This window comes from Paenibacillus sp. G2S3, assembly GCF_030123105.1.
GTDB lineage: Bacteria > Bacillota > Bacilli > Paenibacillales > Paenibacillaceae > Paenibacillus_AQ.
Window position 1 is genome coordinate 634,385 of record NZ_CP126095.1, and the last position, 115,343, is coordinate 749,727.

Annotated in this window: 93 protein-coding genes, 3 rRNA genes, 2 pseudogenes and 4 riboswitches; of the genes and pseudogenes, 81 read left to right on the forward strand and 17 right to left on the reverse strand. The window is 46.0% G+C overall.

The genetic code is table 11. From position 1 onward, the window contains the following. The first annotated feature begins 41 nt into the window (after window positions 1-41). From QNH28_RS02895 to QNH28_RS02905, 3 genes are all read left to right on the forward strand, one after another. Window positions 42-1,385: an MFS transporter gene (locus QNH28_RS02895; RefSeq protein ID WP_283910086.1), complete on the forward strand. Its 1,344-nt coding sequence runs from the start codon at window positions 42-44 to the stop codon at window positions 1,383-1,385. Window positions 1,386-1,587: 202 nt separating this feature from the next. Further along, window positions 1,588-2,328 (forward strand): ABC transporter ATP-binding protein, encoded by a 741-nt coding sequence (locus tag QNH28_RS02900; protein ID WP_283910087.1) that lies wholly within the window; start codon window positions 1,588-1,590, stop codon window positions 2,326-2,328. Beyond that, window positions 2,325-3,587: an ABC transporter permease gene (locus tag QNH28_RS02905; RefSeq protein ID WP_283910088.1), complete on the forward strand. Its 1,263-nt coding sequence runs from the start codon at window positions 2,325-2,327 to the stop codon at window positions 3,585-3,587. The genes QNH28_RS02900 and QNH28_RS02905 overlap by 4 nt, the downstream gene beginning before the upstream one ends. A gap of 81 nt (window positions 3,588-3,668) precedes the next feature. Here the strand turns inward: QNH28_RS02905 and QNH28_RS02910 are convergent, their stop codons facing one another. Then, a complete protein-coding gene (locus QNH28_RS02910) occupies window positions 3,669-4,937 on the reverse strand; it encodes a BaiN/RdsA family NAD(P)/FAD-dependent oxidoreductase (RefSeq protein WP_283910089.1) in 1,269 nt (422 codons plus the stop codon). A 179-nt stretch (window positions 4,938-5,116) separates the two neighbouring features. On the opposite strand from QNH28_RS02910, the gene QNH28_RS02915 reads away from it, so the two are divergent. From QNH28_RS02915 to nadE, 3 genes are all read left to right on the forward strand, one after another. Continuing rightward, the gene (locus QNH28_RS02915; protein ID WP_283910090.1) at window positions 5,117-6,838 is read left to right on the forward strand and encodes a two-component system sensor histidine kinase NtrB; all 1,722 of its coding nucleotides are present in this window, start codon (window positions 5,117-5,119) and stop codon (window positions 6,836-6,838) included. Between the two features lie 116 nt (window positions 6,839-6,954). After that, window positions 6,955-7,389, forward strand: a complete 435-nt coding sequence (locus tag QNH28_RS02920; protein WP_283910091.1) for a BrxA/BrxB family bacilliredoxin — start codon at window positions 6,955-6,957, stop codon at window positions 7,387-7,389. 169 nt (window positions 7,390-7,558) lie between these two features. Further along, complete coding sequence (gene nadE / locus QNH28_RS02925) at window positions 7,559-8,368, forward strand: NAD(+) synthase (RefSeq protein WP_283910092.1); 810 nt, start codon at window positions 7,559-7,561, stop codon at window positions 8,366-8,368. Window positions 8,369-8,527: 159 nt separating this feature from the next. Here the strand turns inward: nadE and QNH28_RS02930 are convergent, their stop codons facing one another. Then, window positions 8,528-9,361, reverse strand: a complete 834-nt coding sequence (locus QNH28_RS02930) for an alpha/beta hydrolase (RefSeq protein ID WP_283910093.1) — start codon at window positions 9,359-9,361, stop codon at window positions 8,528-8,530. Between the two features lie 207 nt (window positions 9,362-9,568). On the opposite strand from QNH28_RS02930, the gene acpS reads away from it, so the two are divergent. Continuing rightward, entirely contained in the window at window positions 9,569-9,967 is a 399-nt protein-coding gene (gene acpS, locus QNH28_RS02935; protein WP_283910094.1) for a holo-ACP synthase, read from the forward strand. A 38-nt stretch (window positions 9,968-10,005) separates the two neighbouring features. Then, window positions 10,006-11,316, forward strand: a complete 1,311-nt coding sequence (gene mutY, locus QNH28_RS02940) for an A/G-specific adenine glycosylase (protein WP_283910095.1) — start codon at window positions 10,006-10,008, stop codon at window positions 11,314-11,316. Window positions 11,317-12,336: 1,020 nt separating this feature from the next. Here mutY and QNH28_RS02945 read toward each other — a convergent pair. Next, window positions 12,337-12,945, reverse strand: coding sequence for a superoxide dismutase (locus QNH28_RS02945; RefSeq protein WP_042184652.1), 609 nt, complete (start codon window positions 12,943-12,945; stop codon window positions 12,337-12,339). A gap of 479 nt (window positions 12,946-13,424) precedes the next feature. Between QNH28_RS02945 and QNH28_RS02950 the strand changes: the two genes are divergently transcribed. The 5 genes and pseudogenes from QNH28_RS02950 to folE all read left to right on the forward strand — a co-directional run bounded on the left by QNH28_RS02950 (window position 13,425) and on the right by folE (window position 16,896). Then, a complete protein-coding gene (locus tag QNH28_RS02950) occupies window positions 13,425-13,844 on the forward strand; it encodes a GNAT family N-acetyltransferase (RefSeq protein WP_283910096.1) in 420 nt (139 codons plus the stop codon). 190 nt (window positions 13,845-14,034) lie between these two features. Next, window positions 14,035-14,643 carry a signal peptidase I gene (gene lepB, locus QNH28_RS02955; RefSeq protein ID WP_283910097.1) on the forward strand — a complete coding sequence of 203 codons (609 nt, stop codon included), beginning with the start codon at window positions 14,035-14,037 and terminating at the stop codon, window positions 14,641-14,643. A 36-nt stretch (window positions 14,644-14,679) separates the two neighbouring features. Beyond that, a pseudogene (queG, locus tag QNH28_RS02960) lies at window positions 14,680-15,870 on the forward strand (tRNA epoxyqueuosine(34) reductase QueG); the annotation flags it as partial. A gap of 135 nt (window positions 15,871-16,005) precedes the next feature. After that, window positions 16,006-16,257 carry a YneF family protein gene (locus QNH28_RS02965; protein WP_042123938.1) on the forward strand — a complete coding sequence of 84 codons (252 nt, stop codon included), beginning with the start codon at window positions 16,006-16,008 and terminating at the stop codon, window positions 16,255-16,257. Between the two features lie 45 nt (window positions 16,258-16,302). Continuing rightward, a complete protein-coding gene (folE, locus tag QNH28_RS02970; protein ID WP_283910098.1) occupies window positions 16,303-16,896 on the forward strand; it encodes a GTP cyclohydrolase I FolE in 594 nt (197 codons plus the stop codon). Between the two features lie 121 nt (window positions 16,897-17,017). Here folE and QNH28_RS02975 read toward each other — a convergent pair whose 3' ends face one another. Next, complete coding sequence (locus QNH28_RS02975) at window positions 17,018-18,196, reverse strand: Fe-Mn family superoxide dismutase (protein ID WP_283910099.1); 1,179 nt, start codon at window positions 18,194-18,196, stop codon at window positions 17,018-17,020. Window positions 18,197-18,437: 241 nt separating this feature from the next. Between QNH28_RS02975 and QNH28_RS02980 the strand changes: the two genes are divergently transcribed. Then, the gene (locus tag QNH28_RS02980) at window positions 18,438-19,814 is read left to right on the forward strand and encodes an MATE family efflux transporter (protein ID WP_283910100.1); all 1,377 of its coding nucleotides are present in this window, start codon (window positions 18,438-18,440) and stop codon (window positions 19,812-19,814) included. Here the strand turns inward: QNH28_RS02980 and QNH28_RS02985 are convergent, their stop codons facing one another. Beyond that, complete coding sequence (locus tag QNH28_RS02985; RefSeq protein WP_283910101.1) at window positions 19,815-20,855, reverse strand: alpha/beta hydrolase; 1,041 nt, start codon at window positions 20,853-20,855, stop codon at window positions 19,815-19,817. A 271-nt stretch (window positions 20,856-21,126) separates the two neighbouring features. Here QNH28_RS02985 and QNH28_RS02990 point away from each other — a divergent pair, with 271 nt between their 5' ends. Then, on the forward strand, window positions 21,127-21,870 hold the full coding sequence (locus QNH28_RS02990) for an IclR family transcriptional regulator (RefSeq protein WP_042184662.1): 744 nt from the start codon (window positions 21,127-21,129) through the stop codon (window positions 21,868-21,870). 1,541 nt (window positions 21,871-23,411) lie between these two features. On the opposite strand, the gene acnA is transcribed toward QNH28_RS02990, so the two are convergent. After that, a complete protein-coding gene (gene acnA, locus QNH28_RS02995; RefSeq protein WP_283910102.1) occupies window positions 23,412-26,153 on the reverse strand; it encodes an aconitate hydratase AcnA in 2,742 nt (913 codons plus the stop codon). A 270-nt stretch (window positions 26,154-26,423) separates the two neighbouring features. Between acnA and QNH28_RS03000 the strand changes: the two genes are divergently transcribed. From QNH28_RS03000 to QNH28_RS03040, 9 genes are all read left to right on the forward strand, one after another. After that, window positions 26,424-27,455: an amidase domain-containing protein gene (locus QNH28_RS03000; RefSeq protein ID WP_481858350.1), complete on the forward strand. Its 1,032-nt coding sequence runs from the start codon at window positions 26,424-26,426 to the stop codon at window positions 27,453-27,455. 22 nt (window positions 27,456-27,477) lie between these two features. Further along, window positions 27,478-28,569, forward strand: coding sequence for a D-alanine--D-alanine ligase (locus tag QNH28_RS03005; RefSeq protein WP_283910103.1), 1,092 nt, complete (start codon window positions 27,478-27,480; stop codon window positions 28,567-28,569). Between the two features lie 47 nt (window positions 28,570-28,616). After that, complete coding sequence (locus QNH28_RS03010) at window positions 28,617-28,934, forward strand: hypothetical protein (protein ID WP_283910104.1); 318 nt, start codon at window positions 28,617-28,619, stop codon at window positions 28,932-28,934. After that, the gene (uvsE, locus tag QNH28_RS03015; RefSeq protein ID WP_283910105.1) at window positions 28,931-29,938 is read left to right on the forward strand and encodes a UV DNA damage repair endonuclease UvsE; all 1,008 of its coding nucleotides are present in this window, start codon (window positions 28,931-28,933) and stop codon (window positions 29,936-29,938) included. The genes QNH28_RS03010 and uvsE overlap by 4 nt, the downstream gene beginning before the upstream one ends. 240 nt (window positions 29,939-30,178) lie before the next feature. After that, entirely contained in the window at window positions 30,179-31,063 is an 885-nt protein-coding gene (locus QNH28_RS03020; RefSeq protein WP_283910106.1) for an inositol monophosphatase family protein, read from the forward strand. A 15-nt stretch (window positions 31,064-31,078) separates the two neighbouring features. Next, complete coding sequence (locus QNH28_RS03025; RefSeq protein WP_283910107.1) at window positions 31,079-31,339, forward strand: hypothetical protein; 261 nt, start codon at window positions 31,079-31,081, stop codon at window positions 31,337-31,339. Between the two features lie 127 nt (window positions 31,340-31,466). After that, window positions 31,467-32,759: a stalk domain-containing protein gene (locus tag QNH28_RS03030; protein ID WP_283910108.1), complete on the forward strand. Its 1,293-nt coding sequence runs from the start codon at window positions 31,467-31,469 to the stop codon at window positions 32,757-32,759. 100 nt (window positions 32,760-32,859) lie between these two features. Beyond that, the gene (gene def / locus QNH28_RS03035) at window positions 32,860-33,411 is read left to right on the forward strand and encodes a peptide deformylase (RefSeq protein WP_283912037.1); all 552 of its coding nucleotides are present in this window, start codon (window positions 32,860-32,862) and stop codon (window positions 33,409-33,411) included. A gap of 181 nt (window positions 33,412-33,592) precedes the next feature. Beyond that, entirely contained in the window at window positions 33,593-34,213 is a 621-nt protein-coding gene (locus tag QNH28_RS03040; protein WP_283910109.1) for a hypothetical protein, read from the forward strand. Between the two features lie 75 nt (window positions 34,214-34,288). Here the strand turns inward: QNH28_RS03040 and QNH28_RS03045 are convergent, their stop codons facing one another. Then, window positions 34,289-35,605, reverse strand: coding sequence for a glutamate-1-semialdehyde 2,1-aminomutase (locus QNH28_RS03045; RefSeq protein ID WP_283910110.1), 1,317 nt, complete (start codon window positions 35,603-35,605; stop codon window positions 34,289-34,291). Between the two features lie 122 nt (window positions 35,606-35,727). Further along, the gene (locus QNH28_RS03050; protein WP_283910111.1) at window positions 35,728-36,786 is read right to left on the reverse strand and encodes an LCP family protein; all 1,059 of its coding nucleotides are present in this window, start codon (window positions 36,784-36,786) and stop codon (window positions 35,728-35,730) included. 105 nt (window positions 36,787-36,891) lie between these two features. Here QNH28_RS03050 and bcp point away from each other — a divergent pair, with 105 nt between their 5' ends. Both bcp and QNH28_RS03060 read left to right on the forward strand, forming a co-directional pair. Then, window positions 36,892-37,359, forward strand: a complete 468-nt coding sequence (gene bcp, locus QNH28_RS03055) for a thioredoxin-dependent thiol peroxidase (protein WP_481858351.1) — start codon at window positions 36,892-36,894, stop codon at window positions 37,357-37,359. Between the two features lie 123 nt (window positions 37,360-37,482). Then, window positions 37,483-41,769 carry a 2-hydroxyacyl-CoA dehydratase gene (locus QNH28_RS03060; RefSeq protein ID WP_283910113.1) on the forward strand — a complete coding sequence of 1,429 codons (4,287 nt, stop codon included), beginning with the start codon at window positions 37,483-37,485 and terminating at the stop codon, window positions 41,767-41,769. An 82-nt stretch (window positions 41,770-41,851) separates the two neighbouring features. Here the strand turns inward: QNH28_RS03060 and QNH28_RS03065 are convergent, their stop codons facing one another. After that, window positions 41,852-42,163 (reverse strand): zinc ribbon domain-containing protein, encoded by a 312-nt coding sequence (locus QNH28_RS03065; RefSeq protein ID WP_283910114.1) that lies wholly within the window; start codon window positions 42,161-42,163, stop codon window positions 41,852-41,854. A 99-nt stretch (window positions 42,164-42,262) separates the two neighbouring features. After that, window positions 42,263-43,207, reverse strand: a complete 945-nt coding sequence (locus QNH28_RS03070; RefSeq protein ID WP_283910115.1) for a helix-turn-helix transcriptional regulator — start codon at window positions 43,205-43,207, stop codon at window positions 42,263-42,265. A gap of 151 nt (window positions 43,208-43,358) precedes the next feature. Between QNH28_RS03070 and QNH28_RS03075 the strand changes: the two genes are divergently transcribed. Then, window positions 43,359-44,645 (forward strand): MFS transporter, encoded by a 1,287-nt coding sequence (locus QNH28_RS03075; protein WP_283910116.1) that lies wholly within the window; start codon window positions 43,359-43,361, stop codon window positions 44,643-44,645. Here the strand turns inward: QNH28_RS03075 and QNH28_RS03080 are convergent. After that, on the reverse strand, window positions 44,620-45,288 hold the full coding sequence (locus tag QNH28_RS03080) for a DedA family protein (RefSeq protein ID WP_283910117.1): 669 nt from the start codon (window positions 45,286-45,288) through the stop codon (window positions 44,620-44,622). The two genes, QNH28_RS03075 and QNH28_RS03080, sit on opposite strands and share 26 nt — an antisense overlap. A gap of 107 nt (window positions 45,289-45,395) precedes the next feature. Here QNH28_RS03080 and QNH28_RS03085 point away from each other — a divergent pair, with 107 nt between their 5' ends. The 3 genes from QNH28_RS03085 to QNH28_RS03095 are packed head-to-tail and all read left to right on the forward strand — an operon-like array spanning window position 45,396 to window position 50,395. Then, entirely contained in the window at window positions 45,396-46,808 is a 1,413-nt protein-coding gene (locus QNH28_RS03085) for a polysaccharide deacetylase (RefSeq protein ID WP_283910118.1), read from the forward strand. 58 nt (window positions 46,809-46,866) lie between these two features. Beyond that, on the forward strand, window positions 46,867-48,282 hold the full coding sequence (locus QNH28_RS03090; protein ID WP_283910119.1) for a DUF58 domain-containing protein: 1,416 nt from the start codon (window positions 46,867-46,869) through the stop codon (window positions 48,280-48,282). Continuing rightward, window positions 48,251-50,395 (forward strand): transglutaminase TgpA family protein, encoded by a 2,145-nt coding sequence (locus QNH28_RS03095; protein WP_283910120.1) that lies wholly within the window; start codon window positions 48,251-48,253, stop codon window positions 50,393-50,395. Before QNH28_RS03090 ends, QNH28_RS03095 begins: the two co-directional genes overlap by 32 nt. Here the strand turns inward: QNH28_RS03095 and QNH28_RS03100 are convergent. After that, a complete protein-coding gene (locus QNH28_RS03100; RefSeq protein ID WP_283910121.1) occupies window positions 50,379-50,555 on the reverse strand; it encodes a hypothetical protein in 177 nt (58 codons plus the stop codon). The genes QNH28_RS03095 and QNH28_RS03100 overlap by 17 nt on opposite strands. A 233-nt stretch (window positions 50,556-50,788) precedes the next feature. Between QNH28_RS03100 and guaA the strand changes: the two genes are divergently transcribed. Continuing rightward, window positions 50,789-52,327: a glutamine-hydrolyzing GMP synthase gene (guaA, locus tag QNH28_RS03105; protein WP_283910122.1), complete on the forward strand. Its 1,539-nt coding sequence runs from the start codon at window positions 50,789-50,791 to the stop codon at window positions 52,325-52,327. A 97-nt stretch (window positions 52,328-52,424) separates the two neighbouring features. On the opposite strand, the gene QNH28_RS03110 is transcribed toward guaA, so the two are convergent. Beyond that, a complete protein-coding gene (locus tag QNH28_RS03110) occupies window positions 52,425-54,002 on the reverse strand; it encodes a carboxylesterase/lipase family protein (RefSeq protein WP_283910123.1) in 1,578 nt (525 codons plus the stop codon). 234 nt (window positions 54,003-54,236) lie between these two features. Between QNH28_RS03110 and QNH28_RS03115 the strand changes: the two genes are divergently transcribed. From QNH28_RS03115 to pgmB, 4 genes are all read left to right on the forward strand, one after another. Beyond that, complete coding sequence (locus tag QNH28_RS03115; protein WP_283910124.1) at window positions 54,237-56,771, forward strand: GH39 family glycosyl hydrolase; 2,535 nt, start codon at window positions 54,237-54,239, stop codon at window positions 56,769-56,771. Window positions 56,772-56,977: 206 nt separating this feature from the next. Continuing rightward, complete coding sequence (locus QNH28_RS03120; RefSeq protein WP_283910125.1) at window positions 56,978-58,327, forward strand: glycoside-pentoside-hexuronide (GPH):cation symporter; 1,350 nt, start codon at window positions 56,978-56,980, stop codon at window positions 58,325-58,327. A 29-nt stretch (window positions 58,328-58,356) separates the two neighbouring features. After that, window positions 58,357-60,057 (forward strand): glycoside hydrolase family 3 protein, encoded by a 1,701-nt coding sequence (locus QNH28_RS03125; protein ID WP_283910126.1) that lies wholly within the window; start codon window positions 58,357-58,359, stop codon window positions 60,055-60,057. Beyond that, on the forward strand, window positions 60,054-60,689 hold the full coding sequence (pgmB, locus tag QNH28_RS03130) for a beta-phosphoglucomutase (RefSeq protein WP_283910127.1): 636 nt from the start codon (window positions 60,054-60,056) through the stop codon (window positions 60,687-60,689). The genes QNH28_RS03125 and pgmB overlap by 4 nt, the downstream gene beginning before the upstream one ends. A 158-nt stretch (window positions 60,690-60,847) precedes the next feature. Here the strand turns inward: pgmB and QNH28_RS03135 are convergent, their stop codons facing one another. Beyond that, the gene (locus QNH28_RS03135) at window positions 60,848-61,717 is read right to left on the reverse strand and encodes a helix-turn-helix domain-containing protein (protein WP_283910128.1); all 870 of its coding nucleotides are present in this window, start codon (window positions 61,715-61,717) and stop codon (window positions 60,848-60,850) included. 358 nt (window positions 61,718-62,075) lie between these two features. On the opposite strand from QNH28_RS03135, the gene QNH28_RS03140 reads away from it, so the two are divergent. The 38 genes and pseudogenes from QNH28_RS03140 (at window position 62,076) to ilvA (ending at window position 105,213) form a co-directional block, all read left to right on the forward strand. Then, entirely contained in the window at window positions 62,076-62,810 is a 735-nt protein-coding gene (locus tag QNH28_RS03140) for a CPBP family intramembrane glutamic endopeptidase (RefSeq protein WP_283910129.1), read from the forward strand. A 167-nt stretch (window positions 62,811-62,977) separates the two neighbouring features. Then, on the forward strand, window positions 62,978-63,442 hold the full coding sequence (locus QNH28_RS03145; protein ID WP_283910130.1) for a hypothetical protein: 465 nt from the start codon (window positions 62,978-62,980) through the stop codon (window positions 63,440-63,442). A gap of 187 nt (window positions 63,443-63,629) precedes the next feature. Next, window positions 63,630-63,729, forward strand: a riboswitch (purine riboswitch). 124 nt (window positions 63,730-63,853) lie between these two features. Next, window positions 63,854-65,254, forward strand: coding sequence for an NCS2 family permease (locus QNH28_RS03150; RefSeq protein ID WP_283910131.1), 1,401 nt, complete (start codon window positions 63,854-63,856; stop codon window positions 65,252-65,254). A gap of 155 nt (window positions 65,255-65,409) precedes the next feature. Continuing rightward, a complete protein-coding gene (locus QNH28_RS03155; RefSeq protein ID WP_283910132.1) occupies window positions 65,410-67,389 on the forward strand; it encodes a glycosyltransferase family 39 protein in 1,980 nt (659 codons plus the stop codon). After that, entirely contained in the window at window positions 67,386-69,440 is a 2,055-nt protein-coding gene (locus QNH28_RS03160) for a glycosyltransferase 87 family protein (protein WP_283910133.1), read from the forward strand. The genes QNH28_RS03155 and QNH28_RS03160 overlap by 4 nt, the downstream gene beginning before the upstream one ends. Further along, window positions 69,430-71,208: a phospholipid carrier-dependent glycosyltransferase gene (locus QNH28_RS03165; RefSeq protein WP_283910134.1), complete on the forward strand. Its 1,779-nt coding sequence runs from the start codon at window positions 69,430-69,432 to the stop codon at window positions 71,206-71,208. The genes QNH28_RS03160 and QNH28_RS03165 overlap by 11 nt, the downstream gene beginning before the upstream one ends. Window positions 71,209-71,308: 100 nt before the next feature. Continuing rightward, the gene (locus QNH28_RS03170) at window positions 71,309-72,289 is read left to right on the forward strand and encodes a glycosyltransferase family 2 protein (protein ID WP_349655032.1); all 981 of its coding nucleotides are present in this window, start codon (window positions 71,309-71,311) and stop codon (window positions 72,287-72,289) included. Next, window positions 72,279-72,683, forward strand: coding sequence for a GtrA family protein (locus tag QNH28_RS03175; RefSeq protein ID WP_042184722.1), 405 nt, complete (start codon window positions 72,279-72,281; stop codon window positions 72,681-72,683). The genes QNH28_RS03170 and QNH28_RS03175 overlap by 11 nt, the downstream gene beginning before the upstream one ends. Before the next feature lie 34 nt (window positions 72,684-72,717). After that, entirely contained in the window at window positions 72,718-73,368 is a 651-nt protein-coding gene (locus QNH28_RS03180) for a class D sortase (RefSeq protein WP_283910135.1), read from the forward strand. Between the two features lie 124 nt (window positions 73,369-73,492). After that, window positions 73,493-73,573, forward strand: a riboswitch (cyclic di-GMP riboswitch). Between the two features lie 73 nt (window positions 73,574-73,646). Next, window positions 73,647-73,727: riboswitch (cyclic di-GMP riboswitch) on the forward strand. Between the two features lie 13 nt (window positions 73,728-73,740). After that, window positions 73,741-74,550: a transglutaminase-like domain-containing protein gene (locus QNH28_RS03185; protein ID WP_283910136.1), complete on the forward strand. Its 810-nt coding sequence runs from the start codon at window positions 73,741-73,743 to the stop codon at window positions 74,548-74,550. A 371-nt stretch (window positions 74,551-74,921) separates the two neighbouring features. Then, window positions 74,922-76,478, forward strand: a 16S ribosomal RNA gene (locus QNH28_RS03190). 234 nt (window positions 76,479-76,712) lie between these two features. Further along, a 23S ribosomal RNA gene (locus tag QNH28_RS03195) occupies window positions 76,713-79,640 on the forward strand. A 74-nt stretch (window positions 79,641-79,714) separates the two neighbouring features. Further along, a 5S ribosomal RNA gene (gene rrf / locus QNH28_RS03200) occupies window positions 79,715-79,831 on the forward strand. Together the 16S, 23S and 5S rRNA genes form the textbook arrangement of a ribosomal RNA operon. A gap of 238 nt (window positions 79,832-80,069) precedes the next feature. Next, the gene (locus QNH28_RS03205) at window positions 80,070-80,825 is read left to right on the forward strand and encodes an acyl-[acyl-carrier-protein] thioesterase (RefSeq protein ID WP_283910137.1); all 756 of its coding nucleotides are present in this window, start codon (window positions 80,070-80,072) and stop codon (window positions 80,823-80,825) included. A gap of 213 nt (window positions 80,826-81,038) precedes the next feature. After that, window positions 81,039-81,410 carry an RNA polymerase sigma factor gene (locus tag QNH28_RS03210; protein ID WP_283910138.1) on the forward strand — a complete coding sequence of 124 codons (372 nt, stop codon included), beginning with the start codon at window positions 81,039-81,041 and terminating at the stop codon, window positions 81,408-81,410. After that, window positions 81,398-81,598, forward strand: a complete 201-nt coding sequence (locus tag QNH28_RS03215; RefSeq protein WP_283910139.1) for a sigma factor-like helix-turn-helix DNA-binding protein — start codon at window positions 81,398-81,400, stop codon at window positions 81,596-81,598. The genes QNH28_RS03210 and QNH28_RS03215 overlap by 13 nt, the downstream gene beginning before the upstream one ends. Continuing rightward, window positions 81,573-81,740 carry a hypothetical protein gene (locus QNH28_RS03220; protein ID WP_283910140.1) on the forward strand — a complete coding sequence of 56 codons (168 nt, stop codon included), beginning with the start codon at window positions 81,573-81,575 and terminating at the stop codon, window positions 81,738-81,740. The genes QNH28_RS03215 and QNH28_RS03220 overlap by 26 nt, the downstream gene beginning before the upstream one ends. Continuing rightward, window positions 81,737-81,949: a DUF4179 domain-containing protein gene (locus QNH28_RS03225; protein ID WP_283910141.1), complete on the forward strand. Its 213-nt coding sequence runs from the start codon at window positions 81,737-81,739 to the stop codon at window positions 81,947-81,949. The genes QNH28_RS03220 and QNH28_RS03225 overlap by 4 nt, the downstream gene beginning before the upstream one ends. A 38-nt stretch (window positions 81,950-81,987) precedes the next feature. Continuing rightward, on the forward strand, window positions 81,988-82,227 hold the full coding sequence (locus QNH28_RS03230) for a hypothetical protein (protein WP_283910142.1): 240 nt from the start codon (window positions 81,988-81,990) through the stop codon (window positions 82,225-82,227). Next, on the forward strand, window positions 82,196-82,759 hold the full coding sequence (locus tag QNH28_RS03235; protein WP_283910143.1) for a DUF5643 domain-containing protein: 564 nt from the start codon (window positions 82,196-82,198) through the stop codon (window positions 82,757-82,759). Before QNH28_RS03230 ends, QNH28_RS03235 begins: the two co-directional genes overlap by 32 nt. 198 nt (window positions 82,760-82,957) lie before the next feature. After that, window positions 82,958-85,132 (forward strand): annotated as a pseudogene (locus QNH28_RS03240) (DNA topoisomerase III). 117 nt (window positions 85,133-85,249) lie between these two features. Continuing rightward, window positions 85,250-86,455: an MFS transporter gene (locus QNH28_RS03245; protein ID WP_283910144.1), complete on the forward strand. Its 1,206-nt coding sequence runs from the start codon at window positions 85,250-85,252 to the stop codon at window positions 86,453-86,455. Between the two features lie 111 nt (window positions 86,456-86,566). Then, window positions 86,567-86,830 (forward strand): DUF1294 domain-containing protein, encoded by a 264-nt coding sequence (locus QNH28_RS03250; protein WP_042193264.1) that lies wholly within the window; start codon window positions 86,567-86,569, stop codon window positions 86,828-86,830. Window positions 86,831-86,870: 40 nt separating this feature from the next. Next, window positions 86,871-87,305, forward strand: coding sequence for a universal stress protein (locus tag QNH28_RS03255; protein WP_283910145.1), 435 nt, complete (start codon window positions 86,871-86,873; stop codon window positions 87,303-87,305). Between the two features lie 276 nt (window positions 87,306-87,581). Further along, window positions 87,582-87,682, forward strand: a riboswitch (purine riboswitch). Between the two features lie 209 nt (window positions 87,683-87,891). After that, the gene (gene purE / locus QNH28_RS03260; RefSeq protein ID WP_060626906.1) at window positions 87,892-88,377 is read left to right on the forward strand and encodes a 5-(carboxyamino)imidazole ribonucleotide mutase; all 486 of its coding nucleotides are present in this window, start codon (window positions 87,892-87,894) and stop codon (window positions 88,375-88,377) included. Window positions 88,378-88,430: 53 nt separating this feature from the next. Then, window positions 88,431-89,609 carry a 5-(carboxyamino)imidazole ribonucleotide synthase gene (gene purK / locus QNH28_RS03265; RefSeq protein WP_283912039.1) on the forward strand — a complete coding sequence of 393 codons (1,179 nt, stop codon included), beginning with the start codon at window positions 88,431-88,433 and terminating at the stop codon, window positions 89,607-89,609. A 5-nt stretch (window positions 89,610-89,614) separates the two neighbouring features. Next, window positions 89,615-90,910 (forward strand): adenylosuccinate lyase, encoded by a 1,296-nt coding sequence (purB, locus tag QNH28_RS03270; RefSeq protein ID WP_283910146.1) that lies wholly within the window; start codon window positions 89,615-89,617, stop codon window positions 90,908-90,910. 311 nt (window positions 90,911-91,221) lie between these two features. Further along, entirely contained in the window at window positions 91,222-92,112 is an 891-nt protein-coding gene (locus tag QNH28_RS03275; RefSeq protein WP_076286947.1) for a phosphoribosylaminoimidazolesuccinocarboxamide synthase, read from the forward strand. Between the two features lie 127 nt (window positions 92,113-92,239). After that, window positions 92,240-92,485, forward strand: coding sequence for a phosphoribosylformylglycinamidine synthase subunit PurS (purS, locus tag QNH28_RS03280; RefSeq protein ID WP_036680912.1), 246 nt, complete (start codon window positions 92,240-92,242; stop codon window positions 92,483-92,485). Between the two features lie 5 nt (window positions 92,486-92,490). Beyond that, a complete protein-coding gene (gene purQ / locus QNH28_RS03285) occupies window positions 92,491-93,180 on the forward strand; it encodes a phosphoribosylformylglycinamidine synthase subunit PurQ (RefSeq protein WP_283910147.1) in 690 nt (229 codons plus the stop codon). Then, entirely contained in the window at window positions 93,158-95,404 is a 2,247-nt protein-coding gene (purL, locus tag QNH28_RS03290; RefSeq protein ID WP_076286946.1) for a phosphoribosylformylglycinamidine synthase subunit PurL, read from the forward strand. Before purQ ends, purL begins: the two co-directional genes overlap by 23 nt. Then, a complete protein-coding gene (gene purF / locus QNH28_RS03295; protein ID WP_283910148.1) occupies window positions 95,389-96,885 on the forward strand; it encodes an amidophosphoribosyltransferase in 1,497 nt (498 codons plus the stop codon). The genes purL and purF overlap by 16 nt, the downstream gene beginning before the upstream one ends. 632 nt (window positions 96,886-97,517) lie before the next feature. Continuing rightward, window positions 97,518-98,558, forward strand: coding sequence for a phosphoribosylformylglycinamidine cyclo-ligase (gene purM / locus QNH28_RS03300; RefSeq protein WP_283910149.1), 1,041 nt, complete (start codon window positions 97,518-97,520; stop codon window positions 98,556-98,558). Then, a complete protein-coding gene (purN, locus tag QNH28_RS03305) occupies window positions 98,558-99,175 on the forward strand; it encodes a phosphoribosylglycinamide formyltransferase (RefSeq protein WP_283910150.1) in 618 nt (205 codons plus the stop codon). The genes purM and purN overlap by 1 nt, the downstream gene beginning before the upstream one ends. A gap of 161 nt (window positions 99,176-99,336) precedes the next feature. Then, window positions 99,337-100,884 carry a bifunctional phosphoribosylaminoimidazolecarboxamide formyltransferase/IMP cyclohydrolase gene (gene purH, locus QNH28_RS03310; RefSeq protein ID WP_283910151.1) on the forward strand — a complete coding sequence of 516 codons (1,548 nt, stop codon included), beginning with the start codon at window positions 99,337-99,339 and terminating at the stop codon, window positions 100,882-100,884. Between the two features lie 23 nt (window positions 100,885-100,907). After that, complete coding sequence (purD, locus tag QNH28_RS03315) at window positions 100,908-102,173, forward strand: phosphoribosylamine--glycine ligase (protein ID WP_283910152.1); 1,266 nt, start codon at window positions 100,908-100,910, stop codon at window positions 102,171-102,173. A gap of 286 nt (window positions 102,174-102,459) precedes the next feature. Next, a complete protein-coding gene (locus QNH28_RS03320) occupies window positions 102,460-103,755 on the forward strand; it encodes an SEC-C metal-binding domain-containing protein (protein ID WP_283910153.1) in 1,296 nt (431 codons plus the stop codon). A 195-nt stretch (window positions 103,756-103,950) separates the two neighbouring features. Next, window positions 103,951-105,213, forward strand: a complete 1,263-nt coding sequence (ilvA, locus tag QNH28_RS03325; RefSeq protein WP_042184762.1) for a threonine ammonia-lyase IlvA — start codon at window positions 103,951-103,953, stop codon at window positions 105,211-105,213. A gap of 97 nt (window positions 105,214-105,310) precedes the next feature. On the opposite strand, the gene QNH28_RS03330 is transcribed toward ilvA, so the two are convergent. Next, window positions 105,311-106,252: a hypothetical protein gene (locus QNH28_RS03330; RefSeq protein ID WP_283910154.1), complete on the reverse strand. Its 942-nt coding sequence runs from the start codon at window positions 106,250-106,252 to the stop codon at window positions 105,311-105,313. Between the two features lie 47 nt (window positions 106,253-106,299). Beyond that, on the reverse strand, window positions 106,300-107,070 hold the full coding sequence (locus QNH28_RS03335) for a DUF1129 family protein (protein WP_283910155.1): 771 nt from the start codon (window positions 107,068-107,070) through the stop codon (window positions 106,300-106,302). Between the two features lie 74 nt (window positions 107,071-107,144). Here QNH28_RS03335 and QNH28_RS03340 point away from each other — a divergent pair, with 74 nt between their 5' ends. From QNH28_RS03340 to corA, 8 genes are all read left to right on the forward strand, one after another. Beyond that, window positions 107,145-107,348, forward strand: coding sequence for a hypothetical protein (locus QNH28_RS03340; protein WP_283910156.1), 204 nt, complete (start codon window positions 107,145-107,147; stop codon window positions 107,346-107,348). A 126-nt stretch (window positions 107,349-107,474) separates the two neighbouring features. After that, a complete protein-coding gene (locus tag QNH28_RS03345; RefSeq protein ID WP_283910157.1) occupies window positions 107,475-107,618 on the forward strand; it encodes a hypothetical protein in 144 nt (47 codons plus the stop codon). A gap of 666 nt (window positions 107,619-108,284) precedes the next feature. After that, on the forward strand, window positions 108,285-109,115 hold the full coding sequence (locus QNH28_RS03350) for an alpha/beta hydrolase family protein (protein WP_283910158.1): 831 nt from the start codon (window positions 108,285-108,287) through the stop codon (window positions 109,113-109,115). An 85-nt stretch (window positions 109,116-109,200) separates the two neighbouring features. Further along, window positions 109,201-109,977 (forward strand): DODA-type extradiol aromatic ring-opening family dioxygenase, encoded by a 777-nt coding sequence (locus QNH28_RS03355; RefSeq protein WP_283910159.1) that lies wholly within the window; start codon window positions 109,201-109,203, stop codon window positions 109,975-109,977. A 243-nt stretch (window positions 109,978-110,220) separates the two neighbouring features. Continuing rightward, window positions 110,221-111,318: a DUF3048 domain-containing protein gene (locus tag QNH28_RS03360; RefSeq protein WP_283910160.1), complete on the forward strand. Its 1,098-nt coding sequence runs from the start codon at window positions 110,221-110,223 to the stop codon at window positions 111,316-111,318. Between the two features lie 202 nt (window positions 111,319-111,520). Further along, complete coding sequence (locus tag QNH28_RS03365; RefSeq protein ID WP_149647570.1) at window positions 111,521-112,138, forward strand: DUF47 domain-containing protein; 618 nt, start codon at window positions 111,521-111,523, stop codon at window positions 112,136-112,138. Between the two features lie 13 nt (window positions 112,139-112,151). Then, window positions 112,152-113,144 (forward strand): inorganic phosphate transporter, encoded by a 993-nt coding sequence (locus tag QNH28_RS03370; protein WP_076300202.1) that lies wholly within the window; start codon window positions 112,152-112,154, stop codon window positions 113,142-113,144. A 587-nt stretch (window positions 113,145-113,731) separates the two neighbouring features. Beyond that, entirely contained in the window at window positions 113,732-114,691 is a 960-nt protein-coding gene (gene corA, locus QNH28_RS03375; protein ID WP_283910161.1) for a magnesium/cobalt transporter CorA, read from the forward strand. Window positions 114,692-114,710: 19 nt separating this feature from the next. Here corA and QNH28_RS03380 read toward each other — a convergent pair whose 3' ends face one another. After that, on the reverse strand, window positions 114,711-115,277 hold the full coding sequence (locus QNH28_RS03380; RefSeq protein WP_283910162.1) for a tyrosine protein kinase: 567 nt from the start codon (window positions 115,275-115,277) through the stop codon (window positions 114,711-114,713). Between the last annotated feature and the right edge of the window lie 66 nt (window positions 115,278-115,343).

The window sequence follows — 115,343 nt, forward strand, 5'->3', positions numbered from 1 at the left end:
TATTATTTCATCGAGAAATAGTAACGGGGAGTGAAGTGAGGGTGGAAGAACAGCTTATTCATGATTCAAAAGAAAATAAGCTAACCGCGAATAAGCCATTCATGTTGCTTATCGCGGCACAGCTTGTATCGAATGTAGGAGACTGGTTGCATATACTAGCACTGCTGACGATGGTAGGATTCAAATGGAATGCTACACCGTGGGAAATTACGGCTATATCTTTATGTATGGCAGTGCCTTTGCTGTTAGGAGGTCCGTTTGCCGGCTATTTAAGCGACCGTTTTAACCGCAAGGCACTAATGATTGGTTCGGATATAGCCCGTGCAGGGGTTGTTATTGGTTTGGTATTTGCAGGCTCGCTGTGGCAGGTTTATGTGCTGCTGCTGGCTAAGGGATGTATGGATGTGCTGTTCTCTCCGGCCAAAAGCGGAAAGATTAAGGAGCTTGTTCCTGCAGCTCAGATGGATAAAGCAATGGCGCTTAGCTCATCGATAGAACAGATAACCAAAATTGTAGGTCCAGCCCTCGGCGGACTTCTGGTTGCAGCCTTTGGTATAGCTGCTTGTTACATGATTGATTCTGCTACGTTCCTCTTATCAGCGATTATTTTGCTTGGGTTACCGCGCATAGCTGCGACAAAAAGGGAAGACGCGGAAGCAAGTACGGGTGAGACGGAGGTACGTAAATCCTTCCGCCAAGAAATGTCGGCGGGTCTGCATGTGATTGCGGGAATGCCTGTAGTGCTATGTGGCATTGTCATGTTGGTACTGGTGCTGCTTATGCTGCAAATTGGTGACTCTCAGATTGTAACGTTATTCCGGGAGATTCCAGGTGTGAACGGAGATTTGCTGGGTTGGTGTGTAGCAGCCAGTGGCTTTGGAACCTTGCTATCTGCACTACTTGTAAGCCGATTAGGCAGTGGTAAGCATCCGCTCATTTTTATGGGATTAGGGGCTGTAATCATGGGTATTGTCTTCTCGAGTGCAGGGATCGTAACTGCTCATGGTCAAGCCGGAATCTGGATGAACATTGCTTTGTTTGGGTCCTTCATGTTTGCTGGTGTGGGTGCAGGACTAGCGTTTATCCCCTTCAATTCAATGCTCCAGCAACGGACACCTGCTGAATACACGGGTCGTGTATTTGGAACCATAGGCAGCCTGACAAGCGCAGCTGTTATTCTAGGACCTGTAGCCGGTGGAGCCTTAGTGACAGCATCGGGCCCGGTGTCTGCTTTTATTCTATCTGGTTTGCTTACAGGATTGCTGGGGCTGGGGCTGTTAATGCTGCGTGGCAAAATTGAGCGCAGGGATGAAGCGGCGATCAAGAAGCAGGAAGAAATAGTAGCAATGAATAACATCGACCTTGTAGGACAGACCTCCCTTTAATGGGAGGTTTCTTTTGTTCGCTATTGCGCAGGGCTTAAGTTATTATTGTAAAAAAAGCAGCTTGATTATTTTCAGGAAAAATATATAGTACGATTAGATAAGTTGCGATAGCCTCTGTTGATCATTTGAATATCATTCATATACGTAATAGAGAATGCAATTTATAATAGTACCTATTAGAAGTATTTAGGAGATGGAGAGTATGGAGAAGGTAGATACAATGGTGGATACCGAGAGCTACGACGACATTGTGCTCGATGTTGAGATCGATGAAGCTGGCTATGAAGCGGGAGATCCTTGCATATTCGATATTTCTTTTCAGGTAAAGCGAGGTCAATTGCTCGGTTTGATCGGACCTAATGGTGCTGGAAAAAGTACAACCATTAAGACCCTGCTTGGTTTGCTGAAAAACACCAAGGCTAAAGTGTCTTTTAGTGGAGTTAATAAATCTTATGCCTATGTACCGGAGCAGCCTGTGTTTTATGAGGATTTGACGTTGTGGGAGCATTTGGATTTAGCGGCCGCTGCTTATGGACTGAAGTACGAACAGTTCGAAGAAACTTCAGAAAGACTGTTGAAGCAGTTTGGTATGGGCCATGTGCGCAATGATCTTCCAGCTGGATTCTCTAAGGGCATGAAACAAAAAATGATGCTAATGCTTGGATTCTTGGTACAGCCGGATGTTTATATTGTGGACGAGCCTTTTATCGGTTTAGATCCTCGCGCCACTAAAGATTTCCTGCGACTGCTGGAAGCGGAGCGGAAGCGCGGGGCTGGTGTATTAATGTCCACGCATGTGCTGGATACAGCAGAGAAGATATGCGATGATTTCGTATTGATCTCCGGGGGAAGGGTTGCCGCCTCAGGAACACTCGAAGATATACGTGATTATGCTGGACTGCCGGAGGCGTCGTTGTTTGATTGCTTCGACGAACTGACATGAGTAAGCAGGGACAGCGGGCGTTTGCTTTTTCTAACGCCAAACAACTATTCAGACGGCGGCTATTCTCTCATTGGCGTGAGCAATCCGCTATTATCCGTACGGCGGCTGATTGGACCGTTCTCTTATATATTCTTATTCCAGGGGGATTGCTCGGAGGGCGTTTGTATTATGGATTCTGGAATGAGGCGCTCCCGGCTTGGAGTATGAATTTGCCGTTTATGTTCATTCCTTCATTATTAGTGCTCCTGATCTGCAATGGGGGATTGGTGTTATTATTGCAGGAAGGGGATCTATTATTTCTTAGACAACGGCAGCGATGGATTCATACGATCGTATTTCGCGGATTAATCTACAGCCTGATTGTAACCTCGCTGAAGTTCTGTGTAGCTTTTGCACTGTTGTTGCCCTTTCTGATTAGGGGATTTGAAATGACGTCAACGGAGGTATGGGCACTGTTCGCGCTGACCTTGGCGTGCAGCTGGTGTGTGAAGCTACTGGGACATCTTGTAAAAGTACAGAAGCAAGGTTGGCGCCGCTGGTTGTGGCTCTTTCTGGCGATCTCCGTCCCGAACGCTATTTATTTCAGAGTAGCCAGCCTTTGGAATGATCGCCCGCTCATCATATTGCTGAGTGCGGTTGTATTTACAGTCGTTGCAATAATTGCTTTCCGGTGGCGCTTACTGATGCGTGGGACATTTATGAACGATGTGCGTGAGGATTACAAGCAGAGAATGAAGATTGCAGCCATATTGCTACGCAATGTTCTCGATAAACCTCGTCCAACTCGCCATAAGCCGTGGATTTTCCGGAAGTCACAGCCTTTGCTTAAATCAAAGACTGCTGAGAGTCGTTTCTCTGCGGCAGCGATTAAGGCACTCGTACGGAATCCGGCCCATTTGAAGCTTTACTTAGCTTTTACAGCTGTGTCTGCCGTAGCAATCCTTATTATTCCATCGGGATTTAAATGGCTGGGATTTGTAGTCTTAACATCGCTTATGACTTTTTGGTTGTTCTCGTTCTGGTCGTTGTTTGTTGGTGATGATTACATTGGGATACTTCCATTTACGAAAGAACAAAAGGCTGAAGCGGGTATGCATGCGGTCCCTATTTTATTGCTTCCCTTTACAATGATTACCTCCGCACTAATCTGTCTCTCTTTATATGGATGGTGGGGGATCATCCTGTTCGTTCCGGTTGGATACATGGTCGGACTCTTTATCAGCAGAATATTTGGTACGTTCCGATTAGGGAAAGATTGATTGATAGATAGATTAAAAAACAGCGTGACTTGAGAGGCCTCTCAAGTCACGCTGTTTTTAGTTGCATCGTATTAGCTAAGATTAGCTAAGGCGAAGGTCAGCAGCATGTTTACCTGCTGTATACCCAGTAGAGAACGCGGCTGTTATATTGTAGCCACCAGTGTAGCCATGGATATCGAGTACCTCTCCACAGAAGAATAGCCCTTGCATAAGCTTGGATTCCATTCTCTTGGGGTCGATCTCCTTTAGATTTACTCCGCCGCCCGTAACAAAGGCTTCGGACAGAGAACGAGTACCATGAACAAAGACGGGCATCCGTTTCAAGATACCAGCTAGCGCAAGCAATCCATTCTTGGAGACGTGATGGCCTGTTGTATCCCCATCCAGCTCAGCTTTAGCCAACAAGAGGGGGATGAGACGTTCTGGCAGCAGCCCCTTCAATGAATTGCGGATCGCTTTCTTCGGCTCCTGGTCCAGCTTGTCCTGCAGTAGTGATTCCACTTCTGGCGAGTTCAGATCAGGGAAGAGGTCGATGGACATTTCGACAGTGTCTGTGCCGGATTTACGCTGGACCTGTCTCAGAAATTGGCTGCAGCGCAGTGCAATTGGGCCGGATAGTCCAAAATGGGTGAAAATCATATCTCCACGATGAGAGATAACCTTCTTTCCTTTTGGATTCCAGACCGTAAGCGCCACATCGCGTAGCGACAATCCTTGCAGCTCACCAGACTTGATCCACTCTTCGCGTGAAAGAATCGGAACCTCAGTCGGAAACAGCTCTGTAATTGTATGGCCTGCGGCTTCTGCCCACGGGTAGCCATCTCCAGTTGAGCCGGTCTGCGGCACTGACTTCCCTCCGGTGGCGATGATGACAGCAGCAGTGGAAATCGTTTTGCCCGAGCGCAGCTGGACGCCCTTAACAGCCCCTTCTTCATATATTATATGTGACACAGGGCTGTCCGTCATAATCTGCACGCCTAGACTCCGTACTTTGTTAATTAAGGCAGAGACGACGCTGGAGGCCTTATCGGAAACGGGGAACATCCGCCCGTTGTCTTCTTCCTTTAATGCAATACCTAAGCCTTCAAAAAAGGCAATGATGTCTTGATTATTAAAATGGTCAAAGGCGCTATACAAAAAACGTCCGTTTCCCGGGATATGGGAGATTAACTCATCTCTCTCCTTGACGTTCGTTACATTACAGCGTCCGCCACCAGATATCCCGAGCTTTCTTCCTAGCTTGGCTCCCTTATCGATTAGCAGTACGGATGCCCCGTGTTCTGCTGCGGCCACGCTTGCCATCAATCCCGAAGGGCCGCCCCCTATGACGATCACATCGTAGTTGCTCATGAAATTTTACCCCTTTACATTGTTAAGACACGGGTGTTACTTCGTGTTTTCCTAACGAAATCATACCATTCTGACTGTCATGTAACCAGTCTTGTTCACTCACTTGGTTATAATCGTTGTCAGGAGAGTGATCCTGTGCTTTAATCTAGACATGTAGGGTAATTTGTCCATTTTGGGGTGTGATTGTAATTATTGGCGCAATCAAGGATATATTATTGCAAATATCGGCAGCATGCTCCTTTCTTTTTCTGATTCAATGGTGGGTGGACAGAGGGCTTGTGGCGCGAAAAAAAGGTAAGTTTCTGGATAATCAAACTTTTTTGGTTTTGGCGTGTACGTTAAGTCTGATTCTGTGCTCTATTCTTTCGACGACTTTATTTGGTATTGCTTATTTGAATTTAGGAATGATCCCTGCTTATATCGGTATTTTATATGGAACTGTACGTTCAGGCATTCTGCTGTCCATCTGTTTGCTTATCTGTAATATATTGATTGCAGAGCCAACAGGAATAAGTAATATGATATTAAATTCAGGAATATTATTATATCCGTTGCTGTTTGGGCTAGCTAAGCCTTTTAAGAAAGGCACAGTGGTAGAGAAGATAGGGATATTATGGATGGTTCTTTGTCCGAATATGTTGTTTATTGCACTTGTACCTATTATAGGTGGAAAAAATATATATGAGGCTCATTCTAGCGAGTCACTTTTAATTACTTTGTATCTATTTTTCGCCATCGCGCTGGGTGGTATTTTTGTTTATTTTGTTGAAATGGTCTGGAGTAGATGGCGGGCTAAAGTACATATGGAAAATATAAGTGATAATTTCCAGTGGGAGTCTGAGAAGCTACAGCAGATTACAAATGTAGTACCCCTCAGTATTATGTCTCTGGATGATCACGGAGTTGTGGCAGACCTTAATGATTGTATGATGGGAATGATAAGAATTCATTATCCCCATTTGCGAAGGGAAGATATTATTGGCAAGCGGGTCAGGGAATTTTTTAGCGGTTCAGCGGATGCTGATGGCTATAAGCGGGTACGAGATAACATTCAGCATAAACGGCGTTCCCATGAACGAATCATTCATGGATCGCAGATCTACCAGATTTACTCAGCACCGCTAATGTATAGGAACTCAGGATTAACGAGTGGAGTAGTGCTCATTGCACAGGATATTACGGATGAAGTGAAACTCCGCTCAGAGCTGGATCATGTGGAACGTTTGAGCTTAGTAGGACAGATGGCTGCTGGAATTACCCATGAGATTCGTAATCCTATGGCGGTAGTGCGAGGATTTTTGCAGCTGATGAGAGAAAAGAGTTCAGATGATTTGGATTCTTATTATCAGATCGTGTTAGAGGAGCTGGATCGGGCGAATAGCATTATTAATGATTTCCTATCGCTGGCGCAGAGCCGGATATCAGATAAGGAGCAGGTGCTATTACACCGAGTTATAGAAGAGGTCAGTCCGCTGCTGTGGGCTGATGCTAATCTTCGTGGTCAAAGTGTTGAGCTAAAGCTGAACGCATCCATTCATGAATTGGAGTTGAACGTTCGGGAAATAAAGCAGCTCATCCTTAATTTAGGACGTAACGCCATGGAGGCTATGGGGCCTAAGGGGGTTCTCACATTAGAAACACATAGTACTCAGGATAAAGTGGAGCTGATTGTAAGGGATAAAGGGATCGGCATGTCGCAAAGTCAACGAGAGAAGTTGTTTTCACCCTTTTTCACGACCAAAAGGGAGGGGACGGGTCTGGGGTTATCCTTGTGTCTCAGTATTGTGGAACGGCATAACGGTAAAATTAATGTAGAGTCTGTGGAAGGAGAGGGTACGGTATTTACCATCTCATTTCCTTTAGTAATTGAAGAATATAGCGGAGCCACACTTGCAGATTGAATCAGGTTACTGTAGCATCTCTTGCTTTCACAGAGTATGAATGTATAATAAAGTTAGTAAGTACTGCTGTAATGTTATCTGACAAAACAGTAATTAGTGAAGGAGAGTGCAGAGAAATGTCCATGTCTTTTAATCAATATATGAGAGATTCGATTCAGCCTATGCGTGATGACCTTACAAGCATTGGGTTTCAGGAGCTTATGACTCCAGAAGAGGTGGAAGCCACTCTTCCTACCGCAAAAGGTACGGCGCTTGTAGTCGTGAATTCGGTCTGTGGTTGTGCCGCTGGACAATGTCGTCCTGGTGTAGCTCAGGCATTGCAAAATGAGATCACTCCGGATCACTTGTTCACAGTGTTTGCAGGTCAAGAGAAAGAGGCTACTGCTAAAGCACGTGAATATTTTGCTCCTTATCCGCCATCTTCCCCTTCCATCGCATTGATGAAGGATGGAGAGCTCGTTCATTTTATTGAACGTCATAGTGTAGAGAACCGTTCGGCTGCTGAAATTGCTGCTGAATTGAAAGAAGCCTTTGATCGTTTGTGCCAGTAAAAAAAGTTATTCCATACAATCTCGCATTAGTCGGTAATTCGGCTGTTGCGGGATTTTTCAAAATATAAGAGCGATAATGGGATAGAATATACTTAGAAGCATAGAGCTTCACTTGGTATGGATATTTTGATGGATATGGAAGCATTTCTGATGGAACGGGGTGTGGTTTGTGAGTTTACAGGAAGAAATTATTGCGGATCTTGGCGTGAAGCCAACGATTGATGTAGAAGCAGAGGTACGTAAACGAGTTGATTTCCTAAAGTCGTACGTACTGCAAGCAGGTGCCAAAGGATTATTGATCGCCATTAGTGGCGGGGTAGACAGCGCGGTAGCTGCGGGTCTATGTAAGCAGGCTACGGACGAGCTGTCGGCACAGCAAGGCGCAGAGTATATTACGCTTGGCGTATACCAGCCATATGGTGTTCAAGAGGATATCCAGCACAGTTACGATGTCGCAAAAGCTTTTAATCTGACCCATACAGTGGAGACTAATATTGAGGAAGCTGTAAATGAGATTGCGCTTGAAGTTGAGCATAGCCTGAAGTCCTTGGGCCAACATCGTCATATGACCCATCAAGGCAAGGGTAATGTTAAAGCGAGAACACGTATGGTTATGCAATATGCGCTCTCTTTTGAGAACAATCTGATTGTAGTAGGAACGGATCATGCTTCTGAAGCTATTACGGGTTTCTACACCAAGTGGGGGGATGGTGCTGTAGATATTACACCTCTATCCACACTTAACAAACGTCAGGTTCGTCAATTAGCTGCTCATATTGGAGTGCCTGCGGATATTGTCACTAAAGCGCCTACAGCAGGCTTATGGCCGGGGCAGACAGATGAAATCGAGCTGGGCATTACTTATGACGATAATAGCGATTATCTGGAAGGCAAACAGATTAATCCTGAGGTAGCGGAGAAACTTGAGAATTATTACCGGAGAACGGCGCATAAGCGTAATGTCATTCCTGGAATTTAGAATAGGTTGAACTAGGAACCGCCACGGATCTGCGTTGTAGCAGAACTCGTGGCGGTTTTTAGCCTATCAGAAAGTATATATTTGGGGCCTCCGCAAAGTACTTGAGTACTTATCAAAACAAAGCCTCACTTTGTAGGGATATCTTATGAGATTGACAAGCTATAAGAATAACTCGTTGGCCAGCGTTTGATCGATAAAATCAGTGGTCGAAGCAATCGCAAGCTCCAATTGTGGGGTAGTTTCAGCAAAAGGATGGACAGTGCCGAAGGTATGATTACCCTCAGGGATCTGCACCCAGTTAATATCCGGTCGGAGTTCGGTAAGCTGCTCAGATCCTTGCCTAAGATGTGCGCCATCCTGACTGCCTTGAATAAGGACAACCGGAAAGGAAGCTGTCTTCATACGTTCAAGGATGTTATAACGTTCTTGTTGGTTCTCCATATCTTCTAAAATAACAGCATCCAGCGGCATTTGTTGGCCAGTACGTCCATTTAGGACATGGGTTCGTCCTATTTCCTTCATCTCCTGCTTTTGTTCTTCCGTCAGCAAATCGAGCTTAGTAACCCCGTTCCAGGAGATGACCCCGCAAACTTCATTGGGATGATCAAGCGTGTAAACTAGACAAATTCCCCCTCCAAGACTATGCCCGAGAAGGAATAAGGGTAAGGTGCCAAATTTCGGATGCTGGCTAAGATAAGACAACAGAATTTCCATGTCCTTCAGCTCACGACGAAAGGTGTTGCGGGCGAATTTCTCAAGCTCAGTAAAATGCAGCAGATCCTCACCGATTCCAGCATGAGAGAAGTTGAAGGTGATCACTTCATGATCTTGGCTGAGAGCAGTGGCTATGTAAGGAAACATCCCCCAATCTTTGAAGCCCTTGTAGCCGTGTGCAATAACGATAAGGCTCTTAGGCACTCCTTGGGCAGGAAAGTGCGAGCAGCGGAGAACAGCATCTTCACCGGCTGGTAATTCGAAATTACGATGCTTCATAGGGTAATTCCCTCTCTCTATATAAAAATGAAGTAAATCTGCAAGTCCATCACGAAGGCGCCTAGATAGACTTCCAAAGCATTTTCTTTTAAGATAGCAGAAAGAATCTTACAGGACTATAGTTTTAAATGGATATAAATGACCTGTATAATGATCATACCATTATTGAAGTAGTATAGGATACACGTCCATAAGGAGCGTGAAATTTTGATTTACGGAATCGGACATGATGTGTTAGAAATTGAACGAATTTCAGAGGTAATGCGTAGGGGACAGGGTAAGAAATTTAACCAGCGTATTCTAACGGAACAAGAGTATGGGCTTGCTGAGCAACGAAGCGGAAGGTTAGCTGAGTTCGTAGCAGGGCGCTTTGCTGCCAAGGAAGCCATTGTGAAGGCTTTAGGCTGTGGCATCGGTAATGTAGTTGGTTTTCAGGATATTGAGATATTACCTGACCGTAATGGTAAACCGGAAGTAACCTTATCATTCGAAGCTTGGAGCAGATTAGATCTACCTGAAGGACAGAAGTATACTATTCATCTTACGATAACACATGGCCGTGATTTGGCTTCAGCTTTTGCAGTTGTAGAGGGGCTAGGTTCATGAATTGAAACCGTGATTATAGAAGGGCAAGGAGAGTTACAATGAAACAACAAGAAAGACAGGAACAGGTGGATTTAAAAGAAGGGCAAGATCAACAAGATCGGGAGCTGCGGGAGGCCAAGCAATATTTCAGTTATCATTTGCTGGAGTGGTATCAAGGGCAGAAACGAGATTTGCCATGGCGCAGGCACCGCAATCCTTATTATATTTGGATTTCTGAAATCATGCTGCAGCAGACAAGGGTAGATACGGTGATCCCTTATTTTAATCGTTTTATTGAACGATTTCCAACGGTGGAGTCACTCGCTGACGCTCCTGAAGAAGACGTACTTAAGTGCTGGGAAGGACTAGGATATTATTCCCGTGCACGCAATATACAGCATGCAGCCAAGCAGGTAAAGGAGCTTTACGGTGGACAAGTACCGAACGACCGTGAAGCGGTGTTCAGCTTAAAGGGAGTGGGACCTTACACAGCAGGGGCCATCCTTAGTATCGCGTTTAATAGGCCGGAACCCGCGGTGGACGGTAATGTGATGCGGGTGTTGTCCCGATACTTCCTCATCGAGGATGATATCGCTAAGGGACCCACCCGCGTGAAAATGGAGCGCCTGGCGGCTGAGCTGATCCCGGAAGGGGAGGCTGCCTCCTTTAATCAGGCGCTTATGGAGCTCGGGGCGCTCGTATGCACCCCGAAATCACCGAGCTGCTTAACCTGCCCGGTGATGGAGCATTGCGCTGCGCGCCTGGCGGGCTGCGAGACTTCGCTGCCCGTCAAGACCAAGGCCAAGCCGCCGCGCCCAGAGGAGCGGCTTGCGGCCTTAATTGAGGGCCGCGGTGCCCACGCGGGCCAAGTGCTTATCCGGCAGCGGCCACAAAGCGGGCTGTTAGCCCGCATGTGGGAGCTGCCGCATTGGCAGGCGCCGCCAGCGGAAGGCGGCGGCAAGAGCGCGCGGCTGCCGGAGGCCGCAGCGCTGGACCGGCTGCGCCGGTCACTGCGGCAGGCCGGGATCTCCGCCCGGCCTGAGGAGCACTGGATGGCTGCTGAGCATATCTTCAGCCATATTGTGTGGACCCTGCAGGTGTATCGCTGCAGGGAGGAGGACGCCCTTCCGCTGCCAATAGCCGCAGAAGGACGAGCAGTGTACAACGCGGATACGGGGCTGTTTCCAGAGATGGACAGCAGCGTACCCGTCGAGAGATTTGAGGATGGTAAGGCTAGTCCTGAGGACGGCGGAGCTGTGCGCTGGATCAGCCGTGAGGACATGGCTAATTATGCGTTTCCAAATGTCTTCTTGAAGCTGCTGAACCTTTATTTCGATGAGCAGGAAGAGCAGGCGAAGTCAGGGAAGTAGCAGATTATCCGATGTGGCAGAAGAATGAGTTGTAAGAGAAGCAGCAGACATATGAGAAGTGCCTGAAGTAAGTAAAGTACGCTGAAGTGGATGAAATAAGAAATATATCCAAAGTCTCTGGGGTAGGAAATGTGTTGAATCTGTTGATGTGTTAAATGTGTTAAATGTGTTAAATGCGTCGATTGTGTTAAGTGTGTTAAGTGTGTTAAGTGTGCTTAGTGAGTTGATGCGTTAAATGTGTTGAATGAGTTGAAGTGTTAAATGTGCTAAATGTGCTAAATGCTTGGATTACTTTAAGTGAGTTTAATGAGTTGATGTGTTAGATATGTTGAATGCGTAGTTTGATGTGTTGAGTATATAAGTTGTGTGAAGAGAGAGTGAGGTTCACTTCTAACTTATGAGCACTACTTCACCCCCGCGGCCGAATTTTAGGGAATTACTCCCTATAAAACTGGCTGAAGGGACCTGTATTTGATGTTTTTAGGGAAAACCTCCCTATAATTTGGGTGGAAACCTGAATTATGCTCCAAAATGGATGATTTAGGGGGAGGTTTTCCCTAATTACTCGTATTTAAGTGTTTATGAGCAGAATTAGAGGGAGTTATTCCCTAATCAGAGGCAGAATGCCTCATTTAGGCGTCTTTCCAACAGCGGTACGATAAAGGGGGAGTTTCGGTCCATATTCATGGTTCGAATTCATTCGGCGTAAAAAAGCGATGTCCGAGGATAAAGATCTGCTCTATTTGTTTCTAACGAACCCTGTTTCTAACGAACCCTGTTTCTAACGAACCCTGTTTCTAACGAACCCTGTTTCTAACGAACCTTGTTTTTAACGAATCTGCTTCTAAACGAAATTAGTCTCAAACAAACTCTCTACACACCCCACCCAAATAAACGACCCAAACACAAAAGAAGGTATCCCTTAGCCATAACGGCTCGGAGATACCTTCTTTGTTTATATTTAGTTAAACGGCAAATCCACAGCCTTGAAGGCTATGACTTTATCCGTAATTTAATTCCTTATTTCGCGCTTTCGTAACGTTTGCCAACTTCTTCCCAGTTTACTACGTTCCAGAACGCTTTGATGTAATCAGGGCGTTTGTTTTGGTAGTTCAGGTAGTAAGCGTGCTCCCATACATCAAGTCCGAGGATTGGAGTAGCACCTTCGCTGATTGGGTTGTCTTGGTTAGGTGTGCTTGTTACTGCCAATTTGCCATCTTTAACAACTAGCCAAGCCCAGCCACTGCCGAAACGAGTAGTTGCTGCTGCTGCGAAATCTTCTTTGAATTTTTCGAATCCGCCCAGTTCGCTATCAATAGCTGCTGCAAGTGCGCCAGTTGGTGCGCCGCCGCCGTTTGGTCCGATAACTTCCCAGAACAGGGTGTGGTTAGCGTGTCCGCCACCATTGTTACGAACAGCAGTACGGATAGCTTCTGGTACAGCGTTCAGATCTGTAAGAAGTTCTTCGATGCTTTTGCTTTGCAATTCAGGTGCCTTTTCCAAAGCTGCGTTCAGATTAGTCACATATGTGTTATGGTGTCTATCATGGTGAATTTCCATCGTCAAAGCGTCGATGTGTGGTTCGAGTGCGTTGTTTGCATAAGGAAGTGCTGGTAATTGAAATGCCATGGAAAAATCCCTCCTGAGTATATTAGAATTTGTATAGATAAAGAACTTCGGCGGTTTATCGTCAAAATTCTTTATTGTTGATATGTACTATAGGGTATCTCCCAATAGGATACTTTAATTAAACAGTATCTGGATCAATAATGCAACACTAAACAAACATAAATGTTTATAAAGTATGATGGGAGTGTAAACAGGATTATCAATTGTGTTTAAAATGTTAAAAGTAAGAGCCTTCACCCTATAGACATGTATCCTTATAATTACCCTTATAATGAAACAATGAATCTCAGTCGAAATGTAAACGCTTGATATTAACCGCTTTCAAAAGAAAAGTGATGATATCACGAGAAAAGTGTGCTTTAATAGATTTAAAAGCAGGTATTCCTCGGTATTTGATGCTTTTTTTTATTTTCTCAATGTTAAGGGAACCCCTTCTTTTTGTTAAATTCATAAGCCATAGACAAGGGAGATTTTAAAGAATGCACGTTCGTTCCTTTCAATTAAGCGACGTTAGCCCTGTGACTGATTTGCTGCAAACAGCATTATCGGAAGAATGTTTCGAGAACACTATCGAGCCTTTCTCCAGGCAGCTTTCATGGGATTCAGATCTCATTGTAGTTGCGGAAGATGAAGAAGAAATTGTTGGAGCACTGATTGGTACGATTGAGAAAAACCACGGTTGTTATTTCCGGATTGCTGTACATCCTGATTATCGCCGCAGAGGAGTCGGTAGAAGTCTGGTATCGGCTATGGAATCCAGGTTTCATGCTCGTAAGGTTAGTGGTATCTTCGTAGCCGTCGATGAGCATAATTCTTTTGCATTGCCATTGTATGAAGCTATGGGATATAGCGAGAATCAAATTTTCAAATCCGTTCGGAAGCTGAGCATTGTTGGGTAATTTTAATCACTCAGCTGCGTAAGCGGAAACATTTTCTAAATAAAGAACTATAGTTGATGATATAGTCTGTTTCATTCATACTCAAGCGTATTTTCCAGAAGTCCATTGCTAATGGCTGGGAGATATGCTTTTTTATTGTTATAATATCTGCAAGTATAGACATCAATAATCAAGAATAAGAGGTGACATATTGAGTCAGGAGCCCCAAGTAGAGTTCATGCGTAATCGGAAGCAGAGACATAGAGCCACTAGATCAAAAAAAGGCTTTGGAGGCCGTTTGGCCGCAGAATTGAAGGATTGGTTGCTTACAGCGGTAGTTGTTTTTGCGGTGATGTCGGTTCTTAATGTCTTTGTGTTCAATATATCAACCGTTAAAGGTCAGTCTATGCAGCCAACGCTTGTGGAAGGTGAGAGGCTCTTCATTAATAAGCTCTCATTGATGTTTGTAAACCCGAGACACGGGGATGTCGTCATTCTTCATGATCCTAGCACCGGACCCAGCCGTAAGGAGTTTTTAGTGAAACGAGTCATTGGCATACCTGGAGATATCATAGAAGTGAAGGATCACCAGTTATATGTGAATGGAAAAATAGTGAATGAGCCGTATATAGATACCGAGATTGAAGACCCGGATTTCGCGGCCTTAACTGTGGAGAGCGGAAGCTATTTTGTCATGGGAGATAACCGTCACGCTTCAGCAAGCAAAGATAGTCGTTATTTCGGCTCGATCCCTCAGGACATGATTGTAGGCAGAGCAGATTATATCTGGTGGCCGTTGTCTAAACTGAAAGGGTTATAATAATTTTATCGATAACATAAAAAGGAGAAGGCGGAAATGAAGGATACATTTCAGTCACCGTATGCACCCCCGCCTTCCAAGTGGGCACAGCTTAAAGCGGAGATTCAAGAGGCTGCGACGTCACTCGGTATTGATGATATCGGGTTTACTACAGCAGAGCCTTTTTTATATTTAAAAAATATTTTGCAAGACCACCGAGACAAAGGATACGAATCTGGTTTCGAGGAACCGGATCTGGATAAAAGGACAATCCCCGCACTGAGCTCTGGGGACAAGCCCTTGTCTATTATTTCGATTGCTGTGGCCTACCCTTCCAAGATGGAGAACCCTCCGAAGTCTGAGCCAGGTGCGCGAAGAGGGATTCTCGCCCGAGCATCATGGGGCAGGGATTATCATCATGTGCTGAGGGAGGCATTAAGTAAGCTAGAGGACTTTATTCGTGAGCGTGTACCGGAGGCTGTGCTTGAGAGCATGGTGGATACCGGTGTATTGGTAGATAGAGCGGTCGCGGAAAGAGCGGGAATAGGCTTCAGCGCCAAAAACTGTTCTATCATCTCACCCAAATGGGGATCTTGGATTTACCTAGGGGAGATGGTTACGAACATTCCTTTTGCTCCGGATGAGCCTGTTGAGGAAGGGTGCGGGGAGTGTACCAAGTGTATTGATGCCTGTCCAACTGGAGCATTGGTGGGTCCGGGTCAGCTTAACGCACAGGCTTGTATCTCTTTTCTGACGCAGACCAAAGGATTTCTGAGTGACGAATACATGACCAAGATTGGCAACCGTCTATACGGCTGTGACACCTGCCAGATTGTATGTCCCAAGAATAGAGGGAAGAACTGGAATCATCGTCCTCAGATGCTGCCTGATCCTGAGATCGTGAAGCCATTGCTTATGCCGATCCTGGATCTTAGCAATCGTGAATTTAAAGAGAGATTCGGTAATAGTTCGGCTGCCTGGAGAGGCAAAAAGCCGATGCAACGGAATGCGATCATCGCCCTCGGCAATTTCAAGGAAGTAGAGGCTGTGCCAAAGCTAACAGAAATTGTTCTAAAAGAGCCGCGGCCTGAGATGCGAGGCACTGCTGCTTGGGCGCTGGGACGTATTGGTGGTGAGGAGGCTCTAGCTGCTGTTGAATCGGCTTTAGCGCGCGAAGAGCATGACACGGTAAGGCAAATGCTGAGCCGGGCACAGGATGTGCTTCTTACTGCGAAGCAGGCACGAGAGGACAGTGATGTTAATGAAGGAAAAAGATCATAGACAGGTTGTATATTCCCAATTGCTGTCCAGTTCTCGAAATGCTATGATAGATTCGCGCGCCATATGGCGATGCAGACAATAGAGTGTAGAGGTGGGCTTTAGATGAATATCGCATTACCTATTATTACATTGGTCGTAGGTCTCATCGGTGGATTTTTTATCGGTGTGTATTATCTGCGCAGACAAATGACAACTATGCAGAATGATCCTGAAATGCTGCAAAAGGTTGCAAAACAAATGGGTTATAACCTGAATGGGAAACAAATGCAACGTGCCCAACAGATGATGAAGAATCAGAATCAGACAGGTGCCCGCCCAGGAGCAGCAAAAGGGAATAAACGTAGAAGTAAGTAACCGGGTCCGGATAGAATTTATACGGGTGCGGAAGGGGGAGACATCATGGGGAACATCAATGAATACGTGAACGGTAAAGTATCAGAGAACCGTGAGCAAATCGAGTATCACGTTGAGAAAATATTAGAATTAATCGGTGAAGATACCGACCGCGAGGGACTGCTTGAAACACCAGCACGTGTTACGCGGATGTACGAGGAGATATTCGGCGGTTATTCGATAGATCCCCGCGAGGCGCTCGGTGTTACTTTTGATGAGTCTCATGAAGAGCTAGTAATCGTGAAGGATATCGTCTATTACAGCCAATGTGAGCATCACATGGCTCCTTTCTTCGGTAAAGTGCATATTGGGTACATTCCGAGCGGACGTATTGCTGGGCTCAGCAAATTAGCTCGCCTTGTTGAAGCAGTGAGTCGGCGTTTGCAGGTTCAAGAACGCATTACGACGCAAATTGCGGATATTATGACGGAGGTACTAGGTCCTCACGGCGTTATGGTCGTTGTGGAAGGTGAACATCTTTGTATGTGTGCACGCGGAGTGAAGAAACCAGGTAGTAAGACGGTAACCATGTCTACTAGAGGAGTCTTCCGGGAGGATGCCGCCGCTCGTGCGGAGTTTCTGAACTTGATTAAAGAATAGTATATAGAGGTGTTTATACCTCGAAAATAGAAGGACCCATCATTCACTTTTTGTGAACGATGGGTCCTTTTGGATCAGTAAATGGGAACAGAGGTGATGCTCTCTTCGAAGTGGAATGAAATCAGTAAGGCTTCCATGCCAGTTTACTAGCGGCAGCATAACGCTCTGACACATAGGGCCAGTTGACGACTTTCCACCAATCGTTAATATAATCCGCGCGATTATTCTGATGTTTTAGATAGTAGGCGTGTTCCCATACATCTAAGGCCAAGAGCGGTACAACGTCCCATTGCGATAAATTCTGATGTTTTTCTGCAGTAAGAATTTCTAGTCTATGGCTACGTGGACTCCAGACGAGAATGGCCCATCCGCCACCTTCTACTTTATTCGCAGCTTCAGTGAACTGTTTCTTAAAGCTGTCATAGCTTCCAAAGCTTTGTTCTATAGCTTCTAGTAAAGCACCTGTTGGGCGGCCCCCACCTTGCGGAGACATCACGTTCCAAAAGATCGTGTGGAGATAATGGCCTGCGCCATTAAAGGCTAACTCTCTTTCCCAATGTTTAACGAGATCGAAGTCACCGTTCTTACGGGAGTCAGCTAGTTTAACTTCAGCCTTGTTTAATCCATCTACATAACTTTGATGATGTTTATCGTGGTGAATCCGCATGGTCTTTTCATCAATGTACGGTTCTAGTGCATTATAAGCATAAGGCAATGGAGGTAGCTTATGACCTCCAATGGGTACCACGTCGTTTTTATCGCGGATTTCAGGAACAGTATCAGTAAAAGTAGAGAATCCATCATTCCGCGTGATATCGTCTGTATCGATGTTTACAACATAATCCTCTGTGTGATCGCGCATGATTTGCGATAACTTCCCTGGCGAGCTGAGCGTCATTAGAACGGCGAGGAAGTATTCCGATTCACGAATAATATGCAGAATCACAGTGGTTGCAAGAGGGACGGCTTTGACCGCAGCGCTACTCTCCATGATGGCAAAGAGCTGTCGGACGAATTCTTGGGATTGATTGCAAGAGATATGTAGCAGCTTCTCCGTTTCCGCAGTGAGTTCTGCCTGTGGCGGAGGAGAAGAGGAAAGGGCAGCATTTAATAGCTGCTGTGCCGCCTGCTCAGTTGCACCGAAAACAACGGCCCATTCATTAAGGAGCTTCACATAAGGCTCCTCCAACTTAGGCACGATCGCTTTGATGACTTCGGTATGCTCTTTCTCTTGTCTTTTCCAAAATACGATTTCTTCCAGAATACGCACTGGCAGCATCGGCCCATATACATATAGCATGCCAAGAAAACCTCCCGTGATATGTCTTTATCAGTCCATTATATGAGCGGTCTTGTAAGGTTATGAAGAACATAAGAGAGATACGATAATATCGTTGACAACATTCCTCATGGATGAAATAATACAGGGAAATAAAGGCAATGCTACCGAAAGGTACAACCTCGCGAAATGGGGGTTGTACCTTTTTTATTTGTCATTTGAACTGCGATGTAGCCAAATTTATGAGAAAAGAGATGCTGGAATGAACAAGCTTGAGAAAAAAGAATTCTATAATCAGCTGTTTAAATTAGCAATACCAATATCCCTCCAAAGTCTGATTATGGCTGTTCTATATTTAGTAGATCAATTGATGGTGGGCCAGCTTGGGGGTGTAGCCATCGCTTCGGTTGGGATGTCTAGTAAAATCTATAGTGTAATTTCTGTAGTTCTGGCGGGTCTGGCTACTGGTCTCACAGTATATGCGGCCCAATATTGGGGGAACAAGGATTCTAAGAGCATTACACCACTACTTGGTTTGAGTCTCGGAATTGGACTGCTGCTCTCGGGCTCATTTACGATATTCGTCTTCTTCAATCCAAGTCTATGCCTGTCAATCTTTACGACGGATAGGGCAGTGCTGGAGAATGGGCACGTTTTTCTTAAAATCGTTTCACTTAGCTATATTCCGACGATGTTAACGATGCTCTACTCAGCGGTTCTGCGAAGTACAGGACATGTGAAATTCCCAATGGCTGTCAGTATAGCCGCTGTAGGATTAAACATTGTATTAAACTATGCGCTTATTTTTGGGCATTGGGGATTTCCTGAGCTAGGACTTGCGGGTGCGGCATATGCAACTTTAATCTCCCGTATAGTTGAGAGTGCATTGATTGTCGGGGCAGTGTATCGCGGGAAGTTGCCAGGGGCTGGAGGAATCAAGGCACTGAGTTCGTTCTCCAAAACGCGGAGCATACCTTTTTTGAGAACGATAGCTCCTATCGTACTAACTGAATTGGTGTGGGTATTGGGAGAGGCTTGTTATTCCGTGATATACAGTCGTATGGGTACAGCTGAGATGACTGCCATGACCGTCACATTTCCGTTGCAGGGTCTGATGATTAGGCTCCTTGCAGGACTTTCAGGCGCTGCAGGGATTATGGTCGGACATAAGCTGGGTGAGAATAATAATGCAGGGGCTTTTAGTTATGCGCGTTATTTAGTTCGAATTGGCATAGGGATTTCATTGCTGCTTGGAGTCGTTATTGCAGTGGTGGCACCACTCTACGTTTCAGCATTTAACATAACCATGGAAGAGCGGCGGTTAGCCACCTCTGTAATCTGTTTTTTCGCTCTTTTTTTATGGATAAAGGTGGGGAATATGATGATCGCGGGAGGTATTCTGCAGAGCGGTGGCGATAGCAAATTCGTCTTTATTATGGAAGCCTCCACAACCTGGCTACTCGGGGTGCCCCTTGGGCTTCTTCTATCCTGGGGATGGAAACAGCCTCTTCCTTGGGTATACTTCTTTCTGTCCCTAGAAGAGGCTGTTCGTTTGGTTATAGGTTACGTACGTTTTCGTCGCGGTAAATGGTTAAACCAGCTGACTCATCAGAGCGCAGAAGTGGAGATTAGCACTTAGTTAATTACTTGCCAGTACTGGCTGATCACCCTTAGTGCTTTTGGCCAGATGAACATTTCCTAGGAAAGCGGAGACCCGTCGCAAATACTCACGGGGATGCTCGCGGAACAACAGCTCATGATGACTGCCCTCAATGATCCAGGAATCGGAGAAAGGATTCTGCTGGTTCGCTGCTAGTTCTTCGGCAATAGGATAAGGCGCTTTATCGTCTTTGGTTCCATGCATGAATAGGATCGGGAAAGGATAGTCTTTAGATTTGACCTTTGCATAAGGAATTTGATCTAGTCCTGTACCGTTTAGTACTGGGAACAGCATTTCCATGATCGCCAGGGAAGGCTGTCGCGGTAGGTCGATATTCTGCTTAATATTATGATACAGCGTGTCTGGTTCTAACAAAAAGGTGCTGTCCAGAATCATCGCGTCGATATCCTCAGATACCAATCCTGCTTGCAGTGCTGTGCCAGCACCCATGGAGAAGCCCCAAACAACGAGCTCTTTTGCCCCACGTTCCTTAGCGAAATCAATGGCGCCAAGAAGCTGTTGGGATTCTTTTTTGCCGCCGGTTGCAATATCCTTGTTACTTTGGGCAGCAAATCCGTAGTCAAACATTACGACATTGAAATTCAGACTGTGTGCATAGTGAGCGAGATCGTACATAGGTACCCATGACTCTTCTCGGTTAGCACCATAGCCATGACTGAACACGATAGTCTTGGTAGCGCCCTTGGCTGGAATATACCAGCCGTTCATCATACGACTGCCATCCTTAGCTGGAAAGGTTACATCCTCGTAGGCGAGCCCTTTGGCCATCATAGGATTGGAGTACAGTGGCGCGACCGTTGGATTGGATAGTACCCAGGCGATGTAGCCATGAAGCGAGACAAAACAAAATACTAAAAAGAAAAATATAGATAATAGCAATGCAACGATAATATGCTTAACACGGATCATCCGCAGCGATAGTCGTGATGAACTGCCCTGTTTAGGTAGTTTAGGACGACGGGAGACTGACGTGCCGGTTCGGCTGGTTGTCAGATCCATAAGGTCCCCTCCTAAGTATGATGTGAGTACTAGTGCCTAGGATAATTTGTCGAAAATGATACTAAAGCATTAGTATATTTAATATGTTTATCGTAAGTTGAAGCCCTTACAAAGTCAATGAATTGGACCGTTTTGTAATGTAACTGTAAAGTGCGGGCCAGTCTTTTCCGGCTCAGTGAATATACTGGACTTTCCGTAGAGTTTTGCACTAAGATAGAGTTATTAATAATGTAACCGCGTTTCATTTGATGAAACACGAGGGGGGATTACTGTGGAGGACCGAAAGCTAACGGTACGCGCGGTAGAACGTGCGCTTGACATATTACTTTGTTTTACCCAAGACCGTGATTTAGGGTTGACGGAGATCGCATCGAAGATTGACTTACATAAGAGTACAGTCCACAGATTACTGGCAACACTTGAGGAAAAGGGCTTTCTCATTCGCAATCCGGCGACAGAAAAATATAGGCTGGGTATACGAATCTGGGAGCTGTCCACGCATTTGCCTGCTTTTGACGAGTCTGCAGCGGTATTACTACCCTCTATGGAACGGCTGAGAGATCGACTCGGAGAGACGGTCAGTCTTTACTTACGGGATGGTATTGAACGCGTGCGTATTCAGGCGGTACAGAGCCAGCAGGCGATTCGTAGAGTCGCACAGATCGGTGCGAGGCTGCCATTATCTGTAGGCGCATCGAGTAAAGTGCTGGCAGCGTATGCACCACCTGAGGTGCTGAGAGAACTGCTGGAGAGTTCGGAGTGGCCGGATTACGTTGAGAAGAGCGTATACAAAGATCAGCTTAACGAGATCATTCGGCTGGGGTATGCGACCAGTTTCGAAGAACGTGAGTCTGGTGCGGCCGCTGTGGCGGTACCTGTCACCGGTCGTAGTGGAAATGTGATCGCTGCATTGTCGCTATCAGGCCCAGTCAGCCGCCTGTCTAGGGATACGTTAGTAGAGTATGCTGCGATCTTGAAGGAAGCAGCAAGTGAAATGGGCATGATGATTCCATAAGAAGAACAGGGCGGTCTCATAAAGTGGATATTCACTGAATGAGGCAGACTGTTAAGATGTAGAGCAGCGATCCTCCGTTACTGGGGATCGCTGTTTTGTTTTTTTTGGAAGGGGTAGCTTGCTCTAGAATAAGAAACCCGTAACGCGAAACCCGTAACGCGTAACCCGTAACCCGTAACCCGTGCCTCATAATTCGAACACCAGTAACCATTCGGTTGCTCTTCAGATGTTTCCTTAGCCTTCCGGACTCAGTGGGCGCTATTAGTCCATATTGAATCTTTTTGGAAGAGTATTGGACTCCAGTGCAGCTATTCGTTCGAAAGAGCTCCAATATGTGTGTTTTTCATGCCAATAGCGACTATGAGGTTCGATAGCACGTCAAATGTCGGATAATCCTCCATTTAGGATCACCTGAGTCCGATAGGCCAAACCCTAAGCGTCCCCTTAGCCTTCCGGACTCAGGGGGCGCTATTAGCCCATATTGAATCTTTTTGGAAAAGTATTGGACTCCAGTGCAGCTATTCGTTCGAAAGAGCTCCAATATGTGTGTTTTTCATGCCAATAGCGACTATGAGGTCCGATAGCACGTCAAATGTCGGATAATCCTCCATTTAGGATCACCTGAGTCCGATAGGCCAAACCCTAAGCGCCCCCTTAGCCTTCCGGACTCAGTGGGCGCTATTAGCCCATATTGAATCTTTTTGGAAGAGTATTGGACTCCAGTGCAACTATTCGTTCGAAAGAGAACCAATATGTGTGCTTTTCATGCCAATAGCGACTATGAGGTCCGATAGCACACCAAATGTCGGATAATCCTCCATTTAGGGTCATCTGAGTCCGATAGCGCCAAACCCTAAGCGTTCCCTAGCCTTCCGGACTCAGTGGACGCTATTAGCCCATTTAGAGTCTTTTTGGAAGAGATTCGGACCCCAGTGCAGCTATTGCACAAAAACAGGCCTATTTATTGTGCTTTTCATGCCAATAGCGACTATGAGGTCCGATAGAACGTCAAATGTCGGATAATCCTCCATTTAGGGTCATCTGAGTCCGATAGCGCCAAACCCTAAGCGTTCCCTAGCCTTCCGGACTCAGTGGACGCTATTAGCCCAATTAGAGCCTTTTTGGAAGAGATTCGGACCCCAGTGCAGCTATTGCACAAAAACAGGCTTATTTATTGTGCTTTTCATGCCAATAGCGACTATGGGGTCCGATAGCACGCCAAATGTGGACTAATTCTACGTTTAACGTCAGCTGAGACCGATAGCATCGAGTACTAACCACCCCCTGAGTCCGATACCGCCGAATCACAATCATCCCCTATGTCTGATAGCTACTTCATACGCGCAAATATCAATGAATCAAGCGTAGCCAGAGTTTGGTACGAACGCCCGCGGGGGGAAGAAGAAGAAAACGGGGGTGTCTCAGCAGCCCATTCGATTCATGGCTGTAAGAACACCCCTCAATCTATACAAGCCCCTAATAACTACACAAAAAAACTGCCTCACAGCCACTCATGGCCGCGAGACAGTTCCTATTTAAATCTATTCTACCGATACAGCTGAAGAATCTGTGGCATCCGCCAGCATTTGACGAAGCACAGTTTGTAGAATACCACCATTGCGATAGTAATCAATATCAACCGTACTGTCGAGTCGTGCAGTAACAGGGAAGTCGAATTGAGTACCGTCTTCACGGGTAGCGGTAACAGTTAGATCTTGGCTTGGCGTCACCTCGTTATCGAGACCGGTAATGTTGAAGGTCTCACGTCCGGTCAGTCCCAAGCTGCTCCAGCCGTGGCCTTCCTGGAATTGTAGTGGAAGCACACCCATACCAACCAGATTGCTGCGGTGAATCCGCTCAAAGCTCTCGGCGATAACAGCTTTAACGCCTAGCAGAAGCGTGCCCTTGGCCGCCCAGTCACGTGAGCTTCCTGTGCCGTATTCTTTACCGGCGATAACGATGAGATTCTGTCCAGCGTCCTGGTACAGCATGGAAGCGTCATAGATGGACATGACTTCATCGCTTGGCAGGAAGGTTGTAACTCCGCCTTCTGTACCTGGAGCTACTGCATTACGAATCCGAATATTAGCGAATGTACCACGCATCATGACTTCATGATTTCCGCGGCGTGAGCCGTAGGAGTTGAAGTCTGCACGTTCTACACCATGATCGCGTAAATATTCACCAGCAGGACCAGAGGTAGAGATATTACCTGCAGGTGAGATATGGTCGGTCGTTACGGAATCAGCAAGCAGCGCCAGAACGCGTGCATCCTTGATATCCTTGATGTCTCCCAGACCGTCTGCCAGATGTTCGAAGAACGGCGGATTCTGAATATACGTGGAGTTGTCATCCCACTCATACAGCTCGCCTTGTGGAACAGGGATAGAGTTCCAACGTTCATTAGCAGTAAATACATTTTCGTATTTACGGCGGAACATCTCTGGGCTAAGGGAAAGATTGATCGCTTCACGAATTTCAGCAGTAGTTGGCCAAATATCCTTCAGGAATACTGGCTCACCTTGTGGATCAAATCCGAGCGGTTCAGTCTGTAAATCGATATTTACAGTACCAGCCAGTGCGTAAGCAACTACGAGCGGCGGTGAAGCCAAGTAGTTGGCTTTGACCTGAGCATGTACGCGGCCTTCAAAGTTACGGTTACCGGAGATTACAGCAGCCACGGTCATATCGTTATCAGTAATGGCTTGGCTAACCTCTTCAGGCAATGGACCAGAGTTACCGATACAAGTAGCGCAGCCATAACCAGCCAAGTAGAAGCCCAGTGCTTCGAGTGGCTTCAGCAGGTTTGCTTTTTCCAAATATTCAGTAACTACCAATGATCCTGGAGTCAAGCTGCTCTTAACGTATGCTGGTTTGGTCAGACCGCGTTCCACGGCTTTTTTCGCCAAAAGGCCTGCTCCAAGCATAACGCTAGGGTTGGAAGTATTCGTACAGCTTGTAATCGCTGCGATCACGACTGCGCCTGTGCTGAGCTTGCTTGTGGTGCCATTTTTATGTTCTATTTCTACAACTTGGGCGATTTTCTCATCGCTGAGACCATAACCGCCTTTGTCTACAGGTGTACGGATAATACCTTCGAAATTTTCTTTCATATGCGTAAGCTCGATCCGGTCTTGCGGACGTTTAGGTCCAGCTAAGCTTGGAACGACAGAAGCTAGGTCAAGTTCAATTACATCGCTGAACTCAGGATCTGGTGTATTCGAAGTGCGGAACATACCTTGTGCTTTGTAATAAGATTCAACGAGCTCTACCAGATCATCTGGACGACCTGTACTGCGAAGATAAGCAAGTGTCTCCTCATCTACAGGGAAGAAACCGATCGTTGCTCCGTATTCTGGCGCCATGTTAGCAACCGTTGCCCGGTCAGCAAGACTGATGTTAGCAAGACCTGGACCGTAGAATTCGACGAATTTGCCGACTACGCCTTTTTTACGCAACATTTCAGTAACTGTCAGTGCCAAGTCCGTTGCTGTAGCCCCTTCGATAAGGCTGCCTGTAAGCTTAAAGCCCACTACATCTGGTGTAACAAAATAGAGCGGTTGTCCGAGCATACCTGCTTCAGCTTCAATACCGCCTACACCCCAGCCCACAACACCAAGTCCATTGATCATCGTAGTATGGGAGTCCGTTCCAACAAGGGAATCTGGATAAACGACAGTTTCACCATCGATAGTTTTAGTAGTGGCTACGGAAGCCAAATACTCCAAATTCACCTGATGCACGATACCGGTAGCTGGAGGAACTGCACGGAAGTTATTGAAAGCGGTCTGTGCCCAGCGAAGGAAACGGTAACGTTCCTCATTGCGCTCAAACTCCACGTTCATATTGTATTCCAAAGCGTCTGCCGTACCGAAAGCATCAACCATAACAGAGTGGTCAATTACAAGGTCAACGGGAACGAGCGGGTTGATCTGTTTAGGATCTCCGCCGGCTTTCTTTACAGTATCACGCATAGCTGCCAGATCTACTACTACCGGAACACCGGTAAAGTCCTGAAGTACGATACGAGCAGGGATAAATGGAATTTCTTTATTGCGATCAATGTCGCCTGACCAGTCAGCCAATTGTTTTACATGTTCTTCTGTAATCGCCCGTCCGTCAAACTGACGAACAGCCGCCTCAAGTAATACTTTGATCGAGAAAGGAAGGGAAGAGATAGAGCCCAATCCTTGTTCCTCAAGGGAGTTAAGATCATAATAGCGATAAGATTTGCCACCTGATTCCAGGGTGCGGGCCAACGAGAAATGATCCTTGCTTGGCATATGTGCGCCTCCTTGTTTCATCTATTGAAACTCAATTTCACATTGCATGTTATTTAATTATAACGGTTACAAAGAGGGGAGTAAAGTTTTTTTTCCTATATATAAAGCCCGAATATCGCATCTCAGAAACCATTTAGAGTTACCTCCAAAACGTGAGCTATAAGCAAAGTATTTGCCTTACCATGTAAATTGAAGCGATCTGTATAGCGGCCTGTTTCCTTTCATATACATAGAGCAGTAGTTAAAAGGGAATGAAGGGGTGCGAGTATAATGGAACAACAGTGGAAGCAGAGTCTATATGTATATGTAGATCAAGTGAATAAGGCCAGGGTGGAGCCTAAGTCCTCATCGCAAACAGTTTCCGTATCCGTTAAGGATCCGCGCTTTCTGGTGGAGCAAGGGGAACGTTCACGCCGGATCGCTGAATGGTATAACGCTCGTGGGATAACTCCGCTGCGGGGGGAAACAGGCGTTAAGACTTTACGGACCGTCCGGCAGACTCCGACTGAGGTGGTAGCAGAGGTTACGCTGCATAGTGCACTCTATTATGAAAAAGGAGGCGTTAACCACCGCGAGTATAGGGTTGAGCTGGAGCGGTTGACCTTTGTGCGAGACGGAGGGGGCTGGGAAATCGCCGCTATAGAACGAACCATTCCTGAAAGAAATACGGTTCATAGAGCGGAGGTGGAGTTATCTGGCAAGTTGTCCAAATGGGGGGAAGCATTGCCTGCTCCGCTGCCATCACAGCCCCTTCTAAACCGGAATATTCTTGGTGAGATCTCGGGCTCAAGAGAGGTTCGCTACAACCGTGAAGAAGCGGTGGCTTATGCCGATCGTTGGTGGAAAGACGGGAATCCGGAGTTCGAAACGTTTGAGGTTGATTGTACGAATTATGTCTCCCAATGCCTCTTTGCAGGGGGAGCGCCTATCAACTATACTGGTAAAAGAGAAACGGGCTGGTGGTACAAAGGCTACCAAGGGAAACAAGAATGGTGGAGTTATAGCTGGGCTGTATCAGACAGTCTGCAGCGCTATTTGAGCGTTAGCCGGAGCAATGGCTTGCGTGCGGAAGTTATGGAGCGGCCGGAGCAATTGATGCTGGGCGATATTATTCAATATGACTGGGACGGCAACGGGCAATATCAGCACAGCACAATCGTCACAGCCTTTGATGCTGGTGGTATGCCACTTGTGAATGCACGTACAGTTAGCAGTCGTCATCGCTTCTGGGACTATCGTGATTCCTACGCATGGACGGATCAAACGAAATACCGTTTTTTTCATATTAACGACTATTTATAAGACAGAAAGAGGTTATAAAGGTATGGGGAACGCAAAACTAACCGTAGGGCTAGTGTACGGGGGTAAATCCGGAGAACATGAGGTATCGCTACAGACGGCTTTTGCCGTGATGAACTCATTTGATTACGATAAATATGAGATTATTCCTTTTTACATTTCAAAACAGGGTTTGTGGAAAGTCGGAGAGACATTATCGGCACCTTATAGTGAGGTGGAGCAGCTCAAGCTTGCAGATGCAACTGAAGATATGGGGACAGCCCTGAATGTAGTATTTAGTGGACTATCCGGTGCGGAAAAAACGGTGGACGTCATGTTCCCACTGCTGCACGGCACGTATGGTGAGGACGGAACGATTCAAGGGTTGTTCGAAATGGCGAATATTCCTTACATCGGGGCTGGTGTTCTTGCCTCTTCGGCAGGTATGGATAAGGTTGTTATGAAGAAGCTGTTCGCTGATGCCGGTCTGGATCAATGCGAGTTTTGCTATTTTAATATCAGCGCTTGGAAAAGAAAAAGTCATGAGTTGATTGTGGGTGTAGAGGATAAACTGGGGTATCCGGTATTCGTGAAGCCTGCTAATCTGGGCTCAAGTGTGGGTATTTCTAAGGCAATTGATAAGGAGAGTCTTGTAAAAGCTATAGATTTTGCCTTCCGTTACGATACCAAAGTCATTATTGAGGAATTCGTGGATGCTCGTGAGGTAGAGGTCGGTGTGCTCGGAAATGATGAGCCAGAGGCCTCTGTCCCGGGTGAAATCGTTTCTTCTGGAGAATATTATGACTACGCAGCTAAATATACGGACGGCAAATCACAAATGATGATTCCTGCGCCAGTTGATTCTGAAGTTGCCGATCGTCTGCGGGAGTCCGCGATAACCGCTTTTCGAGCAATTGAGGGCAGCGGGATTACCCGGGCGGACTTCTTCCTGCGGAGATCGGATGGTAAAATTCTAATTAACGAAGTGAATACGATGCCTGGCTTCACTCCTTACAGCATGTATCCGCTATTGTGGCGTGAGACAGGTGTATCCTATAGAGCTCTGTTAGACCGTATGATTGAGTTAGCTTTAGAGCGCTATAATTTCAAACAAGGTCTTAAGTATGACAACGAGTAATTGAAGCTACTAGCGGGTTCATCCCGACTGGAAAGGAGCCAAAAAATATGGGTTTTCAAACTGAATTCAATTCCGTCTGTAAGTTCAAGAATGAACAAGAGCTGTACGAGCTGCTGGAGTATGGGCGTACCAAAATGGTGAAGCAGGGCTTTCGCGTGTATCCGACGGGTCAGAAGGTGATTGCCTACACACCTGAGAATGTAGCTGTAGCGATTGTCAAAATCTCAGCCTCGATCGCAGAGATTAATTTTCAGGGGCATGAGGTTACAGCGGTTGAAATGGAACTCGTGCGTAAATTGAATGAAGAAGAGTCTAGAGTGCAGACTGCACTAGCAGATGAGATGTTTTTTGGAGCACGGGGATGATTGTCCGTTTTGGATATGTAGCGATGTCCACCGTTATCAAAGACTGCTCACCATCCAAGACCATGACGATGGCCTCCTTCAAAAAGCTGGATGACCGCGAGGCGGCACTACGGCGTCTGGAGAACCTCGCGCGAACGAATCTGCATAATACGCTGCGATTGATGAAGCATAATGTGGCTTCTGACATCATGGTGTACCGTCTCACTTCCAAATTGATTCCTTTAGCGACGCATCCGGATTTGCAGGACTGGAATCCGTTTGCGGCGCTTACGGAGGAATTCGCGGAAGTGGGGCAATATGTGAAGAAGCATGGGCTGCGAGTGTCGTTTCATCCAGATCACTTTACAGTACTTAGTACACCCCGTCCGGAGGTGCTGGTCAACTCCGTACGGGATTTACAGTACCATTCGGACATGCTGGTGGCCATGGGCCTTCCTGCCATGGCGAAGAACAATATTCATATTGGCGGAGCTTATGGGGACAAGCCTGTAGCGTCCAAGCGATTTGAGGCGCATTTCCGCGAGCTGCCGGCAGCGCTGCAGGAGCGTATTACGCTGGAGAATGATGATAAAACCTTCACAGCCCCTGAGACACTAGCGGTCTGCCAGAATGTAGGTCTGCCAATGGTGCTGGATATTCACCATCAATGGGTGAATAATGAAGGTGAGCTCCCTTGGGAGCTGTGGCCTGATATTCAGCAGACTTGGCGAAGCGAGCTTGCACAGAAGGATGTTCCATCGGGAGTGCTTTTGCCCCCTAAGATTCATGTATCTAGTCCGCGCAGTCCGTCTGATCCACGCAGCCATGCAGATGGTGTGGAGCCTGCGCCGTTAGTAGCTTTTTTAAAGCGTATTGCCGCAGATACCCCTGCTGTCGATGTTATGATTGAGGCAAAACTAAAAGATGGTGCGTTATTTGGATTGATGGAAGCAATGAAGGAGCTGGCTGATGCCGGTAACGGAATTTCTGTATTAAATGGGGCAAGTGTGAATATCGAACCTTAAACAATGAAAATAAGGCGATAGGTCCCGAATACGGGCCCTATCATGACTTGATATGTAACTTGAAATAGGGTACGTTGAATGAAACTTTATTACGTTTATCATTTAAGGGATCATACTAGAATTGGGTATCCATTATGGCGGAACTTTGAGAACGTTTTGGAGTATTGAACGGTATTGTGAATAGGATTGCTTTAAAATTCATGCCAATGGCGATTATGTTCAAGGAAGCGGAGTGAAGATATGAGTCCTTTAAAACCAGAGGGTAAAAAAGAACGTGAACCCTATGTAGTAACGAGCAAGGGACATACGGCGGTAGCCATTAATGCTGCTGCCAAAGCAGGAGAATGGATAAAGAGCAGACAGGGCCTGGTGAAGGAGCTTAATACGAAGACATCGGCACAGGATCTGGTTACGGAAGTAGATAAAGGCGTTGAACAGATGATTCGCAGGTTGATTCTGACACATTACCCAGATCATGCGATCCTGGGTGAGGAAGGCGTATCCCCGGGTGCAGCAGCAGCAACCGCTGCATTGGAAGAAGCTCGTGAGCATGAATATCTGTGGATTGTAGATCCTGTAGATGGTACGACTAATTTTGTACACGGATTTCCTTTTTACTGTGTATCCATTGCATTGGTGATTCGTGGAGAATTAACGGTTGGCGTAATTTACGATCCAATTCGTGATGAAATGTTCGTTGCTGAAAAAGGTAAGGGAGCCTACATGCATGGTGTTCCTACCGCAGTCTCTACGGAGAACGTTTTCGGAGACAGCTTGATTGCTATGGGCTTTCCACCGGACCGTGAATTTGCGCAACCTGTGAATATGGCGGGATTGCAGAGCGTTCTTCCGCAGATTCGTGGAATTCGTGCAGGAGGCTCGGCTGCTCTACATTTGGCTTATGTGGCAGCAGGAAGGGTAGACGGATACTGGGAAGTGGGCTTAAGCCCTTGGGACTGTGCAGCAGGAGTGCTGCTAGTGCTTGAATCAGGGGGCAGAATCACGGATACGCTTGGACGCCCATACGATATTGGCACTCGGCATGTAGTAGCAAGTAATGGTCATATTCACGAATATTTGGTTTCGTCACTGAAGAATGCTGAAGCAACAGGATATAAGCTTTAGGGAGGACGATGCATCATGAGTGAGAAGGATGATCTGGAACGCAAGCTAAGCGAAATGTTGGTAGATGGCGAGATGGAGCAGGGCGACCGTATAGCTAAAGAAATCCGTGAAATCTCTCCGAAGTATGAAATTCGTATCCAGACCACAATGGATCCCATTGTGGAGGAGACGCTGCGTTATCGTAAGATTGGACAGGAACTAGACGATCGTTATGATAAATATCTTGAGCGTGCCGGAAAGAATTTGAATTCACAAGAGGATTCAGATAAAGGATAAGACATTCGTTTCCAGCTGTGATCATATTAGTGATTTGGAGGGCGGGCTCCCGAATATGGGAGGCCGCTCTTTTGCGTTGGTATCAGGGATGGTAGAATGAGAATTAGAACATTTTGGGAGGGATACGATGCTAAGCAAGTGGAGAAGAATTTTAGCAGCTAGCACATGCAGTATGCTTTTGTTGTCTGTGCTGATTGGCGTAGGGGCCGGATCGGCAAATGCGGCTGACGCGTCTGCAACACTAGACGCAAGTCAGGATATCTTTCGCATCGTAGCTCTTGGCGATTCGATTACTGCCGGATATGAGCCGGGAATGACGGATGTGAATACCAAGCCGTACGGTTATGCGGAGCGACTGCTGGAACAGGGTTGGTATCATGGCCGAAGCGAGCTTACCAATTATGGTATTCTTGGACTGACTACTGCTGGATTAAGTAATTACACTGGAGCCATTAAGGATGGCTCAGCGATTACCGCTGAAGGTATTCAGTCAGGTCTTCCAGATCCACGGATAGACCAATTCGTAAAGTTAACCCCGCAGATCGCATCAGAGCTGAAGGAAGCCGATCTGATTACGATTACAATTGGGGGGAATGATGTAAGCCGTCTTTTCTTACAGGTTAAGGAGCTGACGGATACAGATTTCGAATCACAGCTGAAGCAGAAGCTAGCGGATTACAATACGAATGTGAAAGCGAGTCTTGAGAATATTCGTGCGATAAATCCTCAAGCAACAATTATACTGGCTGACCAATATCAGCCTGCTCCTAAGATCGCTCTTGGTGCGATGTACACCAAATTGATGACCGCAGCAGCTCAATTTACAGATTCGGCAGATCGTGTGGCTGCAAGCGTGAATCAAGAGGGAGCAAAGGTATTAGTAGCTCATGTGGCGGCAAAGTTTGCTGGTTCAGAGGGATCACTCACGCATATTATTGGGGCAGGACAAGCGGATTTTCACCCTACGCAGCTCGGATACGAGACCATTGCAAAAGTATTTGCTGAATTACAATGGGGGGAATACCGCATTCCCACTGTAGCGGCAATGGCTACGGACACTGTACCGATGTCGATTGTTGTAAAGGGCGTAGAGTTAAATACACCGAATAAGCCTATTTTGAAGAATGGTCAGAATTTTCTGGCGCTTAAAGATATTCTAAATGCCGTAGGTGCTAACGGAAAGTGGGATAATAAGACCTCCAGTGCGACTATTGAATACGGTGGACGGACGGTTGTAATTACGATCGGCAGCAAATTTATTAAGGTGAATGGACAGAATGTAGCCATCGATACCCCAGCTTTTCTGCAAAAGGTAGGCAAAGAAGATAAAACTTATCTTCCCCTTGCCGCATTGGCGACCGGACTTGGATTCGATGTTAATTATAGTAGCAAACTGCGAACTGCTTTCATAAATCCATAAATCTGCATACTATATCATAAGTACTTTAAATTAAGCCCGTAAGGCAAAGGTGGATGGAATATTGTCTAGTTCAAAATTTAGTGCTGAATATATCATCACTATGGATGATATTGTACGGGAAGGTCATCCCGTGCTTCGTACCGTAGCTCAACCAGTGGAGCTTCCTTTACAGGAGGAAGATCGTGAGACTCTGCAATGTATGCTTCAGTTTCTGAAGAACAGCCAGGACCCGGAGATTTCCGAAGAATATAATTTACGCTCTGGCGTAGGTCTGTCGGCGAATCAAATCGGACTGTTGAAGCGTATGTTCGTGATGTATTCTATGGACGAGAGAGGGAGAATTGTAGAGCATGCTTGGGTTAACCCTAAGATCATCAGTCACTCACTAACCATGGTGTACTTACCGGAGAGCGAGGGATGTCTGTCTGTTGATCGACCGGTACATGGTTTTGTACCTCGTTATGAATCTGTGAAGGTAAAAGGATATGATCTTGAAGGTAAGGAAGTGGTCCTTAAATTTAAGGGCTACCAAGCCATCATCATCCAGCATGAGATTGATCATCTCGATGGGATCATGTTCTACGACCGAATCAATAAGGAAAATCCATTCAAGCTTCCTCAGGGAGTGGAAATCCGTAACTTGTACGAGTAAGTAGAAGACGACTTCGAATTAAGAAAACGTGCGGTCTTACAGCATAAAGCTGATAGACGCACGTTTTTTTGCTATTTGGAGGATTAAATGATTTCAAATATTTTACAAAATAATCCATAGGAGGTACCATTATAACTAATGGGTTGAAATTAAATTTAAGGATCAGAAGGAGGCTTTTAAAATGGGTTGGAGTAGAATGCCAATAAGAGGCGTGGTCAACGAATACAATGATGAGGTTAAGAAGATTGATGAGCAGATTTTGACTCTGATTCAGGAACGTAAAGCTATAACAGGCAAAAAACGGTTCTCCCCCGAAAGTGAGCTCCTTGAGGAATGGTCAACTAGATTCGAGTTGGACACTTCTCAGATTGTACAGTATATACACAGTATGAATGAGGCTGTGCCCAGACGGAAATATTGGGAAGAGCCCGGTTTACTGCTCGGCGTACTTCCGATTGTGAAGCGGATAGTCCTCGAAGATTGCGAATATACACTTACACATGCTATGCAGTATGAAACGCTCAGTATAGTTACTGTGGAGATTAAGTATTTAAAAGAAACAGTGGAGCGCGTTCATCTTAGACCCGCTCTAACATTGGAGATTTTAAGCGAGGCAGCCTATGAAATCCAGCCGCATGGGGGTCACGGAGGGGGAGCTCATACACAAATGCAGTTCTTGGTCTCGCCACCGCTGCCAGCGGATCTAGATACGGTTCAATTTGCCTTAATACCCGGAGGAGATCAAATGTTTGGACCTGCAATGACGGAGATTATATTGGACAAGCAAATTGATTTCGAATAGTGCCTATGCAAAAAAAACCTACCACCAGAAGCTTGGTGGTAGGTTTTAGTATGTTTAGTGGCTGTAAATAACGTCTTATTTCTCAGCCGCCATAGCGCGGAATGATTCTTCTGCTGCAATCAGCGTAGCGTCGATATCCGCATCGGTATGTGCTGTCGTTAGGAACCAAGCTTCATATTTCGAAGGGGCAAGGTTAATCCCACGGTTTAACATGTGACGGAAGAAGCTACCGAACAATTCTCCATCTGTATCCTGTGCCTCATCGTAATTCGTAACTGGATGCTTACAGAAATGAGTAGAGAATGAACCACGGATGCGGTTGATTGTCAGTGGAATGCAATGACGGTCAGCAGATGCCTGAAGACCGTCGACAAGGCGGATCGCAAGCCGTTCCATCTCATCATATACGCCTTCTGCGCTCAGCACTTCCAGACAGGCGATCCCTGCGGAAATGGAAGCAGGATTTCCTGCCATTGTTCCCGCTTGGTATGCCGGTCCTAGTGGGGCTACTTGTTCCATCACATGCTTACGTCCGCCGTACGCGCCGATCGGTAGGCCGCCGCCGATGATTTTGCCGAGTGCTGTAAGGTCAGGAGTGATGTCTTCATGGTTATCCAGTCCTGCATATGTCTGCGTGGAACCATAGTGGAAACGGAAGGCCGTAATGACTTCGTCATAAATAACGAGTGAGCCATTATCATGAGCCAGCTTGCAGAGCCCTTCGAGGAATCCAGGTTTAGGCATAACCATACCGAAATTACCAACGATCGGTTCAACCATAACAGCGGCGACATCTTCGCCCCATTTTTCCAATGCCTCTTGCAGGCTTTTCAGATCATTAAAAGGAACAGTGATTACTTCCTGTGCAATACTGCTAGGAACGCCGGCACTATCTGGAATGCCAAGCGTAGAAGGCCCGGATCCTGCTGCTACCAGCACTAGATCAGAGTGGCCGTGATAACAGCCAGCGAATTTTACGATTTTGCTGCGCTTTGTATAAGCACGAGCAACACGAATGGTAGTCATAACCGCTTCTGTACCGGAATTGACAAACCGGACTTTATCCATAGACGGAATAGCTTCTTTAAGCATTTTAGCAAGCTTAATTTCGAGCTCTGTTGGGGTTCCGTAAAGAACACCATTCTCTGCTGCAGTGGTAATTGCCTTCGTTATATGTGGGTGAGCATGGCCGGTAATGATCGGTCCATAGGCTTGGAGATAGTCGATATATTCATTGCCATCTACATCCCAGAAATGAGATCCGCTGGCACGTTTCATAAATACAGGTGCTCCGCCTCCAACGGCTTTAAAAGAGCGGGAAGGGCTATTTACACCTCCAACGATATGTTGAAGGGCTTCGTGATAAAGTTGCTCAGATGTGGAACGATTCATAATGTGATCATCCTTTCGATTGTTGGTACTCATGGCAACGGGCGAACAACGGTGTTTCCGCTGTCCGCCCGTATTATACCATTGCCTGTAGTGTCTACTTGTGAACGTTGCTTGTCAGATCTTTATTGGGTTCCGCTAGTGTTACTATTTGAAGTAGTCTCTGGTGAAGTTGAAGTTGAAGGTGTAGGCGTTGGCTCAGGGCCATTTAAGGTATCCTGAACAAATTCCTTTAATTTCTTCTCACTGCGAATGCCTATAACCTGCGATCCGTCACTTGTAGTTTCCTCTTTGAGCAGATCCATTGGCGGAATTTGCTCACTACCGCCCATGGTACTATCGTACCCGACGGTTGCAAGCTTCCACATATCATTTACTGTCAGATTGGTTTCGATATAAGGCGTAACTTGAGACAGGATATTCGGTAGCTTGATTATGGATGTGGTCTTGATCAGCTTGTCAGCCACAACCTTGAGAAATGCACGCTGGCGCTCGGTCCGAGTGAAGTCGGAGGTAGCGTCATGTCGAAAACGTACATATTGCAGAGCTTTATTACCGTCGAGATGCTGATATCCTTTTTTAAGATCAATGTCATACTCGGGACCATCTGCAATGGTCTTGTACACCATATCTTTCTCGACTTCATAATCTACACCACCAACGGCATCTACTAGCTTGATGAATCCTTGGAAGTCCGTGTAGACATAATATTGAATCGGGATGCCGAGCAGATCGCTTACAGTCTGCATCGCCGTGTTAGGTCCATAAATGATAGCTGAATTAATACGTTTTTCGCCGTGATCTGGAATCGGAACGTAAGTGTCTCTAAGAATTGAGAATACGCTGATTTTCTTCTTCACGGGATCAAGTGAGGCGACAAGCATTGTATCGGAACGAGGAATTTCCCCCTTCTTGACACCGCGGGCATCCACGCCCATTAGTAGTATATTAACAGGCTCTGTACCTTCCCACTTTGGAGGTTCTGGCGTGTCAACATCAACGGTCTCAGCATCCTTGAATGGTGAATTCTCGGTGTTCGACATGCTGCCAAGCTCATTGACAATGGAAGTGAAGTAGTAAGTGGCCCCACCGATAATAAGGAGGAGTATAATGGCCAGTATCCAAAGCAGCGGTTTCTTTTTTGACTTATTAGTCTTTGCGTGCCTTTTCTTTCTAGGTGGCATTTCTCGTTCTTCCTTTCGCATTCACATTCTCTACATTATAATTTCTTTTGGGGATACGCGCAATTCATGCTCGATCCTCCAATATCAAGAAGGAGTGGATATAACTTGAACGTAGTAGCTATTGGACAAAAAGTACCGAATTTCACTCTTCCGTCTTCCAACGGGCAAGAGGTTAGTTTAAGTGATTACCTGGGCCGAAAGGTCATTTTATATTTTTATCCTAAAAATATGACACCAGCCTGTACGCAGGAGGCCTGCGAATTCCGGGACGCCCATGATCAGATTACTACGCTTGGTGCGGTTGTTCTAGGCATCAGTCCAGATCCTTTGGCTTCGCATATGAGATTTACGGAGAAGAACAGTCTACCCTTTCCACTGTTGTCTGATGAGGATCATAAGGTCAGTGAAATGTTCGGCGTATGGCAGCTTAAGAAGCTCTATGGTAGAGAATTCATGGGTATTGTGCGTTCAACTTTTCTGATTGATGAGCAGGGGATCTTAGTTGAAGAATGGCGGAAAGTACGAGTGAAAGGTCATGTAGCATCTACCATAGAAGAGATTTCCAAATCATAAAGTTTGTTAATAACTTTTTGTAAAAGTCTGTTACATTTTTAACAGCTTTCATAAGGTGTTGTCATGATATAGTTTCCTCATAATTGCTTCAAATTTGGAGCAAGACGAGGTGGTGTAGTGATAATGCTGCGTATTGGCCTTGATATCGGATCAACTACTGCGAAATTGGTTGTCATAGAGCGTAACACTATTGTTTATCAGGACTATGTAAGACATTATAGCGATATAAAAAAAGCAGCCCTCTCTCTTCTATCTGACGTACAGATCAGATTTCCAGAGAGAGGAGCGGTTCTAACTGTAAGCGGTTCCTCAGGCTTGTCTTTATCCAAACTGGGAGGTGTACCGTTCGTTCAGGAGGTGATCGCCTGTACGAAGGCGATTGGTGAGCTGATTCCAGAATGCGATACGGCGATTGAACTAGGCGGTGAGGATGCCAAGATCGTCTATCTCCGAGGCGGCATTGAGCAGCGTATGAATACGGCTTGCGCGGGTGGAACGGGAGCATTCATCGATCAAATGGCATCGCTGCTACAGACCGACCCAGCAGGCTTAAATGCGTTGGCAGAGAAGCATGAGCGAATCTATCCTATCGCTTCACGCTGCGGTGTATTCGCCAAAAGTGATGTGCAGCCGCTACTAAACGAGGGGGCTCGCCGGGAGGATGTGGCGGCTTCAATTTTTCAGAGTATTGTTAATCAGACGATCAGTGGTCTCGCTTGCGGACGTCCGATTCGTGGACGGGTGGCATTCCTTGGCGGTCCACTAACCTTCCTGCCAGCCCTGCGTCACCGTTTTGCGGAGACACTTGAACTTGCAGAGTCGGATATTCTTTTCCCCGAGCGGTCACAGTATTTCGTAGCGATTGGATCTGCACTTTCTGAAGCGGCGGATCCTACTATTTTGCCGCTTTCAGGTTGGATCGCGCGAATAGCGGCCGTGGATTTTACAGCGGACCGGGCCGCAGATGCTGAATTACCACCGCTGTTTGAGAACCCCGATGAGCTTGCTGCGTTCCGTCTTCGCCATGGTAAAGCTTCTGCTGCCAGATCAGACTTGGCTGTGTATCGTGGCCCTTGCTATCTGGGGATCGATGCGGGTTCAACAACAACCAAACTTGTATTGACTGGCTCTGCTGACGAGATTCTATATACCTTTTATGGCAGCAACAAGGGAAATCCCTTGTATTCTGTCAGTGAGGCACTGAAGGAAATGTATCGTGTTCTACCAGAAGGCTGTTATATTGCAGGTTCTTATGTGACAGGTTACGGAGAGGGGTTAATCAAAGCCGCTTTATGGACGGACGGCGGTGAAGTGGAGACGGTTGCTCATTACAAGGCCGCTTCTAAGTTCATGCCAGAGGTAGACTTTATTCTGGATATCGGCGGACAGGACATGAAATGCATCAAGATCCGCGGCGGCGCTATCGACAGTCTGATGCTCAATGAAGCCTGTTCGGCAGGCTGCGGCTCTTTTCTGGAGAGCTTTGCTTCTGCGCTCGGTCTTGGTATCGAGGAGTTCGCCAAGTCAGCGCTGGAAGCGACCAAACCGGTTAATTTGGGTTCGCGCTGTACAGTATTCATGAATTCTAAAGTGAAGCAGGTTCAGAAGGAAGGCGCGTCGCTGGCGGATCTTTCGGCAGGTCTTGCCTATTCCGTGATTAAGAATGCCCTGCAAAAAGTAATTAAAATTCGTAACCCTGAGGATTTAGGGCGAAATATTATTGTTCAGGGCGGCACCTTCTATAACGAAGCTGTATTGCGGGCCTTTGAGCGCCTAACGGGGAGAACGGTAGTCAGACCGGATATTGCTGGCGTTATGGGAGCGTACGGTTGTGCACTGATTGCCCGTGAGCAAGCAGGGGCTGACGGAAAGAGTACACTGCTTGGACCGGAGGAAATTGCCAACTTTAAGTACGAGGTATCTTCAGGTCGCTGTGGCCGTTGTGGAAATAACTGTGCGTTAACGATCAGTCGGTTCCCGGATAAGAGCTTCTACGTTACAGGTAATCGCTGCGAGCGTGGTGCAGGAGGCCGGAAAGAGAAGAATGCTCTGCCAAATTTGATGCAATATAAGTATGAGCGCTTTTTCGACTATGAGGCATTACCGGAGGCAGATGCAGTACGGGGCACTGTCGGTATTCCACGTACGATGAATATGTTCGAGAATTACCCGTTCTGGCACACTTTTTTCACCCAACTTGGCTATCGGGTGATTCTCTCTCCCAAATCAAGCAAAAAGCTTTTCGAGAGTGGGATGGATACGATTCCTTCAGAGTCGATCTGTTATCCAGCGAAGATGGCGCATGGACATGTGCAGAGCTTGATTGGTAAAGGTGTCGATTTTATTTTTTATCCTGCGGTGGTCTATGAGAAGAAGGAAGATGAAGCAGCGGATAATCATTTCAATTGTCCGGTGGTCGCCTCTTATCCTGAGGTCATTCGCAACAATTTGGATGGGCTTAGAGAGAATGGAATCACGCTGGTCAGCCCATTTCTGACTTTCGACGATAGATCTGCGCTTACCAAGGGACTCGTGAAGACATTTACAGGGATTCCGAGAGAAGAGATTGCGATTGCTGTGCAGGCAGGACTTGCAGAAGCTGATCGCGCTAAAAGTGATGTGCGCACCAAAGGTGAAGAGACGCTTGCGTATCTTGCCAGCAGTGGGAACAAGGGAATACTCCTCTGTGGTCATCCTTATCATGCGGATCCTGAAATTAATCATGGCATAGCAGATATGATTACCGGGATGGGACTCGCCGTGCTGACAGAAGATTCTGTCTGCCATCTGGACCGAAGTGAAGGGGATGTGGCGGTTGTCAATCAGTGGACCTATCATGCTCGAATGTATCGCGCAGCCCGCCTTGCAGCAGTCCGAACCGACCTGGAGCTTGTGCAATTGACTTCCTTCGGTTGTGGGATTGATGCGATTACATGTGATGCCGTACAAGAGATTATGGAAAGGCATAACAAAGTATATACGCTGATCAAAATCGATGAGATTAGCAACCTAGGTGCAGCGCGCATTCGGCTGCGTTCACTGCTGGCAGCGATGCGCGAGCGTGAAAAAGGCAAGGTGATGCCACAGAAGCCACCCAAAGTACAGGCTAATGTTGCATTTACGAAGGAAATGAAAGAAACGTACACGATCCTTGCGCCGCAGATGTCGCCTATTCATTTTGAATTGTTTGAGCAGGTCTTCAGGGCTGCGGGATACCGTCTGAAGATACTCGAGACCACTGGACCTGAAGAGACGGAAGAAGGTCTAAGATACGTTAACAATGATGCATGTTATCCTGCAATCGTAACAATAGGGCAGATTCTGTCGGCACTGAAGAGTGGGGACTATGATCCGAATCGTACCGCTGTAATTATGTCACAGACGGGCGGAGGCTGCCGGGCGACGAATTATATTTCTTTGCTCCGCAAAGCCTTAAAGGATTCAGACCTCGAACAAATTCCTGTGATTTCGCTAAATGCTTCTGGAATGGAGAACCAGCCAGGCTTCCGCATCAGTCTTAAACTGGCGAATCGGCTGATCGCTGCGGCTTGCTATGGTGATCTTATGATGCGGTTGCTAAATCACTTTAGACCGTATGAGGTTGTTCCAGGGAGTGCTGAGCGTTTATTTCGCCAAGGGATGGAGCGCTGTAAGGCTAGCTTAGTCACTTTCTCGTTCCGAGAGTACAAACGACTGATTCGCGAAATCGTAGCCGATTTCTGTAAGCTGCCAGTTACAGGCGTTACTAAACCAAGAGTAGGAATTGTTGGAGAAATCCTGATTAAATTTCACCCGGATGCCAACAACCGTATCATCGAGATGATTGAGGCAGAGGGCGGAGAAGCAGTAATGCCGGACTTCTTGGATTTCATCTTTTATTGCGTGTATAATCCGATCTACAAAGCCGAGCAATTCGGCAAAAGCAAACGGCTGGGATACATTAATCCGATGTTGATCTCCTATCTAGAGATTTACCGTAAGCCAATTAAGCTTACGCTTGAGGATGCGGGATTGGCTAAAGGACGGGAGAATATTTATGGTCTAGCTGAGAAGGCCAGCCGACTGGTGTCCGTAGGAAATCAGATGGGTGAGGGATGGTTCCTGACTGCAGAAATGATGGATCTGATGGATAATGGTGTGAATAATATTGCATGTATTCAGCCGTTCGCCTGCTTGCCTAACCATATTACCGGACGTGGGATGATTAAGGGCCTTAAGGAGTTATATCCAGGCGCGAATATCGTCGCCATTGATTATGATGCTGGAGTTAGTGTAGTTAACCAAGCGAATCGGATCAAGCTGATGATGTCGATTGCTAGCAGTCAGGAAGGGAATGCTGTGTCTGATTTAGAACCATCACTTAAACCGCTACAGCAGACCCTGCTTGAAGGCTCATACAGCCTGACCTGAGCTTAATAAGACAATTATATAGACAAAATGCATCTAAAAAACGGACCAAGAATTCACCTGGTCCGCTTTTTTGTGCTGATTATTAATGGGTTGAAGGAGAGCTGGACACGCCTCTCCACCGTTTTAGATGAGGCAGTTGTTCGTCGAGTAATTTACGGGCGACAGCCTCGTCCATTCCTTCTTGAACCAGGTAGCCTGTACAAATGTCAGCCATTTCTTGCAGCGTAATGTCAGGCTGTTTAAATGCTCCATCTTCGTAGCAGTATACACAATAATCCTCGATCTTTTGCCCTTCCTTGTTCGTTCCAAGTAAATCTTCCGTAGGCATAGGCATCCCACAGCTTTGACAAAATTTCGGTTCGCCTTGCATTTGCCCTACATGTTCTTGATTCATATACAGCACTCCTTTTAAAAGTATGCGAAGCTTATGAGCAATCGCTTTAAGTTCATTATAGAGCTATGAATCTGACAACATACCGTCAGGTTTAAAGCGTTAGGTTGTATATTTTTTGGCTATCCCAAGAGCCAACTCACCGAGCTTATGACGGATATGCTCTGGCTCTAGCACTTCTAAAGATGTTCCGAAGCTGAGCAAGAAACCATAGAGCCATCCGTCCTCGGGATAATGGATGGTTATGTTATATCCACCTTGCCCGTCCGGCTGAAGCTCTGTGGAGTCAAAGCGATCTTCTGCTAGATGTTTGCCTTCAGCTGTGAAGTGCAGAAGGATTGGCAATATTGCTGCAGCTGAAGTCACTCGCTGATAATCAGTGCTCCAGGGCAGCTCCTGCATGTCCTTATCTTCTCTTATGAATTCCCGGTTTTCTTTAACGAGTCCTTTCATACGATGTAGCTTGAATAATCTGAAATCCTGGCGTTGCAGACAGTGACCATATAAGTACCATGCTTGTCCTTTTAAGACTAAAGTATAGGGCTCGACAGAACGCTGGCTGGATTGCCCCTCGGCATTGACATAATCAAAAGCCACAGTCTTGTTTTCTTCCAGTGCCTCTTTTAAAGTTGCAATCTTCTCTTCTAGGATAGGCTGAAGCCCCCAGGGAGAGAAATCGATGATAAGCTGGGTCGTTTTGCTTCGGAAAGCGGCGGACTGTGAGGGCGGGATTACGCTGCTGATCTTCTCCATGAGCAGAGTGTGTTCAGTTCCGCCATAAGAGGAAACGCTTTGCAGAGCGGAGAAAATATCAGCCAGCTCGCGGTCGGTCAACACATTGCGGTCTAACCGATAGCCTTCCATGAGGCCGATGCCACCGCCCGATCCCTGATAGGTGACGATAGGAATTCCAGCTCCATTAATACTTTCAATATCACGATAAATGGTGCGCACGGACACTTCGAACATGTCGGCGAGCTCCTTCGCCTGAATGAGACGCCGGTTCATTAGTAGAATGACGATAGAGAGCAATCGATCAATTTTCAAAAGGTAGAGCCCTCCTTTTCGGATAATTTCGTAATGTAATGATGTACTACATCTTAGCAAATTCTTGAAAATAAAGCATTGTCATAAAATAATAATTCGATTAATATCTAATTAGATATTTATAAAAATAGATAAAGTGAGGTTTAGAGTGATGGGTAACCAACCAGCTATTGCAATTTTTAAAGCTCAAAAGGGATATTCACGTCTATTCACTGCCGGACTTATCAATGGAATCGGTGATCGTTTTACTAGTGTTGCCGTGCTGGCGTTGGTGCTGCAATTAACGGGGTCAGGGATGGCGGTGGGGATATCGTTAGGTGTAAGGCTGCTTCCTTATTTGTTTCTGGCACCGCTTGGAGGTGTACTTGGCAGCAAATTTCCTCGTAAATACATTATGATCGCTACGGATGTGCTTAGGGTTCCGGTTGCGCTAGCCTTTTTGTGGGTGGATGGGGAAGATAAGCTATGGCTGTTATATACGGCGAGTTTTTTGCTGGCGGCGGGGGAAGCGATCTACAGTCCAGTTCGGAAATCCTCCATTCCTTTGTTGGTGACCAAAGACTCTCTGCTGACCGTTAATGGACTAGAGCAGTTTATGAGTGGCTGTGTACTTATATTGGGTGCATTAAGTGGGGGTGTAGTCTCGATGTGGTTCGGTCCAGAGGCAGCATTCGTGATGAATGCAGTATCCTTTTTAGTCGCTGCGCTCTTCATTTACGGCATCGACTTTCCGGAGAATACTACTAGGGTGAATGAAGATAAGAGAGAGATAGATTCCCCTGATGAACTCAAAGCTCAAGCGGACCGCCCGCTGAAGACAAGTCAAATGCGTGCGCTCCGGATTATAATCAGCGGGAGTATCACCTTACAAGTTATTTTCGGGTATGAGCTGCTTGTTCCAATGCTAAATGGACTGGATAATGTGCTGATTAGCGTATATGCAGTACAGGAATTTCAAGCAGGTGATATGGGCGTAGGGGCTTTTTATGCAGCGCTCGGGATCGGGCTTAGTCTAAGCTTTTTTGCTGGAAGATATGTAACAAAAGGGCTGCTGAGTGTCGCAATTGGTGGGCTCATGATCGAAGGATTACTGCTGATGGGCATCAGTATTAGCAATCATTTTGCGATCGCTTTTCTGTTATATATTCTATTATCTTTTGCCGGAGGGACAGGGAATGCTTGCCTGGATACACTGGTTATGCGAGAGACACCGTCCATTATGCAACCTGTTATTTTTGGACTCTTGTCAGCCGTAGGAAATACGCTGCTTGGGTTATCTATGCTGCTTGCGGGGTGGCTATTAGAATGGGTGGAGCCTCGGGTGCTGGGCTTTGCTGGGGGAGCAGGGTTTTCTGGAATTGCTATACTGCTGGCAGGATATGCTTTGGTACGCAGAAGAAAGAGCGGTGACTTCACCGCCCCTTGGAAGGTTTTTTAATCTGAGCCTGAATTCGAGTGGCAGCTTTGCGAGGGAAGATACGGTCGCGGATGCTTTTGCGGTAGCGGTAAATGATCACTAGGGCTGCTATAGCCGCACCAACGGAGACAATCCAAAGCGCATAGGACTCGAACAAATGGAAGATGCCCATCCACTGTGGACCAAACACCTTTCCGATACTAAGAAACAGCACTACCCAGAATACGGCACCACTATAAGCATAAAATGCGAATTTACGGAAGGGAAGCGCGATAATACCAGCAAAATAGCCAGTAAAGTGACGGACCCCTGGAATAAAATAACCGATAAAAATAAGAAAGCTGCCGTATCTCTCGAACCATTTCTGTGTTTTCGCAAACTTAGTAGGCGAGAATAGAAACCATTTGCCATATCGCTGAATAAAGGGCATCCCGGCTTTTAATCCGACAAAATAGGTGAGGGTCATCCCAGCTGTGGTGCCTGCAAAAGCAACTACAATTAGCGTAAAGAAATCAAGCCTTCCGGTATAGGAAAGGAAACCGGCAAACGCCATAGTGGTTTCTCCGGGAAAGGGTAAGGCAACGAACTCGAGAAGTAATCCAAAAAATAATACGCTATATCCATATTTGGTGAATAATTCTTGTATAAAGCTCAGCATTTCCATAAGATTGTCACTCTCCAAGAGGCAGTTGCCTTATTCTATTTTACAGCTTGTCTTCATACAATCTACCAAATGGCTTTTAAGCCAATAGAATGCTGGAGGTAGAGAAGATGAAGGGTAACAAAAGCGCACACAGCCGCCGAAAGTTGAAAAGCGGATTGCTCGTTATGGTTGTAATATTCATCGTAATGCTCGGATGGAGTATAGGGGAAAATTTGAATTCATGGGAGCTCCGATCCTTGCAGCCCGCTAGCGCGGAGTCTGTATCTGTTAAGAATAAGCTTACCGCAGCGGCGATGCAAGATTTTCCAACGGACCCAGAACCACTCGCTTCTGCATCTCCGGAAGTGCACTCCCCTTCAAGCGCAGCTCTTACTGTGACTCAAATCCCTCAAGCAAGTGGAGTAGAGAAAATATCCAAGGCTTCGACAACGAGTTCTGCAATTACAGCTGCAAAAAAATCTGAAAAAACAGTCTATATTACATTTGACGACGGACCTAGTGAGAACACCTTCAATGTTCTTGAAATTTTACATCAGGAAGGTGTGAAGGCCACCTTTTTTGTCCTTGGTAATCAAGCAAAAAGCCATCCTGAGCTCATCGACTCCATATGGGAACAGGGCCATGCCATTGGCAATCATACCTATAATCATAATTACCATGATTTATATAGTGGATTCACGGAATTTTGGAGTCAAATTAAACAGACTGAAAGAATTGTTCAGGGGATTACAGGAGTTCGTCCGCAGCTTATCCGCGCCCCAGGCGGGACCTATGATCATTTTGATAATACCTACTTCAATTTATTGAAGCAAGCAGGGTATAGGGTGATGGATTGGACGGTGGATAGCGGCGATTCTAAACGGAAAGGTGTGCCAGCCTCAGAAATTTTGAAGGAATCCACAATGGATATGAAGTCTTCTCAGGTTATTTTGCTGCTACATGATGGGGGCGGTCATCAAGAGAGCGTCAAAGCGCTGCCGGAGATTATTGCACGCTATAAGGCGGCTGGATATAATTTTGGCGTATTGGATGAAACGGTGGAGCCTGTACAATTTAGAGTCTCTTCAAAAGCCACTAATTTGGGGCGGGTAAAGCCCTCAGAAGCTTGGATCGCTTCAAATATCACACCGAATGCGGAGCTGTTTGCGCCTGGAAAGCCACTGGTTCTGGAGATAGGAAAGCTGGAGACAAAGCTGAAGCCCGGGGAATATTCCGTGCGAGATGGACAGTATATGGTTCCGCTTCGTGCTGTAATTGAACGGCTTGGAGGGCAAGTTAGCTGGGATGTGAATAGTCGAAGTGGAGAAATAGATTGGAACGGGAAAGAGATCATTGCCGATGTGGTGAATAAGCAATTGATTGTAAATCTCCCTGATAACGTAAAAAAGACAATCGACGCGAGGGTAGAAATGATTGGCGGATCGATCTGGGTATCGCTACGAGATCTGCTGGAGACATCAGGTCATCCTCCGCTTAATATAAGCGTTACTGAAGTGGAACGCCGAGTGAAAACATTCTGAAAGAAGAGCTGAGGCGGTCTATTAAAAAGAAAAAGCAAATGTCTGGGCACCCTTTTTCATGGGAAGAATAGATAGTAATAAGTTCCTGAGCTGGGAACAAGTCTATGACCAAAGGATGGGTGTCCCATTGTCCTCTACATCACTAATTAATCAACAGAAGAAAGATGCCGGAAGTGTCAAAAGCTTCTCTTATCCGCGTAGCCGAAGTGCTCTGATTGAATGGTTAAGGATGCTGACTGTGGCTGGAATTATAGGTGCTTTATATGTTTGGCGAGGGGGCGCATCTTTGCTGTTTCTCCTGATTGTTGTTGGAGTTATTATGCTTGGTGGACTTATGCTTCAGCTCTCTGGTCCGAGGACGATTAAGCTCGTTCGTACGATTACTCCTGCGAGGCCGATGGCTGGAAATACACTTCATGTGAAGGTAGAGCTGAGCTTCTCTTCTAGGTTGCCTCTCCCTTGGATGACCATTGCCGATTACTGGGGCGATAGCTATCATCAGAAGCTGCTATTTCCTGGATTCAAACGTTCTTTTTCATACACATACACGATTGAGAATTTATCTCGCGGCCATCATCATCTGCTGGGCTGTAGAGTAACTTGGGGAGATTTTCCGGGTTGGTTCACGGGAAGATCTGAACCGGATGGAGGACAGAGTTTTAAGGTGCTGCCAGCTCCTTTATACTTTGGTGGAACTGTACCAGATAGCGGTTTTATGACGGGAGACACCTTATATTCTAGACGCGGAAGAAGCATCAGTGATGAGGCCTTGCAATCCAGGGAATATGAGCCAGGAGATCCACTTAGTCGAATTCATTGGAAGAATAGTGCACGAACGGGAGCGCTGCAGAGTAAAGTTCCAGAGCGGGAAAAGGCAAGAATGACCTGTATCGTGTTGGCTAATGACCCGCTCAGCTACGAGGTTCCTACAGATGCGCTTAAACCTCGTGGAAGCCGAGACGATTCGCCTCCAGCATTTGAGAAAGCGGTGTCGACAGCGATGGGACTGCTGCTCGCCGCTGAGCGTTCAGGTGCTTATGTTCAGTTGTTCAGCGGTGGTTGGCCAGAAGGTATGGCTAGACATGAAGGGCTGGGCAAAATCCCAGGGAGAGTGTTGGATATTCTTACTGAAATTTCCCTTGATGGCACTAGAAACCTGTCGCTGCTGCTTGATGATGCTTCCCGAGGCTGGATTCCGGGGATGACAGTAGCCATTATTACGGGACGATTAGAAGAGGAATCTGCCAAGGTCATTGCCAAGTTCTTGATGCAAGGTGTGAAGGTGGAGCTTTATTATGCCTGGGACCAATCAGCACCGAAGCCAGGGGAGGCTCCTCAGCCTGGAAGGGGAACTGTCGGAGACAGTTTAGCTCGTCTCGGAGCACGAATGTTTTGTCTGGATGATGCACTGCCAGCATTCAGATTCAGGGAGGTAGAGTTCCATGAATCATCCGGAAAACCAACGCTACGGTAAGGGAACATCGGGTGATACAGAACTGGCTATAAATGGCTTCCAGTTCAATTTGGGGCAAATGGAGAACAGTCATGCCGGTAAGCAGAGAAAAGTGCCTCTGTACTATCGTTTGCTGTTCTCTTTGGCCATTATGGGGCTATTTATTGAATGGTTACTCCCTTTATATAGATCTGCTTTTTTAGAAGATACCTCCAAGATGTTACAAGTTCTAATGGTATTGGCGGCAGTGCTGCTGTTATGGGGAATATTTCAGATTCCGGGATGGCTACTGCTAAGTATCCAATTTCTTATCATTGCTTCAGCGTGGCTTTACTTATGCAGTGGAGGCGAAGGCATAGGATGGTTAGGGATTTATGCGGACGAAATTCCGAATGATCTCATTCTGCTTCTCTCTGGACATGTCTCTCAGCTAAGTGAGATTAGCAGGCTATTGATCTTGATTGTAGGCTGGGGGCTATTGGTATCCTCAGTGCAGCAGCTTGCTCTCTTTCGAGGGAGTACGGTGCTATTCACAGCAGTTACAATCATTTACTTGCTAGTCTTGGATATTGGCTTTGATGTTAATACCACGATGGATATTGTGATCTCGATGGGTCTTATCTTTTGGATGCACGCGATGAGTGGTCTGCTGCGTCTTCGAGAGCGTGAGGGTGTTACGGGGATTACTCCATTGCCTTATGCTCGTTGGGGAGCGATGACTTTGGCTGCAGCTATCGTCGTGATGACAACAGCATGGTTCGGTGGGCAGTTGTTGGGGGCAAGGCCAACCAGCGAGCTTACGTTGCAATCGACCTTTCAGAAGCTGCAGACTTGGGCTTCAGGTCACTTGGCAGAAGATATAGCTACTAATTCTTCAGGAACAACAGGGTATAGTTCGAATGACGGTGAACTCGGTGCCCCGTTATCTCGCAGTACTGAACCTGTCTTTACCGCTATTACTAGCGAGCGTACTTACTGGCGAGGTGAGAGCATTGCTTATTATGATGGTCGCCGTTGGATCAGGGGCGGCGAAGAGTTTATGCCACTTAATCTGTCCGGCATTCCAAAGAGTCCTTCATCGGAGCTAAGCGGCGAAAAGGGAAATAGAACACTTCAACAGCGGATACAATTTGCCACCCCTTCTTCTGGTGGAATTCCTTTATTCAATGCGGGAATAATAACGGATGTTGAGTCGATTGGGCTTTCCAACGGTAGTAAACTGGGCTATGTTCTGGCTAACATGGAGAGAGAGAGTTTTCGTCTGCCTGATGCGATAGGTTCTGCACGGATCACAGAATATACAGTGGAGTCCTTACTTCCTGACAGTGATCCAGTGCTGCTTCGCGGTTTAAACAGTGACGACCCGCAGGAAATTAAGGGCAAGTATTTGCAATTGCCAGATTTGTTACCCGTACGAGTGAGAGATCTGGCGGAGAAGCTTACAGCTTCTTCTGGTAACCGCTATGACTCCGTAACGGCCATTAAGGATTACTTACAAGATGGATATTCCTATACGTTGAACACAACGGTTCCGCCATCCGGATCTGATTTTGTGGATCACTTTTTATTTGAGGCGAAACAAGGCTACTGTGTACATTTTGCAACAGCTATGACCGTACTGCTGCGCAGTGCAGAAATTCCTGCTCGTTATGTCCAAGGCTATGGGCCAGGAACCTTGCAGGACGACACTATGCCGGCGAAGTATTTAGTCACCCAGGGCGATGCCCATGCTTGGGTGGAGGTCTATTTCGCCGGCGCCGGTTGGGTCCCATTTGACCCAACGCCTGGCCCCGCGCTTGCCGCAGGCTTCGCCGCGCCGGCGCTGCCTGCGGCAGCCTCGCTCGCGCCGCAAGCTGCGCGAAGCGCGGGTCTGCCCGCCCTGCCGATGGCGGGCGGCACTTCCGCAGCGCCGCTTGCTGCTGCGGCGCTGCTTCCCGTCGCCGCCGCTTGGCGCTGGCGGCGTAGCCTGGCTCTGCTGCTGGCAGCGCGGAGCGCCAGCAGCATGAGCCGCGAGAGGCAGCTGCGCGCTGCCTCTCTAGCTTGGCACGGGCTGGCGGAGCGGTATGGACCGCCGCCGCCCGGTGTCACTGGCAGGAGTATGTGGACTCCCTGCAGATTTACGACGCCGGACTAAGCGAAGCCGTCCGGCAGTTCGTACGCCAGTGGGAAACGCTGGCGTACGCGCCCGCGACTTCAGACTTCGTCGCGGCCAATCCCGCAAAGGAAATTGCAGCAATATCTACCATATCAGCAATTCCTGCAATCTCTGCGGCGCCAGCCTCTCCCGCTGACATCAGTGAGCTTACTACTCCTGATGCGTACGCGTTTATACGTGAATGCCTGATCATCACCTTTCGGTTAACTTAATCGATCAGAAGAGTTGATGCTGCTATACAATTCCTTCCATGGAAAGGATTGTTCTTCATGAAGTTTAGGTCTCTCCTATTATGAAAAGTGTACTCTCCTTTCCTTGACGATGAGAATTAACCATGAGTATAATGAATCCAATAATCAAGGGAGGCTCGTAATGAATAAGCCAAATGAAATTATCGTCGTTCTCGATTTTGGGGGACAATACAACCAACTTATCGCGCGCAGAATTCGGGACCTGGGAGTATACAGCGAACTTTTGCCGTACAATACGCCAGTAGACAAGATCAAAGCACTTGCACCTAAAGGGATTATCTTCTCTGGTGGTCCTAGCAGTGTGTATGCTGAAGATGCTCCACATGTGGATCCAGCGATCTATGATTTAGGAGTACCGATCTTCGGTATTTGCTATGGTATGCAGCTAATGGCTCACCAGCTTGACGGTAAAGTGGAACGCTCCGCTAAACGTGAATATGGTAAAGCTGACATTGACTTTGAACAAGGTACTGCATTAGTGGCTGGGCTAGAGAGCCGCCAGACGGTATGGATGAGCCATGGTGACCATGTGGTTGAACTTCCAACAGGATTCAAGCTGGATGCAGGAACTGAAAGTGCTCCAATCGCTGCAATGAGCAATGATGAGCGCAAGTTGTTCGCGGTTCAATTCCACCCAGAAGTGCGTCACTCTGTACATGGTAACGAGATGATCTCGAACTTCTTGTATCAAATTTGTGGTTGCGACGGCAAATGGACGATGGAATCGTTTATCGATGAAGCCATTCAAGATATTCGTAACCAAGTTGGAGATAAAAAAGTACTCTGCGCACTTAGCGGTGGCGTGGATTCCTCTGTGGTTGCAATGCTCATTCACCGTGCAATTGGTGACCAATTGACTTGTATGTTTATTGATCACGGCCTTCTTCGTAAAGGTGAAGCAGAAAGCGTAATGGAAACCTTCGTAGGTAAGTTCGATATTCATGTCGTGAAAATCGATGCCCGCGAACGCTTCATGAGCAAGCTTGCAGGTGTTGAAGATCCAGAGCAAAAACGTAAAATCATTGGTAATGAGTTTATCTACTGCTTCGACGAAGAGTCTGCTAAGCTCGGAGATTTCGCTTTCCTTGCGCAAGGTACACTGTATACGGATATCGTTGAGAGCGGAACAGCTACGGCACAAACGATTAAATCTCACCACAATGTGGGCGGTCTGCCGGAGGATATGAAGTTCAGCTTGATCGAGCCATTAAACACATTGTTTAAAGATGAGGTTCGTAAACTAGGTGAAGAACTGGGAATGCCACGTGCTATCGTTTGGCGTCAGCCTTTCCCTGGTCCAGGTCTTGCTATTCGTGTCTTGGGTGAAGTAACAGAGGACAAGCTTACTATCGTTCGCGACTCTGACTACATTCTGCAAGAGGAAATTGCTAAGGCGGGATTAGACCGTGAAATTTGGCAATACTTCACAGCCCTGCCTAACATGAAGAGTGTTGGTGTTATGGGAGATGCTCGTACTTATTCCTACACAGTAGGCGTCCGTGCAGTAACTTCCATCGATGGTATGACTGCTGACTGGGCACGTATCCCTTGGGATATTCTAGAGAAAATCTCTGTACGTATCGTCAACGAAGTGGAGAACGTAAACCGCGTAGTGTATGACATTACTTCGAAACCACCAGCAACGATTGAGTGGGAATAATAATAGATTAACAAAAACTCCCTTTTATCTGCGTTATCTAGCAGAGAGAAGGGAGTTTTTTTGTTCCAAATCAAAGAGTTTTTCGAGGGTTGATTAATTAATGCAAAATAAATCCTTCCTCTTCGGCCTCATTGCTTGGCAGGAAAGGCAGCTTCGGGTTTGTTTTCAATAAAGTTTCCATCAGCGCATGATCAAAATTATGCTTTACTGTACAGTTGCGGTCAAAAATCATGGTTGCCTCATCTCCCGGTTTACATGCCGGCCACTGTGGGAGGGAAGGGAGGCTAGGATTGCCATAGCGTGCAAAGCTTACCCAGGCACCGCTGATGCGTTCCTCCATCCGATCGGAAACACCCGGAATAAGGCACACGGGAACACGTTCCGTATTGTGGAATACGAAAGGGATCTCAGCACAGTGCCATGCTGTCTTGCCGCCTTCAAAAGGAAATTCATAAGCAAACAAGTAGGAGTAGATAGGTGCTTCTCCGTGTAAGGATTTTTTCTCAATAAAGTCCTTGGTTGGAATGCGGAAGAAGGTATCCAAGAATAGCAGGTCGGACAAGTGTTTATCCGGATACGCTTCCCTAAATTGTGTAACTAGCTCCTCCGTATGATTGCCATACTTTTGGGTCAGCATCTCCATGGTAGCTTCCTCAGGCAAGCCCTCCTTGTTAGGGACACCGGGACCAAAAGCAAACTCACCAAATACGCTACCAATCAACACCGGAATGCTTTTCGCATGCTCGGTAAAGCCCACCTCTCTAGGGTCGCCTACATAGAATTCATTAGGCATAGGATTGCCGCCAATGTATTCCCCTTGCATTGCGAGCGCCGGTGCAACTTTATTATAAGCGGCAGCTAACTGAGGATAAGGAATCGCTTCCAATTGTTCCACTTCGTTCTCGCCCAGATTAAGCTCTGCCAACAGTGCCTTTACAATGGCGGTGCTATCGGTCTTGCGGGTATCCAAAAATCCATCAATTAATCCGCTCTGGATAACGCCCTTATGGAACAGGCCGTCTGCTGCCGGCGTATTCATTAGTGTCCATACCTTCATACCGCCACCTGACTGTCCGAAGATGGTCACATTGTCCGGGTCGCCGCCGAAAGCTGTAATGTTTTCCTGAATCCATTTTAGAGCTGCTACCATATCGGCATTTCCGGCATTGGCGGAATTGACGTATTTATCTCCAAAAGGAGACAGGTTCATGTATCCCAGAATATTCAATCGATGATTTAGGGTTACTACGACCACATCGCCGAACTCGCTAAGCTTGTCTCCTTCATAAGCTACCTGTTCAATAGAAGAGCCAGCTGCGAAACCGCCCCCGTGCAGCCATACCATAACAGGCTTTTTGGCCTGCGGTTCAATGCTTTGGGTCCAGATGTTCAGATACTGACAATTTTCATCCATAGGCCAGTAACGGTGAGGAACCAGCACTTCCATTTGGGGGTGATCCTGGGTTAGCATGGGAGACACATAACCGTAAGCCAGTGCATCCTTAACCCCATCCCATGGGGCTACCTCTGTGGGCATCTGGAAACGTTTGGCATCTGCATACTTGATACCGTGGTAGATATACGTGCCGTTCACCTGAAAGCCTCTTATTTTTCCAGCTTTAGTCTGTACAATGGGTTCTGCTGAGGAACATACGAAATTTTTTGCTGTCATCATCGAAATCCTCCTTACCTAAGATAGCCCCATTATAATAAAAGAACGATAGTGAAAAATACAGGAAACTTATCTGCTTTATCCTTATTCTTTGCTTCTTTTCTGGAGGTCAGCAGATCTGGCCTCAGGATAAGAAAATAATCGTGATAAAAAAGTCAAGAATTCCTCATGTAGCAAAATTCATCACCATCCTCTAGCTGATTGCTAAGTACGAAAAAAATGTGGAATAATGTCCATATGAAAACTACCTATGAGGTCATCACAACCAATCGTTATACTCCGTTCCGGTTATTGCTTCATCGCCCGAATCATGTGCAGATGCATTGGCATGAAAATTTAGAGATCATTTTTGTCCTGAAGGGCACGATCGAGTTGTTTCGGCAACAAGAGCGGCATCTTCTGCACGAATCAGCCATTACCGTTATTAATTCGAAGGAGGTTCATTCGATCAGGGGCGATGAGAACAGCTTGATCTTAGCGCTGCAGGTGTCTCATTCTTATATAGAAGAGCAGTTTACAGTAATTAAAGAGCTGCAGTTCCATTGTGATTCTTATCTATACGACCATCAGCATCAGATCGAGTTCGATCCGATCCGGCAGATGTTGGCGTACATGATGCTGACGTATACGAAACAAGCACTGGGTTATGAGCTAGAGCTGAAAGGTCTGTTGTTCCGGCTCATGGCGTATCTTGTTAAATACTATTCCAAGCCATTGCAGGGCAAAGATACATCATCCGATGTGAAGTTCATGGATCGCCTCTTGGCCATTACCGAGTTCATTCAACATAATTATGCGAAGCCGATCTCTTTAACAGAGATTGCTGAGCAAGAATTTTTGTCGGTGCACTATTTGTCTCGATTTTTTCAAAAGTTTTTGGGTACGACCTTCTCTCAATATCTTAACGGTGTGCGTCTGGAGCATGCTTTAGATGAATTGAATTACAATGATTTAACGATCACCCAAGTGGCGCTGAATAACGGATTTCCCAGTATCAAATCATTTAATAAGGTATTCAAAGAGTTTTACGGAACAACGCCGAGAGAGTATCGAGCGAAGCGCGCGGGAGATATGTCCGCTTATGCGAATGCGAGAGCATCGAAGACTCCTAATTATCTGGAAATGAATCAACAGGATGCCTTCAAGGAGCTATTCAAATATTTGCCGAGCGAATCTAAGGAATCCGACTTTATTATGCAAGATAAAATGATCGTAAAGACAGAGAGCATCCACCTCGATGTAAATACTGCAACGCCGCTTATGCATACTTGGCGAAGATTGACTTCGATTGGCAAAGCGAAAGAGGGCTTATTCGGAGAGGTGCAGCGGCAGCTCATCCAGCTTCAGAAGGATATCGGTTTCTCCTATATCCGGTTTCATGGCATCTTCGACGACGAGATGATGGTGTATCATGAAAACGGACGAGGCGAGCCTTATTATCTGTTTACTTATGTGGATCAGCTATTTGACTTTTTCCTGAGCATTGGCCTGAAGCCTTTCATCGAGCTTGGGTTTATGCCTTCGAAGCTGGCGTCCGGAGATGCGACAATTTTCGTGAAAAAGAGTAATGTCAGCTATCCCAATCAATTAACGCGCTGGATGGGGCTCGTCGAAGCACTGATGGACCACTGTATCGAGCGGTACGGCGTTGAAGAGGTGACGACATGGTATGTTGAAGTATGGAATGAACCTGATGTTATCTCCTTTTGGAGCGGCACGCAAGAGCAGTATTTCACCTTCTATCAGGCAACCCATGAAGTGATCCGAAAGTATCCGAAGCTGAGAATGGGGGGGCCAAGCTTGTTGTCTCCAACGATTCTTAATGATACTTGGTTACAGGATTTTCTGTACTTCTGCATGCAGAATCATTGTTTACCTGACTTTATATCGTTCCATAGCTACCCGTTCGATCAGATTTTTTATGATGCCATGCAGCTCGATGGGGGGATGTCGGAGGAATTCGTTTGGACGGCAGAGGAAATGTCGAGGTATTGGACACTGTCCGCGGCTGAAGATTATCTATCGCAGGTCATCGCTAAAGCGCGTGATATTGTTGTTGAATCCGGAGCTAATATCAAGGAAATTCACTTGACGGAGTGGAATTCGAGCGGCAACCAACGAGATTTGATTCATGATACATGCTATCAATCCGCTTATATCGTGAAGAACGTCATCGATACGATCGACCAAGTGGATAGTCTTTGTTATTGGACGAGTACAGATTTTCTGGAAGAGTTTCTTGTGCCGAATCAAGTGTTTCACGGCGGACTCGGGCTGATGACGAACAACGGAATTGAGAAAGCTGCTTATCACGCTTATCAAATGCTTGCCAAATTAGGTTCTGAGATGATCCAGCGCGGCGAGAACTATTGTATTACGAGACAAGGGAATGAGATTCAGGTGCTCTTATTCCATTATGTACATACAGATGCCTTGTATCGTCGTAATGACGTCTCTCATTTGAATGAATACGACCGATACCGCATTTTCAAGCATAACGATCCGCTCGAGCTTACCTTGGAATTGTCGGGGCTTGCGCCAGGCAGCTATCAGATTCGCAAAACATCATTGAACCGGCAATGGGGCAGCTCCTACGATCGTTGGGTGGATATGGGACACCCCGTACATCTTCATTCGGAGGATATTGCCTACCTAAGGAGTGCGAGTCTGCCGAAACGGGAAATTTTCGTTCAACTCATCGATCAGCAATTTAATCTCAAAGCAGAGCTTTCACCGCATGAAGTCCAATTGTATGAAATGAAAAGAATCTAATCTATGATAAATCGACCCCTAGCAGGCATGTAGGGGTCTTTTTTGTCTTCTGACAGGTTCATATTTGACCTCACTACAATTTCACTAAGCTTAATAAGGTTTCAAAGAGGTTAAATTTGCGATGGAACAGGGATAAATAGCGGGAAGTTATTGTTGTTAGCGCTTACTATAATGAAAGCATGATAATGAGCAGGAGGTAAACACATATGTCAACCAAACAAGTACCATGGTTTGAACGAATCAGCTATTCACTTACCGATACTGCATCCAATCTCGTCTTTCAAGTAGTAACAACCTATTTGTTGTTCTACTACACAGATTCGATCGGAATGAGTGCGGCTGCTGTAGGTACATTATTTTTAATCGCCCGGGTTATCGATGCTTTTGACAGCCCTTTCTTCGGGATCATGATCGATAAGACAAATACCAGATGGGGGAAATCGCGTCCATGGTTCCTATGGTTAGCCTTGCCATTTTCCGTTATCGCTGTGCTAACGTTCTCTGTACCGGATATTAGTCCGTCGGGACAAATTGTGTACGCTTACGTGACCTATATCCTGTTAGGGATTTTATATGCAGGTATCAATTTGCCGGTCACTTCTATTCTGCCGAGTCTATCGAGTGATCCGCAAGAGAGAACGGTTATTGGTACGATCCGTGTCCTGTTCGCCATGGTAGGGACGATTGCTGTAACCACCTTTACATTGCCGATTGTTCATAAATTAGGGCAAGGCAATGATGCCAAAGGCTTTACCTGGACGATGATTATTTTTGCATCAATTGCATTTGTGCTGTTCATCAATGCATTCTTCAATACGAAAGAGCGCGTAGTATCCGCTTCATCTCAGAAATCTTTACCGGTCAAAGAGGGTATGAAGGCGATCAAAGGCAATTGGCCGTGGGCCATCATGTTGTTCATAAACTTTATTTTCTGGGTGGCGAACATCATGAAGACCCAGACAACAACCTATTATTTCACGTATAAAATTGAAAGACCTGATCTGATTCCAATGGTAATGGGCTTGAACCTAGTCATGATCTTGACCTTAGTCATCGTGCCGTCCTTAACCAAAAAATTTGGTAAACGGAATATCATGATATTCGGATTAATCGTTTCAATCATTGGTCAACTGATCATGTTCATGGGAGATCAAGCGGGCAGCATTGCATTACTAATTACGGGAAGTGTTGTTGTTAGTCTTGGTGGCGGTTTTGCAGGCGGTTTGTTGTTCATTATGATCGTGGATACCGTGGATTACGGCGAGTGGAAAACAGGGGTTCGTGCACAAGGCTTGCTGACAGCTTCCTCTAGCTTCGGTGTAAAGTTCGGTATGGGTATTGGCGGCGCGTTATCAGCCTGGATGCTTGGACTTAGCGGTTATAAAGCGGGAGCAGTGCAGACGGGTTCGGCATTGCGGGCCATCGAACTAAATTTTATTTGGATTCCTATTGTTTGTTACGTCTTAGCCGTTATCGCACTATTGTTCTATACCTTAGATAAAGATGAGAGTCAGATGCTAGCCGATTTGAAAGCACGCAATAACATTGCATTATAAATTCAAGGATATCGAGAGGAGAAAACAATATGCTACATCAAGTAGATTTGACGAAGAAACCATTTAACCTGAACGAACAAGATATTACATGGGTACAAGAAACATTAGAAGGCTTAACGTTAGAAGAAAAAGTCGGACAGCTCTTTTGCCCGGTAGGGATGGGTGACAACGCGGCTTTGATCGATATGGTGAAGAAATACCAGCCTGGCGGATTAATGTATCGTCCGGGCCCAGCGAATGAGATCCGCTCAGCGCATAAAGCCATGCAGGAGAACAGTAAAATACCGATGCTTCTCGCAGCGAACCTGGAAAATGGGGGAGATGGGGTTGCAACGGAAGGCACTTACTTCGGGAAGCAGCTTCAAGTGGCGGCAACGAATGATCCGGATATGGCGTATAAGCTAGGGACTGTGGCTTGTAGTGAAGGAAGAGCTGTGGGATTGAACTGGTCCTTTGGACCAATTGTCGACATTAATATGAATTTCCGCAATCCGATTACGAATGTTCGTACCTTCGGCGATCGTCCAGAGACCGTGCTTGATATGGGACTTGCTTATATGAAGGCAGCCCACGAGAACGGTATGGCGGTATCGATTAAGCATTTTCCGGGTGACGGGGTCGATGATCGGGATCAGCACTTGCTGACATCTATAAATTCACTCTCCACAGAAGAGTGGGATGCGACTTTTGGACATGTATATCAGACGTTAATTGATGAAGGCGCTAATACGGTCATGGTGGGACACATTATGCAGCCAGCCTACCAACGTCATTTTAATCCGGAATTAAAGGATGAGGATTTGCTTCCAAGTTCGTTGTCGTCAGAAATTCTACAGAATTTGCTGCGCGAGAAGATGAACTTTAACGGTGTTATCGTCAGTGATGCCACGCTAATGGCCGGATTTACAATAGCAGAACGTCGTGAACTGGCTGTACCAAAAGCGATTGCTGCGGGGTGCGATATCTTCCTCTTCAATCGGAACTTCGAGGAAGATCTAGAGTATATGCTAAGCGGCATTCGTAACGGCATTCTGACGGAAGAACGCTTGAACCAAGCTGTAACGCGCATTCTTGGCTTGAAGGCATCTTTAAGATTGCATGAGCAAGCTCGTACGAATACCTTGGTTCCTGATGAGTCAGCTTTAGCGGTCATCGGGTCTGAGCAGCATCACCAATGGGCACAGGCTTGCGCCGACCAATCCGTAACATTAGTGAAAGATACGCAGCAATTACTACCGGTTACACCGGAAACGCATAAGAGAATGCTGCTCGTCGTGTTAGGTGATGAGGAAGGAAGCTTCTCCGCGGGAGGAACCCATAAGCCATTCGTAGAGAAGCTGCGGACTGCTGGATTTGAAGTTACCGTCCATCATCCGATGGACATGCAAGCCATGTTCATGTCGGTTCGGGATTATGTGAAACAATATGACTTCGCGCTTTACTTCGCGAACTACGCGACAGCGAGCAATAAGACAGATCTGCGGATTAACTATACACCGCCATATGGTGGGGATATTCCATGGTTTATTAAAGAATTGCCAACGATGTTCATATCCGTGGCGAACCCGTTCCATTTGCAGGATGTGCCGCGTATTCCGACGTTCATCAATGCATACTCAGGAAATGAATATTCCTTAAATGCGATCGTTGATAAAATTCAAGGCAAATCCGAATTTAAAGGAACCAATCCGGTTGATCCGTTCTGCGGCTATTGGGAAGCCAGACTATGATGCGTGCCGTTATATTTGACCTTGACGGTGTACTGGTATCGACGGATCATTTTCATTATAAGGCTTGGAAGCAAATCGCAGATCGGCTGAACATTCCTTTCGATGAGGATGTCAATAACCGATTGCGCGGTGTGAGTCGCATGGAGAGTCTGGATATTATTTTATCCGGTGCTTCGGACAAGCAATTTACAGATGACCAGAAGCAATCGTTAGCAGAGGAGAAAAATACAGTTTATCGTAAGTTTCTGGAGCAGCTTTCACCTGCTGACATCTTGCCCGGTGTAACGGAAACCTTGGAAGGATTGAAGGTGAAGGGGGTCGCCGCCGCTGTAGGGTCTTCCAGTAAGAATGCGCGGTTCATTCTTGAACAAGTAGGCTTGTTAGATTGGTTTGCCGTCATAGTCGACGGTAATCAAATCTCAAGAAGCAAGCCGGACTCGGAAGTGTTTTTGCTCGCAGCAAGTCAGCTGGAATGTGATGCATCTGAATGCCTGGTTGTCGAAGATGCGGTAGCCGGAGTGCAAGCAGGCGTCCATGCAGGAATGAAAGTTGCGGCGGTAGGTGACGCGGTGAACAGCAAGGAAGCGACCTATACGCTTCAACGAATAGATCACCTACTCAAGCTGATCTAAAATAAGAAGTAATGATGAAGTGGGAATAGATATAAAAAGTCGAAAAACCTTGTAGTTTAGGGTTTTCGACTTTTTTTATTATATATTAAGTTCTACTAGATTATTAATGTATTGCCAACTAGCTGGAAAGTCTAAAATACAGTACTTTTGCTAAAAATCTATTGTAAGATCTGCGACAATATCGACTCAAATGTTTTTGCTTGATAGGATTGGTCGAGTTCATATAATACATCGATTGCGGATTGAGCGAGTGTTGTTCCTTCTTCTTTGTTGTTCCTTTTAATTTTAATCAAACCATTATAATACTTAGTTACAATCTTGAAAAATATCGTTTGATATTGATTGCTATTTTTATTTAGATCTTCGTTTAAGATCTCTGCGTAGCCTAACTCATCGTTCATTATTAATTCGTGAATCATATTTGTTAGCATTACACAAATGACATCCCGTCCTCGATCGTAGTTTTCATATTTTTTCATGGACTTGATAAGTGTCTTGAAAAGAATATCTTTCTGATTGTATTCTATGTATTCTAAAGTATTTGAGAACAACTGCATTTCTTGGAGGGTCCAAGATTGTAGATTATTGAGGTAGTTAGTGATCGTCTCGATATCTTCTACCCGAATGATATTCTTCTCAAGCGTATCAGTTACGTTGAAGTACTTTAATAATCTAATACGGGACCTTACTTCTGCTAGATGAACTTTAGAGATCAGATCCTGTCTCTGATACAGTTCTTGATATAGAGTTATTAATGCTTCTATATCATTGTTATTTGCTGCTTTGGAATATTTGTTGATAAATTCTTCATAATTAGATGGTTTATAACCTCGGTAAATATAGAAAAACTCGTCAATCTCCATCATAAGTCGATCTAAAATTTGTTCTAACAATCCTAATGAGAGATCATGGTTTCCTTTTTCAAATTCAATAGCATATGATTTCGAGATAATATTTAAATAAACTTCTTTTTGAGTTAACCCCTTATTTGTTCGGATATTTCGAATAACCTCACCGTATGTCTTCAAATCGCTCGCCTACCTTTATTTATTTATTTTCCTAAAGATGTAACTGGAGTGAATGTTGACTTGGAGATAAATCATAGAGGACTTAAAAATATAGGTTTTTATTATAATTCAGAGAGCATCCAATTTGTTTACGAAAAAATCATAATTTATAGTAGCTAGCCTTTATGATATATATATAAATTGGTGATTTTTTCGAAAAAAAAGTCCTATTTATAAGACCTTTGTCGTAATTGGACAGAAATGAAACTATGATGTAAGTACTTCAAATTGATTTTCAAAACCTGTTACAACTTAGACAGAATGATCTCCATGTTGTAGAGAGCAGAGTCTATTATTTATGGGAAGGATTTGATTTATTATGAAGAATAAAAGTGATTTTTTCAGATTTGAGCGTAAAAACGATGATTTTCCGTTCTACAGTGAACTGTCATCGCCTAGTCTAAATTTGAAGAGCAGCCTCATTTTTCTTGTTTCTGTCGCGGTTGGTTTTGCTCTGTTTCTTATTATGTTTGGAGGTCCCAATGTACAGCCCTTTATGAATGTGATTTTTCCTTTAGCAGCAGTAATCTTTGTGGCACGAAGTCAATGGACATCATTATTCAGAAAATTAGTAGCTAAAGATATTCTTTTGATTCTTGGAACTTACGTTGCGAATTTGATTGTGACAGGTATTGTCGGTTTCCTTATTACGAAATTGTTTAGTACGAGCGCTAATCCAGCAACCGATAGTTTCAATGGTAATTTTGCTGATGCAATTCCGTTCTTCTTGAGAACGATCCCGATGCTGTTTGGTGAAGAATTAATCACGATACTTCCATTCTTGGTCGTGCTATCATTTGGAGTTAAGAAACTTAAGATGAGTAGAAAGTCTGCTATAATTTTAGCCTGCATAGTTTCAGCTATTTTATTTGGCGCATATCATTTACCAACATATAATTGGAATATTGTCCAAGCTATTCTCGGTATTGGTATTGCACGGATTGTTCTGCTATATCCATATCTTAAGACTAAAAATATATGGACATCGTTTATAGTGCACGTGATGAATGACTGGACAATGTTTGCTTTGGCCTTTTGGGCATCCACTCGCTAATTTGATCTCATAGGATTTTTTGCGATAGAGTCTTATCAAAAACCTGCAACTCCTTATTGAATAAAGGGCTGCGGTTTTTTTTATTCAAAAAAATGTGATAGACGCTATATAGCTGCTCTATATGAATGTGATAAAATAGCAAAGATCTATCATAGGGAGAAATTAACATGGGGTTTTCTCTTCTCGGCACACTAATGGCATTAATCCTCCTTGCACCTAGTTTGCTAATGATTAAGTTTCCACCTGAAAATGTACCTGCTGGTGTTCGAGATGCAGGACCGGTTTTTACAATTTTCGAGAGAATAGGGCAATTGGGTTGTATAGGCATTCTTGCAATCTCAAAGGATAACTTCCAATATGTGAAATTCGGTATTCTAGCTGCCCTAATCGTCTTGTTTATCATGATTTATTATGGTCTTTGGATTCGATATATCGTTAAGGGGCAGCAATTTAAATTATTATGGGACCCTTTAGTCTTTATTCCGATCCCGATGGCAGTCATCCCAGTATGTGCATTCGGATTGGCAGCGATTTGGGGCAAATCCATTTGGTTAAGTCTTGCAGTAGTGTGTTTAGCGATAGGGCATTTAGCTAATTCTTGGCATAGTTATAAGTACACTAAAGATCAATAACTAGAAACATAGTCAAATATACCCATACGAAAAGTGATTGAATAGTTAATAAGCTGCACAACTAGAAGGGGTTTGACGATAGATAAAAGCATGAAATTGTGTGATTTACGAACAATGGAAAAAATAAAGTCGAAAATGTTCGCTTTTTATCATTGACAACTTATGTGGTATCCACCTAAAATGATAGAGCACAACAACATAATTCTTTCGTATATTTCCGGGAATTGGCCTGGAAGTTTCTACGAGGTCACCGTAATGACCTAGCTACGATTAAGAAGAGCAGAGCAACCCCGCATTGTCCTTGATTTAGGACTATGGTCATGGGGGACTACTCTTTTTTTCGAGCCGGTGTCTAACAGATACCGGCTTTTTGTTGCTGTCAGCCACAACATACCTTAGGGGGAGAACAATTTGAATCGGTTTTTCAAGTTGAAAGAGAACGGCACTACAGTACGTACAGAGATCATGGCGGGCTTGACCACGTTCATGGCAATGGCTTACATCTTGTCGGTTAATCCGAGTACTTTAACAGCATTTGGCCGTATTGATATGGGCTGGTACTCTGTATTTCTAGCGACGGCGCTGGCAGCAGGTATTTTCACCATCGCAATGGGCGTGTTCATAAACTTTCCAGTGGCATTGGCACCTGGTATGGGACTTAACGCATATTTTGCTTCCGTAATTCTATCTTCCGCCACATCAGAGCATCCATTCACTTGGCAAATGGGTCTGACAGCCGTATTTATTTCCGGTTTGATCTTTATCTTGCTAACTGTAACTCGAGTACGGCAGATCTTACTAACTGCAATCCCTGATAGCTTGAAGCATGCAATTACAGTAGGTATCGGGATGTTTATTACGATCCTTGGTCTTAAGAACAGTGGACTCATGACGATTGGTGTTGAAGCTGGTAAAGACATTCCTGCTAACACATTCACGGATGTCCTTTCCTTTGAAACTATCATTCATATGGGTAGCCTAGAGAATACGAATGTCCAATTGGTAATTATCGGTCTTCTTCTAATCTCCATCTTGATGGTACTGAACGTTAAAGGCGCAATTTTGTTTGGTATCTTGGGAACAACTGTCGCTGGTATGTTGATGGGCGTAGTTGATTTCAGCGCACTGTCCAGTCCGGCAACGCCTTGGGTTCCTGACTTCACGCAATTGAACTTTTTCCAATTTGACTGGGATGGTATCCTGCACACAGGTATCGTTTCGGCAATCGCAACTTTCACCTTTGTAGAGTTGTTTGATACATTTGGTACGCTTGTAGGTACGGCTCAACGCGCAGGTATTATGGATAACCCTGAAGAAGGTAATAGACGTGTAGGTAATGCAATGTTTGTCGATGCAGTTGCTGTAGCAGGTGGTGCTGCACTGGGTACTTCTACTACTACTGCTTTTGTAGAAAGCGCGGCAGGTGTTGCTGAGGGTGGACGTACAGGTCTGACAGCTGTAACAACGGGTGTATGTTTCTTGCTTGCCTTATTCCTTGCTCCAGTCGTTGCTCTTATTCCTGGATCTGCTACAGCCGCAGCATTGATCGTCGTAGGTGTGCTGATGGCACAATCGATCCGTCAAATTGATTTTCAAGATATGGTTGTTGCAATTCCAGCATTCCTGACTCTTGTTATCATGCCTTTCACTTATAATATTGCTAACGGTATCTCCTTTGGTATCGTAACTTATGTAATCCTTGCTTCTGTAGCTAACCTTGCGGGTAAGAAGAAATACGATATTCACTGGATGATGTGGGTACTAGCGATCCTGATTGTTCTCCGTTATGTATTTCTTGGTAGTGAGGGCTAATATATATAGAGAGTATAGATGTGCATTCAGCGGCTCCCTCATAACAGAGGGGGCTATTTTTTTTATTTTCGATTATGTATTCTCCTGTTTAACTTGTTGTACGTTCTGCCTTTCCATCATCCAATATTTAGATTATATTGTTGAAGAGGTGATGAATGTTGTCCACAAAGTTTAGCAATTGGTATTCTTATTTCAAGAACAATCCTTGGCCGCTCTTATTGTTTTTGCTGGGGGCTGTAATTCGTATTCTTTACTTTGGTTCTATCCCAGGTGGATTAAATCAGGATGAGGCATCTATAGGTTATGATGCTTACGCTATCCTTCATTATGGAATAGACCGCAATGGTATTCATTTACCTATTCACCTCATTGCTTGGGGAAGCGGGCAGAATGCACTTTACGCTTATTTATCAATGCCCTTCATATTAATGTTCGGACTCACTTCAATGTCTATACGAGCGGTTAGCTTAATCATGGGTCTCCTGGGTATGCTCGTATTCTATCTTCTTTCCAAAGAGCTGTTTAATTCCAGAACTGCCGGTATTGCTGCCATGTTTTTTATCGCAATTAATCCTTGGCATATTATGATGTCAAGATGGGCACTGGAATCCAATTTATTTCCCACAATGATTTTGCTCTCCGTTTATATGTTACTTAAGTCCTTTCAAACTCCTAAGTGGTTTTACGGATTTACTCTTGCGCTTGCTCTTTCACTGTATGCTTATGGTACTTCCTATTTTTTTGTGCCGATATTTGCTTTAGGTACTGGAATTCTTCTATTCTATAAAAGGGCATTACAGCTTCGGACCATTCTATGGAACATTGCGCTGTTTATCTTGTTGGCACTGCCAATATTCTTATTTGTTGTGATCAATCGATTGTCGCTAGAAGGGATTTCTACTCCGATCTTCTCTATTCCGAAATTGACAACACCGCGAATGGATCAGGTAACATCGATATTCGGTGGGCAACTATTACATACGGCTTTAAGTAATTTTCAGGAATTCATGAAAATATTGATTAGTGGATCAGATGGATTGCTTTGGAATTCGATTTCACCTTATGGCTATGCTTATCCTATCGCGTTACCTTTTGTAATTATAGGGCTTATAGTTATGTTAAGAACATTAAGGAACCGTGGTCATGAGCAAACAGGATTGATCGTTGTGTTGCTTTGGTTTTTTGTGTCGGTGCTGATGGCCTTTGTTACGAATGTAAATATTAATCGCATTAATGTTATTTTTTATCCAATTATTTTACTGATTGTTGCAGGGTTTATATGGTTGATCCAGAAAGTGAAAGCATTGGGAATTCTTTCGGCGATAACCTTCAGCTTGTTTTTTGTTCTATTCTCTACAGTTTATTTCCGTGATTATCCTAAAGAGATAGGACCAGCTTTCTATGAATCTTTCGGTGAGGCTATACAATATGCTTCTGAAGAGAGTGCTGGGAACATCTACGTAACTGATAAAGTTAATATGCCTTATATTTATGTCCTTTTTTATGAGCAGATTAATCCCCATGATTTCTTAGCAACCGTTAATTATTCTAATCCTGGAGGTGCATTTCAGCAGGTATCTTCCTTTGGAAAATATAGATTTGGAAATTCAAGCATAGTTCCGGGAGAGGCAGTGACATATATTTTTTGGAATGGTGATGCCATTCCTGCTGAAAGCGATAATTATACGGTTAAACGGTTTGCCAACTACACGGTTGTGAAGGCTATGACTGGAGAAGTAGAGGGAATCTCGGAATTTACAAATGGAGGATTTGAAGAGGGGATATCAGGCTGGAACTTTTCATCCGGTACGGGTGTGGCGACTAATAATCCCTATAATGGAAGTTATTTGGCCTATCTTGATCCGGGATTTGACAAAACCATTACACAATCTATCAGAATAGCAGAACCTGGAGAATATAAGCTTGGTATAATGGTTAGTGCCGGTGGAGAAGAAGGAAGAGTTGGCGTCCGAGTTAATGGCGTAGTGCGGGCGGAGACGAAAATACCTGCTAGTGAGGTTTATCAAGAGCTTACACTTCCAATGGTATCTATCGGTCAGAATGAACAAACTGAAATTTTTATTAATGGCGGTAAAGGCTGGATTAATATAGACGAGGTGAGGTTGGAACGATGATCAAGAGTACACGTACGGCCGCAATGACTGTATTGATGCTGTTATTGTTTTTGCTTCCTGTAACAAGCATTTATGCAGATGGGAATCTATTGCAGAACCCTGGATTTGAGGAGGGAGGAGAGGATGCTCCTTCTAACTGGACTAAGGATATGTGGATTTCAGGAGACAACTCTGGCCTACTTTCAATCCAATCGGACGAGGTTCACTCCGGTAGTAAAGCTGCAGTCATTGAGAATATCGAACCCAATCATTTGAAATGGGTGCAGACGATTAAGGCAACACCGGACAGCTATTATAAAATCTCTGGATGGATCAAAGTAGTAAGTACCGCAGGCGAAGGAATGGGCGCCAATATACTTGCCGTTGGAGTAGGTGGGGGTTATCCAAGTGTAACGGATACGGCGGGAGAGTGGCAGTATCTTGAATACATAGGTCAGACAGGACCTAAGCAGAAAGAATTCGGCATAGGTGCAAGTTTGGGAGGCTACTCCAGCTTGATTCAAGGTAAGGCTTATTTTGATGATTTGTCTGTAGAAAAATTAGAGGCTGCTCCCGAAGGAGCCAACGTCATTTCTCTGGACAGTGCAGCAGTTAGTCAGGGTGCTGGTGACAAAAAAGCGGACGCCCCACATAAAGTATCTCCAACCAAGATGCTGCTGATCTCAGCGCTTTTCAGTGTGTTTTTTGCAGTGCTTTATACCAAGGCATTCCGCAGTGAGAAGCTTATGAAGCAACCTGAGAATGTCTATTCCAAATGGCTGAGCATAGCCATCGGAATTGCTTTTATCCTAAGGGTCTGGATTGGTCTGACTGCTCAAGGCTATCAGAATGACATGAATACCTTTATCGCGTGGGGCCAGCGTATGGTTGATTTAGGTCCAGGCAAGTTTTATGAAGAAGGGTATTTTGCTGATTATCCACCTGGTTATTTGTACATTTTGTACATGCTTAGTCTTATTCGTGGTGTATTTGGCTTTGCACATGGTTCGGGCGGAGAGAATTTGCTGTTCAAACTACCAGCGATTATTTCTGATTTAGTGCTGGGTTACTTCATATATCAAATGTCCCGCAAAAAACTCGGCTCAGGGATCGCCTTTGGCTTAATGCTATTATTTCTGTTTAATCCGGCGGTCCTTGTTAATTCAGCGGCGTGGGGACAAGCGGATTCGTTCTTTTTGATTTTCCTGTTGCTTAGTATTCATGGTGCTGCGAACAAAAAGTTTGTTCAATCCGCGATTTTGTTTGCACTAGCAACTTTAGTTAAACCACAAGCGTTAATATTTACACCGGTATTGATGTTTGCTTTCTATCATCACCGGGCTTGGAAGCAGCTTGGATTTGGAGCTTTGTATGGATTAGGAATATTCGGATTGCTGGCGGCACCATTTTTCTGGAATAACGGTGGTTTAGTTGGCCTTATTAATCTGTATAAGAGTACGTTATCTTCCTATCCCTATTCTTCTGTGAATGCATTTAATCTATATGCACTGACTGACCCGATGTGGTCATCTCTAGATCTGACTTGGTTAGGTATCACTTACCGTGTATGGGGCTTCATATTTATTTTAGTGGCAGTAGCCGTAGCAACATTTTATTCCTTTAAAAAGGATCGTTTGGACCTGTCCAAATCCTACTTTATCGGTATGGCACTCATTGTAGTAGTCTTTGTGCTCGGAACCAAAATGCATGAACGCTATATGTTCCCTGCTGTTATTCTCTGTATGTTCACTTATATAGCAAGTCGGGATCGTAGGTTTTTATTCCTATTCCTTGGATTCAGCTTAACGCAGTATATCAATGTGGCTTATACGTTGACCCATCTAAATGCAGGTGTAAATCCAGGTGCTGATGGAATCGTTTTGGTCACCTCTATTGCTAACCTATCATTATTGCTATACATGCTCTACATCGGTTACGACGTGTATGTTCGTGGGGGAGTAAAACCTCTTCCAGCACCACCAACACCTGAAGAAAAATATCAAGAAGACCTTAAAGTTGTCGAGCAAATAAGACCGCACCAGAAGGGAGGGAGATTGAGCGATGAAGTTTAAGCGTATAGATTGGATATGTATACTTGCAATTACTGCCGTTTACGCGGCGATTGCTTTATACAATCTTGGATCTACTAAATCTCCGGAGACATTATGGGAGCCAGCTGCCAGCGGTGAAAGCTTTTATGTAGATCTAGGACAGAGCAAACAATTGGAACGAGTGAATATCTTCGGTGGTGTAGGTACCGGGAAGTTTAAGCTCGAATTCAGTGAATCCCCTGATGTCTGGAGTAATCCGCTAGATGTGAGCGAGGATGTTGGGAATGTCTTCATCTGGAAAAGCCAACCTCTGAACGTTGCGGCAAGATACGTGAAGTTTACAGTCACCTCTCCAGGGTTCACTTTAAATGAAATGGCCTTTTATGAGCAGGGAGGCGAAAGAGTGCCTCTTCCTATAGGGGGTGTAACACCGGATGCTAATGCAGTTGCTAAAAGAGGAGAGCCTGCCAATCTTTTTGACGAGCAGTCACTCGTCCCTGAATACTCTAACTTTATGAACAGCACTTATTTTGACGAGATCTATCATGCACGAACGGCTTATGAATATACACATGGGATTGTGCCTTACGAGAACACGCATCCACCGCTCGGCAAGCTATTGATCGCAGTTGGGATGGAACTGTTCGGAGTCAATCCATTCGGCTGGCGTATTATCGGAACATTGTTCGGGATAGCGATGCTGCCTCTCATTTATGTAATGGCACTACGTCTCTTTAAAAAGAGTAAATACGCAGCACTTGCAGCTGGGTTGTTCGCACTGGATTTCATGCATTTCACACAAACAAGAATCTCTACGATCGATGTATACGGAGTATTCTTCATCATGTTAATGTTTTATTTCATGCAGCGATATTACACGATGAACTTCTTCAGGCAGCCCTTAAGAAAAACACTAATTCCGCTATTCTGGTCCGGTCTATTCTTCGGAATTGGTGTCGCCTCCAAGTGGATTGTACTGTACGGAGGAGCTGGGCTGGCCATTATGCTAGCTATCTCGCTCTTCGAGCGTTACAGAGAATACCAAGCTTCGGGACGGTTGCTCGCGGAAGGGAAGATCAAAGACAAGGAACTGCTAGGCACCTGTCGCGAAGCCGTAAATTCCTTCTGGAAGAATACCATCATTACCTTAGCTAGTTGTGTTGCATTCTTCGTAATCATACCGGTCATTATTTATAGTTTATCTTTTGTTCCTGGTTTATCTGCATCCGCAGAGGGCTTTACTATAAAAGGCTTGATTGATTCCCAAAAGAATATGTACAACTACCACAGTCAGCTTGTAGCTACACATCCTTTTGCGTCCTCCTGGTGGCAATGGCCGTTTATGAAGAGACCTGTTTGGTTCTTCAGTGGCAGTGAAGGATTACCGGCAGGTCAGGTCAGCAGTATTGTGACTATGGGGAATCCGCTTATTTGGTGGACTGGTATTTTTGCAATGCTGGCAACGCTGTGGATTACGCTGAAACGCAAAGATAAGAACCTGTATATGATCTGGATCGCCTTTTTCTCACAGTATGTTCCGTGGATGCTTGTCCCAAGGGAAACCTTTATCTACCATTATTTTGCTATGGTACCTTTTATGATTCTTGGTATTGTATATATAATGAAGTTACTAGATAGTAAATATCCTGAAGCTCGTTACGTTCGTTATGTCTATGTGGCTGTTGCTTTACTGCTGTTTATCGCGTTCTACCCAGTCCTATCAGGGATGCAGGTTAGCGGAGATTATGTGAAGAACATGCTACGTTGGTTCCCTTCTTGGGTTTTCTAGATTTATTAAAAAGTATCTATAACAATAAGTTTATGCTCACAGCGTTATTATGAAGAATATTAAGATGTAACGCTCCATAAAGCTTTTAGGAGGAATAAAGGTGAAAGCCAGATATAGTGTAATTGTACCCATGTTCAATGAGGAGCAAGTAATTAGCGTTACTTATGAACGTTTGAAAAAAGTAATGGACGAATGCGGCGATACTTATGAGCTAGTCTTCGTAAATGACGGAAGTCGTGATCGTTCGGCCCAGATGATTCGGGAGATCAGTGATCGGGATGAATGCGTCAAGCTAATTGACTTCTCGCGTAATTTCGGACATCAGGTAGCGATTACAGCTGGCATGGACTATGCAGAAGGTCAAGCGGTCGTTGTTATTGACGCTGACCTTCAAGATCCACCAGAGGTCATTTTGCAAATGATCGAGAAGTGGAAAGAGGGCTATGATGTTGTGTATGCGAAGCGTCTGAAGCGCCGTGGAGAAACGATGTTCAAAAAGGTAACGGCTAAGCTCTTCTATCGGTTGCTCAGCAGCATGACAAGTGTAGACATTCCTACGGATACAGGTGATTTCCGTCTTATTGATCGTAAGGTATGTGATGTCTTGCGGGGGCTTAAGGAAAAAAATCGGTATGTCAGAGGTTTGGTAAGCTGGGTCGGCTTTAAGCAGACGATGGTGGAATATGAGCGGGAAGAACGTTTTGCAGGAGAAACCAAGTATCCTCTCAAGAAAATGATTCGTTTTGCGCTGGATGGGATCACTTCCTTTTCGCATAAGCCACTTAAGATTGCTACGTATGTCGGATTCTTTCTTTCCTTCTCTAGCTTTCTCTATTTATTCTTCGTATTGTTTCAAAGAATCTTCTTCACCTCATGGACGGTTCCAGGCTGGGCTTCCATTGTAGGGGTCAATTTGCTCTTTAACGGTATTGTTCTGATGCTGTTAGGTGTAATCGGAGAGTATATCGGACGGATTTATGACGAGTCTAAGGATAGACCGTTGTATATTGTCAGTGAGACTATAGGATATCGTAACGAAGAAGAAGTAGATCGCCGGAAGGATTACAAAGATGTCAGATAAGAACTTTCGGACTGCATTCATACAGTTTCTCAAATTTAATGCTGTAGGTCTGGTAAATACCCTCATTGATTTCGTAATTTTCACATTACTGAACTCACTTGGGATGGTATATGCGTTAGCACAGGTGATTTCTTATAGTGCAGGAACAGCGAACAGCTTTATTTTGAATAAAAAAGTAACCTTCAAGGATCGTGATCGTGGCAATAAAGAGGGTTTTGATAAGACGCAGTTGTTGAAGTTTATCGTACTGAACCTGGTAGTGCTAGGAATATCGCTGTTGCTAATGCATCTGTTGACTGACAAACTAGGCATTCAAGTGTTGATCTCTAAGGTACTAGTAACGTTTGTGACGGTGATCATTAACTTCTTCGGAAGTCGGAAATGGGTATTCTAAAGTTCAGTAGAACCAATCCACGGAGGTGAAAATCATGCGTAAATTCTCGTATGTGCTCATACTGGCTGGGATCCTTATCATGCTCTATCCAAAAGCTAACGAATGGTATAACGACTGGCAGCAGGATAAGCTATTAGAATCGGCTGAACTGAGGACCAGTGAAAGTACTCCACCACCTGATCTGAAGAGCAGATATGCCGAGGTCACTCAGCTACTAGCGGAGGAATCAGCTCTAGATGCACAAGCACAGCCGCAAGAAACAGAAAAGCCAGAACCGGAAATTGAAGTGGGTGGCAAAGTCATCGCATTAATTCAGATCGATAAGATCGATCTGAAGCTGCCTGTATTAGAAGGGGCTACTAAAGCGAATATGAAGCATGCTGCGGCCCATATGAAAGAAACGACTCCAATTGGAGAAATAGGGAACGCCGCAATAGCTGCACATAGAGCTAGAACTGCGGGCAGATTGTTTAACAGATTGAATGAGGTTGTTATTGGGGATACGATTACGGTAAAGACTAGCGATCAGACTTATAATTACGAGGTTTATGATATTTCTGTTGTACTTCCTAGTGATGTGTCTGTTCTAGACGGGAATAACAAGGATAAAATTCTTACTCTAATTACGTGTGACCCACTAGTAGATCCTACACATCGCTTGATTGTTCATGCCAAACTTTTCTAATAACAGATGAGAAATGACAAGAGAATTTAAATACAGAGAAATAACTATAAAATAATAGCAAATCTAGCAATTTTGTTCTTGTTTAAGAGGATAAATATGGTAGTATAAGACTATAAAAGCTAAACACGATAAACGGCAAACCTATCGAAAGGTAGGGACGCAAAGCTAAAGGGCCTTCCCGAAAGGATGGCAGCCAGTTACCGAATGAAGAGGCTTTTTTTGTTTGTTTTAAATGGATTCTATTAATTTGTCTAGTGAAATTAGGACAGATAGAGCTTATACGATAACGGCAAACCTATCGAAAGGTAGGGACGCAAAGCTAAAGGGCCTTCCCGAAAGGATGGCAGCCAGCTACCGAAAGGGGTTTTATCCGTGAAAAAGGTTTATTTTATGATGGTCGCGCTGTTCGTACTGATTACTGCGGTTCCGGTAAGCACAGCTCAAGCCGCAAGTGTAGATGCGGGCTGGTTGATTACATCGAAAGTGGCTCAAGGTGTTATTGGGATTAACTATGATATTCCGAAAGATAAAAGAATCAAACTCATGATCACTAAAGACAACAGCAGCTATACATATAACTTATATGCTTCTGGACAAGCTGAGGACTTCCCTTTACAACAAGGTAATGGTACTTATAAGGTTTCTGTTCTTGAGAACACAACCGGTAATAAATACAAAGCGTTATATTCCGAAGTAGTAGATGTAACCATGAGTGACTCGAATTCCGTATATTTGGGCTCCGTACAGAATGTGAAATGGAGTTCTTCAGATAAAGCGATCCTTAAGGCCAAAGAGCTTACAAAAGGCAAAACAACAGATGAAGAGAAAGTTAAGGCAATCTATAACTATGTAGTTGCTAATGTACAATACGACTATTCTCTTGCTAATAACGTAACAACTGATTACATTCCGAACATTAACAACACTTTGAATACTAAAAAAGGAATCTGCTATGATTATGCTTCCCTTTTTGCCGCAATGCTGCGTAGTGTAGATGTGCCTGCTAAATTGGTGATGGGAAACACTAGCTACGTTACGCAATACCATGCATGGAATGAAGTATTGATGGATGGAAAATGGGTTACTATTGATACCACGGTGGATGCTTCGGCAGCGAAGAGTAAGAAGGATACGGATTTTATTAAGGCTTCTAGTAAATATACCGCAGCAAAATACTATTAATTTGCATAGCTAGAATCATAACTCTATTAAATAAACAACCAGCTTAATAATTAAGCTGGTTGTTTATTTTTCTATTAGGGGTTGCTTTTCTATGAATAGATAGGTTATTATAGTTAAGCGTTGTTAGACAGCGTACAGGCAATGTTTGAGAGAGTTACATAAACGGCTTTCGAAAAATAAAGCTTGCATTACTGAGAACAACATGATATATTATAAGAGTTGCTGCTGAGACATTAAACGGCGCCAACGAGAACTTGATCTTTGAAAACTGAACAACGAGTGAGTAGGAAATCACGAAAGTGAAATCCAAAATTAGAGAATTAATTTTCTCGTCAGATGTTTCAAAATGAGCATATCGCTCTTTTCAATACTAATTGGAGAGTTTGATCCTGGCTCAGGACGAACGCTGGCGGCGTGCCTAATACATGCAAGTCGAGCGGAGTTACTTTGAAAGCTTGCTTTCAAAGTAACTTAGCGGCGGACGGGTGAGTAACACGTAGGCAACCTGCCCCTTAGACTGGGATAACTACCGGAAACGGTAGCTAATACCGGATAATTTCTTTTTTCTCCTGAAGGAAGAATCAAAGACGGAGCAATCTGTCACTGAGGGATGGGCCTGCGGCGCATTAGCTAGTTGGTGGGGTAACGGCCCACCAAGGCGACGATGCGTAGCCGACCTGAGAGGGTGAACGGCCACACTGGGACTGAGACACGGCCCAGACTCCTACGGGAGGCAGCAGTAGGGAATCTTCCGCAATGGACGAAAGTCTGACGGAGCAACGCCGCGTGAGTGATGAAGGTTTTCGGATCGTAAAGCTCTGTTGCCAGGGAAGAACGTCCGGTAGAGTAACTGCTATCGGAGTGACGGTACCTGAGAAGAAAGCCCCGGCTAACTACGTGCCAGCAGCCGCGGTAATACGTAGGGGCAAGCGTTGTCCGGAATTATTGGGCGTAAAGCGCGCGCAGGCGGTCATTTAAGTCTGGTGTTTAAACCTTGGGCTCAACCTAAGGTCGCACTGGAAACTGGGTGACTTGAGTACAGAAGAGGAAAGTGGAATTCCACGTGTAGCGGTGAAATGCGTAGATATGTGGAGGAACACCAGTGGCGAAGGCGACTTTCTGGGCTGTAACTGACGCTGAGGCGCGAAAGCGTGGGGAGCAAACAGGATTAGATACCCTGGTAGTCCACGCCGTAAACGATGAGTGCTAGGTGTTAGGGGTTTCGATACCCTTGGTGCCGAAGTTAACACAGTAAGCACTCCGCCTGGGGAGTACGGTCGCAAGACTGAAACTCAAAGGAATTGACGGGGACCCGCACAAGCAGTGGAGTATGTGGTTTAATTCGAAGCAACGCGAAGAACCTTACCAGGTCTTGACATCCCTCTGAATCTGCTAGAGATAGCAGCGGCCTTCGGGACAGAGGAGACAGGTGGTGCATGGTTGTCGTCAGCTCGTGTCGTGAGATGTTGGGTTAAGTCCCGCAACGAGCGCAACCCTTAACTTTAGTTGCCAGCAAGTAATGTTGGGCACTCTAGAGTGACTGCCGGTGACAAACCGGAGGAAGGTGGGGATGACGTCAAATCATCATGCCCCTTATGACCTGGGCTACACACGTACTACAATGGCCGGTACAACGGGAAGCGAAGCCGCGAGGTGAAGCCAATCCCATCAAAGCCGGTCTCAGTTCGGATTGCAGGCTGCAACTCGCCTGCATGAAGTCGGAATTGCTAGTAATCGCGGATCAGCATGCCGCGGTGAATACGTTCCCGGGTCTTGTACACACCGCCCGTCACACCACGAGAGTTTACAACACCCGAAGTCGGTGGGGTAACCCGCAAGGGAGCCAGCCGCCGAAGGTGGGGTAGATGATTGGGGTGAAGTCGTAACAAGGTAGCCGTATCGGAAGGTGCGGCTGGATCACCTCCTTTCTATGGAGAATCGTTTCCTGCAATGGAAACATTCAAATCGGAAGTTAAACTTCCAAATCTCAGGTTTAGGCCTGTTACTCACTCGTTGCTCAGTTTTGAGAGTTTAAGCTCTCAAGTAAGACTTGATCCTTGAAAACTGGATACCGAAACGAATTTGCGTTTTAGAACATCTTTTAGCAACTTGTGCAAACAAGTAAATGTTATTAGTGAGATTTTTGTCGAAAGAGAAATCAAGGTTAAGCTAATAAGAGCACACGGAGGATGCCTAGGCGCCAGGAGCCGACGAAGGACGTGGCGAACAACGAAACTGCCTCGGGGAGCTGTAAGCAAGCTTTGATCCGGGGGTGTCCGAATGGGGAAACCCAGCTGTGGTAATTCGCAGTTACTCATTTCTGAATACATAGGAAATGTAGAGGCAGACCAGGGGAACTGAAACATCTAAGTACCCTGAGGAAGAGAAAACAATAGTGATTCCGTCAGTAGCGGCGAGCGAACGCGGAACAGCCTAAACCTAAGAGCTTGCTCTTAGGGGTTGTGGGACGTCTCACATGGAGTTACAAAGGAATATGGTAGGCGAAGAGGTCTGGAAAGGCCCGCGATAGAGGTAAAAGCCCTGTAGCCTAAACTGTGTTCTCTCCGAGACGGATCCCGAGTAGTGCGGGGCACGTGAAACCCCGTATGAATCCAGCAGGACCATCTGCTAAGGCTAAATACTACCTGGCGACCGATAGTGAAACAGTACCGTGAGGGAAAGGTGAAAAGCACCCCGGAAGGGGAGTGAAATAGAACCTGAAACCGTGTGCTTACAAAAAGTCAGAGCCCTATTCATGGGTGATGGCGTGCCTTTTGTAGAATGAACCGGCGAGTTACGTTTAACATGCAAGGTTAAGCCGAGAAGGTGGAGCCGCAGCGAAAGCGAGTCTGAATAGGGCGATTTAGTATGTGGACGTAGACCCGAAACCGTGTGATCTACCCCTGTCCAGGGTGAAGGTGCGGTAACACGCACTGGAGGCCCGAACCCACGTACGTTGAAAAGTGCGGGGATGAGGTGGGGGTAGCGGAGAAATTCCAATCGAACTCGGAGATAGCTGGTTCTCCCCGAAATAGCTTTAGGGCTAGCCTCGGTATAAGAGTAGTGGAGGTAGAGCACTGATTGGGTGCGGGGTCCGCAAGGATTACCAAGCTCAGTCAAACTCCGAATGCCATATACTTATTGCCGGGAGTCAGACAGTGAGTGCTAAGATCCATTGTCAAAAGGGAAACAGCCCAGACCATCAGCTAAGGTCCCCAAGTGTGTGTTAAGTGGGAAAGGATGTGGAGTTGCACAGACAACCAGGATGTTGGCTTAGAAGCAGCCACCATTGAAAGAGTGCGTAATAGCTCACTGGTCGAGTGACTCTGCGCCGAAAATGTAACGGGGCTAAACACACCACCGAAGCTATGGCTAGATACGTATGTATCTGGGGTAGGGAGCGTTGTATGTGGGTTGAAGGTGTACCGTAAGGAGCGCTGGACAGCATACAAGTGAGAATGCCGGTATGAGTAACGAAAAGATCAGTGAGAATCTGATCCGCCGAAAGCCCAAGGTTTCCTGAGGAAGGCTCGTCCGCTCAGGGTAAGTCGGGACCTAAGGCGAGGCCGAAAGGCGTAGTCGAAGGACAACAGTTTGAAATTACTGTACCACCGTAATCCGCTATGAGCGATGGGGTGACGCAGGAGGGTAGTGACGCGGACTGATGGATATGTCCGTCTAAGCAGTGAGGCTGATGTGTAGGCAAATCCGCACATCGTTAAGGCTGGGCTGTGATGGGGAGCGAAAATTGTAGTAGCGAAGGTCATGATCTCACACTGCCAAGAAAAGCCTCTAGCCAGGAGAAGGTGCCCGTACCGCAAACCGACACAGGTAGGCGAGAAGAGAATTCTAAGGCGCGCGGAAGAACTCTCGTTAAGGAACTCGGCAAAATGACCCCGTAACTTCGGGAGAAGGGGTGCCCCGGTAGTGTGAATAGCACGAGGGGGCCGCAGTGAAAAGGCCCAAGCGACTGTTTAGCAAAAACACAGGTCTGTGCGAAGCCGCAAGGCGAAGTATACGGGCTGACGCCTGCCCGGTGCTGGAAGGTTAAGGGGAGTGGTTAGGGGTAACCCGAAGCTATGAACCGAAGCCCCAGTAAACGGCGGCCGTAACTATAACGGTCCTAAGGTAGCGAAATTCCTTGTCAGGTAAATTCTGACCCGCACGAATGGCGTAACGACTTGGGCGCTGTCTCAACGAGAGATCCGGTGAAATTTTAATACCTGTGAAGATGCAGGTTACCCGCGACAAGACGGAAAGACCCCATGGAGCTTTACTGCAGCTTGATATTGAATTTGGGTACGATCTGTACAGGATAGGTGGGAGCCGTAGAAATCGGAGCGCAAGCTTCGGTGGAGGCGCCGTTGGGATACCACCCTGATCGTATCTAGGTTCTAACCTAGTGCCCTTATCGGGTACGGGGACCGTGTCAGGCGGGCAGTTTGACTGGGGCGGTCGCCTCCTAAAGAGTAACGGAGGCGTTCCAAGGTTCCCTCAGAATGGTTGGAAATCATTCGAAGAGTGCAAAGGCATAAGGGAGCTTGACTGCGAGACCTACAAGTCGAGCAGGGACGAAGAGTCGGACTTAGTGATCCGGTGGTACCGCATGGAAGGGCCATCGCTCAACGGATAAAAGCTACCCTGGGGATAACAGGCTTATCTCCCCCAAGAGTCCACATCGACGGGGAGGTTTGGCACCTCGATGTCGGCTCATCGCATCCTGGGGCTGAAGTAGGTCCCAAGGGTTGGGCTGTTCGCCCATTAAAGCGGTACGCGAGCTGGGTTCAGAACGTCGTGAGACAGTTCGGTCCCTATCTGTCGTGGGCGCAGGAAATTTGAGAGGAGCTGTCCTTAGTACGAGAGGACCGGGATGGACGTACCGCTGGTGCACCAGTTGTTTCGCCAGAAGCATGGCTGGGTAGCTACGTACGGACGGGATAAGCGCTGAAAGCATCTAAGCGTGAAGCCCCCTCAAGATGAGATTTCCCAATTAGTAAGACCCCTTGAAGACGACGAGGTAGATAGGTTGGAGGTGGAAGTGCAGTAATGCATGGAGCTGACCAATACTAATCGGTCGAGGGCTTATCCTATACTTAGAACGCAAATTCAATTCGGATTCAGTTTTCAGGCGATTAAGCCTGAGCATTTACGCTGTAAATGCCCGTTTGGTGGCGATAGCGGAGGGGTTCCACGCGTACCCATCCCGAACACGACCGTTAAGCCCTCCAGCGCCGATGGTACTTGGACCGAAGGGTCCTGGGAGAGTAGGACGTTGCCAAGCACACGAAGCCATTGTTGATTTATCAACAATGGCTTTTTTGTTCCCTTTATCGTTGAATTTAAATAATGTGGATAAGTTATGGGGAAATAACGAAAAAATAAAAGTTACTAACATGTGGATGAAAGAATCAAATATATTCAAAATCGAAAGTAGTCCCCAATTTATGTGGATAGAGCAGTGGGATATGTGGATACTTCAAGTGAATGCAAGGATATTTTGCATGGCAGGAGGATAAACAATGGACAACAGTAGCAAACTTGTGTGGATAGAGCAATTTTCTGTTCATACGAGTGATACGGATTATCGATCGAAGGGCAAGTTATCCTTTATTCTGGATATTATGCAATGCGCTGCGGACTTCGCAGTGGGCAATTTGGGGATAAGTATAGAAGAGATTTTGAATGCCGGAATGGGCTGGATGATGATTACGCTCGATCTTGAATTGAAGCGTGTTCCTCGTCCAAATGATCAGCTGACTGTTCGTACTTGGAGTAAAGGTACTAAAGGGGCGTTATGGCAGCGGGATTTTCGTATTTTTGATGAGGATGATATAGAGATCGCTACAGCACGTTCAATATGGGCCTTAGTTGATATTGAGAAGAGAAAAATACTCAGACCGAGCGCTCTTCCAGTTCAGGTGAAGCATTATAATGGCGACTCAGTAGGTGATATGCCTGTTAAGGTAACGATCCCTTCTGATATCCCTATGAATGAAGGCTATCGGTATCAAGTAAGATACAGTGGGCTGGATAACAACGGACATTTGAATAATGCCCGATATGGGGATTTGTGTTGTGATGCGCTCAGTTTAACGGAATGGGATACGGCAGAGATCAAACGATTCCGGATTACTTATGCACAGGAAGCTAAGCTTGGGGATGAACTGACTGTTTTACGTTCAGCTGTAACGGATGCTGGAATATATGTACGTGGCCAGAATAGTGATACTGCATTTTTTGAAGCATGTATAGAGTTGAGAGATAACGATAAATAAGTAAATTGTTTGTAAATATGGAATATTATTATATAAGCGATTCTCCGAACTTCACTCAGGGCAATCGCTTTTTTATTTAAAGTGTGTTGATGCTTTTAACATATTTGGAAGAAATTTTTGGGCCTGTCACAATTAAAGGGATCAGATTCGTTATATAGTTGTAGTCAATAACAAGGAGGTGATTCTTTGGAACGTCACAGCCCCGGGGCCCAAATGAATCAAACAATAATTGAAGAGGCTATAAACCAGGTTCTTGCGGGTAACCGAGAAGCCTATAGAACTATAATACAAGCCTACGAAAGAAGGATTTATACTTACTGCTACTATATTTTGAGAAGTCATGAGGAAGCAGAAGATGCCGTGCAAGATATCTTTGTAAAAGTGTATCAAGAACTCAGACGTTATGAGAAACGAGTATCTTTTAATGCATGGCTGTATAAAGTGGCCTACAATCATTGCCTAGACGAGATTCGCAAACGAAAGCGATGGAACAGACTGTTGTCACTATATAAAGAACAACAGCCCAAAGCCTTTATAATCCAAACGACGAGGAGCCATTGCAGAAGTTGTTTATGGATGACCTGACAGCCGAAGAGAGCAATCTTCTGATTCTTAAGGTGGTAGAGCAGTACAGTTTTGAAGAAATGGGTCAGATTATGGATTGTAATTCAGCTACTTTACGTAAAAAATTTGAACGTCTACGCAAAAAGTTAGTCCGGCAAAGAATGAATGAAGGAGGAAGTCCTCATGGAGAAATGGCAAGATCTAACTGAAAGTCAGAAGATGGAGCACATTCGTCAAACGTTCCAAAATCATGAGATGCCGGTAGATAGTTTTAGCGATTCAATTATGAAGCGAATAGGAGACGATGAAATGGAAAAAGAACGTCTAGAAACCGTGGCAATAAGTTCTTGAGTAAAACATTGGTGGCCGCCTCTGCAGCAGCAGTGTTGGGTGCGGGGATAATCGGTAGCGGATTTGTATCCCCAGTCATGGCTGAAACACTGAAGCAGATTCCTGTTGTGGGAAGTATTTTTAAGGATATTGACGATAAAGGTCTTAATGCTGCTGAGAAAAAGGATTATCTACTGCCCCTAACCAAAGCATTACCCATGATGGAGTGACCTTAAAGGTTACCGATGCCTATTATGACGGCTCGCGGTTGGCTTTTGCGATTGAACGGGAAGGCATTGATAATGATAAGATGATGGCAGAAATGATTATTGAACCGATTGAGTACGATCCAGAGGTAATAGTACAGCAGTATGCGAAAGTGACAATGAACCAGTCAGAAAGAGGTTTGTTGGGCTCAGCAGAAGTAAAATTGCCGAATGGAAAAAATCTGGAGAGCCAAATGTCATCATTTGGTGATGTTGAGGAAAAAGAATACTATTTTATATGATTATAGAAATCTAAGTAATATAGAGACTTTGGGAAATGAATTTGAATTAAGCATCAGTGTGCCGGTTACACAAATTGATGATCCTTTTGAAATTAAGGTGCCGGTGAAAAAAGTAACGGAAGGAATTATCAAGCTTGATCTGAACCAAACGAAAGGGACACAAGAATTCAGTTATACCATTACCAAACTAGAATTAACCCCTGCGACAAGCAGATTAATCCTTAACGAAGAAGGTAAAGTGCCAAGCGTGAAAGAAAAGGATGGATACGGAACCTCTGAAATGTTCTATGAAATTGTGGATGATCAGGGCAATGCGTATTCTTCAGGTGGGGCATTCAACTTGCCGTCTACAACGCATCCTATGGTAGACAAAGATTTCAGTCCGTTCCCGCAAACACCAAAGACAATTACAGTTAAGCCGTTTACTTACTCCATTGACGAGGATCATAAAGCATTAAAGGATGAAGAGGGAAAACAAGTTAAACATTATTATCCAGAGCTTGAGCAAACGATTCAGGTGGAGCAAGAGTAATTAATAATCCAATAAGCAAAAAAGAGTCCGTGTCTGCCTAGCAGATACGGATTTTTCTAATGGGATGTAGATTTCACCCAATGAGTTTTAGTTGATTGGTGTATTTAATGTGTAATGGAGTCATCCGGTAAAGCCTGACGATATTTGCTAACATTCATTTAATGCTATAATGAAATTTGATGTGGAAAGGGGAGCATTATGAAGACATTAGTATTGGCGGAGAAGCCGTCTGTTGCACGCGAGATCGCACGGGTCATGGGATGTAATAATAAACAGAAGAGCTATATTGAAGGTCCAAAATATGTGGTTACCTGGGCGCTGGGACATTTGGTCGGCCTGGCAGAGCCTGAGGATTATAATAAAAAGTTTGCAACTTGGGCTTTGGAGGATCTGCCGATTTTACCGGAGAAGAGCAAACTGAAGGTGCTTCGGGAGACGAACCAACAATACAAGGCTGTTCAGCATCTAATGAAGCGTCAGGACATTGAGGAGCTTATTGTTGCTACAGATGCTGCCCGTGAAGGGGGCTGCTGGCTCGCTGGATTATGAATATGGCTGGGTGGAAAAAGCCGTTCCGGAGGCTCTGGATATCCTCTCAGACGGATAAAGCGATAAAGAAGGATTCGCAAAGCTCCGACCAGGTCGCGATTTTGATCGTCTGTATGAATCTGCACGTTGCCGCGCAGAGGCGGATTGGATGATTGGATTGAATGTCACGAGAGCTTTGACTTGCAAGTTTGGTTCGCCGCTTTCCGCAGGACGGGTACAAACGCCGACATTAGGGATGATTATGGATCGTGAACAGGAGATTACGGGTTTCCGTTCCGTTGATTTTGAGACGTTGACTGCAGATTTCGGGGATTTCCAAGCGGCTTGGCGGGCTAGTAATGGAGATGGACGGATATTCGAAAAGGATAAGACAGTCAGCTTAAAGGATAAGCTTACAGGACGCAGCGGCCGTATTATAAAGGTACAGAAGAGTGAGAAGAGCGAACCGCATCCTCTTGCGTATGATCTGACTGAATTACAGCGTGATGCGAACCGGAAGTTCGGCTTCTCCGCCAAGCAGACCTCCAGTGTGCTTCAACGGCTATATGAGCAGCACAAGCTGGTCACTTACCCGCAGTACGGACAGCCGTTACTTAACTTCAGATATGACAGGCACACTCAAGGAAAGATTGGACAGTGTGGCTGTCGGTCCATATGCAGCTTTGGCACGTCCACTGCTGCGCAAACCGCTGCCGATTACGAAGCGAATCGTGGATGATAGCAAAGTAAGCGATCACCATGCTATTATTCCGACAGAGCAGACCGTATTGTTAAATGGTCTGAGTACCGAGGAACGTAAGCTGTATGATCTGATTGTGCGGCGTTTTATCAGCTTGTTCTTCCCACCAGCTCGTTATGATGCGGTAGCTGTCACCGTCAATGTGGAAGGCGAGAACTTCCATGTCAAAGGAACGACGGTAAAAGATGCTGGCTGGCGTGAAGTGTACGGCGGAGATATGAGTAACGATGACGACGAGGAGCCATCGGATGAGCCAGCAGCTGGGAGTGTGAAGCTACCTGAGCTGCGCGAAGGGGCAACTGTCACGATTGGTCGATGTATGGTTCGTCCTGGACGAACACAGCCACCGAAGCGTTATAATGAAGCATCGCTTTTGACGCAAATGGAGAAGCACGGACTGGGAACCCCGGCAACCCGCGCGGATATTATCGAGAAGCTGGTAGCTCCGATACCATTGAACGCCAAGGGAATCTGCTGCATCCGACTGGTAAAGGCAAGCAGCTTATTGAGTTGGTATCCACACAGCTACGGACACCAGATCTAACCGCTCGCTGGGAAGCTGAGCTGGAGAAAATAGCGCGTGGTCAAGGCAAGCCAGAGCTCTTCTTGCAAGGCATCCGCAGTATGGCACAGGAACTTGTAACTGGCGTCAAAACTAGTGGAGCAGAATACAAACCGCATAATGTCTCAAACAGTAATTGTCCGGAATGCGGTACAAGACTACTGGAGAAAAGAGCAAACGTGGCAAGCTGCTTGTGTGCCCTGCAGATAACTGTGGTTATACCCGCGCCGGAGAGAAAAGACTATCGAATCGCCGCTGCCCACAGTGCCATAAGAAAATGGAGCTTAAAGAAGGTAAAGCAGGCATGTTCGTACAATGTCTGGGCTGTGGAATCACAGAAACCTTGGATAAAGACCACAAGCATGTAAATAAACGTGAACAGCAAAAGCTGGTGCAGCAATATAGTAAACAAGAAAGCATTGGCTCTAACCTTGGGGAACTGCTGAAAGCAGCGCTTGAAGGAGCAAAAGAAGGAGAAGTAGAGAGGGAGGCTAACCTGTTGTTGCTACTAACTTCTGCTTAAATAATGAAGGCTGCTGAGTGTGCTCAGTAGCCTTTTTTCTGTCCGCGTAAGTTTTTGTGGTTTACAGATAGGCTTTGAATTAGAATGTTAAGCAAATACATAGAGCAGGTGATTAGGGTGGCAGCTGAACAACAAGTGGATCAACTAAAAGCAGCAGATAGCCCGCAGGGGCTGGGTGGTAGCAGGTTTTTCTTTCTCGTTATTGTATTTATGTTCTGGTTCTCTTCTTATATTTATGTTCCGGTGCTTTCCCCTTATGTGGAGCATTTGGGAGCATCGTATTTTATGGTGGGTATGGTGCTTGGCGTATATGGGCTAATGCAGATTCTGTTCCGACTGCCAATTGGCATAGGTTCGGATTATTTGAATCGGCGTCGTCCGTTTATCTATCTGGGATTGATTGCGAGCGGAGCCAGCTGCTTTCTTTTTATGTGGGGAGCACAACCTGGTTGGGCATTGGCAGCACGTGCAGTATCCGGTATAGCGGCTTCCGCGTGGGTTGTGTACACTGTGATGTTCGCGGGATATTTCCCGAAAGAGGAAGCTGGAAAAGCAATGGGCATGCTGCAATTCACTACGGTAATCGCCCAATTGACCAGTATGATGATCAGTGGCTATATGGTGGAGCATTGGGGCTGGAATACCCCGTTTCTGATTGGCGGAATCGTAGCGATTGCGGCACTACTGCTTGCTCTGCGATTGCCTGAACAAAAACAGGAGAAACGGCAAAGTGCGATCCAGCTCAAAGATTTGGCGGGTGTTATGAAGGAGCCACTTCTGGTAAGAGTTTCACTGCTGTCAGTGTTGGCACATTGTGTGCTATTCATAACGATGTTCGGATATACGCCGAACCAAGCTCTGAATATCGGAGCAAGCAAAGAAAGCTTGGGCTGGTTGACGCTCGCTTTTATGATTCCACATGCTATCGCGACCCTCTACGGCTCACGGACATTCGGAAGGCTACTGGGAGACAGGGGAACGCTTCTCATAGGCTTCGCGGGAAGTGCACTATTTACACTTCTTATTCCTTCTATGCCGACGCTAGCGATGCTCTGTCTAACTCAGGTAGGAAACGGATTTATGCAGGGACTTATTTTCCCATTGTTGCTAGGCAAGTCGGTGTCAGAAGTAGATCCATATAAACGAGCAACAGCTATGGGATTCTATCAAGCTGTCTATGCGGTAGGTATGTCGGCGGGACCGTTCGTAGCAGGCTGGATGAGCGGTATATATGGTTTGACCGGGGGTTTCTGGCTGGGCGGGATTGCGGCGGCGCTGGCTGCGGTGTTGTCATGGATATGGATGAAGGAAACGAAGCAGTGAAACGTAAAAGGCGGGCTGAGAAGTTATCAGAACGTGTAAGGATGATTGGTTTTTGTGAAAAAGAGGAATATAATAGAGATAGATAGGAAGCAAGGAGGAGAGCCCGGGAGAATGGTCAAGGTTATAATGTTGTGGTTTGTGGTAATTAATATTATCGGATATGTAGTGATGTCCGAAGACAAGAACAAAGCCCGTAAACGGCGAGAACGTGTACCTGAGAAGACACTTTTTCTGCTGGCAGCTATGGGCGGGGCACTAGGCGTGCTGATTGCCATGTATCGTAAGCGCCACAAGACGCGACATATGTCCTTTAGGATCGGAATTCCGTTACTTCTGTTGCTGAATATCTTTTTGTACAGCTATTTTTTAAGGTGATAGTCTTTATGATTACAAACTAGAAAAAGAGGTGGCGTACATGTTATTCTCTAAAATTTTACTCGCCTATGATGGATCTAAGGCTTCTAATCAAGCATTGGAGCGCGCAATCGAACTCGCAAAAGTAACTCCAGGTTCTATGCTGCACGTCGTACACGCATTTGAATTCCCAAGATTTTTTATCGGAGAAGCTCTTGCACCACTACCGGCTTCAGTAAATAAAGAATATTATGATTTAGCAGTGCAGACTACGGAAGAGGTGAAGGGACGCCTTGAGGCTGAAGGCTTGAATGCTGAGGTTGAGTTATTACAAGGATCTCCCGCTGAAGTGATTTTGAAATATGCTAAGGAACATGCTATAGATGTAATTGTTATCGGCAGCCGCGGACTTGGCGGAATACGTGAATTTGTTCTGGGCAGTGTCAGCCATAATGTAGTACAAAGCGCTCGCATTCCAGTGCTGGTAGTAAAATAATATGAAGTTAAAAGGGACGCTTATGGCGTTCCTTTTTCATTATTAAGAAAGGAAATGACTAAATTCATATCCAGTAAAGGAATTATATGTATTTCCATGAAGCCTATTCTACAGTTAATATAACATCTGTTGTTAGAGCTAATAGTGTACGGAAAGAAGTCTTTATCATCAAAATAAGTGGCTATTGAGAAATTAAATACGCCTAAAAGCGAACGATTATTAATCGGAATTTACCAATGTTCGTGTTTGAGTTGACATCCTGTGTAGGGGATTGTTAAACTGATGTCATGAGCAACTCGTATAAAACCGGGGATATGGCCCGGAAGTTTCTACCGGGAACCGTAAATTACCGGACTACGAGGAAATAGGATGATAGAATGCGGCAATGCGGTCCGGGTAACGGAATGATGCATTATGCCATTTTCCGCGCTTAATGCAGCCTAGTGATAGGCACGCGGATTATTTTTTCCTAATTTCTTTACTAGTCCGATCCTCCCGCAGCAAAATGCGTCTGGTCATCGGGCTTTTTAATTCGAATTTACAAGATAAAGATATCCATACTAGTGACTGGAAGGTAGGTCGAATCATGTCTGTGCAGGTAGCTGTTATCATGGGCAGTAAATCGGATTGGGATACGATGGAGCACGCTTGTACGGTGCTTGAAGAGCTGGGATTATCTTATGAGAAGAAGGTAGTATCTGCGCACCGGACACCGGACTTGATGTTCAGCTATGCAGAGGAAGCCGCGGGCCGAGGCATTCGCGTCATTATTGCAGGAGCGGGTGGTGCAGCGCATTTACCGGGTATGGTGGCAGCAAAGACGATCCTGCCTGTGATTGGAGTGCCAGTGCAGTCGAAGGCGCTTAATGGCCTAGATTCGCTTCTCTCCATTGTGCAGATGCCAGGAGGCATTCCAGTGGCAACGGTAGCGATTGGTAAGGCAGGAGCCATTAATGCAGGCCTCCTGGCCGCACAGATTATCGGAGCGTTCGATCCAGAAGTGCAGCAGCGCGCGCAGCTGCGGCGGGATGCGATCCGTGACGAAGTCCTTGAAAGCAGCGACAGCTTATGAGACCGGAGGAGCTGAAGCTGAAGGAGGCTGGCGGCGGAAATTCGCCAGCCGCTATGGATACGTCCGGCACGGACACCGTCCGGACGCTACTGCCCGGCGCGACCGTCGGCGTGCTCGGCGGCGGGCAGCTCGGGCGCATGATGGCGCTGGCTGGCAGCGCCATGGGCTACCGCTTCGTGGCGCTGGACCCTGCGCCGGATGCGCCTAGCGGTCAAGTTACGCCGCAGATTACAGCGGCGTATAACGACCGGGAGGCGGCGCGGGAGCTAGCCCGCCGCTCGGACGTCATCACGTACGAGTTCGAGAACGTTGACGCGGGCGTTGCCGCGCTGTTGACGGAGGAATCGTACGTGCCGCAGGGCAGCGCGCTGCTGTATACGACGCAGCATCGGCTGCGCGAAAAAGCCGCCATCGAGGCGGCAGGCGTACCCGTCGCCCCGTACCGGAAGGTGGATAACCTTGCGGAGCTGAAAATGGCGGCGGCTGAGCTTGGACTACCCTGTGTGCTGAAGACAGCCACAGGCGGTTATGACGGCAAGGGACAAGCCGTGATCCGTCAGGAGGAAGAGCTGGAAGAAGCCTTCCGGCAAGTAGCACCTGGAGCCGTTGTACCGGAGCTTGTGCTTGAGAAGTTTATAGCTTTTAAGTGTGAAATATCCGTTGTTGCTGCACGCAGTGCTTCTGGTGAGGTTAAGAGCTTCCCGCCGTCGGAAAATATTCATGTGAATAATATTTTGCATCTGTCCATTGTGCCTGCAAGAGTGGCAGAGGACATTCAGCGGAGAGCATGCGAATTGGCAGAGACATTAATCGCTGGACTTGATGCGGTTGGACTGCTAGCAGTAGAAATGTTCGTCACAGAGGACGGACAATTGTTCGTCAATGAGCTGGCACCAAGGCCGCATAACTCAGGGCATTACACCATGGATGCTTGCACGACTTCACAGTTCGAGCAGCATGTCCGGGCGATTTGTAATCTGCCGCTAGGCGATACAACGCTTTTGACACCTGTAGTTATGGTGAATGTACTAGGCCAGCATTTGGATGGCGCCATTAAAGCGACCTGTACACAGGACGAAAAAGATAATAAGCTGGGTGTTGTACCTAAGCTTCATATATATGGCAAGACTGAGAGTAAGACCGGCCGCAAGATGGGCCATATCAATCTGCTCTGCAAGGATACCGGAGACGGCTTGTCCTGGGTGGAGCAATCTAAACTTTGGAGGAACTAAAGAATATGATCGAACGTTACAGCAGACCTGAGATGCGAGCTATTTGGACGGAGAAAAATAAATTCAAAGCGTGGCTGGAAGTTGAGATTTGCGCTTGTGAAGCATGGGCTGAGCTGGGAGTCATCCCGCACGAAGATGCAGCTAAGCTACGTAAGGACGCTAAATTCGACATCGCGCGCATTGATGAAATAGAACAAGAAACACGTCATGACGTTATCGCATTTACACGTGCGGTTTCTGAGAGCCTTGGCGCAGAACGCAAATGGGTACACTACGGTCTTACTTCTACTGACGTGGTAGATACGGCACTGGGTTACTTGCTCCGTCAGGCGAACGAGATTCTAGAGAAGGATATCATCAATTTTATTGAGATCCTTAAAGACAAAGCTATTGCTTACAAAGATACGCCGATGATGGGTCGTACGCATGGTGTTCATGCCGAGCCAACTACCTTCGGTCTGAAAATGGCACTATGGTACGAAGAAATGAAACGTAACCTGGAGCGTTTCCGTCATGCTGCGAACGGTGTGCAATTCGGTAAAATTTCCGGAGCCGTCGGTACGTATGCTAACATCGATCCTTTCGTAGAAGAATTCGTTTGCCGCAAGCTTGGTACAAGCCCTGCTCCGATCTCGACGCAAACTCTGCAGCGTGACCGTCACGCTGAATACATGGCTGCTCTTGCTTTGGTAGCGACATCGTTAGACAAATTCGCTACCGAAATCCGCGCTCTGCAAAAGAGTGAGATTCGTGAAGTGGAAGAAGCCTTTGCCAAAGGTCAAAAGGGTTCATCCGCTATGCCTCACAAACGAAACCCTATTGGCTGCGAGAACATTTCCGGCCTGTCCCGCGTGATTCGCGGACATATGGTTACAGCTTACGAGAACGTGCCACTCTGGCATGAACGCGATATTTCGCACTCCTCAGTGGAACGTATCATTCTTCCGGATGCGACAATGCTGCTCAACTACATGCTGAACCGTTTCGGTAACATCGTGAAGAACCTGACTGTATTCCCTGAGAATATGAAGCGTAACATGAATCGTACCTTCGGTGTTCCTTTCTCCGGTCGGATCTTGACTAAACTGATCGACAAAGGTCTTAGCCGTGAGCAAGCATACGATACCGTTCAACCGCGTGCGATGCAAGCATGGGAAGAGCAAAAGCAATTCCGCGATATCGTGGAAGCTACACCTGAGATCACTAACGTTCTTACCCCAGAAGAAATTGAAGATGCATTTAACCCTTCTTGGCACCTTAAGCATGTGGACACCATCTTCCGCAAGCTAGAACTTATCTAAAAAAAGATAGGTTAGTGGTGAACTAAGGAGCTTGGAATAGTACGAGCGGTTAGCGTTGTGCAGAATTGAAATACCGATGGTTAATAAGGAACGAAGAGAATTTTTGGAACTGTAGAAGCGTTAGCGTTCGCCTTTATCCTCGGATTTCTACCGCGAAAAGCAGTTCAAATCAAGAAATCTGAGGATAACAGCGATCGGAAGTCCAAATATTTCTTGTAGTGGACCGATTGACCAATAGATATTTCGCCTTTGTAAGTGACGCTTTCGCTCAAGTAATAATTAATGATCATTAGTTCAAGGGAGGAAAGGTCATGACATCGTCGGCCGTATCCACAGCCGTGGAACTCATCAATGCGCCGCTGCTCTATAAAGGGAAGGTTCGTGAGCTATACGATTTAGGGGAGAATGTACTGATCGTCGTCACGGATCGGATATCTGCTTTTGACTATGTGCTGGACCCAGCGGTACCTGAAAAGGGCAATGTGCTTAACCGTCTGAGTGCGTTCTGGTTCGGAAAGACCAAAGAGCTAATGGAGAATCATGTCGTTCATATTGATGTGGATCTGCTCGGAGATATCGTTAAGGACAAGGAAGCTCTCAGAAACCGTGTTATGGTGGTACGCAAAGCAGAGCGCATCGATATCGAATGTGTTGTGCGTGGGTGCATCACCGGTGGGGGCTGGAGACAGTATCAAGAAACTGGCAAAGTGAATGGTATTGAGCTTCCTAAGAACTTGCGCAAAAATGCGCTGCTGGCACAGCCAATCTTTACCCCTGCGGCTAAAAACGATGTAGGTCATGATGAGGATATTCCTTTTGAAAAGATGCAGGAGCTAATCGGTGCTGATCTGGCACTCGAGCTACAGGAGAAGAGCTTGCAATTGTTCTCTTTTGCCAGAGAGTATTGTGCTGAGCGGGGAATCATTCTAGCAGATTGCAAATTTGAATTCGGCTTGCTGGATGGCAAGGTGATTCTGATTGATGAGATTTTTACGCCGGATGCTTCACGTTTCTGGGCCAAGGACAAATACGCTCTTGATATCGAAATTGATAGTATGGATAAAGAACCCGTTCGTACGTATCTATCTGCATCCTCCTGGGATAAAAATAGCAAACCTGATCCACTTCCACTAGAAGTAGTTGAAGAAACAACGCGCCGTTATCTGGACATTTATCATCGTCTTACTGGCAAGTCTTTATAGCTCAACATTGTGTGTTTACTCATGGGAATAAATGAAGTGTATGTTTTTAAAGCTAGAGTTACTTTTAGTAGAGTTTCAGCTTTCAGAAAGTATATACACATAAAAATTTAGGAGGAACTACAAGCATATGTTAAAAGCGACGGTATATGTCACCATTAAGAAGAGCGTTCTCGATCCACAAGGTGTAGCAGTGCAAGGAGCACTTCATTCGGTAGGTTTTCAAGAAGTTGAAAGTTTGCGTATTGGGAAATATATGGAGCTGACTTTGGATACGGATAACCGTGCTGAAGCAGAAGTGCGTCTCAAGGAAATGTGCGAAAAGCTACTTGCCAACACGGTGATCGAGGATTACCGCTACGAATTGGAGGACTAAACGACATGAAATTTGCTGTACTTGTCTTCCCAGGCTCTAACTGTGATATTGATTGCTACAAGGCGGTAGAGGACAGACTCGGCGAACCAGTCGATTATGTGTGGCATACAGCGACAGATTTGTCGGCGTATGATTGCATTTTGGTTCCAGGCGGATTCTCATATGGTGATTACCTGCGCTGCGGCGCGATTTCAAGATTTGCTCCTGTAATGGCTGAAGTTGCTAAAGCAGCAGAGCAAGGGAAATTCGTGCTAGGCATTTGCAATGGGTTCCAAATTCTTACTGAGGCTGGTTTGTTGCCAGGCGCGCTGCGTCGTAACATGTCCATGAAGTTCCGTTGTCATGATACCGTGCTTAAGGTTGTTAATAACGAAACCCCATTTACTATTGATTATGCTAAGGATGAAGAAATCATCATCCCAATCGCTCACGGCGAAGGAAACTATTACTGTGATGAAGAGACTTTAGCAGAACTGAAAGCTAACAATCAGATTGTGTTCACATATAGCGATAATCCTAACGGCTCTGTAGCTGATATTGCGGGTGTTAGTAATGTGCAGGGGAATGTAGTCGGCATGATGCCTCACCCTGAGCGTGCAGCTAACAGCTTGCTCGGATCTGAAGATGGCAAACGAATGTTCACATCTATACTGAAGACTTGGAGGGATCGTCATGACGCAGCAAGTATCCGTTAAGGAACCGACCGCAGAACAGATCGCAGAGCAGAAAATTTACAGCCAATTCGGTGTGTCGGACAGCGAATATGAGCTCATCAAGTCTTTTATGGGACGTTTGCCGAACTATACTGAAATCGGCGTATTCAGCGTAATGTGGTCCGAACACTGTGCATACAAGAACTCTAAGCCATTGTTGAAACGTTTCCCAGTTACTGGTCCACGTGTCCTGATGGGACCTGGCGAGGGCGCAGGGATTGTAGATATCGGAGACAACCAAGCGGTTGTATTCAAAATCGAAAGTCATAACCACCCCTCTGCGGTAGAACCTTTTCAAGGTGCGGCAACAGGCGTAGGTGGTATCATTCGTGATATTTTTTCCATGGGCTCAAGACCTATCGCACTGCTGAATTCCTTGCGTTTCGGCAAGCTGGAAAGCGATCGCGTGAAATATTTGTTCGAGCATGTCGTGTCGGGTATTGCTGGTTATGGTAACTGTATCGGGATTCCAACCGTGGGCGGCGAAATCATGTTCGATGATAGCTATGACGGTAACCCGCTTGTTAACGCAATGTGTGTCGGTCTAATTGATCATGATAAAATCCAACGCGGTGTCGCTAAAGGTGTAGGGAACCCAGTCTTCTACGTAGGTCCTCCTACTGGACGTGATGGGATTCATGGGGCTACTTTTGCATCCGTGGAACTAAGTGAAGAGTCCGAAGCAAAACGTACAGCTGTACAAGTAGGCGATCCATTTATGGAGAAACTCGTAATGGAATCTTGCCTGGAATTGATCGACAGCGGCATCGTTATTGGGATTCAGGATATGGGTGCGGCTGGACTTACCTGCTCTAGTGCAGAGATGGCAAGCAAAGCTGGTAATGGTCTGGAACTGTATCTTGATCAGGTGCCACAACGTGAAGACGGCATGACCCCTTATGAAATGATGCTTTCGGAATCGCAAGAACGGATGTTGTTCGTAGTAGAACCGAAGGATGAAGCTCAGGCGCAAGAGATTTTTGATCGCTGGGGTGTAATCTGCTGTAAGGTCGGTAAAGTTACGGATGACGGTCGCTTGAAGCTGTACCATCACGGTGAGGTTGTTGGTGACATGCCAGTAACAGCGCTTGTTGATGAGTGTCCAGTCTACAACAAACCATCTGAGGTTCCTGCTTATTATGTAGAAAATGAATCGGTAGATACGCTTCGTTACGCGGAAGTTACAGATCTAGGCGGCGCACTTCGTACTGTTCTTGGATCACCAACCGTAGCAAGCAAAGCTTGGGTATACAACCAATATGATTACATGGTGCGGACTAGTACGGCTGTTCGACCTGGATCTGATGCGGCTGTAGTTACCATTCATGGTACACGTAAAGGACTCGCGATGACTACGGACTGTAACGGTCGTTACGTTTATCTTGATCCTGAAGTGGGCGGACGGATTGCAGTCAGCGAAGCGGCACGTAACATCGTTTGTTCCGGTGCTGAACCGCTAGCTATTACAGATAACTTAAACTTCGGAAACCCTGAGAAGCCTGATGTGTTCTGGCAAATGGAGCGTGCGGTTGATGGTATGGCTGAAGCTTGTCGTGTGCTGGATACTCCGGTTATTGGCGGGAATGTCAGTCTTTATAACGAAAATACGACGGGATCCATTTACCCAACACCGGTTGTCGGCATGGTTGGTTTAGTAACGGATACGGATCATATTACGACTCAAGGCTTCAAACAAGAAGGAGATTCCATTCTTCTGCTAGGTGTAACAAAAGCTGAGCTTGGTGGTAGTGAATTTCAATATGCTGTTCATGGTGTAACCGAAGGCCGCCCTCCAGCTTTGGATTTGGCTACTGAGAAAACACTGCTGAGCGCAGTGCTTACCTCGATTCGCGGCGGTCTGGTGCGTTCAGCACATGACTTGTCCGAAGGCGGTCTTGCTGTAGCACTTGCAGAGAGCTGTATCAGTGGTGGTATTGGTGCGAACGTTGAACTTTCTGCTAATGGACTTAGATCCGATGTAGCTTTGTTCAGTGAGAGCCAATCACGTATCGTGCTGACGGCAGCGCCTGAACGTGCGGAAGAGCTAAAAGCAGCGATTGCTGCCAGCGGCGTTCCAGTGGAAATCATCGGAACTGTAGGTGGAGACAGACTGCGCGTAAATCTGGACGGTGCATCCGTATTAGATGAAGCTGTAGCAGAATTGAAATTCGTTTGGGAGGATGCTATTCCATGTCTTATGAAATAAAGACCGGGAAAGAGCAGGAGACTCCTATCCTGTGGACTGGTGACTTTTACAATGAAGGAACGGGCTCGGGAGATATTTTTGACACATTAAAAGAAGAATGCGGCGTTTTCGGGGTCTTCGGACACCCGGAAGCGGCGTCCATGTCTTATTACGGCTTGCACGCCTTACAGCACCGTGGGGAAGAAAGTGCGGGCATCTGCGTAGCAGATGGTCGTGATTTCAATTATCACCGCGGGATGGGGTTAGTAAAAGAAGTATTCGACAAGGACAAAATTGCCTCACTAGTTGGAGACATGTCCATCGGGCATGTACGTTATTCCACCAGCGGAGACAGCCGCTTAACCAATGCACAGCCGCTCGTATTCAAATATCGTGACGGTGATTTGGCGATTGCTACGAACGGTAACATAGTAAATGAACCGTTGATTCGTAAACAGCTTGAGCAAAGCGGATCGATCTTCCAAACCACAAGTGATACAGAAGTGCTGGCACATCTGATTGCGCGTTCATCTAAGGATTTTGTTGAGGCGGCTAAGGATGCGCTAAAACAACTGGTTGGCGGGTTCGCTTTTCTGCTCATGACGAATGACAAATTAATTGTCGCTTCGGATTCCCATGGTTTGCGTCCGCTTGTAATGGGACGGATCGGCGATGCCTATATTTTTGCTTCCGAATCTTGCGCCTTAGAAGTTATCGGAGCACAGTTAGTCCGCGATATCGAACCTGGCGAACTGCTCGTGCTTGATAAAAATGGCCTCTTAGAGGACCGTTTTACCGAGCCAAAACGTAAAGCGCTATGCGCGATGGAGTATATTTACTTCTCTCGCCCAGACAGTGATATGAATGGCGCTAACCTGCACACCGCCCGTAAGCGGATGGGTAGCCGCATGGCATTAGAAGCTTTCGTAGATGCTGACCTCGTAACTGGTGTACCGGATTCAAGTATCTCGGCAGCGATTGGATTTGCGGAGCAGACGGGCATTCCTTATGAGCTTGGGCTTATCAAGAATAAGTATACAGGCCGGACCTTCATCCAGCCGAGCCAAGAGCTGCGTGAGCAAGGTGTGAAAATGAAGCTAAGCGCCGTGCGCAGTGTGGTCGATGGCAAACGTGTTGTCATGATCGATGATTCCATCGTGCGTGGAACAACTTCACGGCGGATCGTCAATCTGCTTCGTGAAGCGGGAGCCGTCGAAGTGCATGTGAGGATTACATCGCCGCCCTTCAAGAATCCTTGCTTCTACGGCATTGATACCCCAGACCGCCGCGATCTCATCGCGTCCTACAAGACCATTGCGGAAATGTGCGAAGAGATTAATGCCGATTCCTTGGCATTTTTGTCACCAGAAGGCTTAATCACTTCCATTGGTGGTCACAACAAAGATGATTACAAAGGCGGGCTATGCCTTTCCTGCTTCGATAACGATTACCCGACGCAGGTTGATTTTGGCGGGGAAGAGAAAGATGGCTGCTCATGTTGACATCCCCCTAAGTCCCCCTTGCAAAGGGGGATTCCGAAGGGCTCTGCCCTCCGGCCACCCGAAAGCTCGGCGGTAGGAGTTGGGTTATAACTTGCTAAGAAGACTTGGGTACGAGTGCTCGCTTTGTCCCTGTGTGCTACGCACGGACGGGACACGCTTTACGGCGCTCCGCCCCCCGGCTGCATACCGCCGCCGGGAATGGCTCGCCAAGCTAGTCGCTAGTCTCGCTAAGGAAGGCGCTCGGCTGCACCTTGAGCGCCAAGAGCAAGCTCGCCAAGCTCGTCCCTGTTTGCTGCGCAAATGCAGGACCCGCTTGTTTCGCTTAAGGAGGTGCATGGCGCAGCTCATGCACCGAGGTCTTGAGGTCCATGTGCAAGGCGCGCACTGCGGCTTGCAGTAGGGTGAAAGCGGTGGTTGGAGGGAGTTATGGAGAGGAAGTTTGGAACTGTAGAAGCGTAGCGCTCGCCTTTATGTTTGGATTTCTACCGCGAAGAGCGGTTTAAATCAGGAAATCCAAACATAACAGCGATCGGAAGTCCAAACATTCCTTGTAATAGCTCCCATAACCACCAAACAAGTCCCGAATGCCCCGCAAACGCGCTCTAAACTAATTAAAAGATGAGGTGTCCCAAGTGTCGGAAGCTTATAAAAACGCCGGAGTGGATATTGCGGCTGGTAACGAAGCGGTAGAACGCATGAAAAAGCACGTAAAACGTACTTACCGTCCAGAAGTAATGACGGATCTTGGTGGGTTCGGAGCGCTGTTTGGCCTCAATAAAGATAAATATGAAGAGCCAGTGCTCGTATCGGGAACCGATGGTGTAGGCACGAAGCTCAAGATCGCGTTCGCTGCGGATCGCCATGACACGATTGGGATCGACGCTGTAGCTATGTGCGTGAACGACATTGTAGTGCAAGGCGCGGAGCCGCTATTTTTCCTCGATTATCTGGCTTGCGACAAAGTAGTACCGGAAAAAATCGAAGCGATCGTAGCAGGAATCGCAGAGGGCTGTCACCAAGCAGGTTGTGCGCTGATTGGCGGCGAAACAGCTGAAATGCCTGGCATGTATTCAGCGGGTGAGTATGATATCGCTGGATTCACAGTTGGCGTAGCTGACAAAGCGAAGCTGGTAACAGGTGCTAACATCGCTGCTGGAGACACAGTGATTGGTTTAGCTTCTAGCGGCGTGCACAGCAATGGCTTCTCACTGGTGCGTAAGCTTTTGCTTGAGGAAGATGGCTATGGCCTGAATGATGTGCTTCCCGAGCTTGGAGCTCCGCTTGTGGATGTACTTCTTGCACCAACTAAGATTTATGTGAAGCCTTTGCTGGCGCTCTTGGAGCAGCTTCCGGTGAAAGGGATGGCACATATTACGGGTGGCGGATTCATCGAGAATATCCCGCGCGTATTGCCTGACGGTGTAGATGTGGAGATTAATTACGGATCGTGGCCGATTCTGCCGATCTTCGGATTGATGCAGAACAAAGGAAACGTAAGCAACCGTGATATGTTTACTACTTTTAATATGGGAATTGGACTTGTTCTGGTAGTTAGTGGTGCTGATGGGGAACGTGCTCTTGAACTGCTCAAAGCGAACGGAGAAGAGGCGTATATCATTGGTAAAGTGACAGAAGGGGAACGCAAAGTAACCTTTACTGGAGCTGAAGTGTGATGCAATGGAGTCGAATCGCTGTTTTTGCTTCTGGGCAAGGCAGTAATTTTGCTGCACTGATCGATGCACAGAGAGCGGGCTTGCTTGGTGAGGGCACTATTGAGTTGCTTGTATCCGACAAGCCAGAGGCACCTGTAGCTAAGCGTGCAGAGGATGCGGGCATTCCCGCCCTCTTGCTGCGGCCAAAAGACTTCGCCAGCCGTGAACTCTACGAAGCAGAGATTGTAGCAGAGCTTCAGCGGCGGGAAATCGGGCTGGTTGTGCTGGCAGGATACATGCGTCTTATTACGCCAGTGCTCTTAACGCCTTATGCTGGACGAATTATTAACATTCATCCATCGCTGCTGCCTGCTTTTGCAGGAAAAGATGCAATCGGACAAGCGCTGGATTATGGCGTGAAGCTGACGGGCGTTACTGTGCATTTTGTCGATGGAGGTATGGATACCGGGCCTGTTATTGCTCAGCGCAGCGTAGCCCTGCAGGATAACGACACGGCGGATTCATTGGCAGAACGTATTCATAAGGTTGAGTATGAGCTGTATCCCGAAGTGGTTGGCGCTTTTGCCAGCGGGAAAGTGGAACTGAGTGGAAGAAAGACGATTATCCGCGAAAAGTAAGCTGAACCGCAGCCATTCGAAGTTTTGGATCGACATTTGGTGACAGACCGAGATGTTTCAGGGTATTTCTCGGGAAATATTGCATAAGCGGCGTTATGTGTCGCGTTGTGGGTTTTCTTCATATTAAATCGCACGTACAACCTGAAGGAGGACTATTCAAAGTGAGTATCAAAAGAGCGCTAGTCAGCGTATCGGATAAACAAGGTATCGTGGATTTTTGCCGCGAGTTGTCTGCATTAGGCGTAGAAATTATCTCTACAGGTGGAACAAGCACGCTTTTGGCTAAAGAAGGTGTTCCAGTTATCGGGATTTCCGATGTGACAGGATTCCCAGAAATCATGGACGGACGTGTCAAAACCTTGCACCCTGCTGTACACAGTGGATTGCTTGCAGTTCGTGATAACGAGGAGCACACGCGTCAAATGAAGGAGCTTGGTCTGGACTACATCGATCTGGTTGTTGTGAATCTGTATCCGTTCGCGGAAACTATCGCAAAACCTGACGTATCCTACGAGGAAGCCATCGAGAATATCGATATCGGCGGACCTACGATGCTGCGTTCTGCGGCGAAGAACCATGCTTTTGTCAGTGTAGTGGTGGATGCTAATGACTACGCTACTGTACTTGAAGAGGTTCGCGCAGGTGGAGATACAACGCTAGAAACACGCAAACGTCTTGCGGCAAAAGTGTTCCGTCATACGGCGGCTTACGATGCCTTGATTTCCGATTATTTGGCTAACGTTACTGGCGAGCCTCTACCAGAGCGCTACACCGTGACTTATGAGAAAATTCAGGATCTGCGTTATGGCGAGAATCCGCATCAAAAAGCAGCGTTCTATCGCAAGCCATTGGCGGCACTTGATACACTCACTGCGGCTGAACAATTGCACGGAAAAGAGTTGTCTTATAACAATATCAACGATGCTAACGCAGCACTGCAAATTGTGAAAGAATTCGAAGAGCCTGCTGTCGTGGCGGTTAAACATATGAACCCTTGTGGTGTAGGTGTGGGTGAAAGTGTATACGAAGCTTATCAAAAAGCTTACAACGCGGATCCAACATCCATCTTTGGCGGAATTGTAGCAGCAAACCGCATTATTGATGCAGACACAGCGAACCTGCTGAAAGATATTTTCCTCGAAATCGTCTTGGCACCAGGCTTTACGGAAGAAGCACTGGAAATCCTTACGAAGAAAAAGAATCTCCGTTTGCTTAAAATCGGTAATCTTAGTACGGCTAGTGCGCGTAAGAGCAGCTTCGTAGTAACCTCCATCGATGGAGGAATGGTTGTACAGGAGAGCGATGTGCACTCTGTGAACCCAGATGATCTACAAGTCGTTACGGACCGTAAACCAACCGAGGAAGAATTAAAACAATTGTTGTTCGGATGGAAAGTAGTTAAGCATGTGAAATCTAATGCGATTGTGCTGGCTGCTGATGATATGACCGTTGGCGTAGGTGCAGGACAGATGAACCGCGTTGGTGCAGCTAAAATTGCAATCGAACAAGCTGGAGATAAGTCTAAGGGAGCCGTACTCGCTTCCGACGCTTTCTTCCCAATGGGTGATACGCTTGAAATGGCAGCAAAAGCAGGAATCACTGCAGTGATTCAGCCAGGCGGCTCCATTAAAGACGAAGAATCGATTAAGGTCGCTAATGAGTATGGTATTGCTATGGTCTTCACAGGCGTCCGTCACTTCAAACACTAGAGCACTGGGAGGATCATATTCAGATGGATATTTTAGTGGTTGGCGGCGGTGGCCGGGAGCACGCAATTATTTGGAGTCTATCCCAAAGCCCCGAGGCAGGTGAAATCTATTGCGCACCCGGCAACGCCGGGATTGCGCAGTTAGCCGAATGTGTGCCGATCGGAGTATTTGAGTTCGATCGCCTGACGGCTTTTGCGAAAGAGAAGGAAGTAGGTCTTGTAGTAATTGGGCCAGATGATCCGCTCGCTGCTGGGATTGTGGACGCTTTTGAGGCACAGGATATTCCTGTGTTTGGCCCACGCAAGAATGCGGCGGAGATCGAAGGCAGCAAAACCTTTATGAAGGATCTTTTGCATAAATATAATATTCCGACAGCAGCCTATGAGAAGTTCGACGACTATGAAGCTGCGCTAGCTTATTTGCGGGAACAGCCGCTGCCGATCGTCATCAAGGCAGATGGTCTGGCCGCTGGCAAAGGCGTGACGGTTGCTTATGCTCGGGAAGAAGCAGAGCAAGCGCTCGCTGATATTATGGTCACTAAGGTATTCGGTGACGCTGGCGCTCAGGTTGTTATTGAAGAATTTCTAGCTGGACAGGAAATGTCGATTCTGGCTTTTGTCGATGGAGAGACGGTACGTCCTATGGCTGCTGCCCAGGATCATAAGCCCGTATTTGATGGGGATAAAGGTCCTAATACCGGCGGAATGGGTACCTATTCACCGTTACCGCATATTGATGAGGCCATTATCCAAGAAGCGATCGAGACCATCATTAAGCCGACGGCAAAAGCTATGGTGGACGAAGGTCGTCCCTTTTGCGGTGTACTATTTGCAGGACTGATGATTTCTCCTGAGGGGAAACCAAAGACGATTGAGTTTAATGCTCGTTTCGGTGATCCTGAGACACAGGTCGTGTTGCCTAGACTCAAGAGTGACTTGCTAGAAATCTTTCTGGCGGTCACAGAGGGTAGACTTGCAGATATCGACATTGAATGGAGCGACGAAGCGGCTGTATGCGTAGTTCTCGCGTCGGGAGGATATCCAGGTCCTTATCCAAAGGGTGTACCGATTGAAGGTCTTGAAGACAGCCAAGGAGGGCTGATCTTCCATGCCGGAACAGCGCGTGCTGAAGACGGAAGCTGGGTGACGAATGGTGGTCGGGTACTAGGCGTGGTAGGCCTAGGTGCTACGATTGCTGAAGCTCGTTCTGCAGCTTACGCTAGGGCCGAAGGAATTTCTTTTTCCGGAAAACAAAGCCGCAGCGACATCGCTATGAAAGCTTTGGTATAAGGATAAAGAACTGTATCTAGCATTTTTTGCGCTTAAAGTCCTAAAAAAGGACTGACAAGTGATAGAAGAAGTGCTATAATACTACACGTACGGGGGAAAATGTGCGGATATATACAGATAAGGGTCTTTCCGATCATGGGAAGGCCCTTTTAAATCGGAGTCCTTCAGACTTTGTGAAGTAACCTTTTAAAGGATGCCTCGTGCCTGGAAATGATGATACTTATAGTGCATACTAGCGATACGCTTATGGCGAATGGCTACTCACAGATTTAAGGAGGAATTCGTTTTGAGTAAGATTGGAAGAAATGATATGTGTCCTTGCGGAAGCGGGAAAAAATATAAGAAATGCTGCCTTGGTAAAGAACCTTCTGCAGTAGAGTCCATCATGCAACTTGTAAACAAGGAAGAAGCGGCAGCTAGTGAGACTGTAGCTGAGAAACAGGAACCCGTAGCACAACCTGAAGTAAAGCTTACTCTTGCTACACTTAGAAAAAAAGTGTCACGTGATCTGAAATGGGAGCATCCAGCACATGAACAACTGGCGCTGCACCTTATTGAGAGTATGAGAGAAAGCTATGATAGAGAGCTTATTTGGGAAGCTCTAGTTCTGTGGAATGGTTATTCCCGTAAGACTAAGCCTGCTGTGAAGAAAATGGGCTCTTTCTGCGCGGCGATCGAATTTATTTTGTCTGAGGAATATGGCTTCTCCCTAACGCAAGCGGATCTTGCTACCAAACATGAGGTTACTACGCCTACGATTTCTAGAAAAGTTAAAGAGATGCTCAATTACATTGAGGAATATGGCATGGGTGGTGCAGAGGAAGAATTACTTCTGCTGAATGTCTCAGATAGTCCAAAGGATCAAGAGCAGGCGCTATTACAAAAGGCGATGGAAACTAACTCCTCCAAACGTCGGATACAGTTAGCTGAAGCTGCACTTGAAGTTTATCCGGATAGTCCGGATGCCTATCTCATTTTGGCTGAGGAAGCAGAGAATGAAACAGATGCTCGTGCTTTTCTGAAAGCAGGGATGGATGCAGGTGAACGTGAGCTTGGAGAGTCCTTTTTTGCTGCGAACAAAGGACATTTCTGGAACCTCCACGAGACTCGTCCATACATTCGAATCTGTAAAAGCTACGCTGACTCCTGTTGGTTTAGCGGAAATGCAGAAGAAGCACAAAAAGTACTTGAGCACATTCTAGAGCTAAACCCTGAAGATAATACAGGTGCGCGTTACCTTTTAACGGCTGCGTATCTCTACACCAACAAGCTCAAGAAGACAGAAAAGGTGCTGGAAAAGTTCGGTAATGATGCAGCAGCGACAGTAGCTTACGACCGTATGGTCTTAGAATATAAGAAAAATGGGATTACTTCCCAACTGAAAATGTTGTACCGCGTAGCGCGGAATGTGAACAAGCATGTGCCGGATTATTTGTTAGGAATTAAGAGATTGCCGCATAACCTACCGGATTTCGTAGGTATGGGCGATGCAAACGAAGCGATCGAATATGTGATTGTACACTCACGCTTGTGGACAAGCCTGCCTGATTTGCTGAAGTGGATGCTGAAGCAACAGGATTAGTAGAATTCAGATCTTGGACGTACATGAACTTAAAGAGACTATGGGAGATTCCTGTAGTCTTTTTTTAATATAAGAAAGTATAAGATTTGCATCGAAAATTGTATTGCTTCCAGCGGACAATGCTTGAAAAAATGTCTTTGGGAGAGTATGTTTACAAGAAGTAGAATGAATAGATGATAGTGAGGCGAGAGGGTTATGAGAGAAGAGGAAGACCGAATCGTAGGAATGGAAGATATCGTACGGGCTCATCACGTACTGCGGGAGGTCATCATCCGGACTCCACTACAGCGTGACGCCGTACTATCGGCCAAGTATGATTGCGATGTATATTTGAAGCGTGAGGATTTACAGATTGTCCGTTCTTTTAAAATCCGCGGAGCTTATAATATGATTCGTAGTTTATCCGCAGAAGATAGAGCCAAAGGTATTGTCTGCGCGAGTGCAGGAAACCATGCACAAGGTGTTGCCTATTCCTGTAAGGCACTTGGAATTAAGGGCAAGGTATATATGCCAAGCACAACACCTAATCAGAAGGTTAAACAAGTACGACGGTTCGGTGGCGAATTTGTTGAGGTCATTCTGAAGGGCGATACCTTCGATGATGCTTATGATGAAGCGCTGCAAGCTTGTATAGATCATGGAATGACTTTGATCCACCCGTTTGACGAGCCGAGAATTATTGCAGGCAATGGAACAATAGCGATGGAAGTAATGGAGAATCTGGACCATCCTGCGGATTTTATGTTCGTAACGATTGGTGGGGGCGGCCTGGCAGCAGGAATAGCCACTTATGTGAAGACGGTAAGTCCATCCACTAAGCTGATTGGCGTGGAACCGCTTGGTGCTGCTTCAATGACTGAAGCGATCAAGCTTGGAGAAGTGGTAACGCTAAAAGAAATCAACAAGTTCGTGGACGGAGCGGCTGTAAAGCGCGTGGGCGGACTGACTTATGATATTTGTTCCCGACATCTGGATGACATCGTGATGGTGCCTGAAGGCAAGGCTTGTACCACCATTCTGGAGCTGTATAACGAGAATGCTATAGTGGTTGAGCCAGCGGGCTCCTTACCTATCGCAGCACTTGATCAATACCGTGATCAAATCCGCGGGAAGACGGTCGTCTGTATCATTAGTGGGGGTAACAACGATATTGACCGTATGCAGGAGATCAAAGAGCGGTCACTGATTTACGAAGGCTTAAAGCACTACTTCATGGTGAACTTCCCACAACGGGCAGGTGCCCTGCGTGAATTCTTGGACGAAATCCTCGGTCCAGAGGACGATATTACCCGTTTCGAGTACATCAAGAAGCATGATAAAGAGAATGGTCCCGCGCTTGTAGGCATAGAGCTATTGTCCATTGAAGCTTATGAACCACTTATCGAACGGATGCAGCAGAAGGGTGTAGATTATGTAGAAATCAATAAGGATTCCAATCTCTTTAATATCCTTATTTAATTTCTTTCATCACTTTAATCATTTCGTTAATGAACATAGAAAGGCCCGTCCCAGAATGAATTGGGGCGGGCCTTTTGTAGTTGTAGTAGCATACTTACTAGAGTGGCAAGGTAGTCTTACGGTACTGCTCGACTTCGTCAGTTAGTTTATAATCTTTATCCTTCATCAATTTCATGAAGTTATCTAGTTTCTGCAGGAATGGGCTGCTGTCGTTATTCTTGGTCAAAATGCTGGAGTAGGCTTTCTGCGCCTCCAAGTCCATTTCAAGATTGTCATAGTGGAAAAGGGGCGTGTTGTTCTGACCGTAGAACGTATTGTTAACATAAATGGAATATAAGGATTTTACGGCTGAAATTCGGTTAGATTTCGGATAATTTTGAATAAATTGCTCTTGAGCCAGTGCGCGTGCAGCTACATCGGTCCAACCAATGACTAGCCCGTTGTCCTTGGAGGAGGGCAGATCAGACTCCGTGGCCATAATAGAAATATAAGAACTGATATCATTAGTAACGTAAAGCTTATATTTGCGATAAGCTCCATAATCGATCACAGGGAAAAAAGTACCTTCCGCAGTCTCCAGTTTATATCCACTTTCACTGGCACTCTTTAGTAGTGTGCGCAGTGTGAGATCCTCTGTGGTCTCAGCAAGCGTCTTCATACTTGCGTCAGCCTTATAGATGGCGGTGAGCTTCCGCTGGACATTGCTGGTACTGAATTTGCTCTCCCACGCCGGAAGCGCCGCCTTATGCAAATTCTCAAGCTTCAGTGTCATTATCGTGGCACGATACGAACCTACCGCATACATATTGGCGTTCAAATATTTTATAGCTTCGGGTAACTTGTTAGAGGAAGACAACAACGGCAGTGCAGCTTTATAGATAGCCTCGGCATGATTATTGTTAGCTGTCAGGGGATTTGCCTTAGCGCCTCCTACAGGAGGGCTGACAGCGCCTTCAGCGTGAATCGTTCCTATAGGCACAGCGCCTAGCCCCAAAGTCACTGCTAGAACAGAATAGAGAATGTATTGCTTCTTATTCATGAAAGATCCTCCTGTCTATCGGATGGAATGCGGGTGAAGCATGACTACTATTTTTTGAAAAATATAAACTTTAGTCCAATTGCCCCAATCAGGGAAAGAATTAAGCTTACCCACGGGGATAATGTGATGACGGGAAACAAACGGTCGAGGTACAAGCCAATGAATACGGCAACTACGGCGATTCCGATATAGACGCCAAGGCCCTTGATATCAAAGGGTTTGGCTTTAGGCGCATCACTCTCAGACAAGGATGTCATCCATTTCATAATAAGCTCAATCAAGATAATGGAACCTGCCCCCACAGCGAAGAGTGTGAAGAGGCTAATCTGTCCGAACATCCCGGGTGATCCGTTAGTCCATTGCAAGAAGAGTCCACCTATAGCTAAGATTCCGAACAGACAGGTTAGAGCCGCGAAGGGAATCATCAAGTAATAGTTCCATTTGCTGCGCGCCGGGCGTGTGGGAACGCTGTCTATGATCTCTTTAAAATAATCATCTGGATTGTCGCCAAACACTTGTTTAGCATTTTTGCCTTTCTTTTGTTCTTTCAGAAGCAGCTTGGCTGCATCCAGTAAAAGTTCTTCAGCGCGGAGAGCTTCTACCTTACTGGCCCGCATCGTTAGGATCATATCTTCAAGATAGGATCGATTAAAAGGCGTCATCTGCTCGCGCAGGGCGTTATTTTCTTTAATCATATCTTTCACTTTCATAATTTGGATGTAAACCTCCAGTAGTGTAATCGGTATAGTCTTTAACCTAGAGTATACGTTTGCCTGATAGGTCTGCGCAAGGACAAGCATTTCTATTTTCCTATGCATAATCCTTTTATAAGAGTGAACACTGATAATGTTGTTGCTTGATCAATATAGCTTTGGGAAAGGTTGGGAGCTTTATGGAACATGAGAACAAGAAAGAACAGGAAAGTGTCATGGGCAACGGTTTCGAGCCTACGCCCAATCATTCAATGGGCGATTGGGGCGGTTCCGATGGATTCAGCATGTGGGATTCCACGGAAGAAGCGGCAAAAGAGGGCCTGCTTAACGATTGGGAAGGCAGTCAAGAAACCCATGGGATGTTTAACGACAGCTATGATTGATTGACGACCCTGGAAGCTCATCATGATAAAAACAACAGAACAGCGATCCTCCGTTTACTGGGGGTTCGCTGTTTTGTGTTTTTGTGAGGGGGAATTGGTTCAAATCGTCGGAAACGCTGGAACCGCATGAATGAGGGAACATTGATGTGCTGGATCCCTGGAATGTTAGAGTGCCGGACTGCGGGAACACGGGAACATTGGATCACGGAAACAGTAGAACACGGAAACAGTAGAACATTGGAACACGGAATGACACCAACTGCAAACTGAAAAACCTCTACCCGCCACCCGTCAAACTACAAACCACCAACCACCAACCACCAACCACCAACCACCAACCACCAACCATCAACCACCAACCACCAACCACCAACCGCCAACCGCCAACCGCCAACCGCCAACCCCAACCCTCCAAGTACCCGAGAACCTCTGGTTGTCGTAAGCCTACACTTAAGTTTTCGGACTCAGAAGACGTTATTTGCGAATTTATCGTCTTTTAGGCAGGGTTTCGGACCCAAGGGACGCTATTCCTCGAAAAGAGGCCATATTTGCTATTTTTCAGGGCAATAGCGACCATGGGGTCCGATAGTATTCAAAAAGTGGGTTAAAGCTGCGAATAGGGTCAGCTGAGTCCGCCAAGCTGCTTGATCCGCATAAATGTTATCTAAACCAAAGGAGGGGAGTGTTTAGATCAAAAGGTAGGACCAGGAGGTAGGAGCAAAAGGACGACGTGGGTGTCTGGAGTCATGATCATGACTTACGGAATAACTGATTTGTTATACTGACCAGTGTTCAATACTCTCCTCAGATGATTAGGAATTGTCCCGTTCCTGTTGACAATATGAACGAAATATTTATAATAAGAGTATAATTCACACTAAGTTAATCGGAATTCTATTAAATTAAAATAATGATTAAATATAGGAGGTTACGGCAATGGAACGGAATATTGTAATTCGGCATAACGGCGAAGAATTGACAGCGAGCATCCATTATCCAAGTAAAGAGAAGGGAACTTCCACACGTTGCAAGGACAGATTACCATTAGCCGTAATTTGCCATGGATTTGTGGGTAACCGGATTGGAGTCGATCGGATATTTGTCAAAGCAGCTCGTGAGCTGGCGCAAGACGGATATATGGTCATTCGATTTGATTATGTGGGCTGCGGTGAGAGCAGCGGTAATTACGGCGGAGAGGATATGGAGTCGATGATCGCTCAGACTAGAGCGGTGCTTGATTACGGAATTAGCTCTGCCGATGTGGATCCACAGCGTGTGACGCTTATTGGCCACAGTCTGGGTGGAGCGGTTGCGCTTCTGACAAGTATTCGTGATCGCCGCGTGAAGAATCTTGTGCTGTGGGCCTCCGTGGGTTACCCCTTCAATGATATTGTGAAGATCGTAGGGCGGGAGGCGTATGATCGATCGGTGAAGAATGGATCAGCGGATTATGTAGGCTATTCGTTCACGCCGGTATATTTCAATTCTTTGGCGGCCTTCCAGCCTTTCCAAGAGGCTAGTAAGTTTAGCGGGGATGTACTCGTCATTCATGGTACGTCTGACGATGTCATCCCCGTGGATTATGCTTTCCTTTATCAAAAATTATTCTGGACGCGTCCTGAAGGACGTTGCGATAAAGAAATTATTTTTCAAGGCGATCATACCTTTTCGTCTGGTCCAGCACAGCAGCAACTGCTTAAACGGACAAGAGAGTGGATGAACGAGCAGGAGCATGTGCAGACAGAATGGCAAAATTGGATGATATAGGTGATGGACTTTACTCGCAATAACTTGCAATAAGCGGTAAAATAAAGATGCACACCATATACTGGGTTATGGAGGTTGGCATCCTATGAAATTACCGTCATTTTTTATCGCGCACGGTTCTCCGCTCCTCGCACTAGAGGATAACGAGTATACCCGTTTTCTGGAGCGGCTTGGTCAAGAACTAGAAGCACCGCGGGGTATAGTAGTATTCTCAGCGCATTGGGATAGCCCTGAACAGCTACTCACCATGGATGAGAAGCACGAGACTCAACATGACTTCTACGGATTCCCTGAAGAAATGTACACGCTGACCTATCCAGCCCCGGGCGATCCAGCTCTAACCAAGCGGATTTCCGAGCTCTTTAAGAGTAACAATCTTTCACATCAGCCCGTTCTGGGGCGAGGACTCGATCACGGAGTCTGGGTAATACTGAAAAAAATGTTTCCGAAAGCCGACATTCCGGTAATTGCTTTATCCGTCGATTCACTGCGTTCTCCCAAGGAACAGTACAATATCGGGCGGATGTTAGCCCCTCTGCGTGACGAAGGCATACTGCTGATAGGAAGCGGTGGACTTGTTCACAATTTGCGGATGCTTAATGAAAGTGATCAGCCTGAAGAGTGGGCGCTTGAATTCGATGCGTGGATTGCCAAGGGATTAGAATCTTGGGATTTACCTTCACTGTTTGCTTATGAGAAAAAAGCTCCGCATGTTCGAGATGCGGTTCCATCTTACGGAAGAGAGCATTTCGCACCTCTCTTTTATGCGATGGGAACAGCGGATGGCAGTAGGAAGGCAGAGCGGATATTTCAAGCGTATCAATATGGGACATTAAGCCTCAATTGCTGGAAGCTAGACTAAATGGATAAGATACACGCAGGGTGCAGCCGGAGATCGGCTGTGCCCTTTTTTAAAATATAAGAAAGTAAAAGTTTCACGCTATGCATTATCCTTATATTTCTCGCTTAAACGTATATCGTCCTAATAAGGACGCTGAAGTCGATTACACTTGATGCAAGCGGATCAAGACAAATGGGACTGGCTGTGATTAAATGGAAGAAACCAGTTAAGATACATAAAACGTTTAGGAGGAACTACAAGCTTATGAAAGTAAACTGCTCTTCTTCCCGTCTATTATCTGCCCTTGTACTAAGTACCCTATTGCTCTCCGCTTGCGGAACAGAGAGTGCAAATAATGTAATTGCCCCGACACAGCAACCTACAGCAGATCCCGCGCCAATTGAAACGATCCAGCCATCGCCTACTGCAGATCCATCTGCTGAACTCGTTTCGGGATTAACAGGTCTTCCGGTTTCTGAAAACAGTCTCCCACGTCCCTTAGCGGTTATGATTAATAATGCTCCAGCGGCCCGGCCACAGTCGGGGGTGAGTGAAGCGGATATTTTATATGAGATCCTTGCTGAAGGTGGCATTACGCGGTTGATTGGTATTTTTCAAAGTCATACTGGAGTGGTCAAAATCGGACCGATTCGCAGTATCCGTCCTTATCTGCTCGATATTGGCGAGAGCTACGGTGGTGTGACGGTGCATGCCGGGGGGAGCCCCGCGGCTTATGCCATTTTGCAAAAAGAGAAAAAAGCAGATATGGACGAGATCGGTCGTGCCGGAGCCTATTTCTGGCGGGACAAAACACGTAAAGCCCCTCATAATCTCTACAGTAACGCAGCGAAGCTGCGAGAAGGCTCCGAGAAGCTTGGCTATGAGAAAAGCGTGAAGGTGCCGGGGTATCTTTTTAACAATCCAGATTACATACCGACAGGCGGAGAGCAGGCCGCAGAATTTAGCGTAAACTTCTTACTTAAAAGCTATAATATTGACTATAAATACGATACTCAGAACCAGACCTATCAGCGTTACGTGAATGGTAAACCACATCTGGATCTGAATAACAATAAGCCAGTAGAAGCTGCAAATGTGATAGTGATGGGTTCCGATCATAAAGTGCTTGATGATGTTGGAAGACTTCAGGTTGATGTGGAGCTAGGTGGAGAAGCGTTGCTTTTTCAGCGGGGACAGGTCACGAAGGGCAGATGGTCGCGTGAGCCAGGTGATGTGATCCGGTTTGTGAAGGATGGTAAAGAAGTGTTGATGTATCCAGGAATAACCCATATTTTGGTGGTCCCTAATGCGCCTTCATTTAGCAGTCATGTGGTATATGGCGGGGCAGATAGTGCAACCTAAGAAAGTCGGAATATCCAGTGTTATACAGATTTGTGTTCGGAATTATGGGTAAGTGTTAATAGAGTGTAAAAAAGTTCATTTCTATAGCTTCTATACCTTCTACGGATATGTTAAGATAACAAGGGTTGTCATTCATTTTCATGCTTTTTACATATGGGTGGCTCTGTACTCACGGTAATATTATGTAAAGGGGTTTAAAACAATGAAGTTGAGAAAAAAGGACATATTCTTTGAGACGCTAGAAAATATGGCGGATACCATTGTCCAAGCAGCAGACTATTTTGCTCAGAATATCACTGATCTTCAGAATAATGTCGATAATTTCGCTGCAGAGATGAAGAAGTACGAATCCCAATGTGATACTTACACGCACACCGTAATTAAGGAATTGAACAAGACGTTTATTACGCCACTTGAGCGTGATGACATTATGGATTTGATTACAAGCATGGATGATGTCATTGATGGCTTGGAGGCATCTGCCTCACGTTTCTATATGTACAACCTGTTAGACCCGGATGAATACATTGTACAATTCGCCGAAATTCTTCGCCAATGCGCCTATGAAATTCAAAAAGCAGTTCATTTGCTCTCCCAGAAGAAGCTACTGGCCATTCGTGAATATACGATCCGTCTAAATGACCTTGAGAATCAAGGGGACGAAGTCCTTCGTATTTGTACCAAAGCTCTATTTGAAACCGTTAAGGACCCGATTGAGCTGATTAAGCGCAAGGAATTATATGAGCGACTCGAGACCACTACAGATAAATGTGAAGATGTAGCCAACATGTTGGAATCGATCATCATGCGCAACTCATAAGGGGTACTAGAATATGGAAACATCGATATGGATTCTTGGAATTGTTATATTTCTCGCGCTTGCGTTTGACTTTATTAATGGTTTCCATGATACGGCCAACGCAATTGCTACCTCTGTCTCTACACGTGCGTTAAAACCTCGAACAGCTATTATTATGGCGGCACTGATGAACTTTGTCGGAGCTTTGATGTTTACAGGCGTAGCTAAGAAAATTGGCGGAAGTATCACAGACCCCACGTTGCTGGAAAATGGTCTGGATATCATAATAGCCACGCTGATTGCTGCGATTATTTGGAATTTGATCACCTGGTGGCTCGGAATTCCGTCCTCCTCCTCTCATGCACTGATCGGCGCTTTGGCTGGTGCAGTATATGTGGGTGCAGGTTCGTCGCATATAAACTGGGGCGGATTTGTGGAAATTGTCGAGGGCTTGATCTTCTCGCCAATTATTGCATTTGTTATCGGTTATATCATCATGACAGTCCTGAAATGGATTTTTGCAAAGCGTAGTCCACATACGGTTAATAAGGGCTTCCGTTCCATGCAGGTTGTGACGGCGGCATTACAGTCGTTTACACATGGTACGAATGATGCGCAGAAGGCGATGGGGATCATTACCTTTGCCCTCGTTACATCAGGACGCCAAGAGACTATGGATGTAATCCCTCTATGGGTTAAGATTGCTGCGGCTACGGCTATGGCACTCGGTACCTCCATTGGTGGCTGGAAGATTATCAAGACCATGGGTACGAAGATTTTCAAAATCGAGCCGATCAACGGCTTCGCGGCTGATATTTCCGCGGCTTCCGTTATTTTCTCAGCAACACTGCTGCATTTGCCAGTCAGCTCGACACATGCGATCACTTCAGCGATCCTGGGTGTTGGCTCCGCAAAACGCTTCTCTGCTGTGAAATGGGGAGTAGCTGGACGTATTGTAGTCACTTGGTTTATTACGATTCCAATCAGTGCGGTATTAGCAGGTCTGATTTTCAAAATCATTTTTTAAATCCCTTTAATAAAAAGATGTCAGTTAGCCTTTGGCTGCGGACATCTTTTTTTGTTGTTTGGGTGGTGAGGGGAAAGAGCGGTATAAATCCCTTAGAATTAGCTAAGTTACGTCGAAGAAGCATAAAGAGGGGTATAAATGCCCTAGATTTGCAGAGTCTAGCTCGTACAACCGAGAGTGGTTAAAGCTTGGATAAGGTGTTTATGAGTTTATGTCTGGACGTAGCTTTTTGTGCATCTGTCGAATCAAGGCGGCGGGTTAGAATTTAAACTAACTAATCATTAATCAAATCACTCGATACGATTTGATTAAGTACGGTGACAACCCAACCCTATTTACTCTATCCATTCTATCCCCGCCAACTGAGGAGCATCGTTATATACACTATGAGCCGAATGATCAGAGGGAGAAGAGGATGAACGATACTTACTAAAGAGTATTCCATCCTTTCCGGAATGGGACACTATAGAGTAATGGAACCTCAGAGCTACGATTCCTCGACTGAGATTCTTTTTTGTTATTTTTGGAAGAGTCGTCTTCTTGCGGTACAATAGATGCGTGGAAGAAGATGAAGCGGAGGAACATTTATGATACGTACACTTGCGGTGACGCATACAGGTGAGGTGCTGACAGACATACCTTTGCAGGATATCCGGCGGGAGGATTATGCATGGATATGGGCAGATTTTGCTACACCTACGGCAGAGGAGACATTGCTGCTGGATCACTATTTTCATTTTCACCCTTTGGCGATTGAGGACTGTATGCATGTGCTGCAGCGGCCAAAGCTGGATCATTATGAGGAAGTGCAGTTTTTTGTGCTGCACGCGCTGAATGAAGAGACGCTCGATGCTGAAGAGATTGACCTTTTTTTGAGCGCGAATTACCTCGTGTCCTATCATCATCAGGAAAAAACAGAGATGAATGAAGCCTGGGAGCAGGTGAAGCGTGAAATACATAGTCGTAAAGGCTGGTCGGGTGGTCCCATGGCGGCTGCATATACAGTAATGGACAAGCTGGTAGATAAGTATTTTCCATGCCTCTACAGTTTAGAGGACGAGCTTGCCGATCTGGAGAGCAATGGCGGCAGTGAGTCAGTGGAGGATTTGATGAGCCAAGTGTTTGGCCTGCGTGGAAGGCTGCTCAAGATGCGGCGGACAATTGTGCCTATGCGCGATTTGATGTATCGGATCGTGAATTCACAGCATGTCCAGAGTAACGGTGAGGAACGAATTTATTTTGGCGACATCTATGACCATTTATTAAAGTTGTCCGATATGATTGAGGCTGACCGAGAAATGACCGCGGATCTGCGTGATAGTTACATTTCTCTCAATTCCAACCGGATGAATTCAATTATGAAAACATTAACAGTAATCACCACCGTATTCATGCCGCTGACACTGATCGCCGGGATCTATGGGATGAACTTTGTGGTGATGCCTGAACTCGAATGGAAATATGGTTATTTTGGGGTTCTGCTGTTTATGCTGGTAGTGGGCGTTAGCATGTTCAGATGGTTCCGGCGCAGTGGATGGTTTAAATAAAAAAATAAAAACGTCACCGCTATTTGCGGCGACGTTTTCCAGTAGAGGGAGTAGAGCGCCGGCGTGTGGTTGTGGTTTTGGACGATTTGCGACGCCCAGAGGTGGAGCGTCTTTTTTTGCGTCGACTTGGGCTGAACAGCGCGGCATCTTCTTCGGCTGCTAATGCACCTGCTGCACCTTTTCCTTTTCCGAAGCTACCCATAAAAAGCTTAACCATTGGGGCCATCTGTTGAAAACCAGACATCACCTTTTGTACCTTACCCATAGAGTTTACGATCCCGTCAATGCCGCCCATCCGGTCGATCAGGCCTTTGATTTGATCCATATTCCCGGCGATTCCTCCACCGCCGCCTAAGCCGCTAAGTAAACCGGCAAGCCCACCGCTGGCTTTTGTTGTGGCTTCAGCAGCAGGAAGCGCTAGCGCCGTTTCAGCAGCAGCTTCTGCTCCTATAGCGGGAAGGATTCCGCTCTCTACTGGGAGGGATGAAGGTGCATATGGACTGAGGCCGGGGTAGGCAGAGGCATTATAAGAATCGCTCAGCGAACGCTGATTCCGGCGGGAATGATTATAGTAATGATCAGGCATAATATCACATTCCTTTGTTAGTGGTTTGCTATACTGTATGTCATGGGCGAACATACGGTATAGACG

What these genes read in the sequence shown, in the direction of transcription:
- QNH28_RS03145 (WP_283910130.1), top strand. Translation starts at nt 62,978, where the DNA reads ATGGGGTTTTCTCTTCTCGGCACACTAATGGCATTAATCCTCCTTGCA.
- purF (WP_283910148.1), top strand. Translation starts at nt 95,389, where the DNA reads ATGTCTTATGAAATAAAGACCGGGAAAGAGCAGGAGACTCCTATCCTG.
- QNH28_RS03255 (WP_283910145.1), top strand. Translation starts at nt 86,871, where the DNA reads ATGTTATTCTCTAAAATTTTACTCGCCTATGATGGATCTAAGGCTTCT.
- QNH28_RS03005 (WP_283910103.1), top strand. Translation starts at nt 27,478, where the DNA reads ATGGGGAACGCAAAACTAACCGTAGGGCTAGTGTACGGGGGTAAATCC.
- QNH28_RS03050 (WP_283910111.1), bottom strand. Translation starts at nt 36,786, where the DNA reads ATGCCACCTAGAAAGAAAAGGCACGCAAAGACTAATAAGTCAAAAAAG.
- QNH28_RS02920 (WP_283910091.1), top strand. Translation starts at nt 6,955, where the DNA reads ATGTCCATGTCTTTTAATCAATATATGAGAGATTCGATTCAGCCTATG.
- QNH28_RS03175 (WP_042184722.1), top strand. Translation starts at nt 72,279, where the DNA reads ATGTCAGATAAGAACTTTCGGACTGCATTCATACAGTTTCTCAAATTT.
- QNH28_RS02965 (WP_042123938.1), top strand. Translation starts at nt 16,006, where the DNA reads ATGAATATCGCATTACCTATTATTACATTGGTCGTAGGTCTCATCGGT.
- QNH28_RS03065 (WP_283910114.1), bottom strand. Translation starts at nt 42,163, where the DNA reads ATGAATCAAGAACATGTAGGGCAAATGCAAGGCGAACCGAAATTTTGT.
- QNH28_RS03010 (WP_283910104.1), top strand. Translation starts at nt 28,617, where the DNA reads ATGGGTTTTCAAACTGAATTCAATTCCGTCTGTAAGTTCAAGAATGAA.
- QNH28_RS03160 (WP_283910133.1), top strand. Translation starts at nt 67,386, where the DNA reads ATGATCAAGAGTACACGTACGGCCGCAATGACTGTATTGATGCTGTTA.
- guaA (WP_283910122.1), top strand. Translation starts at nt 50,789, where the DNA reads ATGAATAAGCCAAATGAAATTATCGTCGTTCTCGATTTTGGGGGACAA.
- corA (WP_283910161.1), top strand. Translation starts at nt 113,732, where the DNA reads ATGATACGTACACTTGCGGTGACGCATACAGGTGAGGTGCTGACAGAC.
- QNH28_RS03165 (WP_283910134.1), top strand. Translation starts at nt 69,430, where the DNA reads ATGAAGTTTAAGCGTATAGATTGGATATGTATACTTGCAATTACTGCC.
- QNH28_RS03000 (WP_481858350.1), top strand. Translation starts at nt 26,424, where the DNA reads ATGGAACAACAGTGGAAGCAGAGTCTATATGTATATGTAGATCAAGTG.
- ilvA (WP_042184762.1), top strand. Translation starts at nt 103,951, where the DNA reads ATGAGAGAAGAGGAAGACCGAATCGTAGGAATGGAAGATATCGTACGG.
- purE (WP_060626906.1), top strand. Translation starts at nt 87,892, where the DNA reads ATGTCTGTGCAGGTAGCTGTTATCATGGGCAGTAAATCGGATTGGGAT.
- def (WP_283912037.1), top strand. Translation starts at nt 32,860, where the DNA reads ATGGATGATATTGTACGGGAAGGTCATCCCGTGCTTCGTACCGTAGCT.
- purQ (WP_283910147.1), top strand. Translation starts at nt 92,491, where the DNA reads ATGAAATTTGCTGTACTTGTCTTCCCAGGCTCTAACTGTGATATTGAT.
- QNH28_RS03090 (WP_283910119.1), top strand. Translation starts at nt 46,867, where the DNA reads ATGGGAAGAATAGATAGTAATAAGTTCCTGAGCTGGGAACAAGTCTAT.
- QNH28_RS03345 (WP_283910157.1), top strand. Translation starts at nt 107,475, where the DNA reads ATGAATGAGGGAACATTGATGTGCTGGATCCCTGGAATGTTAGAGTGC.
- QNH28_RS03075 (WP_283910116.1), top strand. Translation starts at nt 43,359, where the DNA reads ATGGGTAACCAACCAGCTATTGCAATTTTTAAAGCTCAAAAGGGATAT.
- QNH28_RS03080 (WP_283910117.1), bottom strand. Translation starts at nt 45,288, where the DNA reads ATGGAAATGCTGAGCTTTATACAAGAATTATTCACCAAATATGGATAT.
- QNH28_RS03220 (WP_283910140.1), top strand. Translation starts at nt 81,573, where the DNA reads ATGGAGAAATGGCAAGATCTAACTGAAAGTCAGAAGATGGAGCACATT.
- QNH28_RS03110 (WP_283910123.1), bottom strand. Translation starts at nt 54,002, where the DNA reads ATGATGACAGCAAAAAATTTCGTATGTTCCTCAGCAGAACCCATTGTA.
- QNH28_RS03125 (WP_283910126.1), top strand. Translation starts at nt 58,357, where the DNA reads ATGCTACATCAAGTAGATTTGACGAAGAAACCATTTAACCTGAACGAA.
- uvsE (WP_283910105.1), top strand. Translation starts at nt 28,931, where the DNA reads ATGATTGTCCGTTTTGGATATGTAGCGATGTCCACCGTTATCAAAGAC.
- QNH28_RS03335 (WP_283910155.1), bottom strand. Translation starts at nt 107,070, where the DNA reads ATGCATAGGAAAATAGAAATGCTTGTCCTTGCGCAGACCTATCAGGCA.
- QNH28_RS03275 (WP_076286947.1), top strand. Translation starts at nt 91,222, where the DNA reads ATGACATCGTCGGCCGTATCCACAGCCGTGGAACTCATCAATGCGCCG.
- purD (WP_283910152.1), top strand. Translation starts at nt 100,908, where the DNA reads ATGGATATTTTAGTGGTTGGCGGCGGTGGCCGGGAGCACGCAATTATT.
- purL (WP_076286946.1), top strand. Translation starts at nt 93,158, where the DNA reads ATGACGCAGCAAGTATCCGTTAAGGAACCGACCGCAGAACAGATCGCA.
- QNH28_RS02905 (WP_283910088.1), top strand. Translation starts at nt 2,325, where the DNA reads ATGAGTAAGCAGGGACAGCGGGCGTTTGCTTTTTCTAACGCCAAACAA.
- QNH28_RS03340 (WP_283910156.1), top strand. Translation starts at nt 107,145, where the DNA reads ATGGAACATGAGAACAAGAAAGAACAGGAAAGTGTCATGGGCAACGGT.
- QNH28_RS03350 (WP_283910158.1), top strand. Translation starts at nt 108,285, where the DNA reads ATGGAACGGAATATTGTAATTCGGCATAACGGCGAAGAATTGACAGCG.
- QNH28_RS02985 (WP_283910101.1), bottom strand. Translation starts at nt 20,855, where the DNA reads ATGGATCTGACAACCAGCCGAACCGGCACGTCAGTCTCCCGTCGTCCT.
- QNH28_RS02975 (WP_283910099.1), bottom strand. Translation starts at nt 18,196, where the DNA reads ATGCTATATGTATATGGGCCGATGCTGCCAGTGCGTATTCTGGAAGAA.
- QNH28_RS03115 (WP_283910124.1), top strand. Translation starts at nt 54,237, where the DNA reads ATGAAAACTACCTATGAGGTCATCACAACCAATCGTTATACTCCGTTC.
- QNH28_RS03085 (WP_283910118.1), top strand. Translation starts at nt 45,396, where the DNA reads ATGAAGGGTAACAAAAGCGCACACAGCCGCCGAAAGTTGAAAAGCGGA.
- purN (WP_283910150.1), top strand. Translation starts at nt 98,558, where the DNA reads ATGCAATGGAGTCGAATCGCTGTTTTTGCTTCTGGGCAAGGCAGTAAT.
- purK (WP_283912039.1), top strand. Translation starts at nt 88,431, where the DNA reads ATGGATACGTCCGGCACGGACACCGTCCGGACGCTACTGCCCGGCGCG.
- acnA (WP_283910102.1), bottom strand. Translation starts at nt 26,153, where the DNA reads ATGCCAAGCAAGGATCATTTCTCGTTGGCCCGCACCCTGGAATCAGGT.
- folE (WP_283910098.1), top strand. Translation starts at nt 16,303, where the DNA reads ATGGGGAACATCAATGAATACGTGAACGGTAAAGTATCAGAGAACCGT.
- QNH28_RS03025 (WP_283910107.1), top strand. Translation starts at nt 31,079, where the DNA reads ATGAGTGAGAAGGATGATCTGGAACGCAAGCTAAGCGAAATGTTGGTA.
- purS (WP_036680912.1), top strand. Translation starts at nt 92,240, where the DNA reads ATGTTAAAAGCGACGGTATATGTCACCATTAAGAAGAGCGTTCTCGAT.
- pgmB (WP_283910127.1), top strand. Translation starts at nt 60,054, where the DNA reads ATGATGCGTGCCGTTATATTTGACCTTGACGGTGTACTGGTATCGACG.
- QNH28_RS03210 (WP_283910138.1), top strand. Translation starts at nt 81,039, where the DNA reads ATGAATCAAACAATAATTGAAGAGGCTATAAACCAGGTTCTTGCGGGT.
- QNH28_RS03355 (WP_283910159.1), top strand. Translation starts at nt 109,201, where the DNA reads ATGAAATTACCGTCATTTTTTATCGCGCACGGTTCTCCGCTCCTCGCA.
- QNH28_RS02950 (WP_283910096.1), top strand. Translation starts at nt 13,425, where the DNA reads ATGCACGTTCGTTCCTTTCAATTAAGCGACGTTAGCCCTGTGACTGAT.
- QNH28_RS03215 (WP_283910139.1), top strand. Translation starts at nt 81,398, where the DNA reads ATGGATGACCTGACAGCCGAAGAGAGCAATCTTCTGATTCTTAAGGTG.
- QNH28_RS03100 (WP_283910121.1), bottom strand. Translation starts at nt 50,555, where the DNA reads ATGTCAGCGGGAGAGGCTGGCGCCGCAGAGATTGCAGGAATTGCTGAT.
- QNH28_RS03330 (WP_283910154.1), bottom strand. Translation starts at nt 106,252, where the DNA reads ATGAATAAGAAGCAATACATTCTCTATTCTGTTCTAGCAGTGACTTTG.
- QNH28_RS03030 (WP_283910108.1), top strand. Translation starts at nt 31,467, where the DNA reads ATGCTAAGCAAGTGGAGAAGAATTTTAGCAGCTAGCACATGCAGTATG.
- QNH28_RS03140 (WP_283910129.1), top strand. Translation starts at nt 62,076, where the DNA reads ATGAAGAATAAAAGTGATTTTTTCAGATTTGAGCGTAAAAACGATGAT.
- QNH28_RS03235 (WP_283910143.1), top strand. Translation starts at nt 82,196, where the DNA reads ATGTTGAGGAAAAAGAATACTATTTTATATGATTATAGAAATCTAAGT.
- QNH28_RS03180 (WP_283910135.1), top strand. Translation starts at nt 72,718, where the DNA reads ATGCGTAAATTCTCGTATGTGCTCATACTGGCTGGGATCCTTATCATG.
- QNH28_RS03060 (WP_283910113.1), top strand. Translation starts at nt 37,483, where the DNA reads ATGCTGCGTATTGGCCTTGATATCGGATCAACTACTGCGAAATTGGTT.
- mutY (WP_283910095.1), top strand. Translation starts at nt 10,006, where the DNA reads ATGAAACAACAAGAAAGACAGGAACAGGTGGATTTAAAAGAAGGGCAA.
- QNH28_RS03250 (WP_042193264.1), top strand. Translation starts at nt 86,567, where the DNA reads ATGGTCAAGGTTATAATGTTGTGGTTTGTGGTAATTAATATTATCGGA.
- QNH28_RS03155 (WP_283910132.1), top strand. Translation starts at nt 65,410, where the DNA reads ATGTTGTCCACAAAGTTTAGCAATTGGTATTCTTATTTCAAGAACAAT.
- QNH28_RS02980 (WP_283910100.1), top strand. Translation starts at nt 18,438, where the DNA reads ATGAACAAGCTTGAGAAAAAAGAATTCTATAATCAGCTGTTTAAATTA.
- QNH28_RS03020 (WP_283910106.1), top strand. Translation starts at nt 30,179, where the DNA reads ATGAGTCCTTTAAAACCAGAGGGTAAAAAAGAACGTGAACCCTATGTA.
- QNH28_RS02945 (WP_042184652.1), bottom strand. Translation starts at nt 12,945, where the DNA reads ATGGCATTTCAATTACCAGCACTTCCTTATGCAAACAACGCACTCGAA.
- QNH28_RS03120 (WP_283910125.1), top strand. Translation starts at nt 56,978, where the DNA reads ATGTCAACCAAACAAGTACCATGGTTTGAACGAATCAGCTATTCACTT.
- QNH28_RS03095 (WP_283910120.1), top strand. Translation starts at nt 48,251, where the DNA reads ATGAATCATCCGGAAAACCAACGCTACGGTAAGGGAACATCGGGTGAT.
- QNH28_RS03360 (WP_283910160.1), top strand. Translation starts at nt 110,221, where the DNA reads ATGAAAGTAAACTGCTCTTCTTCCCGTCTATTATCTGCCCTTGTACTA.
- QNH28_RS03205 (WP_283910137.1), top strand. Translation starts at nt 80,070, where the DNA reads ATGGACAACAGTAGCAAACTTGTGTGGATAGAGCAATTTTCTGTTCAT.
- QNH28_RS02930 (WP_283910093.1), bottom strand. Translation starts at nt 9,361, where the DNA reads ATGAAGCATCGTAATTTCGAATTACCAGCCGGTGAAGATGCTGTTCTC.
- QNH28_RS02900 (WP_283910087.1), top strand. Translation starts at nt 1,588, where the DNA reads ATGGAGAAGGTAGATACAATGGTGGATACCGAGAGCTACGACGACATT.
- QNH28_RS03370 (WP_076300202.1), top strand. Translation starts at nt 112,152, where the DNA reads ATGGAAACATCGATATGGATTCTTGGAATTGTTATATTTCTCGCGCTT.
- QNH28_RS03040 (WP_283910109.1), top strand. Translation starts at nt 33,593, where the DNA reads ATGGGTTGGAGTAGAATGCCAATAAGAGGCGTGGTCAACGAATACAAT.
- QNH28_RS03365 (WP_149647570.1), top strand. Translation starts at nt 111,521, where the DNA reads ATGAAGTTGAGAAAAAAGGACATATTCTTTGAGACGCTAGAAAATATG.
- QNH28_RS03045 (WP_283910110.1), bottom strand. Translation starts at nt 35,605, where the DNA reads ATGAATCGTTCCACATCTGAGCAACTTTATCACGAAGCCCTTCAACAT.
- purB (WP_283910146.1), top strand. Translation starts at nt 89,615, where the DNA reads ATGATCGAACGTTACAGCAGACCTGAGATGCGAGCTATTTGGACGGAG.
- QNH28_RS03380 (WP_283910162.1), bottom strand. Translation starts at nt 115,277, where the DNA reads ATGCCTGATCATTACTATAATCATTCCCGCCGGAATCAGCGTTCGCTG.
- QNH28_RS02910 (WP_283910089.1), bottom strand. Translation starts at nt 4,937, where the DNA reads ATGAGCAACTACGATGTGATCGTCATAGGGGGCGGCCCTTCGGGATTG.